The 115,343-nt window shown below is 41.9% G+C and carries 98 protein-coding genes, 1 pseudogene and 1 riboswitch; of the genes and pseudogenes, 85 read left to right on the top strand and 14 right to left on the bottom strand.

Annotated elements, in window-relative coordinates:
- Positions 1-229: 229 nt before the first annotated feature.
- From NQ550_RS18350 to NQ550_RS18265, 19 genes are all read left to right on the top strand, one after another.
- Positions 230-931, top strand: coding sequence for an RluA family pseudouridine synthase (locus NQ550_RS18350; protein ID WP_025579293.1), 702 nt, complete (start codon positions 230-232; stop codon positions 929-931).
- 289 nt (positions 932-1,220) lie between these two features.
- Positions 1,221-2,330 carry a substrate-binding domain-containing protein gene (locus NQ550_RS18345; RefSeq protein ID WP_008704974.1) on the top strand — a complete coding sequence of 370 codons (1,110 nt, stop codon included), beginning with the start codon at positions 1,221-1,223 and terminating at the stop codon, positions 2,328-2,330.
- A 486-nt stretch (positions 2,331-2,816) separates the two neighbouring features.
- The gene (locus tag NQ550_RS18340; protein WP_022380878.1) at positions 2,817-3,086 is read left to right on the top strand and encodes an AtpZ/AtpI family protein; all 270 of its coding nucleotides are present in this window, start codon (positions 2,817-2,819) and stop codon (positions 3,084-3,086) included.
- A 27-nt stretch (positions 3,087-3,113) separates the two neighbouring features.
- The gene (locus tag NQ550_RS18335; RefSeq protein WP_008704972.1) at positions 3,114-3,530 is read left to right on the top strand and encodes a hypothetical protein; all 417 of its coding nucleotides are present in this window, start codon (positions 3,114-3,116) and stop codon (positions 3,528-3,530) included.
- 56 nt (positions 3,531-3,586) lie between these two features.
- Positions 3,587-4,345, top strand: a complete 759-nt coding sequence (locus tag NQ550_RS18330; protein ID WP_025579291.1) for a F0F1 ATP synthase subunit A — start codon at positions 3,587-3,589, stop codon at positions 4,343-4,345.
- Positions 4,346-4,475: 130 nt separating this feature from the next.
- Positions 4,476-4,754, top strand: coding sequence for an ATP synthase F0 subunit C (atpE, locus tag NQ550_RS18325; protein ID WP_008704968.1), 279 nt, complete (start codon positions 4,476-4,478; stop codon positions 4,752-4,754).
- A gap of 118 nt (positions 4,755-4,872) precedes the next feature.
- The gene (atpF, locus tag NQ550_RS18320) at positions 4,873-5,376 is read left to right on the top strand and encodes a F0F1 ATP synthase subunit B (protein ID WP_008704967.1); all 504 of its coding nucleotides are present in this window, start codon (positions 4,873-4,875) and stop codon (positions 5,374-5,376) included.
- Positions 5,373-5,912: an ATP synthase F1 subunit delta gene (atpH, locus tag NQ550_RS18315; protein WP_025579290.1), complete on the top strand. Its 540-nt coding sequence runs from the start codon at positions 5,373-5,375 to the stop codon at positions 5,910-5,912. The genes atpF and atpH overlap by 4 nt, the downstream gene beginning before the upstream one ends.
- Before the next feature lie 124 nt (positions 5,913-6,036).
- On the top strand, positions 6,037-7,566 hold the full coding sequence (gene atpA, locus NQ550_RS18310) for a F0F1 ATP synthase subunit alpha (protein ID WP_008704965.1): 1,530 nt from the start codon (positions 6,037-6,039) through the stop codon (positions 7,564-7,566).
- A 20-nt stretch (positions 7,567-7,586) separates the two neighbouring features.
- Positions 7,587-8,444: an ATP synthase F1 subunit gamma gene (gene atpG / locus NQ550_RS18305; protein ID WP_008704960.1), complete on the top strand. Its 858-nt coding sequence runs from the start codon at positions 7,587-7,589 to the stop codon at positions 8,442-8,444.
- A gap of 18 nt (positions 8,445-8,462) precedes the next feature.
- Positions 8,463-9,857: a F0F1 ATP synthase subunit beta gene (gene atpD / locus NQ550_RS18300; RefSeq protein WP_008704959.1), complete on the top strand. Its 1,395-nt coding sequence runs from the start codon at positions 8,463-8,465 to the stop codon at positions 9,855-9,857.
- A 15-nt stretch (positions 9,858-9,872) separates the two neighbouring features.
- A complete protein-coding gene (gene atpC, locus NQ550_RS18295) occupies positions 9,873-10,274 on the top strand; it encodes an ATP synthase F1 subunit epsilon (protein ID WP_008704958.1) in 402 nt (133 codons plus the stop codon).
- A 233-nt stretch (positions 10,275-10,507) separates the two neighbouring features.
- Complete coding sequence (locus tag NQ550_RS18290) at positions 10,508-10,882, top strand: hypothetical protein (RefSeq protein WP_182437635.1); 375 nt, start codon at positions 10,508-10,510, stop codon at positions 10,880-10,882.
- A gap of 111 nt (positions 10,883-10,993) precedes the next feature.
- On the top strand, positions 10,994-12,181 hold the full coding sequence (locus NQ550_RS18285) for a pyridoxal phosphate-dependent aminotransferase (RefSeq protein ID WP_025579287.1): 1,188 nt from the start codon (positions 10,994-10,996) through the stop codon (positions 12,179-12,181).
- Positions 12,178-13,530 carry a sedoheptulokinase gene (locus tag NQ550_RS18280; RefSeq protein WP_025579285.1) on the top strand — a complete coding sequence of 451 codons (1,353 nt, stop codon included), beginning with the start codon at positions 12,178-12,180 and terminating at the stop codon, positions 13,528-13,530. The genes NQ550_RS18285 and NQ550_RS18280 overlap by 4 nt, the downstream gene beginning before the upstream one ends.
- A gap of 401 nt (positions 13,531-13,931) precedes the next feature.
- Complete coding sequence (locus NQ550_RS18275; protein ID WP_008706243.1) at positions 13,932-15,740, top strand: Na/Pi cotransporter family protein; 1,809 nt, start codon at positions 13,932-13,934, stop codon at positions 15,738-15,740.
- Positions 15,741-16,031: 291 nt separating this feature from the next.
- A complete protein-coding gene (locus NQ550_RS18270; RefSeq protein ID WP_025579283.1) occupies positions 16,032-16,286 on the top strand; it encodes a hypothetical protein in 255 nt (84 codons plus the stop codon).
- Between the two features lie 26 nt (positions 16,287-16,312).
- Complete coding sequence (locus NQ550_RS22665) at positions 16,313-16,465, top strand: Fic family protein (protein ID WP_326929069.1); 153 nt, start codon at positions 16,313-16,315, stop codon at positions 16,463-16,465.
- Between the two features lie 21 nt (positions 16,466-16,486).
- Positions 16,487-18,241, top strand: coding sequence for a glycoside hydrolase family 13 protein (locus NQ550_RS18265; RefSeq protein WP_025579282.1), 1,755 nt, complete (start codon positions 16,487-16,489; stop codon positions 18,239-18,241).
- Between the two features lie 133 nt (positions 18,242-18,374).
- Here NQ550_RS18265 and NQ550_RS18260 read toward each other — a convergent pair whose 3' ends face one another.
- Positions 18,375-19,508, bottom strand: a complete 1,134-nt coding sequence (locus tag NQ550_RS18260; protein WP_025579281.1) for an ROK family transcriptional regulator — start codon at positions 19,506-19,508, stop codon at positions 18,375-18,377.
- A 281-nt stretch (positions 19,509-19,789) separates the two neighbouring features.
- Between NQ550_RS18260 and NQ550_RS18255 the strand changes: the two genes are divergently transcribed.
- The 7 genes from NQ550_RS18255 to NQ550_RS18225 all read left to right on the top strand — a co-directional run bounded on the left by NQ550_RS18255 (position 19,790) and on the right by NQ550_RS18225 (position 27,086).
- Positions 19,790-21,406: a mannitol dehydrogenase family protein gene (locus tag NQ550_RS18255; protein ID WP_025579280.1), complete on the top strand. Its 1,617-nt coding sequence runs from the start codon at positions 19,790-19,792 to the stop codon at positions 21,404-21,406.
- Positions 21,407-21,453: 47 nt separating this feature from the next.
- The gene (locus NQ550_RS18250) at positions 21,454-21,846 is read left to right on the top strand and encodes a VOC family protein (protein WP_025579278.1); all 393 of its coding nucleotides are present in this window, start codon (positions 21,454-21,456) and stop codon (positions 21,844-21,846) included.
- 135 nt (positions 21,847-21,981) lie between these two features.
- Complete coding sequence (locus NQ550_RS18245) at positions 21,982-22,380, top strand: hypothetical protein (protein ID WP_025579277.1); 399 nt, start codon at positions 21,982-21,984, stop codon at positions 22,378-22,380.
- A gap of 178 nt (positions 22,381-22,558) precedes the next feature.
- The gene (gene bilS / locus NQ550_RS18240) at positions 22,559-23,074 is read left to right on the top strand and encodes a flavodoxin family protein BilS (RefSeq protein ID WP_025579275.1); all 516 of its coding nucleotides are present in this window, start codon (positions 22,559-22,561) and stop codon (positions 23,072-23,074) included.
- Positions 23,075-23,175: 101 nt separating this feature from the next.
- On the top strand, positions 23,176-24,240 hold the full coding sequence (locus NQ550_RS18235) for an FUSC family protein (RefSeq protein ID WP_025579273.1): 1,065 nt from the start codon (positions 23,176-23,178) through the stop codon (positions 24,238-24,240).
- Positions 24,241-24,357: 117 nt separating this feature from the next.
- Positions 24,358-25,917, top strand: a complete 1,560-nt coding sequence (gene cls / locus NQ550_RS18230; RefSeq protein ID WP_025579271.1) for a cardiolipin synthase — start codon at positions 24,358-24,360, stop codon at positions 25,915-25,917.
- A gap of 80 nt (positions 25,918-25,997) precedes the next feature.
- Complete coding sequence (locus NQ550_RS18225) at positions 25,998-27,086, top strand: class II aldolase/adducin family protein (protein WP_025579269.1); 1,089 nt, start codon at positions 25,998-26,000, stop codon at positions 27,084-27,086.
- 89 nt (positions 27,087-27,175) lie between these two features.
- Here NQ550_RS18225 and adhE read toward each other — a convergent pair whose 3' ends face one another.
- Positions 27,176-29,833, bottom strand: coding sequence for a bifunctional acetaldehyde-CoA/alcohol dehydrogenase (gene adhE / locus NQ550_RS18220; RefSeq protein ID WP_025579267.1), 2,658 nt, complete (start codon positions 29,831-29,833; stop codon positions 27,176-27,178).
- Between the two features lie 504 nt (positions 29,834-30,337).
- A complete protein-coding gene (gene typA, locus NQ550_RS18215; RefSeq protein WP_008706255.1) occupies positions 30,338-32,170 on the bottom strand; it encodes a translational GTPase TypA in 1,833 nt (610 codons plus the stop codon).
- Between the two features lie 422 nt (positions 32,171-32,592).
- On the opposite strand from typA, the gene NQ550_RS18210 reads away from it, so the two are divergent.
- From NQ550_RS18210 to dapB, 4 genes are all read left to right on the top strand, one after another.
- Entirely contained in the window at positions 32,593-33,219 is a 627-nt protein-coding gene (locus tag NQ550_RS18210; RefSeq protein ID WP_008706256.1) for a single-stranded DNA-binding protein, read from the top strand.
- A 487-nt stretch (positions 33,220-33,706) separates the two neighbouring features.
- A complete protein-coding gene (locus NQ550_RS18205; RefSeq protein WP_022381314.1) occupies positions 33,707-34,198 on the top strand; it encodes a cob(I)yrinic acid a,c-diamide adenosyltransferase in 492 nt (163 codons plus the stop codon).
- 79 nt (positions 34,199-34,277) lie between these two features.
- A complete protein-coding gene (dapA, locus tag NQ550_RS18200) occupies positions 34,278-35,171 on the top strand; it encodes a 4-hydroxy-tetrahydrodipicolinate synthase (protein WP_008706258.1) in 894 nt (297 codons plus the stop codon).
- Between the two features lie 65 nt (positions 35,172-35,236).
- On the top strand, positions 35,237-35,998 hold the full coding sequence (dapB, locus tag NQ550_RS18195; RefSeq protein WP_025581054.1) for a 4-hydroxy-tetrahydrodipicolinate reductase: 762 nt from the start codon (positions 35,237-35,239) through the stop codon (positions 35,996-35,998).
- A 147-nt stretch (positions 35,999-36,145) separates the two neighbouring features.
- Here dapB and NQ550_RS18190 read toward each other — a convergent pair whose 3' ends face one another.
- Positions 36,146-37,405 (bottom strand): D-alanyl-D-alanine carboxypeptidase, encoded by a 1,260-nt coding sequence (locus NQ550_RS18190; protein ID WP_025581055.1) that lies wholly within the window; start codon positions 37,403-37,405, stop codon positions 36,146-36,148.
- Positions 37,406-37,659: 254 nt separating this feature from the next.
- Between NQ550_RS18190 and NQ550_RS18185 the strand changes: the two genes are divergently transcribed.
- The 6 genes from NQ550_RS18185 to NQ550_RS18160 all read left to right on the top strand — a co-directional run bounded on the left by NQ550_RS18185 (position 37,660) and on the right by NQ550_RS18160 (position 46,504).
- A complete protein-coding gene (locus NQ550_RS18185; protein WP_025581056.1) occupies positions 37,660-38,172 on the top strand; it encodes a hypothetical protein in 513 nt (170 codons plus the stop codon).
- 280 nt (positions 38,173-38,452) lie between these two features.
- On the top strand, positions 38,453-39,220 hold the full coding sequence (gene hisA / locus NQ550_RS18180) for a phosphoribosylformimino-5-aminoimidazole carboxamide ribotide isomerase (RefSeq protein ID WP_008706264.1): 768 nt from the start codon (positions 38,453-38,455) through the stop codon (positions 39,218-39,220).
- Positions 39,221-39,422: 202 nt separating this feature from the next.
- Positions 39,423-39,950, top strand: coding sequence for a ribosome hibernation-promoting factor, HPF/YfiA family (gene hpf, locus NQ550_RS18175; protein ID WP_008706266.1), 528 nt, complete (start codon positions 39,423-39,425; stop codon positions 39,948-39,950).
- A gap of 375 nt (positions 39,951-40,325) precedes the next feature.
- The gene (gene malQ, locus NQ550_RS18170) at positions 40,326-41,798 is read left to right on the top strand and encodes a 4-alpha-glucanotransferase (protein WP_008706270.1); all 1,473 of its coding nucleotides are present in this window, start codon (positions 40,326-40,328) and stop codon (positions 41,796-41,798) included.
- 384 nt (positions 41,799-42,182) lie between these two features.
- Positions 42,183-44,759, top strand: coding sequence for a preprotein translocase subunit SecA (gene secA, locus NQ550_RS18165; protein ID WP_025578833.1), 2,577 nt, complete (start codon positions 42,183-42,185; stop codon positions 44,757-44,759).
- 281 nt (positions 44,760-45,040) lie between these two features.
- Entirely contained in the window at positions 45,041-46,504 is a 1,464-nt protein-coding gene (locus tag NQ550_RS18160; RefSeq protein ID WP_025578834.1) for a sodium-dependent transporter, read from the top strand.
- 132 nt (positions 46,505-46,636) lie between these two features.
- On the opposite strand, the gene NQ550_RS18155 is transcribed toward NQ550_RS18160, so the two are convergent.
- A complete protein-coding gene (locus NQ550_RS18155) occupies positions 46,637-47,497 on the bottom strand; it encodes a helix-turn-helix domain-containing protein (RefSeq protein ID WP_025578835.1) in 861 nt (286 codons plus the stop codon).
- Between the two features lie 675 nt (positions 47,498-48,172).
- Here NQ550_RS18155 and dapF point away from each other — a divergent pair.
- The 8 genes from dapF to NQ550_RS18115 all read left to right on the top strand — a co-directional run bounded on the left by dapF (position 48,173) and on the right by NQ550_RS18115 (position 58,635).
- Positions 48,173-49,021 carry a diaminopimelate epimerase gene (gene dapF, locus NQ550_RS18150; RefSeq protein ID WP_025578836.1) on the top strand — a complete coding sequence of 283 codons (849 nt, stop codon included), beginning with the start codon at positions 48,173-48,175 and terminating at the stop codon, positions 49,019-49,021.
- A 384-nt stretch (positions 49,022-49,405) separates the two neighbouring features.
- Positions 49,406-50,516, top strand: a protein-coding gene (gene prfB, locus NQ550_RS18145; protein ID WP_096788358.1) for a peptide chain release factor 2 whose coding sequence is annotated in 2 segments (ribosomal slippage) — positions 49,406-49,480 and positions 49,482-50,516 — 1,110 coding nt in all. Because the reading frame shifts where the segments join, the coding sequence is not laid out codon by codon here.
- Between the two features lie 168 nt (positions 50,517-50,684).
- Complete coding sequence (locus NQ550_RS18140; protein WP_008706279.1) at positions 50,685-51,140, top strand: ACT domain-containing protein; 456 nt, start codon at positions 50,685-50,687, stop codon at positions 51,138-51,140.
- Between the two features lie 6 nt (positions 51,141-51,146).
- A complete protein-coding gene (locus tag NQ550_RS18135; protein WP_025578840.1) occupies positions 51,147-52,361 on the top strand; it encodes a homoserine dehydrogenase in 1,215 nt (404 codons plus the stop codon).
- A gap of 163 nt (positions 52,362-52,524) precedes the next feature.
- Positions 52,525-53,733 (top strand): aspartate kinase, encoded by a 1,209-nt coding sequence (locus tag NQ550_RS18130; RefSeq protein WP_008706282.1) that lies wholly within the window; start codon positions 52,525-52,527, stop codon positions 53,731-53,733.
- A gap of 14 nt (positions 53,734-53,747) precedes the next feature.
- Positions 53,748-54,830: a DUF975 family protein gene (locus NQ550_RS18125; protein ID WP_025578842.1), complete on the top strand. Its 1,083-nt coding sequence runs from the start codon at positions 53,748-53,750 to the stop codon at positions 54,828-54,830.
- Positions 54,831-55,015: 185 nt separating this feature from the next.
- Entirely contained in the window at positions 55,016-56,296 is a 1,281-nt protein-coding gene (locus NQ550_RS18120; RefSeq protein WP_025578844.1) for a M28 family metallopeptidase, read from the top strand.
- A gap of 179 nt (positions 56,297-56,475) precedes the next feature.
- The gene (locus tag NQ550_RS18115) at positions 56,476-58,635 is read left to right on the top strand and encodes a Tex family protein (protein ID WP_025578845.1); all 2,160 of its coding nucleotides are present in this window, start codon (positions 56,476-56,478) and stop codon (positions 58,633-58,635) included.
- Between the two features lie 87 nt (positions 58,636-58,722).
- Here NQ550_RS18115 and NQ550_RS18110 read toward each other — a convergent pair whose 3' ends face one another.
- Positions 58,723-59,616 (bottom strand): LysR family transcriptional regulator, encoded by an 894-nt coding sequence (locus NQ550_RS18110; protein WP_008706289.1) that lies wholly within the window; start codon positions 59,614-59,616, stop codon positions 58,723-58,725.
- A 163-nt stretch (positions 59,617-59,779) separates the two neighbouring features.
- Here NQ550_RS18110 and NQ550_RS18105 point away from each other — a divergent pair, with 163 nt between their 5' ends.
- The 12 genes from NQ550_RS18105 (at position 59,780) to NQ550_RS18050 (ending at position 73,179) form a co-directional block, all read left to right on the top strand.
- Positions 59,780-60,013 (top strand): HPr family phosphocarrier protein, encoded by a 234-nt coding sequence (locus NQ550_RS18105; protein ID WP_025578847.1) that lies wholly within the window; start codon positions 59,780-59,782, stop codon positions 60,011-60,013.
- Positions 60,014-60,041: 28 nt separating this feature from the next.
- Positions 60,042-60,335, top strand: a complete 294-nt coding sequence (locus NQ550_RS18100) for a DUF1294 domain-containing protein (RefSeq protein ID WP_044996436.1) — start codon at positions 60,042-60,044, stop codon at positions 60,333-60,335.
- A gap of 307 nt (positions 60,336-60,642) precedes the next feature.
- On the top strand, positions 60,643-61,503 hold the full coding sequence (locus NQ550_RS18095) for a mechanosensitive ion channel family protein (RefSeq protein WP_008706292.1): 861 nt from the start codon (positions 60,643-60,645) through the stop codon (positions 61,501-61,503).
- A 391-nt stretch (positions 61,504-61,894) separates the two neighbouring features.
- A complete protein-coding gene (locus NQ550_RS18090; RefSeq protein WP_020993649.1) occupies positions 61,895-63,505 on the top strand; it encodes a glutathione ABC transporter substrate-binding protein in 1,611 nt (536 codons plus the stop codon).
- 212 nt (positions 63,506-63,717) lie between these two features.
- Positions 63,718-64,638, top strand: a complete 921-nt coding sequence (locus NQ550_RS18085; protein ID WP_025578853.1) for an ABC transporter permease — start codon at positions 63,718-63,720, stop codon at positions 64,636-64,638.
- Between the two features lie 13 nt (positions 64,639-64,651).
- Positions 64,652-65,551 (top strand): ABC transporter permease, encoded by a 900-nt coding sequence (locus tag NQ550_RS18080; RefSeq protein ID WP_025578854.1) that lies wholly within the window; start codon positions 64,652-64,654, stop codon positions 65,549-65,551.
- Positions 65,552-65,563: 12 nt separating this feature from the next.
- Positions 65,564-66,553, top strand: coding sequence for an ABC transporter ATP-binding protein (locus NQ550_RS18075; RefSeq protein ID WP_025578856.1), 990 nt, complete (start codon positions 65,564-65,566; stop codon positions 66,551-66,553).
- A gap of 3 nt (positions 66,554-66,556) precedes the next feature.
- Complete coding sequence (locus NQ550_RS18070) at positions 66,557-67,531, top strand: ABC transporter ATP-binding protein (protein ID WP_025578858.1); 975 nt, start codon at positions 66,557-66,559, stop codon at positions 67,529-67,531.
- Between the two features lie 102 nt (positions 67,532-67,633).
- Positions 67,634-68,395 (top strand): DeoR/GlpR family DNA-binding transcription regulator, encoded by a 762-nt coding sequence (locus NQ550_RS18065; RefSeq protein WP_025578860.1) that lies wholly within the window; start codon positions 67,634-67,636, stop codon positions 68,393-68,395.
- A 98-nt stretch (positions 68,396-68,493) separates the two neighbouring features.
- Entirely contained in the window at positions 68,494-69,240 is a 747-nt protein-coding gene (locus NQ550_RS18060) for a copper homeostasis protein CutC (RefSeq protein ID WP_008706301.1), read from the top strand.
- Positions 69,240-71,741 (top strand): transglutaminase-like domain-containing protein, encoded by a 2,502-nt coding sequence (locus NQ550_RS18055; protein WP_025578862.1) that lies wholly within the window; start codon positions 69,240-69,242, stop codon positions 71,739-71,741. Before NQ550_RS18060 ends, NQ550_RS18055 begins: the two co-directional genes overlap by 1 nt.
- Positions 71,742-71,868: 127 nt before the next feature.
- Positions 71,869-73,179, top strand: coding sequence for an alpha-L-fucosidase (locus NQ550_RS18050; RefSeq protein ID WP_022380024.1), 1,311 nt, complete (start codon positions 71,869-71,871; stop codon positions 73,177-73,179).
- An 81-nt stretch (positions 73,180-73,260) separates the two neighbouring features.
- Here NQ550_RS18050 and NQ550_RS18045 read toward each other — a convergent pair whose 3' ends face one another.
- Positions 73,261-73,779, bottom strand: a complete 519-nt coding sequence (locus NQ550_RS18045; RefSeq protein WP_025578865.1) for a hypothetical protein — start codon at positions 73,777-73,779, stop codon at positions 73,261-73,263.
- Positions 73,780-74,024: 245 nt separating this feature from the next.
- Here NQ550_RS18045 and cobI point away from each other — a divergent pair, with 245 nt between their 5' ends.
- The 4 genes from cobI (at position 74,025) to NQ550_RS18025 (ending at position 79,398) form a co-directional block, all read left to right on the top strand.
- On the top strand, positions 74,025-74,720 hold the full coding sequence (gene cobI / locus NQ550_RS18040; RefSeq protein WP_025578867.1) for a precorrin-2 C(20)-methyltransferase: 696 nt from the start codon (positions 74,025-74,027) through the stop codon (positions 74,718-74,720).
- Entirely contained in the window at positions 74,717-75,559 is an 843-nt protein-coding gene (locus tag NQ550_RS18035; RefSeq protein WP_025578868.1) for an ABC transporter ATP-binding protein, read from the top strand. Before cobI ends, NQ550_RS18035 begins: the two co-directional genes overlap by 4 nt.
- A gap of 73 nt (positions 75,560-75,632) precedes the next feature.
- Positions 75,633-76,364 (top strand): ABC transporter permease, encoded by a 732-nt coding sequence (locus NQ550_RS18030; protein WP_025578870.1) that lies wholly within the window; start codon positions 75,633-75,635, stop codon positions 76,362-76,364.
- 232 nt (positions 76,365-76,596) lie between these two features.
- Entirely contained in the window at positions 76,597-79,398 is a 2,802-nt protein-coding gene (locus NQ550_RS18025; protein ID WP_197724772.1) for a two-component system response regulator, read from the top strand.
- A 3-nt stretch (positions 79,399-79,401) separates the two neighbouring features.
- Here the strand turns inward: NQ550_RS18025 and NQ550_RS18020 are convergent, their stop codons facing one another.
- Both NQ550_RS18020 and NQ550_RS18015 read right to left on the bottom strand, forming a co-directional pair.
- Positions 79,402-80,298, bottom strand: coding sequence for a selenium metabolism-associated LysR family transcriptional regulator (locus tag NQ550_RS18020; protein WP_025578872.1), 897 nt, complete (start codon positions 80,296-80,298; stop codon positions 79,402-79,404).
- An 84-nt stretch (positions 80,299-80,382) separates the two neighbouring features.
- Complete coding sequence (locus tag NQ550_RS18015; RefSeq protein ID WP_025578874.1) at positions 80,383-81,546, bottom strand: aminotransferase class V-fold PLP-dependent enzyme; 1,164 nt, start codon at positions 81,544-81,546, stop codon at positions 80,383-80,385.
- A 241-nt stretch (positions 81,547-81,787) separates the two neighbouring features.
- Between NQ550_RS18015 and yedE the strand changes: the two genes are divergently transcribed.
- The 3 genes from yedE to NQ550_RS18000 all read left to right on the top strand — a co-directional run bounded on the left by yedE (position 81,788) and on the right by NQ550_RS18000 (position 83,406).
- Positions 81,788-82,870, top strand: a complete 1,083-nt coding sequence (gene yedE, locus NQ550_RS18010) for a YedE family putative selenium transporter (protein ID WP_025578876.1) — start codon at positions 81,788-81,790, stop codon at positions 82,868-82,870.
- 90 nt (positions 82,871-82,960) lie between these two features.
- Positions 82,961-83,167: a sulfurtransferase TusA family protein gene (locus NQ550_RS18005; protein ID WP_025578878.1), complete on the top strand. Its 207-nt coding sequence runs from the start codon at positions 82,961-82,963 to the stop codon at positions 83,165-83,167.
- Entirely contained in the window at positions 83,164-83,406 is a 243-nt protein-coding gene (locus NQ550_RS18000) for a putative Se/S carrier protein (protein WP_008706323.1), read from the top strand. Before NQ550_RS18005 ends, NQ550_RS18000 begins: the two co-directional genes overlap by 4 nt.
- 290 nt (positions 83,407-83,696) lie before the next feature.
- On the opposite strand, the gene NQ550_RS17995 is transcribed toward NQ550_RS18000, so the two are convergent.
- Positions 83,697-84,530, bottom strand: a complete 834-nt coding sequence (locus NQ550_RS17995; protein WP_022380031.1) for a MurR/RpiR family transcriptional regulator — start codon at positions 84,528-84,530, stop codon at positions 83,697-83,699.
- Between the two features lie 265 nt (positions 84,531-84,795).
- Between NQ550_RS17995 and NQ550_RS17990 the strand changes: the two genes are divergently transcribed.
- The 7 genes from NQ550_RS17990 to NQ550_RS17960 all read left to right on the top strand — a co-directional run bounded on the left by NQ550_RS17990 (position 84,796) and on the right by NQ550_RS17960 (position 94,184).
- Positions 84,796-86,220 (top strand): serine hydrolase domain-containing protein, encoded by a 1,425-nt coding sequence (locus tag NQ550_RS17990; RefSeq protein ID WP_022380032.1) that lies wholly within the window; start codon positions 84,796-84,798, stop codon positions 86,218-86,220.
- Positions 86,221-86,232: 12 nt separating this feature from the next.
- Positions 86,233-87,519, top strand: coding sequence for a GntP family permease (locus NQ550_RS17985; RefSeq protein ID WP_008706328.1), 1,287 nt, complete (start codon positions 86,233-86,235; stop codon positions 87,517-87,519).
- Between the two features lie 396 nt (positions 87,520-87,915).
- Positions 87,916-88,905, top strand: coding sequence for a transposase (locus NQ550_RS17980; RefSeq protein ID WP_259838330.1), 990 nt, complete (start codon positions 87,916-87,918; stop codon positions 88,903-88,905).
- A 180-nt stretch (positions 88,906-89,085) separates the two neighbouring features.
- Positions 89,086-90,327 (top strand): site-specific integrase, encoded by a 1,242-nt coding sequence (locus NQ550_RS17975; protein WP_173722027.1) that lies wholly within the window; start codon positions 89,086-89,088, stop codon positions 90,325-90,327.
- Positions 90,324-91,277, top strand: a complete 954-nt coding sequence (locus NQ550_RS17970; RefSeq protein ID WP_025581314.1) for a tyrosine-type recombinase/integrase — start codon at positions 90,324-90,326, stop codon at positions 91,275-91,277. The genes NQ550_RS17975 and NQ550_RS17970 overlap by 4 nt, the downstream gene beginning before the upstream one ends.
- Positions 91,267-92,310 carry a tyrosine-type recombinase/integrase gene (locus NQ550_RS17965; RefSeq protein WP_025581315.1) on the top strand — a complete coding sequence of 348 codons (1,044 nt, stop codon included), beginning with the start codon at positions 91,267-91,269 and terminating at the stop codon, positions 92,308-92,310. The genes NQ550_RS17970 and NQ550_RS17965 overlap by 11 nt, the downstream gene beginning before the upstream one ends.
- 977 nt (positions 92,311-93,287) lie before the next feature.
- Positions 93,288-94,184: an SH3 domain-containing protein gene (locus NQ550_RS17960; protein WP_022380035.1), complete on the top strand. Its 897-nt coding sequence runs from the start codon at positions 93,288-93,290 to the stop codon at positions 94,182-94,184.
- Positions 94,185-94,313: 129 nt separating this feature from the next.
- Here the strand turns inward: NQ550_RS17960 and NQ550_RS17955 are convergent, their stop codons facing one another.
- Positions 94,314-94,763 carry a DUF5684 domain-containing protein gene (locus NQ550_RS17955; RefSeq protein WP_022380036.1) on the bottom strand — a complete coding sequence of 150 codons (450 nt, stop codon included), beginning with the start codon at positions 94,761-94,763 and terminating at the stop codon, positions 94,314-94,316.
- A 185-nt stretch (positions 94,764-94,948) separates the two neighbouring features.
- Here NQ550_RS17955 and NQ550_RS17950 point away from each other — a divergent pair, with 185 nt between their 5' ends.
- A complete protein-coding gene (locus NQ550_RS17950) occupies positions 94,949-95,074 on the top strand; it encodes a hypothetical protein (RefSeq protein ID WP_259838322.1) in 126 nt (41 codons plus the stop codon).
- A 197-nt stretch (positions 95,075-95,271) separates the two neighbouring features.
- Here the strand turns inward: NQ550_RS17950 and NQ550_RS17945 are convergent, their stop codons facing one another.
- On the bottom strand, positions 95,272-95,751 hold the full coding sequence (locus NQ550_RS17945; protein ID WP_022380038.1) for a hypothetical protein: 480 nt from the start codon (positions 95,749-95,751) through the stop codon (positions 95,272-95,274).
- A gap of 286 nt (positions 95,752-96,037) precedes the next feature.
- Between NQ550_RS17945 and NQ550_RS17940 the strand changes: the two are divergent.
- From NQ550_RS17940 to NQ550_RS17910, 7 genes and pseudogenes are all read left to right on the top strand, one after another.
- Positions 96,038-97,254, top strand: a pseudogene (locus NQ550_RS17940) (IS110 family RNA-guided transposase).
- Positions 97,255-97,496: 242 nt separating this feature from the next.
- Positions 97,497-97,630, top strand: a riboswitch (FMN riboswitch).
- A 137-nt stretch (positions 97,631-97,767) separates the two neighbouring features.
- A complete protein-coding gene (locus NQ550_RS17935) occupies positions 97,768-98,403 on the top strand; it encodes an ECF transporter S component (RefSeq protein WP_022380039.1) in 636 nt (211 codons plus the stop codon).
- 201 nt (positions 98,404-98,604) lie between these two features.
- Positions 98,605-98,898: a nucleotidyltransferase family protein gene (locus tag NQ550_RS17930; protein ID WP_008706339.1), complete on the top strand. Its 294-nt coding sequence runs from the start codon at positions 98,605-98,607 to the stop codon at positions 98,896-98,898.
- Entirely contained in the window at positions 98,885-99,274 is a 390-nt protein-coding gene (locus tag NQ550_RS17925) for an HI0074 family nucleotidyltransferase substrate-binding subunit (protein ID WP_008706340.1), read from the top strand. Before NQ550_RS17930 ends, NQ550_RS17925 begins: the two co-directional genes overlap by 14 nt.
- Before the next feature lie 40 nt (positions 99,275-99,314).
- Complete coding sequence (locus tag NQ550_RS17920) at positions 99,315-99,929, top strand: NUDIX hydrolase (protein WP_025579297.1); 615 nt, start codon at positions 99,315-99,317, stop codon at positions 99,927-99,929.
- A gap of 72 nt (positions 99,930-100,001) precedes the next feature.
- Positions 100,002-102,422, top strand: a complete 2,421-nt coding sequence (locus NQ550_RS17915; RefSeq protein ID WP_025579299.1) for a glycoside hydrolase family 3 protein — start codon at positions 100,002-100,004, stop codon at positions 102,420-102,422.
- Positions 102,423-102,458: 36 nt separating this feature from the next.
- Entirely contained in the window at positions 102,459-102,644 is a 186-nt protein-coding gene (locus tag NQ550_RS17910) for a hypothetical protein (RefSeq protein ID WP_025579300.1), read from the top strand.
- Positions 102,645-102,812: 168 nt separating this feature from the next.
- On the opposite strand, the gene NQ550_RS17900 is transcribed toward NQ550_RS17910, so the two are convergent.
- Complete coding sequence (locus tag NQ550_RS17900; RefSeq protein ID WP_020993640.1) at positions 102,813-104,153, bottom strand: MATE family efflux transporter; 1,341 nt, start codon at positions 104,151-104,153, stop codon at positions 102,813-102,815.
- 606 nt (positions 104,154-104,759) lie between these two features.
- Between NQ550_RS17900 and NQ550_RS17895 the strand changes: the two genes are divergently transcribed.
- The 7 genes from NQ550_RS17895 to NQ550_RS17865 all read left to right on the top strand — a co-directional run bounded on the left by NQ550_RS17895 (position 104,760) and on the right by NQ550_RS17865 (position 113,973).
- Complete coding sequence (locus NQ550_RS17895) at positions 104,760-105,872, top strand: ROK family transcriptional regulator (protein ID WP_025579302.1); 1,113 nt, start codon at positions 104,760-104,762, stop codon at positions 105,870-105,872.
- Positions 105,873-106,214: 342 nt separating this feature from the next.
- Positions 106,215-107,243 carry a zinc-dependent alcohol dehydrogenase gene (locus NQ550_RS17890; protein WP_025579304.1) on the top strand — a complete coding sequence of 343 codons (1,029 nt, stop codon included), beginning with the start codon at positions 106,215-106,217 and terminating at the stop codon, positions 107,241-107,243.
- Positions 107,244-107,356: 113 nt separating this feature from the next.
- Positions 107,357-108,721, top strand: a complete 1,365-nt coding sequence (locus tag NQ550_RS17885) for an MFS transporter (protein WP_025579305.1) — start codon at positions 107,357-107,359, stop codon at positions 108,719-108,721.
- Between the two features lie 189 nt (positions 108,722-108,910).
- Entirely contained in the window at positions 108,911-110,206 is a 1,296-nt protein-coding gene (locus NQ550_RS17880) for an MATE family efflux transporter (protein WP_025579306.1), read from the top strand.
- A gap of 78 nt (positions 110,207-110,284) precedes the next feature.
- Positions 110,285-111,106, top strand: a complete 822-nt coding sequence (locus NQ550_RS17875; RefSeq protein ID WP_025579309.1) for a TrmH family RNA methyltransferase — start codon at positions 110,285-110,287, stop codon at positions 111,104-111,106.
- Positions 111,107-111,149: 43 nt separating this feature from the next.
- Positions 111,150-112,358: a Fic family protein gene (locus NQ550_RS17870; RefSeq protein ID WP_025579311.1), complete on the top strand. Its 1,209-nt coding sequence runs from the start codon at positions 111,150-111,152 to the stop codon at positions 112,356-112,358.
- Positions 112,359-112,401: 43 nt separating this feature from the next.
- Positions 112,402-113,973 (top strand): AAA family ATPase, encoded by a 1,572-nt coding sequence (locus NQ550_RS17865; RefSeq protein WP_025579313.1) that lies wholly within the window; start codon positions 112,402-112,404, stop codon positions 113,971-113,973.
- 113 nt (positions 113,974-114,086) lie between these two features.
- Here NQ550_RS17865 and NQ550_RS17860 read toward each other — a convergent pair whose 3' ends face one another.
- Positions 114,087-115,256, bottom strand: coding sequence for a Gfo/Idh/MocA family protein (locus NQ550_RS17860; RefSeq protein ID WP_025579314.1), 1,170 nt, complete (start codon positions 115,254-115,256; stop codon positions 114,087-114,089).
- Positions 115,257-115,343: the final 87 nt, after the last annotated feature.

Raw genomic sequence — 115,343 nt, 5'->3', positions numbered from 1 at the left:
TTAATAGTGAACTTATAAAGTAGTTTGTAAATAACATATTATTTTATTATAGAAAGAATACTAAGAGGAAAATAAATTGAATAACGAAGAACATTGAAGCGGTCATCATTTTTGAAATCAGGAAAAGTAAAAAGTGATGACCGTTTTCAAATTGTATTCATATATATATTCGTTTATTGCGTGAAATGGAATTTTAGGATATACTCTCCATGAAAAGGAGAGTTTTTTTATGTGGATAAAAGATATCAGAGATTATATTTTATATGAAGATAAAGATATTCTGGTCTGTCACAAACCGGCAGGGCTTGCAGTTCAGAATGCGCGGGTTGGCAGTATGGATATGGAGAGCCTCTTGAAGAATTATATTGCTCAGAAGGTGCCGGGTAAGATGCCGTATCTGGGTATTATCCATCGTCTGGATCAGCCGGTGGAGGGGGTTCTTGTATTTGCCCTGAATCCGAAGGCGGCAGCAGATCTCAGCAGACAGATGACAGCGGGAAAAATAAAGAAGACTTATCTTGCAGTTGCAGAAGGAACAGTGAAAGTGAAGAGTGCAAAACTGGTGGACTGGCTGAAGAAGGATGGCAGGACCAACAGCTCTGCAGTGGTTGAGGGAGGGACTTTCGGAGCAAAAAAGGCGATATTGTCTTATGAAGTTCTGGAAACCTGGAAAAATAAAGAAGATGCACAGGATTGTGGCGAAAGAAATCTGATTCGGATTGATCTGGATACAGGCAGGCATCATCAGATTCGTGTGCAGATGGCGCATGCCGGAATGCCTTTGGTTGGTGACAGAAAGTATAATCCCGGTCAGAATAGTCAGGAACCGCTGGCTCTCTGTTCTGCAAAACTGGGATTTCAGCATCCGGTGACAAAGAAACAGTTGGAGTTTCAGGTGCAGCCTGCAGGTATGGCATTCAAAAGACATTGATATAGCGAAATTTTTGATGTGTAAAAGTGAAAAATGTGTAAAATCTCTGGACGAATTTCGTAAAGTGTGTATAATGTAGAAAGTAATATACAGTTATTCGGTTATGAGCAAGTAGCGAAGCGGATTGCGAATATCCGCTTGACGAGGATCGCTACAGGTAATTGTTCGATGTTAATTATTCTGTGAGAGTACTGAGCAGATATCGATTTTTTAGTTGACAGAAATTATACATTATTTTATGAAATTGCTGTAATGTGCAGTATAGCACTGAAAGGAAGAGGAAATTAAAATGAAAAGAGCGGCGGCAGCAGCGATAAGTTTAATGACAGGACTGGCAATGCTGACAGGATGCAGCAGAGCGGAGGTGGAAGAGACAATCCAGCCGTTGGTGGCAGACGCTATCGAAGAATCCGATTCAGAGGCAGAAGCGGTGAAGGAAGAGGATGAGAGTCCGCTGATTCCGGAGATTGATACAGATATAAAAATCCATGCCGGTTCAAGGATCGCAGTGGTAAGCAAATGTGTCAAGGGCGAATACTGGAAGATGGTTAAGAAAGGCATGGAAGATGCGGTAAAGGAAATTAATAAAGCATATGGTTATAAAAAAGATGACCAGATTACCATGACTTTTGAAGGCCCTGATAATGAAGAGGACGTAGAAACTCAGATTAATACAATAGATGCTGTTATCGCAGAGAATCCGGATGTTCTTTGTATTTCGGCAAGTGACATGGATTCCTGTGAGGCACAGCTTGAAGCTGCAAAGGAAAATGGAATTCCGGTTATAGCATTTGATTCTAATGTAGCCGAGAAAAAACTGGTGAAGGCATATCGGGGAACCGATAATGTGCAGGTAGGAAAGATGGCTGCTTATCAGCTTGGCAGTGCACTCGGAAAGATGGGAAAGGTTGCGGTTTTTTCCGCACAGCAGAAGACAAAGAGTGTTCAGGATCGTGTAGAAGGATTTATGAATAATATCGGGAAGTACGGAGACATTGAAGTTGTGGAAACCATTTATTCTGATCAGGTAGATGATATGGAGGCTTCCATGAAGGAAGTTCTGGAAAAATATCCCACACTGGATGGTGTATTCTGTACCAATGCAGATATTACGGAGATGTATCTGAATCTGGAGAAGAGTGATGAGCATGATGCACCGGCTCTGGTAGGGGTTGATGCAACTACTAAGCAGCAGGAAGCAATCCGTAATGGAGAAGAGATTGGCTGTGTTTCCCAGCAGCCTTATGCTATGGGATACCAGACAATCTGGGCAGCAGTTGAAACAACGGCACCGAAGAAATCTGTTGTGATCGAGAAAAATGTACTGAGCAATCCGGCATGGATCGATGCAGACTGTCTGGATGATCCGGACTACAGTGGATATTTATATACAGAATAAGAATTAAAGATAAACGCTCCGGGAGGATGTACAGGGTCTCAAATGCATTAATTAAGAGGATTTTCTATAAGAGGAATGTGTCTGCTGGGACAGACCGGTAATACAGAACTTATATATAAAGCAGAATTATATACGAAAGAAGAAGCATGAAAACAGTGATGAGTTGTTTTCGTGCTTTTTTTGTGTTATAGAATATTACTCCGTAATGTTCTATAACATAAAAAAGCTCTCCGGGCAGGCTCCTTATTTATATCTCTTCTTCTTTGAAATAAAAATATAAATAAATCAGAAGCTTTGACTGTATAAAAAGATTTATATTGATGATATAATCACATACACGATATAAAAATAACAAAAAAATATTGGATGGATGAAAAATATTTGATAAAATTGTTTAATAAGATTGTAATTTTAAAGAATATATGATAAAATTTGACTATAAATTCTTGAAAATATATGCAAAAATTAAGCAAAAAGGAGAAGAAAATGAAACAATGGTCAGAGATCATCAGAAATGTCACCATGTTGTCGCAGCTTGGACTGTCTCTCATAACCCCTGTCCTGATATGTCTGGCAGTATGCTGGCTGATTGTTTCTAAGACTGGAGCTGGAGGATGGGTATATATCCCCGGTTTTTTCTTTGGTCTTGGAGGTTCCGGGACAGTGGCATATAAATTTTATCTTTCTATTAACAGACAGCAGAAGAAAGAGAACAAAAAGAAGAAAAATAAAGTATCGTTTAACAGACACCTGTAATGATACAGAAACGAAAGGGAGATTTATATGAGTATTATGGATAATGTTCAGCCTGCCGTAAAGAAGGAAACCGGGAAGGTAGCCGCCATCACCGGAATCGGGCTGATTTTGATGTGGATCGTGTTTGGAGTGCTGCATGCTTTCATGCCACAGAAGGTACCGTTTGATTATACGGTGTTTCTTGGAGGGGCAGTGGGAGGATGTGTGGCAGTCCTTAATTTCTTTTTTATGGGACTTGCAGTGCAGAAAGCAGCTGCAGCAACAGATGAGGACACAGCGAGAATGAGGATCAAAGCAAGTTACTCCCAGAGAATGCTGATCCAGATGTTGTGGGTGATCTTGGCAATCGTGGCACCCTGTTTTCATTTTGTGGCAGGAATCGTTCCTCTTTTATTTCCCGGAACAGGAATTAAAATTGCAGGAATTTTTCATACTAACAAATAGGTATTTCTATATCAAACCGGAACAGTACCGGGAGAGACAGGAGGTGAATAAAGAGTATGGAATTGGATATCAGTGGGGCAAGGATATTCTTTACATTACCCATTAATGTGCCTGTTCTCGGACCATTAAGGATCAGTGAGACAATGGTGGTAAGCTGGATTGTTATGATACTCATAACAGGTTTGTGTATCTGGCTGACACATGATCTGAAAGAAGAGAACATTTCCAAACGTCAGGCTGTGGCAGAGCTCATTGTAGAGAAGGCCAACAGCTTTGTAATCGGAAATATGGGTGAGAAATTCAGATACCTGATACCATTTGTTGCAGCACTTTTTGCAACCAGTGTGGTTTCCAACCTGATCAGTCTGATCGGACTTCGAAGCCCTACAGCAGACCTTTCTACTGAGGCTGCCTGGGCAGTTGTGGTTTTCATTATGATCACAGCACAGAAGATAAAGACCAGCGGATTTGGCGGTTATCTGAAAGGATTTACAACTCCGATCGCAGTTATGACACCGTTTAATATTCTTTCCGAGCTGGCTACACCTGTCAGTATGGCGTGTCGTCATTTCGGAAATATCCTTTCCGGTGTGGTAATCAATGGCCTGATCTATGGGGCACTGGCAGTCGCAAGTTCCGCGCTTCTGGGCCTGATCCCGGGTGCACTGGGAGATGTACTGTCAAAGATACCGATTCTTGATGTCGGTGTACCTGCGATAACGTCGGTCTATTTTGACTGGTTCTCAGGAGTTATGCAGGCGTTTATCTTCTGTATGCTGACTGTAATGTATATTGCAAATGCAGCAGAAGAGTAGCAGAAACATGATTTGCCGGAGCAAAACGGCAGCGGTGGTAACCGCAAAGAATGCTGAAATACAGCAGAAAAATTAATACCGCAGCAAAGGGGAAAAGCTGCAGATTATTATTTAACAGGAGGGTTTTAATATGGATTTTCAGTTATTGGCAAAAGGTATCGCATTAGCAGGATGTGCAATTGGAGCAGGATGTGCGCTGATCGCAGGTATCGGACCTGGTATTGGTGAAGGTAACGCAGTAGCAAAGGCGCTGGAGGCAATCGGACGCCAGCCTGAGTGCAAGGGTGATGTTACTTCTACCATGCTTCTTGGATGTGCCATCGCAGAGACAACAGGTATCTACGGTTTCGTAACCGGTCTGTTGCTTATCTTCGTTGCACCTGGTATGTTCATGAACTTCCTGAGCTGATAAAAACAGCTGAGATGCCGGATATCACAGATTAAGCGGCATCTGATATGGAACCTGTGGATAATTCCGGCAATAGCCGGAGAATGATCCGCATAAATACAGACAGGAGGTTACAAACATGCAGGTACAGGAATTAGTTGGAATTGTGCCGTGGAATTTTATAGCGACGATTTGCAACCTTTTTATTCAGGTATATCTGATCAAACGTTTCCTCTTCAAGCCCATCAATGAGATGCTGGAAAAGCGCAAAGCGAAAGCGGATGCCCAGATCCAGGATGCAGTGAAGGCAAAGGAAGAAGCTCAGGCAATGAAGGCAGAATATGAAAAGAATATGCAGGAAGCCAAGAATAGGGCAAATGACATTGTGATGACAGCTCAGAAAACAGCCGCTATCCAGAGTGAAGAGATGCTTAAGGAGGCTTCCAGTCAGGTAACTGCCATGAAAGAGAAGGCAGAGAAAGACATTGCCCAGGAGAAACGTAAGGCAGTCAACGAGATCAAGGGAGAAATCGGCGGTATGGCTGTTGAGATTGCCGGAAAAGTGATCGAGCGCGAAATTAGTGAAGAGGATCATGCAAAACTGATTGATGAGTTTATTGAGAATGTAGGTGAGGCATCATGACAAAAACTGCCAGAGTTTACGGCGGAAGTCTGTATGACCTTGCCGCTGATGAAAAGCTCGATGGACAGATCATGGAGCAGATGATCGCAGTCAGACAGATTTTCAGGGAAAATCCGGGATATTTGAAATTGCTGGGAGAACCGGCGATTCCTGAAGACGAGAGACTTAAGATGATTGAAGAGGCTTTCGGAGGGCAGGCAGAGAGATATCTGGTGAATTTCCTGAAATTATTGTGTGAACGCAAGATTCTGAGAGAGTTTGCCGGATGCTGCGAAGAGTTTATCAGACGCTACAACAGTGCACATGGAATTGCAGAAGCCGTGGTTACCAGTGCAGTGAAGCTCAGTGATACTCAGATGGAAGCTCTGAAAGCGAAGCTTGAGAAGCTAAGTGGAAAGAAAGTGTATCTGGTTCAGAAAACAGATGCATCCGTTCTTGGCGGACTTCGCGTGGAACTGGAGGGCGTACAGCTTGACGGTACAGTACAGAGCCGTATTTCCGGTATTTCAAAGAAACTGAATGAATTGGTAGTATAAAGAACTGGATTCCGGATTTGAGAATCGTACTGTATGGGTATTTGACATATGGATATGAAAAATCTTTAAATTTCTGAATTCAGACAGTGCAAAATAATAGAATATAAAAGGATGGAATGGAAACATGCAATTAAAACCTGAGGAAATATCCAAGGTCATCCGAAGCCAGATAAAATATTACGAAAATGCCATTCAACAGAACGAGACAGGTACGATCCTTATGGTTGGTGACGGTATTGCCAGAGCCAGCGGACTGGTAAACTGTATGTCAGGAGAGCTTCTGGAATTTGAGGACGGAAGCTTTGGTATGGCACAGAACCTGGAGGAGAACAGTGTCTCCATCGTAATCTTTGGTTCAGATGAGAACATTGGTGAGGGTCAGACCGTAAAGCGTACAGGCAAGGTCGTGTCTGTACCTGTAGGCGACGCCATGGTTGGACGTGTTGTAAATGCACTGGGACAGCCAATTGACGGAGCAGGCCCGATTGATACAAAAGAATTCCGGCCAATCGAGAGCAAGGCACCAGGAATCTGTGAGAGAAGATCTGTATATCAGCCTCTTCAGACCGGTATCAAAGCCATCGACTCTATGATCCCTATCGGACGTGGACAGCGAGAACTGATCATTGGTGACCGTCAGACCGGTAAAACTACAATTGCTACAGATACCATTATTAACCAGAAGGGAAAAGATGTGATCTGTATCTATGTAGCCATTGGACAGAAGCGTTCCACAGTAGCTACATTAGTAGAGAACCTGACCAGAAACGGCGCAATGGATTATACTATCGTTGTGGCAGCTACAGCATCTGAGTCAAGCCCGCTGCAGTATATCGCACCGTATTCCGGATGTGCAATGGGTGAATACTTTATGAATAAGGGAAAAGATGTGCTGATCATCTATGATGATTTAAGTAAGCATGCAGTTGCATACCGTGCACTTTCCCTGCTGATCCGTCGTCCGCCTGGACGTGAGGCATATCCGGGTGATGTTTTCTATCTGCATTCCAGACTTCTGGAACGTGCAGCGAAGCTGGACGATGAACATGGCGGCGGTTCCATGACAGCACTGCCGATCATCGAGACACAGGCAGGTGACGTATCTGCCTATATTCCTACCAACGTTATTTCTATTACAGATGGACAGATATTCCTGGAGACAGAGTTATTCCATTCAGGAATCATGCCTGCTGTAAACCCGGGTATCTCCGTATCACGAGTTGGTGGTGATGCGCAGATCAAGGCAATGAAGAAGGTAGCAGGAACACTGAAACTGATTTATTCCCAGTACCGTGAGCTGCAGAGCTTCGCACAGTTTGGTTCTGATCTGGATGCTGATACAAAGGCGCGTCTGGAACAGGGAGCACGTATTGTGGAAGTTCTGAAACAGAACCAGAATGCACCGGTTCCTGTAGAGAAACAGGTTGCGATCCTTTATGCGGTTACAAAGGGTGTTCTGGAATCAGTAAAAGTGGAAGACGTAAATGTATATGAATCAGGATTATATACCTATCTGGATACAGATGCAGCAGGCGTAGAGGTTATGCAGGAAATCCGCTCAACAGGCAAGCTGGAGCAGGAAACAGAGCAGAAGCTTCGTAGCGTACTGGATGCGTATACAGAGAACTTCCTGAATACAAGACCTGAGAAATAAAGTGATTAGGAGGGTATCGTATGGCTTCGAATATGAAAGCGGTAAAGCTGCGTATCAAGAGTGTACAGAGTACAATGCAGATTACCAAGGCCATGGAGCTTGTAGCGTCCTCCAAACTGCGTAAGGCAAAGGAACGTGCAGAGGTATGCCGTCCGTACTTTACAGAACTTCATGAGACATTGAAAGAGATTGCAAGGGAGAATACAGATTTCTCATCCGTTTATGCGAAAGAGTCTTCCAACAATAAAACCTGCTATGTAGTGATCGCAGGTGACAGAGGACTGGCAGGCGGATATAACACCAATCTTTTTAAATGTCTGGAGGCTTCTGCTGAAGGTAAGGACTACATGGTCCTGCCGGTTGGAAAGAAAGCAGTAGAATATTTCCGCCAGAGAGAGATTGAAGCTCTGACAGAACAGTTTGCAGAGGCAGGAAGTATTTCTGTAGCGGATTGTTTTGAGATGGCAAATATGCTCTGTACAGAATTTCGCAAAGGAACCTTTGGCCATATTGAATTATGTTATACTGTCTTTAATTCTATGCTTTCCCAGCAGCCGGAGGTATTTTCCATGCTTCCTATGACTGATATCAGAGAGGAAAGCGGAGGTAAGATAGAGACGAAGAATCTGATCCTCTATGAACCGGACGGAGAGACAGTATTTGATGCCATTGTTCCGGAATATCTGGCAGGCCTGGTTTATGGCGGTATCTGCGAAAGTACTGCAAGTGAACTGGCAGCCAGACGTATGGCTATGGATGCAGCCACAAGTAATGCGGAAGAGATGATCGATCAGCTCAATCTGTATTACAACAGGGCACGTCAGGCCAGCATCACGCAGGAGATCACGGAGATTGTTGCAGGTGCGGAAGGTCTTTAGAAATAGGAGATTATAAACATGAGTGAAAAACACATTGGCGAGGTAGTGCAGGTTATCGGTCCGGTACTGGATATCCGCTTTGCGCACGATGAACTGCCGCCTCTTCTCAATGCCATAGAGATTGATAATGATGGCGCAAAGCTGGTTGCCGAGGTTGCACAGCAGGTTGGTGATGATGTGGTAAGATGTATTGCCATGAACTCTACTGACGGTCTGGTGCGCGGTGCCAAAGCTCTGGATACAGGCGGTCCAATTTCCGTTCCTGTAGGTGAGGAATGCCTGGGACGAGTATTTAACCTTCTGGGTGACCCGGTAGACAATCTTCCGGCACCGGAGGCAAAGGAACGCTGGTCTATCCATCGTCAGGCTCCTTCTTATGAAGAACAGATGCCTGCAACAGAGATCCTGGAGACAGGAATTAAGGTTGTTGACCTGATCTGTCCTTATGCAAAGGGTGGTAAGATCGGTCTTTTCGGTGGTGCAGGTGTAGGAAAAACAGTTCTTATCATGGAGCTGATCCACAATGTAGCAACTGCACACGGCGGACTTTCCGTATTTACAGGTGTAGGAGAGCGTACACGTGAGGGAAATGACCTTTACAATGAAATGAAAGAAAGTGGAGTTATCGACAAGACTGCTCTGGTTTACGGTCAGATGAACGAGCCGCCCGGAGCACGTATGAGAGTTGGACTTTCCGGACTTACCATGGCGGAATACTTCCGTGATGAGAAGAACCAGGATGTGCTCCTCTTTATTGACAATATTTTCCGTTTTACACAGGCAGGTTCCGAGGTGTCTGCTCTTCTGGGACGTATGCCTTCAGCTGTAGGTTATCAACCTACACTGGCAACTGAAATGGGTAACCTGCAGGAACGAATTACTTCCACAAGAAAGGGCTCCATCACATCTGTACAGGCTGTATATGTGCCTGCCGATGACCTGACTGACCCGGCTCCTGCAACTACATTCTCACATCTGGATGCAACAACTGTACTTTCCCGTGAGATTTCCAGCCAGGGTATTTATCCGGCTGTTGATCCTCTGGATTCCACAAGCCGTATCCTTTCTCCTGAAATCGTAGGAACAGAGCATTATGAGATTGCCAGATCAGTACAAAGAGTTCTTCAGCGTTACAAAGAGCTTCAGGACATTATTGCCATCATGGGTATGGATGAGTTGTCAGAGGAAGACAAACGTACTGTAAGCCGTGCCCGTAAGGTTCAGAGATTCCTGTCACAGAGCTTCTCTGTAGCAGAACAGTTTACAGGTATGCCTGGCAAATATGTTCCGCTGAAGGAGACGCTGAGAGGATTCAGAATGATCCTTAACGGTGAGTGTGATGACATTCCTGAGAGTTATTTCCTATTTGTGGGAACCATCGATGAAGTGTTTGAAAAAGCGAAGAATCAGTAAAGGGGGAAATGTCCTATGAGTACTTTCCCGTTGAGAATCGGAACACCGGACGGATTACTCTTTGAAGGCAATGTGGAGCGTGTGATCTGCAGAACTGTCAGCGGTGATCTGGCCATTCTTGCCAGACACTGTAATTACTGTACTGCCCTGGGAATGGGCGAAGCAAGTGTGGTAATGGAAGACGGCAGCAGACGGACCGCAGCCTGTATTGGCGGAATGCTTTCTGTTATGAACGGAAAGTGCCGTGTCCTTGCAACTACCTGGGAGTGGAAAGAGGATATTGATGAGCAGCGTGCGCAGGAAGCTAAGAAAAGAGCTGAGGAGATGATCGCCAAAGGTGGTTTGAGTGATCATGATTATAAGATTGTGGAGGCTAAACTGCAGAGGGCGTTGGTGCGTTTGAGTGTGAAGAGCTGAGAAAATAAGAGTTATTAAAAGACTGACAGGAAATCCGGGAGGAGAGACTGTCGGTCTTTTTTGTTTGTGATATGGCTTTTTGGGGATATAGTGGGAAGAATTTGAGGGAGGGATTTGAAGGAGGGACGCATAGAAAAGGGACGCATAGAAAAGGGACGCATAGAAAAATAATTTATTTCATGTGCGGTTTCGGACATTAAGATATTCTAAGCTGCTCAAAATCTGCTAAAGGCATGAGAAAAATGCCACAAACTCGCTTCGCTCAGGCAGTGTGTCATTTTTCTCATAACGCAGATTTTGACCAGCTAAGAATATCTAAATATCCTGCAAATGCACATGAAATAAATTATTTTTCTATGCTGGTAGTTGGAGATTTTAAACACACTGGCAGGGACTTATTTGATTTGGTGTTGCTGTTCATGCGCTACTATCCCGCGGGGTGTTTTTGGGGCATGAATATGCCAAAATCCCGATACATACAAGCCTATATTCCATTGACGTGGGTAATCTGGAATTTTGGCTACATTACTGTAAACGGAGCGAACGGCAACGATTCGGTTAAAAAGATGAAACATAGTATATTGTCACACATTGACACTTTACCATGATGAGGTTAAAATAGAGATAGATTATGCGACTGTAGGGGAAAGTGGGCAGTTGTGATATTATTCTGAATTTCGGTGGTTTGCCGGGATTATTTGGACAGGAGCGAATATGTTATGATAGCAGAAAAAATGAAACCTTATGTAAAAAATAATTCAGCCATCCGTATGATGTTTGAGGAGGGAAATCGTCTCAGAGCCATTTACGGAGCGAACAAAGTTTATGATTTCAGTCTTGGGAATCCGAGCGTTCCGGCACCGGAGTGTGTGAAGGAGGCTATTATTGATCTGGTGAACGAAGTGGAGCCGACAGTGCTTCATGGTTATATGAGTAATGCGGGATTTGAGGATGTGCGCCAGACGATTGCGGAATCTCTGAACCACCGCTTTGGAACTAAATTTGCAGCGAAGAATCTGATTATGACAGTTGGAGCAGCCAGCGGTCTGAATGTGATTTTCAAGACGATCCTGAATCCAGAGGAAGAAGTGATTGTTTTTGCACCATATTTTCTGGAATATGGTGCATATGTGCGTAATTTTGATGGCAAGCTTGTGGAAATCTCTCCGGATACAACCACATTCCAACCGAATCTTGAGGAGTTTGAGCAGAAGATTACAGCAAAGACAAGAGCAGTGATCGTAAATACACCGCACAATCCGACTGGTGTTGTATATTCCGAAGAAACCATTAAGAAGCTGGCAGCAATTCTTGAGAAAAAACAGAAGGAATTTGGCAGTGTAATTTACCTGATTTCTGACGAGCCATACAGAGAGCTGGCTTATGATGGTGTAGAAGTTCCGTATCTGACAAAATATTACGATAATACTATTGTTGGCTATTCTTACAGTAAATCTTTGTCTCTTCCGGGAGAGCGTATCGGTTATCTGGTAATTCCGGATGAGGCAGATGGCAGCGAAGAACTTATTACTGCAGCGGCTATTGCCAACCGTACTATCGGATGTGTCAATGCCCCATCCCTGATGCAGAAGGTGATTGCCAAATGTGTAGATGCAGAAGTGGATGTAGCTGCATATGACAAGAACCGTCTGGCGTTATACAATGGACTGAAAGAATGCGGATTCGAGTGCATCAAACCCCAGGGTGCATTCTACCTCTTTGTGAAATCACCGGTAGCAGATGAAAAAGCGTTCTGCGAAGCTGGAAAGAAATATAATATTCTCATGGTTCCGGGAAGTTCCTTTGCCTGCCCGGGTTATGTGAGACTGGCTTATTGTGTATCTTATGATACTATCATTAATTCCCTGCCGGAGTTTAAGAAACTGGCAGAAGAGTTTGGACTGTGAAAACGGCGGGGATTGACATTGGGACAACAACGATAAGCGGTGTTGTTCTGGAAAAAGAGGAAAACGGACAGGCAAAGATTCTGGAGGCAAAAACTGTAGAGAACGGTTGCTTTATCGAAACCGGAAATGAATGGGAAAGAATACAGTATGCAAAAGAAATTGTAGAAAGAGCAGTGAATCTGCTGGATTATTTCCTGGAGAAGTATCCGCATGTTGAGCGGATTGGGCTCACAGGGCAGATGCATGGAATTGTCTATGTTGACAAAGAAGGAAATTGTGTCAGTCCGTTATATACATGGCAGGATGCCAGAGGAAGTATCTACGCTGGGGATCAGATTCCTTTAACAGAAGAAATCCGGGAAAGATGTCAAATCCATGCTGCTTCAGGATATGGGCTTGTCACACACATTTATAATATCAGACATAATCTGGTTCCGTATTCGGCTTTGAGTTTCTGTACGATCATGGATTATTTTGGAATGTATTTGACAGGGCGTAAAAAACCATTGGTACATGTGAGCAATGCGGCAAGTTTTGGCTTCTTTGACAGCCATAAGATGTGCTTTGAAAAAGAAAAACTGGCTGAAATGGGAGTGGACGTAAATTGGCTGCCTGATGTCTGTACGGGAATAGAAAAATTGGGTACATACAGAGGACGGACAGTTACAACAGCAATCGGAGACAATCAGGCAAGCTTCCTCGGAGCAGCAGGTGATGAGGAGAATACATTACTGGTCAATATGGGAACCGGCGGACAGATTTCTGTTCTTTCCAGTCAGTATTTTTCGGGAGATGGAATTGAGGCGAGACCTTTCCTGAATGGGAAGTATCTGCTTGCGGGAGCATCTCTGTGTGGCGGCAAGGCGTATGCGCTCCTGGAACAGTTTTTCCGAAAAATTGTAAAAGAAGCGACCGGACAGGATCAGCCATTATACAAAGTAATGGAAAAGATGGCAAGAACAGGGAGAGACCTGAATAGTGAAAGAACTGAAAGTCGAAAGATTAAAGTTGAAACAACATTTGACGGTACGCGGGTGAATCCGGAAAAAAGCGGCAGTATTACTCAGGTAAGTTCCGAAAACTTTACACCTGAAGATTTCTGCTATGGTGTTCTGAAGGGAATGAGCACAGAACTGTATCAGATGTATATGACTATTCAGAAAGGAACCGGCATAAAGATCAGGCGTATGATTGGTTCAGGGAATGGACTGAGAAAAAATCCGGTACTGTGCGAAATTATTGAAGATATGTTCAATGCAGAACTTGTTTTGGCAGAATGTGAGGAGGAAGCTGCGACAGGGGCGGCAATGAGCAGTAGTATGTATAACTATAGTAACTCCACCAGATAATAAAATGAAGCAGTGAAGCGGATTGTGAATAACCAATTGATTTTAATACTGGAATTTGAGGAAAGGGGCTGTCCTGAAAATAGACAGCTCCTTCTTTACTGTCCGATTTATTGTATGTTATTTTTCGACATGTTCTGATATATTTTGGAGCATGCCGGAAAATTTTATGAAAACTGCAAAAAAATTCAGGAAAAAAAAGACAGCATTTTAAACGCTATAGAAAAAATGTAATTTTTGAAAAAACAATTATTGTAATAATCTCCCGAACGTGACATAATAAGAATGGAAAAGTAAAGGGCAGGTTAAATTCTGATTAGAGACAGGTAAAATAACCTGCTTACATTATGCGCCGATTTCCTGGGATGAGGATGGAAATCAGGCAGACGACAAAGGAGAAAATAATGGGAATTTTTTCAATGATATTGTCATTGCTGAGCGGAGTGGCATTATTTCTGTTTGGTATGTCATTGATGGGCGATGGCCTGAAAATGGTTGCCGGAAATAAGCTGGAAGCTTTCCTGTATCGAATGACAAACACACCGCTGAAGGGAGTTGCTCTGGGTACTGGTGTTACCAGCGTGATTCAGTCTTCTTCTGCCACAACCGTTATGGTCATTGGTTTTGTTAACTCAGGTATGATGAAACTGAAACAGGCCATCGGTATTATCATGGGAGCCAACATCGGAACCAGTATTACCGGATGGATCCTCTGTCTTTCTTATATTGACGGAAAGAACGGAATTGCGAAGATTTTATCTACAGCAACAATTTCAGCAGTAGTAGCGATTATTGGTATTATCCTTCGCATGGCATGTAAGCGTTCCGTGCATAAAAATATCGGTAATATCATGCTTGGTTTTGCAATCCTGATGACAGGTATGCAGACAATGAGCGGTGCTGTTTCACCACTGAAGGACAGCCCCACATTTACAAACATGCTGACAATGTTTTCCAACCCGCTGATTGGTATTCTGGTAGGTATTGCCTTTACTGCAGTGCTGCAGAGTGCATCTGCCACAGTCGGTGTATTGCAGGCGTTATCTGTAACAGGTATCCTGACATTCTCCAGTGCATTCCCGATCGTTCTTGGTATCGGTGTAGGTGCTGCCTGTCCGGTTCTGATTTCAGCAATCGGTGCGAATAAGAATGGTAAACGTACAGCACTTGTTTATCTGATCAATGACCTGTTTGGTCTTATCCTCTGGTCAGTGATTTTCTACACTGTAAATGCTGTTGTGCATTTCGGATTTATGGATATGATCATGTCACCGGTTGCAATTGCTTTACTGAATACTGTATTCCGTGTAGCAACAGTATGTGTTCTTTTCCCGTTCATACCGAAGATCGAGCAGCTGGTGTGCTGGCTTGTAAAAGACAGTGCAGAGGAACTGGAAGATGAAGCAGACTTTGATCTTCTGGAAGAACGTCTTCTGAATTATCCGGCACTTGCTATTGGACAGTGTCATCGTGCCATGAGCGGTATGGCAAGGAAGCTTCGCAAGAATGTCAACCGTGCCATGAACCTTCTGAATGAATATCAGCAGGATAAATTTGATAAGGTACAGAGAAAAGAGAACCTGATCGATAAATACGAAAGCCGTCTTGGGGAATATCTGATGAAGCTCACAAAGCATGAGATGAACAGTGCCCAGACAAGGCAGGCATCCCTTTATCTTCATACCATCAATGACTTTGAGAGAATCGGTGACCATGCATCCTACATTGCCTATATGTCCAGTGAAATGCATGATAATCACACTAATTTCTCACAGGAAGCCTGGGATGAGCTGAATGTAGTAATGGAAGCAGTTCGTGAGGAGATCAATCTTACCTGTCGTGCATTCCTCAATGATGACAAAGAGATGGCTCAGAGAGTTGCACCTCTTGGAATGATTATCACATCCTTATGCAATGAGCTAAAGATGCATCATGTAGAGCGTCTGAGTAATGGCAACTGCGGACTGGAAGAGGGAACTGTATATACAGACATTCTCAACAGCTTCAACCGTATTGCAGCACATTGTGCAAGTGCAATGGTAGCCCTTCTCAAGAGTGGAGACGAGAATCCGGATATGCATATCCATGATTCCAAGATTTACCCATCTGACAGCGTGGAATATTATACATACTTCAAGGAATATCGCCAGAAGTATGAAATCGTAAAGAACGAGGAACACATGCGAAGCATGGAACCGGAAGAAGTAGAATAATACTTTTATACTACAAAGCAATAAATATATATGATATAATGACAGCAGATGATCTGGAAACGGATGTCTGCTGTTTTCTATTATATTACTGGGCATGCAAGATTGTAGGAATGATTTTTTGAATACGTTCCGGAGTGTGCAGACTGACGAGCCAGCAGGCAGGATCATTTTTGTAAATCAAATATATTCATTCAGGCAGAGATTCTTCCTGTAGACTGGATCAGTTATAGCAGGCGGAAATTGTGCAAACATAACACTCTGTAAACATAACACCCAAAGGAGGAAGTAATTATGTTATTCGACAGCAGAACAGTTTATCTCGGTGCATCCAGGGACAAATATGAGCAGTATTGTAAAGCCTTAGATTCAGAGAAAATCAAATACAAAACAAAGAGAGTTAACCACGAAGAAAAAATGATAGCCCCGGGCAGGGGAACTGCCCGCAGCATGGGTGGGAACTTCGGAACAGATAAAACATTGTATGAAATCATGGTCGGAGAGAAAGATTACGACAATGCAATGGGGATTCTGACAGCACTGAAGTAGACGGAACCTATCCTGAAAAAGAAAGTATGCAAAAAAGTGTGCAAGATAATGTGCAAGATAACGGAAATTCTGGAGGTGTTTTTGTGGGAGAATATAAACCGCACTTGAAGATGAACTTGATCCAAATGACATTACCAGATAAACCGAATAGCAGAAATCAGAGATATATAAAAATATAAAGAGCAGGAAGGAAAAATAAGATGGAATTTACAGGTGTATACCACAAAACATCAGAGCAGATGAGTTATCCCCTGGATGAGGACAGACTGATTGTAAATATTAAGACTGGATATGATGTAAAACAGGTGTTTATCCATTACGGAGATCCTTATGAGGCCGGGATTCTGGGTGGAAATGAAAAATGGACAGGAAAAAGAGAGGAAATTATTTATAAAAAACGTCTGCCCCATCAAATCTGGTGGACAACAACACTTTTTCCTGCATATAAAAGATGTAAATATTATTTTGAACTGAGGACAGAGAAGGAAGTCTGGTATTATTTTGAAGACGGTTTCCTGACAGAAGAGCAGCTTCAGATGGATGGGCGTATGCAGCAGTGCTTTATTGTTCCCTGGATGAATCCGGCAGATATAAACCGCACACCTGCATGGGTAAATGACACCATCTGGTATCAGATTTTTCCGGACAGGTTCTGCAATGGGACGCCGGAAAAGAATGGAAATGATATCACGCCGTGGAGAAATCACGGAACTATAACAAATGAGGAAAAATTCGGAGGGAATCTGGAAGGAATCCGTCAGAGATTACCGTATCTTCAGGAGCTGGGGATTACCGGTATTTATCTGAATCCGATCATGGAAGCAGAGTCCAATCACAAATATGACACTACGGATTATACAAAGATTGATCCGGCTTTCGGTGATGAAGAAACGATGAAAGCACTTTGCAGGGAAGCGCATGAAAAGGGAATCCGTATTATGGTAGATGCAGTATTTAATCATTGCGGAAGAAAATTTGCGCCGTGGATGGATGTGCTGGAGCATGGGAAAGATTCTCGTTATGCAGACTGGTTTATGATAGAAGACTGGGAACAGATTGGAAAAAGAGCAGACACCAGAGACCGGCGTTTTTACTCTTTTGCATTTACAGATGCGATGCCGAAACTGAATACGAATAATGAAGAAGTGATCGAATATTTCTGCGAGATCTGTGAGGACTGGATTCGGAAATTTGATATAGATGGAATCCGTTTTGACGTGGGAAATGAAGTGTCTCATCGGTTCTTAAAGAGGATACGGGAACATCTAAAAGTGGTAAAACCGGATCTTTATCTGCTTGGAGAAATCTGGCATGATGCAAGTCAGTGGCTGCAGGGGGATGAATATGATTCAGTTATGAATTATCCGCTGCTCAGTGGAATCCATGACTTTTTCCTTGATAAAACGATGAAAAAAGAGGAATTCGAATACATGGTAAACCGTTGCTATACCATGTATATGCAGCAGAATAATGATGTGCTTTTTAACCTGCTGGATTCACACGATACGGAACGTCTTATGAACCGTTTTCATGATCTGGATAAGTTCTATCAGCAGCTTGCAATTCTCTTTACTCTCCCGGGAAGTCCCTGTATTTACTATGGAACGGAGATTGCAATGGAAGGTGCCCATGATCCGGACTGCAGAAGATGTATGCCTTGGAGCGAGATTCACGGCGAAGAGAATCAGGAAAAGATAGCAACAATGCGTAAACTGATCATGCTCAGAAGAAATGAAAAAACATGCAGGAGCCCACATTTCCATTTCCCGGATACCTATGAAAACGATCGATGCATAGAGTATATCAAAATAGATGAAGAAGGAAATAAAATGGAAGTTTTGTTAAATACATCGGAGAAAGAGATAAAGGTAAAAGAAGCCGGAGAAGTGCTTTTTGCCCGGGAGTTTGATGGAGAGATACTTGGTGTGAATGGAACATTGATCCGAAGGATTTAGACAACAGAGCACGGAAAAAGAAACGAATATCCCGAAAGAATATTACTGCTATATAATAAAGAAGTCCCCGGGCCGCTGCATATAACAGCAGTGGGAGGGGACTTGCCTGCATTATTTATGAGGATTGCCATAGTTAAACAGATTGAATAAATTTCTCTACATAATGCAGAGCCGCTCCGATTGCCGGTGTATATTGTCCGTTGGTACCGACCAGAATCTGTGTTTTATCCAGTATGAATGGTGCGGCTGTATGGAGATGCTCTGCCAGATATTCAATATCTTCTTCTGTAAAATAAGGTGCCAGATATCCGCTGAGGATGATCGGTGCATCGATAACAAGGTTAAGATTCTTCATGGCAAATGCCAGATGGTTTAAAAAATCTTTCCAGATCTGTATGATCTGGGGAGATTTTTTTTCGCGCAGAAGAGGGAAAAATTCTTTGGCAGGAATACCTGCAGCCTGTTCCAGTGCATTGGCAGAGCAGTAGGTTTCCAGGCAGCCACGGCTGCCGCAGTAGCAAAGTGGGCCGTCGGGATTAATACATATATGTTCAAGAGTTCCGCTGTGCATGGAGATCCCCTGATGAATCTGATGATTGGTAATGATGCCGCCGCCCAGATTTCGGTTCAGCAGGATGATAACAGCACTGTCAAGCTCAGGATGATTCCATAATTCAAGGAACGCAGCTGATTTCGAATCATGTTCCAGATAACAGGGATATGGAAGATATCTGGAAAAATCATCCAGTTTCATGCCTGTGCTATTCATGATATCTCCATATAGTACGGTGGTATGATTCGGGGATGTGATACCCTGTGTAGCAATGGAGATGCCAAGAACTTTGTCATTGTCATACTGGCGCGATGAGATGAATTCTTTTACTGCGTCAGTAACCTGTTTATAGTAATCCGGTGTGTTGGAATATGGAAGCGGAATGGTATCTGTATAGAAAGCATTTCCATATAAATCTACAGCAGTAATATGAAACATCCCTTTTAAAATACCGATGCCAATGGAAATTTTAAAATCTGATACAATCTGAAGGGCGTTTGCCTTTCTTCCACCGGTGGATTCAAAGAAACCATTTTTTTCAATAAGACCTTCCTGTTCCAGAAGATTCAGGTTCTGACTGACAGTGGATAAACCCATCTGCAGTTCCTGAACGATCTGTAGCTTGGAGGTCGTTTTTTTTCTGTAAATGTACTGGTAAACCTTTGATTTATTTATTTTCTTGAGACTAATGTTGGTTAATCCCTTTTCACTCATAATATTCTCCTGATTATGTTACAAGATAATGTTAAGTTTCAGTTTTATTGTAGCATAGAACGAAAAAAAAACAATAAAAATATCCGGCACGATCAGCAACATCAATTTGTCAGCACACTATAGTAAAATAGACAAAAAAGTTGTTTGAAAATTAGAATTTCTGTCAATGGATTTTTTAAAAGAAAAGATATATACTCAACTTACAGTTAAGATATAAACGTAAGTAAAGAACATAACAACAAACAATAAGTATCGAATAAGACAAACAAGGAGGATATAACATGAAATTATCAATCAATGGAATCAAGGAACAGGAAGCATGGAAAAAGGCAGGAATCGCTCTTCCGGGTTATGATGTAGAGGCTGCCTCTGAGAATGCAAAGGAGAATCCGGTATGGGTTCACTTTGGTATCGGAAATATTTTCCGTGTGTTTATCGGTGGAATTGCAGATGGTCTTCTGGAAGAGGGAGTTCTGGATCGTGGGATTACCTGTGTGGAAACCTTTGATTATGATGTAGTAGATAAGATTTATGATCCATATGACAATCTGGGATTAAGTGTAATCCTGCATGGGGATGGAACCCGTGAGTATAAAGTAGTCGGAGCTTTTGCGGAAGCAGTGAAGGCACAGTCTTCTAATGCAGAACAGTGGAAACGCCTGAAAGAAATCTTCACAAGCAAATCCCTGCAGATGGTTTCATTTACGATTACAGAGAAAGGCTATGCATTACAGAAAGCGGACGGAACATGGTTCCCGTTTGTAGAGGCAGATATCAAGAATGGTCCGGATAAAGCGGCTGGTGCCATGGCAGTTCTGGTTGCAATGCTTTATGAAAGATATAAAGCCGGCGAATATCCCATCGCACTGGTTTCCATGGATAACTGCTCACAGAACGGTGCAAAGCTTCGTGAGTCAGTACTGACAATGACAGAAGAGTGGAAGAAAGCAGGATTTGTTGATGAGGGATTTGTGAACTATGTAAGCGATGAGAAAGTAGTTGCTTTTCCATGGACAATGATCGATAAGATCACACCTCGTCCAAGCGAGCAGATTGCAGCAGACCTTGAGAATCTGGGTGTTGAGAACATGCAGCCAGTGATCACAGGTAAGAAGACATACATTGCACCATTTGTCAATGCTGAGAAACCACAGTATCTGGTAATAGAGGACAGCTTCCCTAACGGACGTCCGGCTCTGGAAAAAGGTTTCGGCGTATATATGGCAGACAGAAATACAGTTAACCTTTCTGAACGTATGAAAGTAACCGTATGTCTGAATCCGGTTCATTCTGCTACAGGTCCGCTGGGAGTAGTTCTTGGATATGATCTGTTTGCGCATATGCTTAATACAAATGAAGATATGATGAAAATGGCACGTATGATTGCTTATGATGAAGGTCTTCCGGTAGTTGCTGACCCTGGAATCCTTTCTCCGCAGGCATTTGTTGATGAGCTTTTTAACGATCGTTTTCCAAATGAATATCTGGGAGACACCAACCTTCGTCTGGCAGTAGATGTATCTCAGATGGTTGGTATCCGTTTCGGCGAAACAATCAAAGCATATGTACAGAAATTCGGAAATGCTTCCAGACTGACTGCTATTCCGCTGGGAATTGCAGGATGGCTCAGATATATGCTTGGTGTAGATGATGAAGGAAATAAATTTGAACTTGCACCGGACCCAATGAATGAGGAACTGCAGGAACAATTTAAGGATATTGTAGTAGGTAAACCTGAAACATTTAAGGATCAGTTAAAACCAATTCTTTCCAATGAGCGTCTGTTCTTCACTGATCTTTACAAAGACGGTGTGGGAGAGAAGGTTGAGGATATGTTCCGTGAGATGATCGCAGGACCTGGAGCTGTAAGAGCGACAATACATAAATATGTTGGATGATTTTCATCAGATGGATATTATAACTGACTTTCAGGAGGAAAAAGAAAATGAATTTAAAAGAACAGTTTAATGGAATTCAGCATATTGGAATTCCGACCAATGATATTGAAAAGACCATTGATTTTTATCAGACTCTGGGATTCGAAATTGCTTTTCGTACAGTAAATGAGGAAGCAGATGAAAAGGTTGCTTTTTTGAAATTAAATACACTTGTTGTTGAGACATATGAGAATAAAGCAGCTAAGATGGAAGCTGGTGCCATTGATCATCTGGCGATTGATGTAAAAGATATTGAAAATGTATATGAAATGATTAATCAGGCAGGATTAAATACAACCAACGATACCGTTCATTTTCTTCCCTTCTGGGAAAACGGGGTAAAGTTCTTTACAATTGAGGGACCGAATAAAGAGAAGGTTGAGTTCAGCCAGTACTTATAAAGTCAGGCGGTTAAATTCAGCGAGAAAAAGCATCTGTAAAAGCAGGTGCTTTTTGTTTTCAATATTTTATTGAGAAAAGCCTGAGAAAAGTTTAAAATAGAAAATAATAAAAAATAAACGAAAGGAGTTTTTATCATGAGTAAACGAACAGAGAGAATGAGCCGGAGTGCAGCTGAGAGAATCAACCGCAAAGATACCGTGATCAGACAGAATAATGCAGAACTTGAGGAGCTGAGGAATCAGTATGAGAATCTGGATATCTGTGAGGAGGATAAGCAGGTGATTGATGATTATATTGCCTGCAAAGATGCCAGAGCTGACAGGATGGCAGAGAAACTCTATGAAAAGGGACGAAAAGATGTAAAGAGATGTATCCGCATCCGAAAACTGATCCGCAGATGCATGATCCTGTCTGCCATTGTTACGGTGGTACTGATTCAGTATAATAAGAATGAGAAGCTGAGAGAAAGTCTGGAAGAGCTGCTGAAAATGTTCCGGGATAGAACTGTAAATGAATCAGAGGAAGATTTTTAAAATGTTTTACCGAATTCGGTTACGGTAGAACAAATGTGCTTATGTATCAGTTGGAAGGAATAAGCAATATAAATAATGCAGACAAAAATGTATTTTCGGAATTAAAAAAAATCTTCTTACAAAAGCAGAAACAAGGAAGACTCTAAGAGTGCATAAAACCAAAAAGGAGCAAGACAGCATGGGAACACAAAGATACTCAATTCTGTACAGCAGTAAAACAGGAAATACAAAAAAACTTGCGGAGAAGATCAGGGAGGTATTGCCTGAGGAAAACTGTGATTATTTTGGAACAGAAGGAGCGAAGGCTCTTTCATCCGACATATTATACATTGGATTCTGGACAGATATAGGGAATGCAGATCCTGTAACACTTGAACTGTTAAAGAGCCTGAAAAATAAGAAGATCTTTCTGTTTGGAACAGCAGGCTTCGGAGGCAGTGAAGCCTATTTCCAACAGGTTCTCGGGAAAGTTAAGGAATCTGTTGATGAGAGTAATACAGTGATGGGAGAATTTATGTGTCAGGGGAAAATGCCTCAGTCAGTCAGGGACAGATACGTAAAGATGAAAGAGAAGCCGGATCATGCACCAAACCTGGATGAACTGATCCAGAATTTTGACAGGGCGTTATCTCACCCTGACAATGAGGATCTGGACAGACTGGAAGAAATAATCAGAAGAGACCTGGAAAAATAATTAAGTCTTGACTAACAGAGGGAACTGCGGTATAGTGCTCGTTACTAAAAAAGGTAATTCATAAATTTTTATAGATTTTCACGAAAGAGAGGTAACGAGACATGACATTTTATCAGGAATTACAATTGAGTTCGACCGGCTCCAAACAGCTGATCAGAAGCACCACAGATCCCAAAGAGAAAAGACGGCACATTTTAATCTATAATTTTAAAGTGTATCTGGTTATGGCTTTTTGCGTAGCAGTGGTGAGCATGTACAGTAAGCTTACAGGGAGCAGCAACAGTGTAGTTGGTGTTACTGTTCTGTTGGCAGTGCTTGTGCTGCGGCAGGCAGATTTCGGGATCAGGACAACACATGGACTGCTTTCCATTGCAGGGATCTTCGGTATTCTTATGGCAGGACCCCGTCTGGCAAATATGGTGCCTCCGTTAGCTGCGTTTGCAGTGAATGCTGTGTGTATTTTACTGCTGATGATACTGGGCTGTCACAATGTGATCATGTACAATCATTCCACCTTTGTGCTGGGATATCTGCTGCTTCTGGGCTATGATGTGACAGGAAAGGAATACACCTTCCGTGTGATCGGCTTGTTGGTGGGAATGGTGATCTGTATGATCGTCTTCTATAAGAACCAGAGAAATAGAGCCTATCGAAGAACCTTCCTGGATTTGTTCCGGGAATTTGATCTTAAGTCAGCAAGAAGCAGATGGTATGTGAAACTGACACTGATCGTATCCAGCGCAATGCTGTTTATGAATCTTCTGGGACTTCCCAGAGCAATGTGGGCAGGAATCGCCTGTATGTCCGTATGTCTGCCTTTTACAGAGGACTGTATCCCAAGGTCTGTGAGCAGAGGAATGTTTAATGTTGTGGGCTGTCTGCTGTTTATTGTGCTGTATCTGGTACTTCCTAAATCCATGTATCCGTACATTGGAATGATCGGAGGAATCGGAGTTGGATATTCAGCAGGATATCCGTGGCAGACTGCATTTAATACATTTGGAGCGTTGTCTATTGCAGCAGGGATCTTCGGAATGCCGGCAGCAATAGCACTTCGTATAGGTGCCAATGTTCTGGGAGCAGCTTATACGGTAATCTGCAATAAAGTAACAGATAAAGTAGCAGAGTATATAGGCACAAATAAATGTGCAGAAAATCTTTCCTGACTGAAACTGCGGAGCGGTTATAAGCAAGTAAAAAAGAGGATGATTTTATCCGTCTGATATGTGTTCTGGGAATAGAGTGAATATTAACGTACAATGACAGAGGGAGAGAGAAAGAATATGAAACAGGATACCCTGGAAGGCAGGGCGAAAACGAAAAATGGTGTAAAACGATTATGCTTTTCCGCAGTATGTATTTTACTGGAAGCAGCTTTTATCATTGCGATGATCACAAAGCTGAATCAATATGCGGAGATTATCAATCTGATGACAAGGCTTCTTGCAGGTGTACTGGTTCTTAAGCTGTATGCGTCAGATCAGACTTCATCTATGAAAATGCCCTGGGTTATTTTGATCCTTGTATTCCCTATCTTGGGAGTGGGATTGTACTTACTGATTGGTCTCAATGGCGGTACCCGTAAAATGCGGGAGCGTTATGACCAGATCGACAGGGAACTTCTGCCACTGCTTCCCAATGACAGTGAGTGCAGGGAAACGCTTGGCAGGAAAATCCCGAAGGCAGGCAATATTTCTGATTATATACAGAAAAATGCCTCCTATCCGGTCTATCAGAATACAGATGTTATTTATTATGATGAGGCAGTCAAAGGGCTGGAGGCTCAGCTGGCAGATCTGGCAAAGGCAGAGAAATTCATTTTTATGGAATATCATGCCATTGAGGATGCACAGGCCTGGCATAAAATCCAGAGAGTTCTGGAAGACCGCGTAAAGGCAGGCGTAGAAGTCAGAGTATTTTATGACGACATGGGTTCCATTGGGTTTATCAATACAGACTTCATTAAGAAAATGGAAAATGTGGGAATCCATTGCAGAGTGTTCAACCCTTTTACTCCGGGTCTGAATGTGTTCCTGAATAACCGGGATCACCGCAAGATCACAGTGATCGATGGAAAAGTGGGATTTACCGGCGGTTACAACCTTGCCAACGAATATTTTAATTTCACACATCCTTATGGACAGTGGAAGGATACAGGTATCCGTCTGGAGGGGGAGGCAGTCCGTTCCCTAACAGTAACATTCCTGGAGATGTGGAATGCTGTCAGTGATAAGGATAAAAATGACAGTGATTTTACCGGATTTCTGGTTCAGACAGATTATCAGGCAAAGCAGACAGGCTTTATCCAGCCTTATGCGGACAGTCCTATGGACCATGAACAGGTAGGCGAAGAGGTGTATATCAGTATGGTGAACAAAGCAGAAAAATATTGCTGGTTTATGACTCCGTACCTGATCATCACAGATGAAATGAGCCATGCTCTGTGTCTGGCTGCCAAGCGCGGGGTAGATGTGAGGATCATCACACCTGGTATTCCGGATAAAAAGATGATCTACAATATCACACGATCCTTTTACCATGGACTGGTGAAGCATGGAGTGCGTATCTATGAATGGACACCTGGTTTCTGTCATGCAAAGATAAGTGTGGCAGATGACTGTATGGCAACCTGCGGAACCATAAATCTGGATTACAGAAGTCTGTATCATCATTTTGAAAACGGCTGCTTTATGGCAGACTGCCAGGCAGTTCTGGATATCCGAAATGATCTTGCAGCAACAATGGATGAATGCCGTGAAGTCACAGAACAGTACAGTACCGGACGCAGCGCATATCTGCGATTGGGACAGCTGTTTATGAGGTTATTTGCGGGATTATTATAACACTTGGAAAAAAGCAGAATATCGTGTACAATGGAATGGGGAACAGCAAAACTATTATAAATATGGGAGGAATTTTAACTATGGATCTTTCAACCTTAGTAAAAATGTCAAATACTTATGGAAGCAACCCTGCCTATGTTCTTGCAGGCGGTGGCAATACTTCTGTAAAAGATGACACCACATTGTATGTAAAAGGCTCCGGTACACAGCTTGCCACAATTAAGGCAGAGGAATTTGTGGAAATGAGCAGAGCACGTTTGAATGAAATCATGAAAACTGATTATCCGGAAGATGATGTCAAACGTGAATCACTGTATCTTGCAGATGTTATGGCTGCAGTAACAGATGCTGACAAAACAAAACGTCCAAGTGTAGAAGCACTGCTTCATAACTTATTTGCCTACACATATGTACTGCATGTTCATCCTACACTTGTCAATGGACTGACCTGCGGAAAAGGGGCAAAGGAACTCAGTGAACAGCTTCTTGGAAAAGATGTACTCTGGATTGATATCTGCAAACCCGGATATACACTTGCACGTATCTGTTATGAGAAAATGAATGCTTATAAAGAAGAATCCGGAAAAGATGTTCAGGTTCTTCTGCTTCAGAATCATGGAATTTTCGTTGCAGCAAATACTGTAGAGGAAATTGGAGTATTATTTGACGGCGAGATCAGTAAATTAGAGAAACAGGTAAAGAGAACTGCTGATGTCAGTGATGCGGTTACACCTGAAAAAGAGCAGGCAGCAGAGAAGCTTTCCCAGTTACTGGGACATGCGGTAGAAGTTGTACCTGTAGCGGAAGCTGATAACTTCGTAAAAGATAAGGCAGCGGCTGCACCGCTTCTGAAACCATTTACACCGGATCACATTGTATACTGTGGACCATATCCGTTATTTGTAGAAAATATTGATCAGGCAAAAGATGCGCTGGACGCATTTATGAAAGAGAATGACAAAGAGCCAAGACTGATCCTGGTACAGGGAGTTGGCGCCTTTATTATGGAAGATGATAAGGGAAAAGCTGCAAAAGCACAGCTTCTTGTAAAAGATGCCATCAAGCTTGCAGTATATGCAGAAAGCTTTGGCGGCCCGCTTCACATGACAGATGATATTACATACTTTATCACGCATTGGGAAGCAGAAGCATATCGCAGTAAGAAATAATATAATAAGGGCTGTCGTTTTTTGACAGCCCTTATTATATTGGTTTAAACACTATATTTTTAAAGGAAAAGGTTTATTTTCAGCAAATCTTATTTCTCTTCTTTTTTCTCTTTGGCTTTCCCGGATTCAGGAATATTTCCCTCACCATAGTAAGCTTTCAGATAGATTTCCTTCAGCTCAGACATTAATGGATATCTCGGGTTGGCACCGGTACACTGGTCATTAAATGCCTGTTCGGTCATTTCGTCAAGAGTTTCGAGGAAGTACTTCTCGTCTACGCCGTATTCTTTGATCGTATGTTTGATCTCAATAGTATCCATCAGTTCCTGCAGTTTCTGGAGAAGCTTCTCAAATACTTCGCTGTCGTTCTTGCCTGTCAGACCTACAGAACGGCCAATCTCAGCGTAACGTGCAAGTGTGTGCGGATACTGATACTGTGGGAAGGTACCCATCTTAGCTGGAACTTCGGCTGCATTATAGCGCAGAACATGAAGCAGAACCAGAGCATTTGCAATACCATGTGGAATATGATGGAAAGCTCCCAGCTTATGAGCAAGAGAGTGGTTTACGCCAAGGAATGCATTTGCGAAAGCCATACCAGCCATGCAGGAAGCATTTGCCATATGCTGTCTTGCTTCTACATCAGAACCATCTTTGTATGCACGTGGCAGATAGTTAAATACCAGTTTGATCGCATTTAATGCAAGACCATCTGTATAATCAGATGCCATCATGGAAGCATAGGCCTCAAGTGCATGAGTCATAACGTCGATACCGGAAGCACAGGTCAGTCCCTTAGGTGCGCTCATCATATTATCTGTATCAACAATAGCCATGTCAGGCATTAATTCATAATCTGCCAGAGGCCATTTGATACCTGTAGTTTTATCAGTAATGATAGCAAACGGTGTTACCTCGGAACCTGTACCGGAAGATGTTGGAACAGCTACAAAGTAAGCTTTCTTACCCATATGCGGGAATGTGAAGATTCTCTTACGGATATCCATAAAGTCCATAGCCATATCATCAAAGTTGGCGTCCGGATTTTCATAGAGAACCCACATGATCTTGCCGGCATCCATTGCGGAACCACCGCCCATTGCGATAATACAGTCAGGCTCGAACATTCTCATTGCAGCAGCACCGGCTCTTGCAGAAGCGAGAGATGGATCTGGCTCTACATCATAGAAGCAGGTATGTACGATTCCCATCTGATCTAATTTATCTTCGATCTTTTTAGTATATCCATTCTTATAAAGGAAAGAGTCTGTTACGATAAAGCAGCGTTTCTTGTGCATAACAGTGCCAAGTTCATCCAGAGCAACCGGCAGGCAGCCTTTTTTGAAATAAACTTTTTCCGGTGTTCTAATCCAGAGCATATTTTCTCTCCTTTCAGCAACGGTCTTGATGTTAATGAGATGTTTTACACCTACGTTCTCAGATACGGAGTTGCCACCCCAGGAACCGCAGCCCAGAGTCAGGGACGGAACAAGTTTGAAGTTGTAAAGGTCGCCGATACCGCCCTGAGAAGATGGAGTATTGATGAGGATACGGCAGGTCTTCATAGCTGCTGCGTGTTTTTCCATCTTTTCCTTCTCTCTTGTGTCAATGTAGAGAGCGGAGGTATGTCCATAACCGCCGTCAGCTACAAGCTGTTCAGCTTTGGCAATCGCTTCGTCAAAAGTTTTGGCCTTGTACATGGCAAGTACAGGGGAAAGCTTCTCATGTGCGAATTCTTCGCTGATGTCTACAGATTCAACTTCACCGATCAGAATCTTTGTTTCAGGAGGAACTGCAACACCGGCCATCTCAGCGATAGTGGCAGCCTTCTGGCCTACGATCTTTGCATTCAATGCGCCATTGATAAGGATAGTTTTTCTTACTTTCTCTAATTCATCCGGTTTCAGGAAGTAACATCCTCTGTAAAGGAATTCTTCTTTTACTTTCTTATAAATGCTCTCAAGAACAGTTACAGACTGTTCGGAAGCACAGATCATACCATTGTCAAAGGTCTTGGAATGGATGATGGAGTTAACTGCCAGACGGATATCTGCACTGTCATCAATGATAACAGGAGTATTTCCGGGACCTACACCTAAAGCAGGTTTTCCGGAAGAATAGGCAGCCTTAACCATTCCGGGACCACCTGTGGCAAGGATGATGTCTGCTTCACGCATAACCTGATTTGTCAGATCAAGACTTGGAACATCAATCCATCCGATGATTCCCTCCGGTGCACCGGCTTCTACAGCTGCCTCCAGAACAACCTTTGCTGCCTCAATGGTACATTTCTTTGCACGGGGATGCGGACTGATGATGATTGCATTACGTGTTTTCAGTGCGATCAGAGTTTTGAAGATTGCAGTAGATGTTGGGTTGGTTGTAGGAATAACAGCAGCAATCAGACCGATCGGTTCAGCGATTTTCTTAATACCGTAAGCAGTATCTTCTTCAATCACACCGCAGGTTCTGGTATTCTTATATGCGTTGTATACATATTCGGCTGCGTAATGGTTCTTGATAACCTTATCTTCTACAATACCCATTCCTGTTTCTTCAACAGCATTTTTAGCAAGCGGGATACGTGCTTTGTCAGCAGCAGTAGCGGCAGCTTTAAAAATCTTATCTACCTGCTCCTGGGTAAATGTTGCGAAAATCTTCTGTGCCTCTTTCATGGCTGCAATCTTTGCAGTAAGGGCTTCAGGGGTGTCGATGATGGTTGGGATAGTGTTCTCTTTTTTTGCCATTTGGGAATCCTCCTGTTTGTGTTTTCGTTAAAAGTATTTACCGTGACCTGTTATGTTTTTATTATATAAATAAACTGATTATTCGGTCAACAGTAACATTGATATGAGCATAACGAAATATTATGGTGAAAATTGTGCATAATCACGTAAATAATGTGAATAAAATATCAATTGTCAGAATATATGAGAAAAATTTAACAATATATGTTCTGTTGGCAACTGAGAGAAAGTTAAAAAAATAACGTTAATAAATTAACAACCTCGATGATGCTATTATATGACTTTGTTAATCATTTGTCAATTACATAGCATATGAAAAAGTTAACAAATACTAACTAGGAATTTCGTGAAAATATAACAATATAATTTGTAGAAGGATTTATGTTTTTCCATATGTTTGCAGGAGATTAAGAGTTACTGTGAACGGAGTGAACAGTAATGATTAAGAAAAATTAAGCCCCGCAAAATCTGCGGGGCTTAATTTTTCTTAAATTTCTATTTGTTTCAGGCTTTTCTGAAAGCGGCTCTCTTACGTTCTCTGGAATCCAGCAGTCTCTTACGGATACGGAGAGACTCCGGTGTAACCTCAAGGAGTTCATCCTGGTCGATGAAATCGATGGCCTGTTCCAGGCTGAGAACTCTTGGTGGAGTTAATTTCAGTGCATCATCAGCGGAAGAAGAACGTGTGTTAGTCAGATGTTTTGTCTTGCATACGTTCAGCTCGATATCTTCGGCTTTACCATTCTGTCCGATAACCATACCGCTGTAAACCTTTGCACCAGGTCCGATAAACAGAGTACCACGCTCCTGGGCTGCGAACAGACCATAAGTAACAGCTTCACCAGCCTCGAAAGCGATCAGAGATCCCTGTTTTCTGTACTGGAAATCTCCCTTGTAAGGAGCATATCCGTCAAACATAGTATTGATGATGCCGGTACCCTTGGTGGAAGTAAGGAACTCACCGCGGAATCCGATCAGTCCACGGGAAGGAATGTGGAATTCCAGACGGACAGTACCGTCACTGGCAGTACTCATACCCTGCAGCTCACCTTTACGTTCGCTCAGCTTCTGGATTACAGTACCGGAAAATTCTTCCGGAACATCTACATAAGCGATTTCCATAGGTTCAAGTTTCTTTCCGCGCTCGTCTGTTTTGTACAGAACCTCCGGTTTACTTACTGCGAATTCATAACCTTCACGTCTCATGTTCTCGATCAGGACAGACAGATGAAGTTCTCCACGTCCGGAAACCTTAAAGGCTTCTGTTGTTTCAGTATCTTCTACACGAAGGCTGACATCTGTATTCAGCTCACGGTAGAGACGGTCACGAAGATGACGGGATGTGATGTATTTACCTTCCTGGCCTGCCAGCGGACTGTCATTTACGATGAAGTTCATGGCAATGGTAGGCTCGGAAATCTTCTGGAAAGGAATTGCCTCCGGGTTTTCTCCGCCGCAGAGAGTATCACCGATATGGATGTCTGCGATACCGGAAATAGCAACGATGGAACCAATAGTAGCTTCCTTTACTTCAACCTTATTCAGACCGTCAAACTCATAGAGCTTGCTGATTTTAACTTTCTTACGTTTGTCCAGATCATGATGGTTTAACAGAGTCAGCTCCTGATTAACGGCAATCTTACCATTCTCAACTTTACCTACACCGATACGTCCCACATATTCGTTGTAGTCAATGGTGCTGATCAGAACCTGAGTATCTGCATCAGGATCTCCCTCCGGAGCAGGGATATATTTCAGAATAGCGTCAAACAGAGGAGCCATATCCTTAGGAGTATCGTTTAAGTCAATCACAGCATGTCCTGCTTTTGCAGAAGCATACAGGAACGGGCAGTCAAGCTGCTCGTCAGAAGCACCAAGATCCATAAGAAGTTCCAGAACTTCATCTACAACTTCGTCAGGACGAGCTTCCGGACGGTCAATCTTGTTGATACATACGATTACATGGAGATCAAGTTCAAGGGCTTTCTTAAGAACGAATTTAGTCTGAGGCATAGCACCTTCGAAAGCGTCAACGAGAAGAATAACACCGTCTACCATTTTAAGTACACGTTCTACTTCGCCGCCGAAATCAGCATGTCCTGGTGTGTCGATGATATTGATCTTTGTATCTTTGTAATGAATAGCTGTATTCTTGGATAAAATAGTGATACCACGCTCACGCTCAATATCATTGGAGTCCATGACACGTTCCTGAACTTCCTGATTTTCGCGGAATACACCGCTCTGTTTCAGAAGCTGGTCAACCAGAGTTGTTTTACCATGGTCAACGTGGGCGATAATGGCTACGTTACGGACATCTTCACGTTTTGTTCTCATAAAATGATTTTCCTTTCCTCTTTAAGCTTTGAATGGGTAACTGTTCGGCACACTGGCTGAACAGTTACCGGAATTGTTAATATTCATGTGTTATCAGCAGGATTATTTTGCTGCAAAAGCATTTTTCAAGCACGATATAATCTTGCAGATGAATTTGTTCCTATTATTATGTGTTTTTTTCAATAAGTTACCCGAATTTTCAGTTTACCACATTTTCGCCAGATTACAAGGTGTTAAAATAATTTTTTTTATTTTTGCAGATTCTGGTTCTAAATGAGAATGCCTGTACATAACCTTATAAAGAACAATACAAGGTACAGAGGAGCATATGCGGGATCGCTGAAAAAGCAGAGACGATTTACGGTCTGCATTGCAGGCAGGGATTCTGACATAGGTGCTCTACAGGGAAGGAGAACCACATTATGGCAGATAAAATTATTGAAAACAATCAGGTATCTATGATGGGCAAAATTGCAGCAGGCTTTACATTCAGTCATCAGGTCTTTGGAGAAGGCTTCTATATGACTGAGCTGCTGGTCAAAAGGCTCAGTGATTCGGAAGACAGGATTCCGGTGATGGTTTCTGAACGGTTGGTGGATGTAACGCAGGATTATATCGGAGAATATGTGGAAATCCATGGACAGTTCCGCTCATATAACCGCCATGAGGAGAAGCACAACCGTCTCGTGCTTTCAGTATTCAGCAGAGAACTGAAGTTTGTGGAAGAAGAGGATGAAACAGTTCCGGTAAATCAGATTTTTCTGGACGGATATATCTGTAAGCCTCCGGTGTACCGTAAAACTCCTCTTGGAAGAGAAATTGCGGATGTGCTGTTGGCAGTAAATCGTCCGTATGGAAAATCAGATTACATACCATGCATCTGCTGGGGCAGAAATGCCCGCTATGCATCTGCGTTTGAAGTTGGCGGTCATGTCCTGATCTGGGGACGTATCCAGAGCAGAGAATATATGAAACGGATCGGGGAAAATGAAACAGAGAAGAGAGTTGCGTATGAAGTATCTGTAAGCAAGCTGGAATATATGGAATAATTCCATTGCCGCAGGCAATTTGGAATGAATTTTGGACACGTTACTGTGAACGGAGTGGTTACTGTTCACTGGTGATATCCCGCGAGGTGTTTTTTGTGAGCAAAGGTCACAGAAAACCCGAGACATACCGCGCGAATTTATGCGATTAGCATAAATTGAGTTTGCAAAGCAAACGATACTCCTTGGGCTTTGCGCAAGGAGGTTCATATTTTTTGCATCGCGAAGCGTGTTGCTGAGAACGGAGTGAACAGTAACACGGAGTGAACAGTAACGATTACTGTAAACAGTAACACTTGCAATTCTTCATAAACTGCGGTAATATAAGCGTATTCAGATAACTATGGCAGCCTGCTGTTCCACGAAGCATTCCGGCGTGAATATGCCGGAAGCTCATCGCAGAAGTCGAAAACAGACTGCTGTTTATCATGTCTGTAATGACACAGAGAAGAAGGTACAATTTCAATAACGATAAGAGGAATTGTTTGTTATGGAAAAAGAATTTACAGAGGTTTACTGTGGCGGGGGAAAGGGAAAGACAACTCTGGCGATCGGTCAGTGTCTGAGAGCTTCCGCACAGGGTAAAAGCGTCATTATTATTCAGTTTCTGAAAGGAAGAGAGCGCAGGGAACTGGATTTTCTGGCGGAACTGGATAATCTGGATATTAAGATATTTCGTTTTGAGAAGCATGATGAAGGATATGAGGAGCTGAATGAGCAGGAGAAGGCAGAGGAGAAAACCAATATTCTTAATGCTTTGAATTTTGCGCGCAAAGTGATCGCAACGCAGGAATGCGATTTTCTGCTCCTGGATGAGATTCTTGCACTTCCGGATTACGGGATCACCACTGCAGAGGCAATCGGTGATATCCTGAAGATGAAGGACGAGAGTATGCATATTTTGCTTACGGGACGGACGTTACCGGACAGCCTGCGTAAATATGCAGACAGCATAACTACACTGACAACAGAGATTGTATAAGGTGTATAAAACCTGATTATTGTTTATGAATGGACAGTAATCTGTATGGAAATTACAGAAGAATAAAGGAGGAAGGCAAATGGCAATTTTTAAAGGTGCAGGTGTTGCAATCGTAACCCCTATGTATGAAGATGGCAAGGTTAATTATGATAAACTGGAGGAACTTCTGGAGTATCAGATTGCAAACAGTACAGATGCGATCATTATCTGCGGAACAACAGGAGAATCATCAACGATGACGCATGGAGAGCATCTTAAGACAATTAAGTTTGCAATCGACAAGGTAAACAAACGTGTTCCGGTTATCGCAGGTACAGGTTCCAACTGTACGGAAACTGCAATTATGATGTCAAAGGAGGCTGCTTCTTACGGTGCAGATGCACTTCTTATAGTGACTCCATATTATAACAAGGCGACTCAGAAAGGACTGATCGCTCATTATACAGCTATTGCAGAGGCAGTTCCGGAAACACCGATCATTATGTACAATGTTCCGAGCCGTACAGGTTGTAACATTCAGCCTGCAACAGCAGTAGCTCTGGCTAAAAATGTTAAGAATATTGTTGGTATCAAAGCAGCAAGCGGAGATCTTTCACAGATTGCAACCATGATGTCCATGGCTGATGGCTGCATTGAACTCTACTCCGGAAATGATGATCAGGTACTTCCGATCCTTTCACTTGGCGGACTTGGAGTAATTTCCGTACTTTCTAATGTAGCTCCTAAGGAAACACATGATATGGTTATGAAATTCCTTGAAGGAGATACAAAGGGTGCAGCAGAAATCCAGTTAAAGGCAATCCCGTTAATTCATGCATTGTTCAGTGAAGTAAACCCGATTCCGGTGAAAGCAGCCCTGAATCTGATGGGTAAAGAAGTGGGGCCACTTCGTATGCCATTATCCGAGATGGAAGATGCAAACAAGGCAAAACTTGCTGAAGAACTGAAGAATTTCGGAATAAAACTTGCATAAATATAATCGCAGGATTGTTCGGAAAATCAACTTGCCGATATACTGGAATTGAGAGGAATAGACAAATGGTAAAGATTATTATGCATGGCTGTAACGGTCACATGGGTCAGGTAATCTCCGGACTTGTGGAGAAGGATCCGGATGCTGAGATCGTAGCAGGTATTGATGTGGCAGATCAGGGAAAGAACAGCTACCCTGTATATACAAATATGGAAGAATGTCAGGTAGAGGCAGATGCCCTTATCGACTTCTCTTCTGCAAAAGCAACAGATGCACTTCTGGCTTACTGTGAGAAACGCAAACTCCCGATTGTATTATGTACAACCGGTTTAAGCGAGGAGCAGCTCGCAAAGGTGGAAGAGACATCTAAGAATGTCGCAGTTCTGAAATCTGCAAATATGTCTCTTGGAATCAATACTCTGATGAAACTGCTTCAGGATGCGGCAAAGGTTCTGGCAACAGCAGGATTTGACATGGAGATTGTTGAGAAGCATCACAGACTGAAACTGGATGCACCAAGCGGAACAGCACTTGCACTGGCTGACAGCATTAATGAGGCAATGGATAACCAGTATCATTATATCTATGACCGCAGCCAGAGACGTGAGATGCGGGATGATAAGGAAATCGGTATCTCAGCAGTCCGCGGTGGAACAATCGTAGGAGAACACGAAGTGATCTTCGCAGGTCCGGATGAAGTGATTGAATTTAAGCATACTGCATATTCCAAAGCTGTATTTGGAAAGGGTGCTGTTGAAGCTGCGAAATTCCTTGCAGGCAAACCGGCAGGAAGATATGATATGAGCGATGTTATCAGTGCAAAATAATCAGGAATGCAGTAAAAATTGATAACTGGTAATTTTCAGTATCTTTATAGCAGTGAAATAAAATATATAAAAGGAAAGTGTATCTGATGTTTCAGAACACTTTCCTTTTTTGTAATATTGGCCTGTATGCTGCTATAATAATTCTGATCAATGATTATATGCGTAAGTCAGCAATGTTCTGGAATCCTGCCAGCGGGCAGAAGATGAATCTGCACCCAGGACAACAGAAATATAGGTGTTTCCCCTTGCGGAATAAGAAAGTCCGACAAAACAATAGCCTGCTTTGTTGGTATAGCCTGTTTTCATACCCTGAACTCCCGGAACATTGCCGAGCAGGGCGTTGGTGGTGCCGATAGAATAGCTTCTGCCGGTGTTGAGATTAGAGAAAGAATAATAGCCGGTGCTCACCAGTTTGCGGAACATAGGCTTTTTGATTGCGTACTGGGCAATTTTTGCCAGGTCAGAAGCTGTTGTGTAATGGTTATACCCTGCATCCAGACCATTTGGGGTTGCGAAATGTGTATTCGTACATCCGATCTCTGCTGCTTTTTTATTCATTAATTTAACAAACTTTGCAGTGGAACCGCTGACGTGTTCGGCAATGGCAACTGCGGTGTCGTTGTGGGAGGGAAGCATCAGGGAATAAAGCAGATCTTTCAGATAAAATATTTCTCCTGTATTTGCATAAAGCTTGCTGGGTTCAATAGATGCTGCGTAAGGGGAGAACTTTACTTTTTCGTTTAATTTGCAGTTTTCAAGTGCAAGGATACAGGTCATAATCTTGGTTGTGCTGGCGTTGGCATGAGCAACATTTTCATTTTTGCCATAAATAATCTGACCGGTATCTGCATTCATGAGAAGTGCACAGTCAGAGGAAAGGAAATAATTTAATCCGGTGTGGGTGACAGTACCATTCTGGTTAAAGTAATAGTAAGTTCCCTTGATTTTGTGTTTTCCTGTAACTGCTTTTCCGTCTTTGCCGAAATAGTATTTCTTTCCGGATTTGTCAGTGTACCATCCGGTAACCATGGCACCGTCTTTACCGACATAGTAATAATTTCCTTTATATTTGATAAGAGAATTCTTTATCAGATATCCCTGAGATCTGGTTCCGAAATAATAATTTTTGCCTTTGATCGTATGCCAGCTGCACCAGCGGTGTCCGAGTTTGTTAAAATAATAGGTCTTTTTGTCAATTTTCAGAAATACATTTTTGGCGATGGTTTTATCATCATAGCGGTAAATCCAGTAATCGCCGTCTTTTACAAATTTTCCCGATGCTGCGATATCAGGTTTCTGAAGTGTGGATGCATAGATAGTAGAAACACTGCAGGTAAACAGCAGGAAAAGTGCAGCCAGAAATATGAAAACAGAGCTGCGAAGTGAATGGTTCCTTTTTCTTTTCATGATAACCCCCTGTAAATATGAGTTATAGATATTCCGTAAAATACTGCAGTCAATCCATCTCATTAATGAGTGAAATCCTGCTATAGCAATTTGTCGGTACGCTAGATTGTAGGAGTATATATGTACGGAGTAATCTGTTTTGTGTTATTTAAATCATAGCATGAAAAGTAAATTTTTTCCAGAATAGTATTGAGTTTTTGGTACATATTAAAAACATAATATAAAAACATGAAAAGACGGAGAGGTTCTGCTGCATGGACCGGCAGAATGCTTTCCGGGAACAGGAGATGAATATGGGAATAAAGGTAAAAAAGATTCTGACAGGTACAGCACTTATTATGTCACTGTGCATGTTCACAGCATGTGGGAATGCAAATAAAGCAGCTGATGAGGCAGACACAAACGAAGAAAATATGACGGATAATAAGACAGCAAACGATGATAACATGGAAAATAACGCAGGAGAAAACAATACAAATGGAAATAGCACATCAGGAAACAATGCGGCAGATAAAAATGTAAATAATGGTGGAACCGTCACAGACAATGGAACTGCCGCAGAGGATGAAGCTGCAGAAAATGAGACAAAACAGAATAGCAATGCAACAGATAACACTGCAGATAATACCAGAATTGATGAAAACAACAACGGTGACGGCACAGTATCCGGAGAATTGGGAAACAGCGTCAAAGATCTGGGCGAAGGGGTAGGTAATGCTGTAGAAGATGTGGGGGATGCTGTTGGTAATGCGGCAGAAGGAAGATAGACATCAGGAATAATTTATGGTATTATCGTGTTAAATTGGTAAAATTTAAATAGTGTATTCCCGAAGTTTTTATTGCATTTGTTTTTGCATCTAACTATAGCAATCATTGTAAATAATGCATATTGATTCAGCTCATCAGAGCGTGAAATCCGTTACTGTGAACGTCTTCCTTGTCTTTCGCACTCTGCTGAACTGTCTCAAATGCATTAATTTAAGAGGCTTGCTATAAGTACAAAAAGATTCTGAGAGTACATATAACGGATATGGAGGTACGGATTTCATGAAATTTCGCCCATGTATTGATATACATAATGGAAAAGTAAAGCAGATTGTAGGTGGAAGCCTTACGGACGTACAGGATCAGGCAAGTGAGAATTTTGTATCTGAGCAGGATGCATCTTTCTATGCAGAATTATATAAAAAGGCAGGGATAAAAGGAGGACATGTAATTCTGTTAAATGGTCATGACTCCCCATACTATGAATCAACAAAAGAACAGGCGATTCTTGCATTACATACTTATCCGGGAGGATTACAGATCGGCGGAGGAGTGAACCCGGAAAATGCAGGGGAATATCTTAGTGCAGGTGCCAGTCATGTAATCGTTACATCTTATGTATTTAAAGATGGAAGGATTTCTTGGGAAAATCTGAACAAAATGAAAGAGACTGTGGGAAAAGAGAAACTGGTTCTTGACCTGAGCTGTCGCAGAAAAGATGGAAAATACTATATTGTGACAGACCGCTGGCAGAAATTTACAGATGTCACTATGACACTGGATATTATGAAAGAACTGGGAAGTTACTGCGATGAGTTTCTGGTCCATGCAGTAGATGTGGAGGGAAAGGCACGTGGAGTTGAAACAGAACTTGCATCTCTGCTGGGGGAGTATAAAGGAAATCCGGTTACTTACGCAGGTGGAGTTGGCTCCATGAAGGATATTGAGGATCTGCGAAAATATGGAAAAGACAGACTGGATGTCACAGTAGGCAGTGCATTGGATCTTTTTGGCGGAAATATTTCATTCTCAGAACTGATTAAACTTTAACTAATTTTTATAGTAATCTCAGGAATCACAGTGAAAATGTACAGAACAATTACAGAATTTTTGCTATTTCCCCATAATGACAAAGGAACTTTAAAGTTATTTCTGAAGTAAACAGAAAAAATGTGAAATTTTAATAAAATAGTGTTAAAATTCAAAAATGTGTGTTATAATAGATTCATCAAACAGCAAAGGGGATGGAAGCATGAAGTTTATCATCAGCGGAAAAAATATTACAGTTACAGAAGGTCTTAAGACAGCAGTCCAGGACAAGCTCAGTAAACTGGAAAGGTATTTCACTCCTGACACCGAAGTTGTAGTAACTTTAAGTGTTGAAAAAGAAAGACAGAAAATTGAAGTGACAATCCCTGTAAAAGGAAATATCATTCGTTCCGAACAGGTAAGCAATGACATGTATGTATCAATCGATCTGGTAGAGGAAGTCATTGAACGTCAGCTTCGCAAGTACAAAAATAAAATCGTAGACAAACAGCAGGCAGCAGCCAACTTCCAGAAAGCATATCTGGACAAGGACTACGATGAGGATGAAGAAGTTAAGATCATCCGTACCAAGAAATTCGGAATCAAACCAATGTATCCGGAAGATGCATGCGTACAGATGGAACTGCTCGGACATAATTTCTTTGTATTCTACAATGCAGAGACAGAGCAGGTAAATGTAGTTTACAAACGTAAAGGCAATACTTACGGTCTGATCGAACCGGAATTCTAAATCTGCTTATAAGATCAAAAATATGAAACATAGACAGCCATAAAAAAGTTTTCATAAAGAAAAGCTTCCTTACAGAGAGACAGAATGCCTCCTGTAAGGGAGCTTTTTTGTCAGGAAAAATATATACCTTTAGCGCATAAGGAATGCTTTGACGCAGTGGCCTAAATATGTTAAAATATCAAAAGATATTATGAAATTTGTAACTGATCAGCAGTTAAAAAATTACAAGTTGAAATTCATTCCGGATTGCCTGTGGCAATGGAATATTGACTTGTATATTCTGTTGGAATGTTCTGTTGGAATGGATTGCTGAAGAATAGTTACCGAAATTTTATAAATGAAGAAGTGTAAAAAGAAGGAAGGAGCACAAAAATCATGAGAAAAGCCGGAGTATTAATGCCAGTTTCCGCACTTCCGTCCCGTATTGGTGCCGGAGAACTTGGAGAATCTGCATTCCAATTTATCGAGTTATTAAAGGAGAATCATGTAAAGATATGGCAGATACTGCCACTGAATCCGGTTGGCTATGGTAATTCCCCATACCAGCCATATTCCTCCTGTGCAGGGGATGAGTTGTATATCAGTCTTGATGCGCTTGCAGAGGAAGGTCTGTTAAAGGAACATCCAAAGGAATTTCAGGAGAGAGCTACAAGAGTAGATTATGAGGCTGTCCGCCAGTACAGAGAGCCTTTCTTAAGAACTGCGTTTGATGTTTTTACAGAGAAAAAGGGACAGGAAGAAACAGCATATAAAGAATTTGCTTCACAGGAATGGGTATATGAGTATGGTGTGTTCCGCGCATTAAAGAAAGCAAATAACGGAGAATGCTGGAATGACTGGCCGGAAGAATATAGAACCTGGCCGGAGAACAGACAGAAGTTACCGGCAGAGGTGGAGACAGAGGCACAGTATCAGATGTTTCTTCAGTATATTTTCTACACACAGTGGATGAAGGTGAAGAAGGCTGCAAACGATGCCGGAATCCAGATTATGGGAGATGTTCCTTTCTATGTGGGACAGGATTCTGTAGACGTATGGGGTGGAAAAGATAACTTTCTTCTTGATACAGATGGACGTCCGATCTTCATCGCTGGAGTACCGCCTGATTATTTCAGTGCTACAGGGCAGAGATGGGGAAATCCGATCTATGACTGGGAGCATATGAAGGAACAGGATTACAGATTCTGGGTGGACAGAATCGGCTATAGCAACAAATTGTTTGATATTATAAGGATCGACCATTTCCGGGCATTTGATACATACTGGAAAATTCCGGCAGACTGCCCGACTGCTATTGACGGTGAATGGATCGAGGCACCGGGATATGAGGTCATTGATACACTTCAGAAAGAAATTCCGGGATTAGATCTGGTAGCAGAGGATCTGGGGCTGCTTCGTCCGGAGGTTCTGATGCTGAAAGATCATTATCATCTGAAGGGAATGAAGATCCTGATCTTCTCCATAGAAACAGGTGGAAAATATGCCCGAGATACCTTCCATGATGTGGAAAACATGATTTTTTACACAGGAACGCATGACAATGATACGATCATGCAGTGGTATGGAAATATGAGTGCCGCAGCCAGAAGAAAAATCCGCAGGATGTTAAAGAAGGCGGGAGCATCACAGGGCTCTGTCAAGGACAGATTCCTGCAGTATACCATGCAGAATCAGGCAGAATATGCGATCATTCCGTTGGCAGATATTCTTGGACTTGGAAAAGAGGGCCATATCAACACACCGGGAACCATTGGTTCTCCGAACTGGGAGTGGCATTTACCGGATTTTATACAGGCCAAAAAGGAACTGCAGAAATTTGGCAGACTGATCGTGGATACAAAGCGATAAATTTGTTACTGTTCACACACCACTATCCCGCGAGGTGTTTTGGTATGAATATGCCAAAATCCCGAGACATACAAGCCAAAATTCCATTGCCGCAGGCAATCTGGAATGAATTTTGGCTACGTTACTGTGAACGGAGTGAACAGTAACGTAAATTTTGGTGACTCCGTAATTTTCTTGGTTTGTTCATGAAAAATTCATTGTTTTCCATAACGGAAAGTGTTAGAATATACAAGTATTGTGTATTATAGTAAGCGTTTGTAATGTTCGCATGCTGCTGACATGTCTGCTATGGACGGAGTGAACAGAAATTATTCCGCACAGTAGCAATTGTTATATGGCAGCAATGCTTGTATAAAAAAGAAATAAACAGGAGTAAAACCTAATATGAATATGTTTTCAAAAGTATTCGGGACCCGCAGCCAGCGAGAGGTTAAGCGTATCATGCCTCTGGTTGAGAAAATTGAGAGCCTGCGCCCGGACATGCAGAAGTTAAGCGACGAAGAACTCAGAGGAAAAACAAGAGAATTTAAGAAACGTCTTGAAGAGGGAGAGACACTGGATGATCTGCTTCCTGAGGCATTTGCGGTTGTACGTGAAGCAGGCAAGCGTGTTCTTGGAATGGAACATTTCCGTGTGCAGCTTATCGGTGGTATCATTCTCCATCAGGGACGTATCGCAGAGATGAGAACAGGTGAAGGTAAAACACTTGTCGCTACACTTCCGTCATATTTAAATGCACTGGAAGGCAAAGGTGTGCATGTCGTAACAGTCAACGATTACCTGGCTAAACGAGATGCGGAAGAAATGGGAAAGATCCATGAGTTTCTTGGCCTGACAGTCGGTGTTGTTTTAAATGATATGAAGCAGGATGAGCGTCGTGCTGCATACAACTGTGATGTTACCTATGTTACGAACAACGAACTCGGTTTCGATTATCTGCGTGACAACATGGTTATCTATAAAGAACAGCTGGTACAGAGAGATCTGCACTACTGTATCATCGATGAGGTCGACTCCATTCTCATCGACGAGGCACGTACCCCTCTGATCATTTCAGGACAGAGCGGTAAGTCAACCAAGTTATACGAGGCCTGCGATATCCTTGCTCAGCAGTTAGAGCGCGGTGAAGCCAGCCATGAGATGACCAAGATGGCAGCCATCATGGGTGAAGAAGTTATCGAGACAGGTGACTTCGTTGTAAATGAAAAAGATAAGATCGTAAACCTTACAGAGCAGGGCGTTCATAAGGTTGAGAAATTTTTCCATATTGAAAACCTGGCAGATCCGGAGAATCTGGAGATCCAGCATAATATTACACTTGCACTTCGTGCCCATAACCTGATGCATAAGGATCAGGATTATGTAGTTAAAGATGATGAAATCCTTATTGTTGATGAATTCACCGGACGTATCATGCCGGGACGCCGTTACTCAGATGGTCTTCATCAGGCAATCGAAGCGAAAGAGCATGTTAAGATCAAACGTGAGAGCAAGACTCTGGCAACCATCACTTTCCAGAACTTCTTTAATAAATATGATAAGAAGGGCGGTATGACCGGTACAGCTGTCACAGAGGAGAAAGAATTCCGTGATATCTATGCAATGGACGTTGTAGAGATCCCGACTAACAGACCGGTTATCCGAGTTGACCATGAAGATGCTGTTTATATGACAAAGAAAGAGAAATTCAACGCAGTTGTCAATGCTGTAGTGGAAGCTCATGCGAAACAGCAGCCTGTACTGGTCGGTACCATTACGATTGAAACTTCCGAGCTTCTCAGCCGTATGCTGAAGAGACAGGGAATCAAACATAATGTATTGAATGCCAAGTTCCATGAACTTGAGGCAGAGATTGTCTCACAGGCAGGTCAGGCAGGAGCAGTTACGATCGCCACTAACATGGCTGGTCGTGGTACAGATATCAAGCTGGATGATGTGGCAAGAAATGCAGGTGGGCTGATGATCATCGGTACAGAACGTCATGAGTCCAGACGTATTGATAATCAGCTTCGCGGACGTTCCGGACGTCAGGGAGATCCGGGTGAATCCCGTTTCTATATTTCCCTGGAAGATGACTTGATGCGTCTGTTCGGTTCTGAGAGACTGATGAAGATTTTTACATCTCTTGGTGTTGCAGAGAATGAACAGATTGAGCACAAGATGCTTTCCAATGCAATTGAGAAAGCTCAGGAGAAGATTGAGTTTAACAACTTTGGTATCCGTAAGAATCTTCTTGATTATGACCAGGTAAACAATGAACAGCGTGAGATCATCTACAAAGAACGTCGTCAGGTTCTCGACGGTGAGAATATGCGCGAAGCAATCTATAAGATGATCCAGGATACAGTGGATACTTATGTTGATATGTGTTTCTCTGATGATGTAGATTCTGAAGAGTGGGATCTGAATGAATTTAACGGTGTTCTTACTCCGATCATTCCGATCAGACCGCTTACAGCTGAGAGTGTAAAAGGCAAGAAACGCGATGAGATCAGACATGAACTGAAAGAAGAGGCAGTGAAGCTCTATGAAGAAAAAGAAGCAGAGTTCCCGGAACCGGAGCAGCTTCGTGAATTAGAGCGAGTTGTACTTCTGAAATGCATTGACAGCAAGTGGATGGATCACATTGATGATATGGAAATCCTTCGTCAGGGTATCGGACTTGCTGCTTATGGACAGAGAGATCCGGTTGTTGAATATAAAATGAGTGCATTTGATATGTTCAACGAGATGATCACATCCATTCAGGAAGATACTCTTCGTATGCTGTACCATGTACATGTAGAGCAGAAGATCGAGCGTGAACAGGTAGCTAAAGTTACCGGAACAAACAAGGATGACAGTGCCGGTCCTAAGAAACCGGTTCAGAGAAAAGAAATCAAAGTATATCCGAACGATCCCTGCCCATGTGGAAGCGGTAAGAAATACAAACAGTGCTGTGGACGTAAGAATAAGGCCTGACTCGTTTATCTCAGTTGAGAAGACTCCCATTTCTGTATGTGGTGAGTTCATTACTACAGAGCGGGCAGTAATGATTTTGTAAAAAGAACATTGTGAGCAGATCATGTCTGCTGCAAAATAAAAGGGCTGAATCATGAGGCCCTTTTATCGTGCGCAAAAACACGTTAGCGCGTTGAATTGGCAGATTGTGAATATCTGTCTGAACTGTTCAGTACATCCACAGCTATGTGATTATGATTGATGAACAGTCACATAACAATTCCATAAAGGGGGAAAACAGTATGAAAAGAGAGTCTTTCGGCTCACGCCTTGGTTTTATCCTGGTGTCAGCAGGATGTGCCATCGGTATTGGAAACGTGTGGAAGTTTCCGTATATCTGCGGGGCATATGGAGGCGCGGCCTTTATCCTGATCTACTTATGTTTTCTGGTTATTCTCGGTATTCCGGTTCTGGTAGCAGAATTTGCGGTAGGACGGGGAAGCCACACAAGTGTTGCGAAATGTTTTGACAAACTGGCACCTGCAGGAAGCTGCTGGAAGCCATTGAAATTTATTGGTATTATTGGATGCTATATGCTGATGATGTTTTACACAACAGTAGGAGGATGGATGATCTACTATTGTGTGAAGAGTCTGCGGGGAGATTTCGTTGGAGCGACTCCGGAAGCAGTAACACAGTCTTTTTCCGATATGCTGGGAAATGCACCGACGATGATGTTATGGATGGTGATCATCTGTCTGATTGGATTTGCAGTCTGTTTCATGGGATTGCAGAATGGTATTGAAAAAATCTCCAAAGTAATGATGAGTGCACTGCTTATCATTATGGTGATCCTTGCGGTTCATTCAGTAATGATGGAAGGCGCGGGAGAAGGAATCAGCTTCTATCTGATTCCTGATTTTCAGAAGATTAAGGAAGCAGGAGTTGGTAATGTAGTATTTGCGGCATTGAGTCAGTCATTCTTTACATTATCCATTGGTATTGGTGCCATGCTGATCTTCGGAAGTTATCTGGACAAATCCAGAAGCCTTACCGGAGAGGCGGTAAGCATCACCGTACTCGATACTTTTGTTGCGCTGACAGCAGGATTTATCATTATTCCGGCGTGCTTCTCCTATGGAATCCAGCCGGATGCAGGTCCAAGCCTTATCTTTATCACTCTGCCCAATATTTTTGCAAAGATGAGCGGAGGGGCTTTGTGGGGAAGTCTGTTCTTCCTGTTTCTGACATTTGCTGCGGTTTCAACGATCATTGCTGTATTTGAGAACCTGATCGTGTTTAATATGGAACTGTTTGGCTGGAACCGTAAAAAGAGTGTTGTTGTCTGCGCAGTTCTTGTTGTGATCTTAAGCATTCCATGTGTGCTTGGATTCAATGTACTTTCCGGATTCCAGCCATTCGGAGATGGAAGCAACATTATGGATCTGGAAGACTTTATTGTTTCTAATAACCTTCTTCCTCTTGGAAGTCTTGGTTACCTTCTGTTTTGTACCAGAAAGAACGGATGGGGATGGGACAATTTCATTGCAGAGGTGAATGCCGGTACAGGCATGAAATTCCCGAAATGTCTGAAAAATTATGTTGCCTATGGAATTCCGGCGATTATCATTGTGATCTATCTGAAAGGTTACTATGATAAATTTGCAGGTCTGGGAACAGCAGCACTGGCCGGATGGATGATCGTGGCACTGGTACTGCTGGGATTCGTATTCTACTGTGCGACAGCGAAGAAGAAAGTGAAATAATAAGCAGAGTGTGAATATCTGCACGACCTGAGAACAATAAAAGATGTAATTATGTCTGAGAGGAAACAGTCTTTCAGACATGGTTACATCTTTTTTGTGTTATGGAATTGTTGTGTAAAGGTAGTGGATGCATTATTTTAGAGGATTGCTATAATGAGGCAGTTCTTCGCTGGGGTTGGTTTTGAACTGTTTACGGTATGCCCGGGAAAAAGTGCTGTATTCTGCGAACCCGCTTTCCTGTGCTGCTTTTGTCACAGGCATTCCATTTGAGATCAGAGTACGTGCCATAAGAAGCCGCTTGTTTACAATATAATTATGAAGGGTATAGCCGGTTTCTTGTTTGAACTTCCGCATCAGATGGTACTTGCTTACATAATATCTGGCAGAAAGCGTTTCTACAGACAGATCTTCTTTCAGATTGTGGTTGATATACTGAAGGATACTGGCAATCTGCGAGTCAAAGGTGTAGGATTTTTTATCAAAAATGTACTGCTTTTCCAGAAAGATACGGTTCAGATAAACCATAAACTGAAGAAAAAGTGACTGTGTCAGGATTTCCCTTCCATATTCATCGGATTTTGCGGAATTTTCCAGTTCAAACAGGATGTCTTTCATCTTTTCCTGAAGAGCAAAGTTCAGACGTACCAGATTATAGCTTCGGTCATTTGCTTTCTGGAAGCATTTCAGCAGTTCCTGCCAGGGAATATCGTTTTGGATCCAGAGAATAAAACGTTCATATGGAACAGATGGATCAATCTCCGGGCGGTGGATGGCATGGCGGTTTACCAGAAGAATGTCCCATGGTTTCAGTTGATAAGCTTTTCCTTCTATATGATAAGCAGCCTTGCCGGAGATGAAGATAACTACCTTGTGAAAATCATGATAATGGTAAGAGAATTCCTTTCTGGTCTGGTCTTTAAGATGAAAAAGTCGGAATTGTTCGTTCAGGTATCCTGTTTTTTCTGTCTGATAGAACTGTTCTGATAATAACATATCTGCCTCCGATATCTGCAATGATTATTTAATCGAATCAAGCAAGTCCTCTGTGGAGATTGTGAAAAGAAATAAGCAGTGGAAAGCAATAAGCGGAGGGAAAAGTTTGATTCATGGTATAATCATATCATTTAATGCGCAAATGTACAATTATTACTAAGAATGTAATAAATAGTAACGAATATATTTTATAATTTCTGAGAAAATATGCTACAAAGATATTGACATTATTACACGATAATAGTATCATACAATTACAAAGTAATCGTAAAAACTTTGTAACTATTTCGAAATAGGGTAAAGAAATAGAAAACTGAACAGAGAGGAGTGATGTTGTTGTAAGACTGTTATATCAGAGAACTGATATAATGGTCTTTTTTGTAACACTTACAGAGCATTTTTTGCAATATTTCAAGCATTTTACTCTATATACATGGTAAAAATAATAAAATATAATGAATATAAAGTCAGGATGTGATATGAGAAAATTACCTGACACAAAATTTAACCGAATCAAGTAAGCCCCCTGCTTCAATTGCGAAGAGCAATAAGCAGTGGGTGGGGACTCAGACAAGTGGTGAAGTGAGTTGGAAAGATTGCCCGACAATTGATTATCGATGCAGATACAAAAGCGGGAAGTATCCGGGATTATAAATCAGAAGGAGAGATATGGTTATGGCAAATACAATTATTATGAGTAAATATCAGGGACTTGGAAACGATTATCTGATTCTTGATCCGAAGAAAAATCAGGTACAGCTTCAGGGAAAGAAGATTGCACTTCTCTGCCAGAGAGGATTTGGGCTTGGCGCTGACGGTGTGCTCTATGGACCGGTAGAAATTGATGGGAAATTGGGTGTGCGTATTTTTAACGCAGACGGAAGTGAATCTGCCATCAGTGGAAACGGCGTGCGTATTTTTGCCAAATATCTGATGGACAATGGATATATTACTGAGAAAAAATTTGACATTGAAACTATGTCAGGCACGATTCATGTGGAATGCCTGAACAGCCGGGCAACGGAATTTAAAGTAAACATGGGAAAACCATCTTTTATCTCTAGCGATATCCCTGTTTCCGGTGAAGTTCGTGAAGTAATTAAGGAGAATTTCGTATTCCATGGAAAAGAATACAAGGCTACCTGCCTGACAGTTGGTAATCCACACTGCATTATTTTTACAGACAATGTAAGTGCAGAATCTGTAAAGAATCTGGGACCTTATGTGGAAAATGCAGATGAATTTCCGGAGAGAATGAACCTGCAGATCTGCCGTCAGGTCGACAAGGGAAATCTGGAGATTGAAATCTGGGAAAGAGGCTCCGGATATACAAAGGCTTCCGGAACAGGAAGCTGTGCGGCAGCAGCGGCAGCCTATAAGCTGGGACTGGTGGAATCCCGTATTAATGTAAATCAGCCGGGCGGAATGATACAGATCGATATGGAAGAGGACGGAACTATCTATATGACAGGAACAGTGGGATATATTGCAGATATAAGTGTTGCAGAGAGCTTCTTCTCATAAATTACACAGACTTTATGCGTAATTCAGTGTAAAGTATGATTACCCACAGTGTGAAATGTAACGATAAAGTTACTGTTCACATACCACTATCCCGCGAGGTGTTTTGGCATGAATATGCCAAAATCCCGAGACATACGAGCCAAAATTCCATTGCCGCAGGCAATCTGGAATGAATTTTGGCTACGTTACTGTGAACGGAGTGAACAGTAACACGATAAATGATCATTTCACGCTGTGGGTAATTCTTTGTTTGTAATTTGCTTAAAGATATGTTATTATTTTAAACGAATTATTTATCAGGACTGCTATAATCTATAGCAATTCAGTCGGTTATCCACAGGGAGTCCGACAGAGAATATTTATAATAAGAAAGTGGGTGAAGCTGTGGTTGAATTAGACCAGTTCAAGAGCATTCTTGCGACGTATACAGAACCATTAGTGGAAGTGAGGGATTCACTTTGACCTGGCTAACAAAGAGCAGAAGGTCGAAGAATTAGAGCGCGAAATGGAAGCGCCTGATTTCTGGGATGATGCAGAAGTTTCCCAGAAGAAAATGAAAGAATTAAAAGACATGAAAGATGACATGGAGACCTATCAGAATCTGGTTACACAGATGGAAGATATGGAAACCATGATCGAGATGGGATATGAGGAGAACGATCCTGCACTGATTCCTGAGATTCAGGAAATGCTGGATGAGTTTCAGAAGGATTTTGACAATATCCGTATCAAGACACTTCTTTCCGGAGAATATGACAGTGAGAATGCTATCATTAAGCTGAATGCAGGTGCAGGCGGAACAGAGGCCTGTGACTGGTGCGGTATGCTTTACCGTATGTACAGCCGCTGGGCAGATAAGAAAGGATTTACCCTGGAAGTGCTGGATTATCTGGACGGCGATGAGGCAGGTATCAAATCGGTTACTTTCCAGGTAAACGGAACAAATGCTTACGGTTATCTGAAATCAGAGAAGGGAGTTCACCGTCTGGTGCGTATTTCTCCTTTCAATGCAGCAGGTAAGCGACAGACATCTTTTGTATCCTGTGATGTTATGCCGGATATCAAGAAGGATCTGGATGTAGAGATCAATGACGATGAGATCCGTATTGATACTTATCGAAGCAGTGGTGCCGGCGGTCAGCATATCAACAAGACATCATCTGCCATCCGTATCACACATTATCCTACCGGAATCGTGGTACAGTGTCAGAATGAACGTTCTCAGCACATGAATAAAGATAAAGCCATGCAGATGCTGAAAGCCAAGCTGTATCTTCTCAAGCAGCAGGAGGCAGAGGAAAAACTCTCCGGTATCCGCGGTGAGGTGACAGATATCGGATGGGGAAATCAGATCCGTTCTTATGTTATGCAGCCATATACCATGGTAAAGGATCATCGTACAAACGAGGAGACCGGAAATGTGGATGCAGTACTTGACGGAGGAATTGATATTTTCATCAATGCATATCTGAAATGGATCGCACTGAAGAAATAAAAGAATAAAAAAGGCTGTCTGAAATCAGGACAGCCTTTTTCGTGTTGAGGCATAATGATTTTACACAATGATTCAGCAGAATATATTTCTTGCGTATTTTTGTGTGGTGTGATAATATATCCAGTGTGTAAAAACAAATGTCTTTAAAGAACGGACAGGTAAATTGATATGCAGAAACCAGTAACAGAGAAAAAGAAATATTTTGTAGTGAGGGAACGAGCAGTTCCGGAAGTCCTGCTGAAGGTGGTGGAGGCAAAGAAGCTTCTGGACTCCGGCAAAGTGGACACTGTACAGGATGCAGCAGAGCGCACAGGAATCAGCAGAAGCTCTTTCTACAAATACAAAGATGATATTTTTCCATTTCATGAAGAGACAAGGGGAAAGACGATCACCTTTATTATCCAGATGGACGATGAACCGGGGCTTTTGTCGGTTGTCCTGCAGACGATTGCACGTTTTCATGGAAACATTCTCACCATTCATCAGAGTATTCCTATCAATGGGATTGCCACACTTACTCTGAGTGTGGACATTCTTCCGGGCGAGGGGGATGCAGAAGCAATGGTAGAGACGATTGAACAGAATGAAGGAATTCATTATCTGAAAATATTAGGCAGGGAGTAAAAGAAAATGATCAATGTAGCAATTTTAGGATATGGCACAGTTGGAAGCGGTGTATTTGAAGTATTAAATGAAAATAAAGAGAGCATTTCCAGACGTGCCGGACAGGAACTTCATGTAAAATATGTTCTGGATCTTCGTGATTTTCCGGGACAGCCGGTAGAGAAGGTTCTGGTCCATGATTATGAACAGATCGTCAGTGATCCGGAAGTAGATATTGTAGTAGAGGTTATGGGCGGTGTGGAGCCTGCTTATACTTTTGTAAAGAAGGCACTTCTGGCAGGAAAAAATGTCTGCACTTCCAATAAGGCTCTGGTTGCAAAGCATGGCCGCGAGCTGATGGATATTGCAAAGGAAAAGAGCATTAACTTCTTATTTGAAGCAAGCTGTGGCGGCGGAATCCCGATCATTCGTGTCATCAATTCTTCCCTTACAGGAGATGAGATTGACGAAGTAACAGGTATCCTGAACGGAACTACCAACTACATGCTTTATAAGATGAGCACAGAAGGCTGTGAATTTGACACTGTATTAAAGGAAGCACAGCAGAAGGGTTATGCAGAGGCAGATCCTACCGCCGACGTGGAAGGATACGATGCATGCCGTAAGATTGCAATCCTTTCCTCTCTTGCTTATGAGAGATATTTTGATTTTGAAGATATTTATACAGAGGGAATTACAAAGATCACACCTGAAGATATGGAGTATGCTGCGAAGCTTGGCAGAACCATCAAACTTCTTGGAACCAGCCGCAGACTGGCAGATGGAACCTGTTATGCAATGGTAGCACCGTTTATGCTCGGCCAGAACAGCCCTCTTTACAGTGTAAATGATGTGTTTAATGCAGTATTTGTACATGGAAATATGCTTGGAGATGCCATGTTCTATGGAAGCGGTGCAGGTAAACTGCCTACAGCAAGTGCTGTAGTTGGTGATATTGTGGATGCCGCAAAACATCTCCATGTTAACATTGTGACAAACTGGAACAGCACTCCGGCAGTACTGAAACCACTGGATGAAGTGACAGGAAGATTTTTTGTGAGAATTAAAAAAGAAGCAGCAGAAGAAGCGAAGAAGGTATTTGGTGATGTTGAGATCATCAGCCTGGGACAGCTTCCGCAGGAATGTGCATTTATCACTGATGAAATGACACAGGGAGCATTTGAAGAGAAACTGGCTCAGATCGGAGATCAGGTACTTGCAAAGATTCGAGTTAAAGATTGATAAACTGACAGATTTCGTGTATCATATAGTGTGCCTGATAAGGTGGACACTGATACAATACTTCAGATAAACATTTGTACAGTGATTACTGTAAACAGAACAGGAAAGGGAAGATATGAGAATCTTCTCTTTCCTGTAAACTTATTATGGAGGAAGTAAAACAATGTTGATTGTCAAGAAATTTGGCGGTACATCGGTTGCAAATAAAGAACGTATCTTTAATGTTGCCAGCCGCTGTATAGAAGAGTACAGAAAAGGAAATGACGTGGTTGTCGTTCTGTCCGCAATGGGGAAATATACGGATGAACTGATCACTATGGCAAGGGATGTCAATGAGAAACCGCCGAAAAGAGAGATGGATATGCTCTTTACCATCGGAGAACAGATGTCTGTTGCACTGATGGCAATGGCGATGGATAAACTGGGAGTTCCTGCGGTTTCCCTGAATGCTTTTCAGGTTTCCATGCATACGACAAGCAGTCATGGAAATGCACGTTTAAAAAGAATTGATACAGAGCGTATCAGAAGAGAGCTGGACAGCAAAAAGATTGTAATAGTTACCGGCTTCCAGGGAGTTGACAAGTATGATGATTATACGACTCTTGGAAGAGGCGGTTCTGACACAACAGCGGTTGCTCTTGCGGCTGCTCTTCATGCAGATGCCTGTGAAATCTATACAGATGTAGATGGTGTTTATACAGCAGATCCGCGTAAGGTTCCGAAAGCAAGAAAGCTCAAAGAGATCACTTACGATGAAATGCTTGACCTTGCGACTCTCGGGGCAGGTGTGCTTCACAACCGTTCTGTGGAGATGGCGAAGAAATATGGCGTGCCGCTTGTGGTACGTTCAAGTTTAAACAACAGTGAAGGAACTGTGGTAAAGGAGGAAGTTACAGTGGAGAGAATGTTGATCAGCGGTGTTGCGCTGGATACAGATGCAGTGAGAATTGCGGTAATCGGATTAAAGGATGAGCCGGGTGTGGCTTTTAAATTATTTGATACCCTTGCGAAGAAGAATATTAATGTAGATGTGATCCTGCAGTCTATCGGACGTGCGGGCAGAAAGGACATTTCCTTCACAGTCGATGGAAATGATCTGGATGATGCAGTTGCAGTTCTGGATGCAAATCAGGCAAGACTTGGATTTGCAGAGCTTCATTCTGAGAGAAATATTGCGAAGCTTTCCATCGTAGGTGCAGGAATGATGAGTAATCCTGGAGTAGCAGCAAAGATGTTTGAGAGCCTCTATAATGAGGGCGTAAACATCAATATGATCTCTACATCCGAGATTCGTGTGACAGTTCTGATCAATGAAAAGGACGGCGTGCGCGCAATGAATGCAGTACATGATGCCTTTGGTCTGGCAGACTGATTTAGGAGAATTACATGACATCGAGACGTGAATTAAAAAACTATGCGAAGCAGGCCATGTCAGGAAAATATGGGATACTGATCCTGGCATTTGTTGCAGTTCAGGCACTGGCTCTGATCAGCAGCATGATATCCTCGGCTTTATTTCCGGGAGAGGAAACAATTGATATTGTGCTGTCGTATGCATTTACATTTATTCTGACTCTGCTGATCAATGTGGTCGCGGCAGGTATGAATTATATGTATCTGAATATTGCCAGAGGGAAAGTATATTCATTAAATGACCTGTTTTATTTTTACAGACATCATCCGGACAGAGTGATCGTTGCCGGATTTTTTATGGCAGTACTGAATCTGCTTACCATGCTGCCCTATACGATTTACAGTAATGCGAATCTTCCGGGTGAAGATGCTTCTGTGGAGGTGCTGATCACCTGGCTGTATACAGGTGTTGTTCTGATGATCGTTGGAATGATTGTTTATCAGATTCTGGTTATTCCTCTGGAGATGACTTATTATATTCTGTCAGATAAGCCGGAATTGAAAAGTACAGAGGCTATGAAAGAGAGTCTGGAGATGATGCATGGAAACTTCGGAAGATATCTGATGCTGAAGATAAGCTTTATCCCATTGATGTTTCTTTCTGTTTTTACATTCTATATTGCACTCTTGTGGATATTTCCATATATGGCTATGACAGAAGTAATGTTCTATCGTGATCTGACAGGGGAGCTTAAAGTGCAGAAAGAGGAAGAAGAACGTGTGGCACGAGACTATGTGAATCCCATGTTTGACAGCTATTCACAGAACGAACAGCCACAGGAAGATCAGACGCATCCGCAGCAGTTCTGGAGTGTGACAGGTGATTCATCAGTGGCTTCGGATGAGAACAAAGAAGTGCCGAATAATGCAGCAAGTGAGAATACCCAGGATAGTTTGTATGGTTCTGTGGAAAATAATAGAACGACACAGGATAACCCATATGATTCTTCAGAGAGTAAAGAAGTACAGGACAGCCTGCAGAGTCAGACAATTCCGGAAGAGGAAGAAGATAACGAACCAAAACCATGGGATGAATACTTCAATAGCTTGAAATAAAATCATAATATGAAAGACCTTTAACTGACACAATGTAAAAATGTTGATAAAGGTCTTTTTTATTTTTATTAATTTGGTTTTACTGAATTTTCTCATTTATAATGGTGGAAAAAGCTTATACGTAAATGGTATAATAGGAATAATTGCTGGTAGCATAAATATATTTGAGGAAGGTTTTTACAATTATGAACACAAATGAAATCAGTGGAAAACGTCAGATGGAGTTTCTGGCGGAGTTTGATTATATCAGGGAGGCGGGAACTGCAGGAGAGGAAAAAGCAGCAAAGATTATTCAGGAAACATTGAATAGTTTTGGTGTGGAGAATCATTTGGAAGAGTTTGGCTTTGAAACTTTTCAGGTAAAAAAAGCAAAGCTTACGATAACGGAACCATATGTAAAAGAATATACAGTAACCGGATGTGGAAGATGTTCCAATACAGATGAGAATGGACAGAATGCATCTTTTTTGTATGTGGAGAATGCTGATGAGATCAGCCTCGCAAATGCCAGAGGAAAAATCGTCATGGTAAATGATCCGGTAAGAAAGGAACTGTACCAGAAGTTGGCGAATTCAGGTGTGGCAGGCTTTATCAGCATTGCCGGTTCTCCGCTGGACGAGGGCGTGGATCTGACGCCGCGCGCATACAGTTTGCCGAAGAATCTGCCGGGTGAAGAGAAAAAAGCAGCCGGGAAAGAAGCGGCAAATTATGACAATAGAATTCCGGGTGTAAGCATTCATTATAAAGATGCTGTCGAATTAGTGACAAGAGGGGCGGCTAAGGCCTGCCTGTCTGTAGAACAGGAGACAGTGGCACGTACATCCCGAAATGTAGTGGCACGAATCAAAGGAACAGATAAAGCAGAGGAGATCCTGACTCTTACCGCACACTATGATTCCGTACCAGAGGGTCCTGGTGCTTACGATAACATGTCTGGTGCCGCGATCATCATGGAACTTTGCAGATATTTCAAAGAACACAGACCACGCAGAACAATGGAATTCGTATGGTTTGGTGCAGAAGAGAAAGGTCTGCTTGGAAGTCAGAACTATATTAAAGAACATGAGTCAGAATTGCAGGCTCATCGTTTCAATATGAATGTAGACCTTGCGGGACAGCTTGTGGGCGGAACGGTTGTAGGAGTGACAGGTGATGCGTCAATCTGCAATATGATCATATATATGGCTCATGAGACAGGAATCGGCATGTCTACAAAGAATCAGATCTGGGGAAGCGATTCTAACACCTTTGCGTGGAAAGGTATTCCGGCTATGACATTAAACAGGGATGGATTTGGCATGCATACACGTCATGATACCATTGCACTTCTGTCGGACTGGTCGTTGGAGAGAAGCGCGATCTTACTGGGATATATCGCGGACAGACTGGGAAACATCGAAATTTTTCCGTTTGAACGGAAAGTGCCGGAAGAGTTTATCAGACAGCTGGATGAATATTTTGGCTAATGTTATTCCGGCAGTATGTATCATATTGGCAGAATCAATCCCACACTTGACAAATGAACGCCAGATTGATACCCTATCACAAGAGCGTTTTTTATGCTATAGAAGAAAAACAATGTGGATGCAAGGGTCAGTTACACGCATCTGCATTCTGAAAAGCAACAAGAGGAGATAAAAAATTAATGGATATTATTCAGGTAATCACACAGGAATTGAAGGTGGAGAAATGGCAGGTAGAAGCCGCAGTCAAATTAATTGACGAAGGCAACACCATCCCATTCATTTCCCGATACAGAAAAGAAGCAACAGGTTCCCTTAATGATGAGCAGCTTCGTGCACTCTTTGAGAGACTGACGTATCTGAGAAATCTGGAAGATAAGAAGAATCAGGTATTAAAGAGCATCGAAGACCAGGGCAAGCTGACTGAGGAACTGAAGAAACAGATTCTGGATGCCCAGACACTGGTTGTAGTAGAGGACTTATACAGACCATATCGCCCGAAACGTCGTACCCGTGCGACAATTGCCAAAGAGAAAGGGCTGGAACCACTGGCAGATATCATTCTTCTGCAGATGACAGACAAGCCGGTAGAAGAGGAAGCCAAGGTATACGTCTCCGAAGAAAAGGGTGTTAAGAATGTTGCAGAAGCATTGAACGGAGCTAAAGATATTATTGCAGAGCGTATTTCCGATGAAGCAGACTATCGTATCTACATCCGTAACCTGACAACAAAGAACGGAAGTATTTCTTCCACAGCAAAGAATGCGGAAACTCAGTCTGTATATGAGATGTATTATGAATTCGAGGAGCCGGTCAGGAAACTGGCAGGACACCGTATTCTTGCGTTAAACCGTGGTGAGAAAGAGAAATTTATCACTGTTAAAGTAAATGCACCGGAGGAAGACATCCTTCGTTATTTGAATAAGAGAGTGATCAAAAAAGACAACCCGAATACAACTCCGATTCTGAAAGCAGTTGTAGAAGACAGTTACAAACGTCTGATCGGACCGGCTATCGAGCGAGAAATCCGCAGTGATCTTACTGATAAGGCAGAAGACGGCGCGATCCATGTATTCGGCAAGAATCTGGAACAGCTTCTGATGCAGCCTCCAATCGCAGGCAAAGTCGTACTTGGATGGGACCCTGCGTTCCGTACAGGCTGTAAGCTGGCAGTTGTAGATGCAACAGGTAAAGTTCTGGATACAACAGTTGTTTATCCCACAGCTCCGACTACTGAGAAAAAGATCCGTGCTGCCAAGGATACAGTGGAAGGTATGATCGAAAAATACGGTGTATCCCTTATTTCAGTAGGAAACGGTACAGCATGTCGTGAATCCGAGCAGGTGATCGTAGATATGCTCAAAGAAATCCCGGAAAAAAAGGTGCAGTATGTTATCACAAATGAGGCAGGAGCATCTGTGTATTCTGCAAGCAAACTGGCTACAGAGGAATTCCCGAACTTTGATGTAGGACAGAGAAGTGCGGCTTCCATTGCAAGACGTGTACAGGATCCGCTTGCAGAACTGGTTAAGATCGATCCGAAATCTATCGGTGTGGGTCAGTATCAGCATGATATGAACCAGAAGAAACTGGATGAAGCATTAAGCGGCGTTGTAGAAGACAGCGTAAATAAAGTTGGTGTAGATTTAAATACAGCATCTGCATCTCTGCTTGAGTATATTTCCGGTATCAGCAAAGCAATTGCCAAAAATATCGTAGCTTACAGAGAAGAGAACGGTCAGTTCACAGACAGAAAAGAACTTCTCAAAGTAGCGAAATTAGGACCGAAGGCATTTGAACAGTGTGCAGGTTTCATGCGTATTTCAGGTGGAAAGAATCCTCTGGATGCAACAAGTGTACATCCTGAGAGCTATGAAGCAGCATCTGCACTTCTTTCAAAACTTGGATATAAGCCAAATGATGTTGTGGCAGGAAATCTCCTTGGACTTTCCCTGCAGGTAAAAGACTATAAGAAGATGGCAGCAGAACTGGGAATCGGTGAGATCACACTTCGTGATATTGTAAAGGAACTGGAGAAACCGGCAAGAGATCCTCGTGATGACATGCCGAAACCGATCCTTCGTTCAGACGTTCTTGAAATGAAAGATCTGAAAGAAGGAATGGTGCTGAAGGGAACTGTCCGTAATGTTATTGATTTCGGTGCATTTGTAGATATCGGTGTACATCAGGACGGTCTGGTGCACATTTCCGAGATGACAGAGAGATTTATCAAACATCCTCTGGAAGCGGTGAGTGTAGGGGATATCGTAGATGTAAGAGTAATCGGAGTTGATATGAAGAAAAAACGTATCAGCTTATCCATGAAAGGATTAAATAAATAACATCAATAAAACAGGGATTGCCACTGCAGACCGGATATCTGCAGGAGTGATCCCTGTTTTTGGGGGTACTGCTGTCTGCAGTAACAGTTATTCTGTTTCCCGGTGTGATGTGAGGTGTTCTTCAAGGCTGCGTGCTGCAATGCTCTGTGGCCTTTTTACATTGCGGATCAGACAGATCTTTCGTTCAGGAAGAGGCTCTTCAATGGGAATCTGGACGATTTTCCCCTGAGCAATATGTTCAGCAGCAAGCTCTTCAGGGAAGAATCCGATTCCCAGGTTGTGCTGCACCATAGGGAAGATCTGGTCAGTAGTTGCCACTTCCATATCAGGTGAGAAGGGAAGGTTATGGCGCATAAAATACTGTGTATATAATTCTCTTGTACTGCTTCCGGGAGCAATCCCGATCAGAGGGATATCCTGCAGATCCTGAAGACAGTGTTTGTTGGAAGCTGTTTCCGCATATTCCTCTCCACCTATAAGGATCTCGCGGAAAGAATAGAGGGGAATTCTCTGAAGTGGTTTTTTCAGGGCGACAGGTGTGGTAACTACTGCAAAGTCTACCAGACCGTTTTCCAGTGCCTGAACTGCCTGTGGTGTGGAATGATTAGAGATTCTCAGCTTTACATGTGGATAACGGTGATGAAAGACTTCCAGTTCGTTCAGCAGGAATAAACGCAGTGCGATTTCACTGGCACCAATATTTACAAGTCCGCTTTCCAGACCTTTATCTTTGAGAAGTTCATTTTCTCCTGATACAAGCTGTTCTATTGCAATTGATACATGTTCAAAAAGTCTTTCTCCTTCAATGGTCAGCTGTACTCCGCGATTGGAACGGATAAAAAGTTTACATCCCAGCTCATTCTCCAGAATATTCATACACCGGGTAATGTTAGGCTGATTGTTTCCCATAACGTCGGCTGCTTTGGAAAAACTCTTATACTGGGCAACATAGTAAAAAATACGATAATAATCAAGAATCATGATACAGTCGGCTCCTTATGCTATATAAAAATAGAATATCTGATATAGAAAAATAACGTTTGTATATCAATGTGTGAATCAGTATAATACGACTGGGTCAAAAAATCAATATAAAAGTCCTGACAATAGGACGGAGACCAAAAGGAAAGGGAGATTACCGAATATGACAACAGCGAATAAGACAATTAAGATCAATGACGTGGAGGCAGCAAAGAAACTGGTCAGTGCGGCAGTCAGATGTCCATTTGATATTGATATTGTATTTAAAGGAAAAATTTTTATTGATGCCAAATCTATTCTCGGAGTATTAAGTCTTGGCGTGGAAGAACCTCTGGAACTTAAATATGATGGCTATGATGAAGATTTTGAATCAGTGATCGCAGGTCTGGCATGTTAAGATTAAAGAAAGGAATTCACAGGTGCAGATGACATCTACAAATCTTCTATATATTTATGTGATTATCATTAATATAGTCACATTTTTTATCTATGGCTTGGATAAAAGCAGGGCAAAAGCCGGACAGTGGCGCATACCGGAAGCGCAGCTGATATTTCTGGCGGTGATCGGAGGGTCGGTGGGAGCTCTGGCCGGTATGAAGGTATTTCATCATAAAACAAGAAAGCCGAAATTTAAGACAGGAGTTCCGGCGATACTGATTATTCAACTAATTATTTATTTTCTGTTTTTGGGAAATGAGGGGATTATTCTGCGCTTATAGCAATCCTTATAAATAATGCATATTGATTTTAGCTCATCAGAGCGTGAAATCCTGTGTCAGTAAAGCGGATATATTGTCCGCTTTCTTTTTTTTGCCCGAACAAAATTGATTGTTACAGAGAATGAGGTATGTTATGCTACTCTTATATGAGAATTGCGGGATCTGCAAAGCAGCGGAGTGATTCGTAGATATCAAGTCAGGGGAAAGACATCTTTTAACCCTGATATTATATGAAAAGCTGCCTGTTAAGTGAAAGAAGGGCAGAAAAATAATACATGACAAAATATAAGAGAGCAGGTGAAAAATATTGGAACAGGAAATTCAGGAGGCAAAAAGTTTATATTACAGCTATAAGCAGTATTTTTCAGACTATCTTCCGGCTTTGACGAAACTGGGGCTGAAAGTAGTAATGGCATTGCTGGTATTTGTGGGCGGGCGCAAAGTGATCCAGTGGTTTGTTTCTTTCATAAAGAAGTCCATGGAGCGTGCGTCTGTAGACAAAGGTGTGATCCAGTTTACAGGGTCGTTGTTGAGAATTGTACTTTACATTTTGCTGGTATTTAGCATTGCCACTCATTTTGGTGTAAAGGAATCCTCTATTGCAGCACTGCTTGGTACTGCCGGTGTAACGGTAGGTCTTGCATTGCAGGGCGGTCTTGCAAATATCGCAGGCGGGATCATGCTTCTGATCTTCAAACCATTTCAGGTGGGGGATTATATCATTATCGCACAGCAGAATGGGTGCGAAGGAACTGTATACAAAATAGAAATCTGTTATACAACTCTGATTTCCATAGATAACAAACACATTGTAATCCCAAATGGAACGCTGTCCGGCAGCATTATTACAAATGTAACTGCCAGAGATCTTCGTAAGCTGGAGATCAAAGTAGGAATTTCTTATGATTCAGACATTAAGAAAGCAAAAGCAATCCTGGAAGAAATCCTTCATAATGATGAAGATACAAAAGACGACCAGGGAATGGTGGTGTTTGTAGATGAGCTTGGAGAGAGCGCAGTGGTCATGGGCCTGCGTGTGTGGGTGGCTACGGAGAAATACTGGCCTGCCAGGTGGCGGCTTAATGAACTGATCAAAGAAGCATTTGATGCAAACGGAATTGAAATCCCGTACAATCAGTTACAGGTTCATGTGAAGAAACAGATATGATAACAACATAAGTCCTCTGAACCAACTATAAGGTTTAGAGGATTTATTGTTTGTACAGATTATAGCCAAATAATACCAAACAAGAATAAATAATCCTTGATCGATGGTGATTTATACCAATTTCACTGTCAGATATTGGTATAATACCACCAAAATAATATAAAATACGACAAAATAATTGACAATAGGACAACAGATTGCTATACTGGAGTCAAGTTAAACAACTAAGTGTTTTTATGAAGATGCAAAGGCGCATGTAAGTAAATGGATTGCTGCACGATTTTTATACATTGCAAAGACGCAAAAATATAAAAACACTTTTTTTGTACCCAAAATTAACTTCGTGATTGTAACTAAGTAACAATGTACAGAAAGAAAAGGAGAGAAAACTATGAAAATGTACAAAAAAGTTATGGCAGCAGCTCTTGCAGGAGTAATGACAGTTTCCATGTCCGCTACAGCATTTGCAGCAGATGATGACGGCTATATTCTCAAAGCCACAAATGAAGATTCCAAATCATCCGACAATGATCTGGTGATCGCAATCGAAGGAAGCGTAAGCTCCATGGATCCGGCAAACATTCCGGATACAAACGCAATCTCTGCTACACGTGGTGTATACGAGACACTGGTTTCTTTTGATGAGAACCAGGAATTAACAGGCAAACTTGCTGAATCATGGGAAGTTTCCGATGACTCTCTTACTTATACTTTCAAACTTCGTCAGGGCGTTAAATTCCAGGACGGAACAGACTTCAATGCAGCAGCAGTTAAAGCAAACTACGATCGTGTAGTTAACAAAGACAACAACCTTCGTCAAAGAAGAACATTTATCGTAACTAACGAAGACGGATCTGAAACACCTCGTGTAGACAGCATTGAAACACCGGATGATTACACACTGGTTATCAAACTGACACAGGCATGGGCACCATTTATCAACCGTCTGACACAGTTCTGTATCATCAGCCCTGCAGCTCTTGAAGAGTATGGCAATGATATCATGAACCATCCATGCGGAACCGGCCCATATGTATGTACAGAATGGGAAGAGGGAGACCACACAAGCTTTAAGCGCAATGATGATTATTGGGGAGACAAACCGGGCGTTGACACTGTAACAATCAAAGAGGTTCCGGAAGCAGGTGCACGTACAGCTATGCTTCAGACAGGTGAAGCAGACTTCATCTATCCTACACCGTCTGACCAGATCGAAGCAATCAAAGGAACAGACGATGTAAATATCCTTACAACAGACTCTAACATCATGAGATATGTAACTCTGAACATGGATCTGGAACAGCTTTCTGATGTAAAAGTACGTCAGGCTATGAACTATGCGATTGACAAAGATGCATACATCCAGTTAATGTATTCCGGATACGGAAAACCGGCTACATCTGTAGTTCCATCTATCATCGGCGGATATGAAGAGCAGGAAGCTTACACATATGATGTAGACAAAGCAAAAGAACTTATGAAAGAAGCCGGATACGAAGACGGATTCAAACTTACTCTGTGGGGCGATAACACAACACAGGAAATCAAAGGTATGACATTTATTTCCCAGCAGCTTGCTCAGATCGGTATCGAAGTTGACGTTCAGCCAATGGAGCCTGCAACTGTAAGTGACAAGATTTATGTTGACAAAGAAGATGCCGAGATCAATATGTGGTATGTAAACTGGTCTGCATCTGACTTCACAATGGATGGTTCTTTACGTTCCCTGCTTTACAGCACAATGTGCCCTCCTACAAGTGCAAATACAGCATACTTCAACGATGCTGATTTTGATAAAGATATGGACGAAGGTCTTGCAACAGCTAACGAAGAAGAGCAGGCTAAATACTACAGCGATGCTCAGAAGATCGCATGGGAAGCATGCCCGTGGTTGTTCCTTGGCAATGACCAGATCATCTATTCTACAAAATCTTATCTGTCTGGCGTATATGTATCTCCGGATGGAGCATTTAACTTCGCAAATGCAACTTTAGCACAGTAGTAATTTGTTTGAGAACAGGCTGCGAAGAACATAAATCTGGCTGCCTGATTTGAAATTGCAGCAATTCCATAAAAATACTGCCGATACAGCAGTGTGAATACAGGACAAGGATGTTCAAACCGGAGAACTGCCATAAGATTCACTATGGCAGTTCTCCGACTATAAAGCATCAAATATAAACAACAGGTAAGAAAATGATAAGGAGGAAAAATATGGGACGTTATTTAGGTAAACGTTTGATAAGCACGATCCCGCTGCTTCTGGTTATCTCATTCGTAGTATTTATGTTTATCCATATGATTCCCGGTGATCCGGCAAGACTGGTAGCCGGTCAGGATGCAACAAAGGAAGATGTGGCAGTTGTACGTGAACAGCTGGGACTGGATGAGCCACTATTTGTACAGTATGGCAAATATATGAAAGGTCTTTTTACAGGAGATCTGGGAAACTCTATCAAAAACGGTAAAACCGTAGCAGAGACAATCGCACCAAGACTGAAACCAACTATCATGCTGACATTCTCATCCATGATATGGGCTGCGATCATCGGTATTGCAATCGGTATCATCGCTGCCGTATTTCATGGCAGAATTCTTGATTATGTAGGTATGATCATAGCAATCGCAGGTATATCTGTTCCAAGTTTCTGGTTAGGTCTGGAATTAATCCAGCTTTTCTCAGTAAGCCTGGGATGGCTTCCAACCAGTGGACTGGAAACCTGGAAGAGCTACATTCTTCCATCACTTACAATGGGAGCAGGAATCATGGCCGTACTTGCCAGATTTTCCAGATCTTCCATGCTTGAGACCATGCGTGAGGACTATGTGCGTACCGCACGTGCCAAAGGTCTTTCTGAATCACTGGTTGTTATGCGCCATGCATTTAAGAACTCTCTGATCGAGATCGTAACAGTAGCCGGACTTCAGATCGGTGGTCTCCTTTCCGGATCTGTTATGGCAGAGACAGTATTCTCCATCCCCGGGCTTGGACGTCTTCTGGTAGACTCCATCCAGATGAGAGATTACAAAGTTGTTCAGGCATTACTGCTGTTCTTTGCTACAGAATATATCCTGATCAACCTGATCGTAGATGTTCTTTATGGCGTGATTAACCCAAGAGTACGTTATGAGTAGAGGAGGAGAGAAGATGGCAGATAAGAACACAACATCAAATATTAACCTTGCTGCTGCCGAAGAACTCCCTAAGGCACAGAGCAAGTTCAAAGAATTTGTCAAGAAATTCATGAAGAGAAAAACAGCAGTGATTTCTCTGGCATTTATAGTTTTTATTATCTTAATGGCGATCATTGGACCATATGTAGTTCCGTATGATCCGCAGGCACCGGATTACACAGCTATGATGCAGGGGCCAAGCGCAGCCCACATTTGGGGAACCAATGAATACGGACAGGATGTTTTCTCCCGTCTGATGGTTGGTACCAGACTTTCTCTTACATGCGCGCTGACAGCGACGATTATTGGTACGGCTATCGGTGTTGTTCTCGGACTGATCGCAGGTTTCTACGGCGGAATTATCGATGCCCTGATTATGAGATGCTGTGATGTACTTTTCGCTTTCCCTGATATCCTGCTGGCTATCGCAGTTGTTGCCATCATCGGACAGGGTATGGTAAACGTTATGATCGCAGTTGCGGTATTTACAGTGCCGTCCTTCGCACGAATCATACGAAGCGCGACGATTTCCGTAAAGCAGGCTCCTTATGTAGAGGTTGCCCGTTCCCTGGGATGTTCAAACACAAGAATCCTGTTTGTACATATTTTCCCTGGTACGATCCAGTCCATGATCGTTAACTTTACCATGCGTGTAGGTACTGCGATCCTTGCTGCATCATCCTTAAGCTTCCTGGGATTCGGTGCAAACGTCACAGAGCCTGACTGGGGTTCCATGCTTTCCACAGGACGTAACTATCTGAATACAGCTCCTCATATGGTACTGTTCCCTGGTATTCTGATCTTCCTTACAGTTCTGGCATTCAACCTGCTGGGCGACGGTCTCAGAGATACCCTGGATCCAAAGATGAACTAGGAGGAAGAAACCATGGCAGAAAAATTATTAGAAGTAAAGAATCTCCGTACGGAGTTTAAAAGAGATAAAACATGGGTGACAGCAGTTAATAATGTAAGTTTCTCCATTCAGCCGGGTGAGATTCTTGGTCTGGTAGGAGAGTCCGGATGCGGTAAATCCGTAACTTCCCTTTCCATTATGAAACTTCTGGCACGCAACAGTAAGATTTCCAACGGTGAGATCCTGCTTAATGGCAAGGATCTTCTCAAAGAAGATAAAAAAGGTATGAGAAAGATCAGAGGACGTGAAGTTGCCATGATCTTCCAGGAGCCGATGAACTCTCTGAACCCATGTATGAGAATTGAGAAACAGCTGACAGAAGCAATCCTGCTCCATAACAATTTCTCAAAAGAAGAAGCGCACAACAGAGCATTCGAAGTACTGAAATCAGTAGGTATCCCTGAACCGGATATGACATTAAAGAGTTATCCGCACCAGCTTTCAGGCGGTATGTGCCAGCGTGTTATGATTGCTATGGCAATGTCCTGTGAGCCGGAGCTTCTTATTGCGGACGAGCCGACTACAGCCCTTGACGTTACCATTCAGGCACAGATCCTGGAGCTGATGGAGGACATCAGGGCAAAGAAGAATACAGGTATTCTGATGATCACACATGACCTTGGTGTTGTTGCTGAAATGTGTTCCAGAGTTGTTGTTATGTATGCCGGCCGAATTGTAGAAGAAGCGCCTGTGCAGGAACTTTTTGCAGATCCGAAACATCCATATACACAGGGTCTGATCGGTTCTGTACCGAAACTTGGAAGTGGTGTGGAATCTCTTCCGTCCATTCCGGGAAGCGTACCGGATCTGTCCGTAATGCCGAAAGGATGTAAGTTTGCACCGAGATGTAAATATGCAATGGATATCTGTCATCAGCAGGAGCCGGAGCTTGCAGATATCAACGAAGCAGGCACCAGAAAATGCAGATGTCATCTGCTCAACAAAACTGCAAAGGAGGCGTAACCTGTGAGCGAGCCGTTATTATCAGTAAAGAATATGAAGAAAACATTCCAGGCAAACGGAGGAATGTTCAGCAAGAAGAAATTTGTTCATGCGGTAAATGACGTATCTTTTGATATTTATCCAGGCGAGACTTTTTCGTTGGTAGGCGAGTCCGGCTGTGGTAAATCCACGACAGGTAAACTGATCGATCATCTGATCACACCTGACTCCGGCGAAATCTGGTTTGAGGGAAAAGAAATCTCCAAACTTTCAGAGAAAGAAATGCGCCCGTTACGTTCAGATATCCAGATGGTTTTCCAGGATCCGTACGGTTCCCTGAATCCGAGAATGAAAGTTCAGGATCTTATCGGTGAGCCACTTCTGATTCACACAAATATGAGTGCAGGAGAGCGCCTTAAGAAAGTACATGAACTTCTCGGCACTGTAGGATTAAGCCCGTCTCATGGAGAGCGTTACCCGCATGAATTCTCCGGTGGTCAGCGTCAGCGTATCGGAATTGCCAGAGCACTGACTGTACAGCCAAAGCTTATCATCGCAGATGAGCCGGTATCTGCCCTTGATGTTTCTATCCAAGCGCAGGTATTAAATCTTCTGCAGCAGTTACAGAAAGACTTTAATCTTACCTATCTGTTCATTTCCCATGACCTGAGTGTCGTTGAGATGATTTCAGACAGGATCGGTGTTATGTATCTGGGTACGATCGTAGAGACAGCTCCGAAGAAAGAACTGTATGCAAACCCGAGACATCCATATACAAGAGCACTTCTTTCCGCAGTTCCGATCCCGGATCCGGAAGTGAAGAAAGAGCGTATTACATTAAAAGGTGATCTTCCAAGTCCGAGTAATCCGCCAAGCGGATGTCTGTTCCATACACGCTGCCCACATTGTACAGAAAAATGTAAGACACAGGTGCCGACACCTGTTGAAATTGCACCGGGCCATATTGTAAAATGTCATTATCCAAAACTTACAGAATAGGAATTCCGAAATAACAATATTACACCTGAAGATGAACAGTGAAGAAAACAGGATTCACTGAAAGATACAGGTTATCATGAATGGATGAGGAAAGAGGGGGCTATGTTTACTGAGGAAAGACAAAGCGCAATAGAGAAATGCCTTCGTGAAAACGGAAAAGTCAAGGTTAAGGAATTGAGTGAAATGTTTCAGGTCACAGAAGACTGTATCCGAAAAGATCTTAAGATTCTTGAAAACGCCGGTAAGTTAAAGAGAACCTACGGCGGCGCAATCCTTTCACAGGATTATCCGCTGAAAAGAGACGTAGTAGACAGACGCCAGTTTAACCTTGACAAAAAGAGAACAATTGCAGCCAAAGCATTTAAACTGATTAAGAATAACGAAACGATTTTCCTTGATATTTCTACCACAAATATCGAGCTGGCAAAGCTTCTTGCTGCGTCAAATATGCGTGTGGTAGTGGTGAGCAATATGATAGATATCCTGCAGATCCTTGCCACAAATCCGTCCATTACTGCAATCGGTACAGGGGGAACAATGTATCAGACAGTAAACGGATTTATGGGAGCTGCAACGATAGAAGTGATCAAACAGTATAGCTTTGACCGTGCATTTATAGGAAGCTGCGGTGTGGATATGACTGATTGTGCAATTACTACATTGGGGGTAGAGGACGGATTGACAAAGAAAGCAGCCGTGCACAGCAGCAGACATAAATATGTTGTTATGGAAAGGGATAAATTCTATTTCAATGATTCTTATAAATATGCATACTTTGATGATATCAGCGGAATTGTTACGGATGAATTTCCAGATGATACGATCGTGAGTACACTGGAGAGAGCCGGGGTGAAATTGTTCTGATGCAGGTAAGTCTTCGGGGGACTTATCTGATCTGGTTAAATCAGTCAGCAGAAAGGATGATCTGTCTGGCTTAAATGAAAAAAGATGGAGGCAAGTACGTGAAAGAATATATTTTGGAAGCCTGTGTAGATTCTGTAGAATCTGCTATGGCAGCGGTTGAAGGAGGCGCAGACAGACTGGAACTTTGCGGTAACCTGATCATCGGCGGAACCACTCCGGGACCGTGGCTTTTTGATGAAATAAGAAAGCGTTCGGATATCAGGATCCATGCTTTGATCCGTCCGCGTTTTGGAGATTTCTGCTATACAGATGCAGAATTTTCCATGATAAAGCATGCAGTGGAAGATTTCAGGAAAATGGGTGCCGAAGGTGTTGTATTTGGGGTGCTGAAGCCGGATGGCACATTAAACATGGAACAGATGAAAGAGCTGATGGAGGCGGCAGGGGATATGTCGGTGACTCTTCACAGAGCTTTTGATGTATGTGTGGATCCAATAGAAACAATGGAACAGGCAATCTCACTGGGAATCAATACGATCCTTACTTCAGGTCAGCGTAATGTATGTCTGCAGGGGGCAGATCTGCTGAAGGAACTGGTAGAGAAGAGTCAGGGACGTATCACGATCCAGGCAGGAAGCGGCGTGGGAGCAGAAGTGATCCGCCAGCTTTATCCGCTTACAGGAGTCAGGGCTTATCATATGACCGGAAAGAGAGTCATTGACAGTGAGATGCAGTTTCGCAAGGATGGAGTCAACATGGGACTTCCGATGCTGAGCGAATATGAGATATGGCGTACGGATGTAGATAATATCCGTGCCGCAAAGAAAGTTCTGGAGGAATTATAATGGCAGAACCAAGAGTTTTTTTAAAAGAGAACAGGGGCCGAATTGAAGAGAACTACCTGGAGCAGGCAAAAAACCTGCCCCGGGTTTTTGCGCCTGTAGACGAAAAATTACAGAAATGTACAGAGGAAGTGGCACTTGCATGTAAATATTTATATGCGTTTATGCCGTACAGTGACATTGGCAATTATCCGTTTGAAGTATTTCTGGACTATGCAGAGAATGGTGTGAGGCTCTGGAAAGAGAACCCACAGGTTGCAGACCTTCCGGAAGAAATCTTCCTGAATTATGTGCTGTTTCACAGAGTAAATGAGGAAGAGATCGCACAGTGCAGAACTTATTTCCGCACAGAAATCGGAAGCAGAATACAGGGAATGAACTTCAGAGAAGCAGCGCTGGAAGTGAACTACTGGTGTGCCGAAGAAGCTACTTATCATTGTACAGATGACCGTACTTTATCTGCGATTTCTGTATACCGCAGAGGAAATGGCAGATGTGGTGAAGAGTCTGTGTTCACTGTAAATGCACTGCGAAGCGTAGGCGTACCTGCCCGTCAGGTATATGCGCCGAAGTGGTCTCACTGCGATGACAATCACGCCTGGGTAGAGATCTGGTGTGATGGCAAATGGTACTTCCTCGGAGCCTGTGAGCCCGAAGAAATCCTGAATAAAGGATGGTTTACAAACGCTTCTTCCAGAGCAATGATGATCCATTCACGTGTGTTTGACACCAAGATACCGGAAGGCGAGGTGATCGGCACAGATGGTATGGTGACCATGCTGAATGAATTGAAGAGGTATGCAGTAACCAAAGAAATTACAGTAACAGTAAAGGATATGCAGGGGTTACCCACAGAGAAAGCTGAGGTTTCCTTTGAGGTACTGAACTATTCAGAGTATGCACCGATCGCAGAGAAGAAAACAGACAGTAAGGGAACTGCCAGACTGACAACAGGACTTGGAAGTCTGCATATTTCCGCAAGAATGTGTTCTGACGGCGAGTGGTTCTATGCGGAAACAGTTATGAACACTGAGAAAGAAGATAACTGTGAACTTTGTCTGGTACCGCAGGATAAAAGAAATGACGGCGAATCAGAAAAGTGGACAGCAGCAGATATATTTGCTCCTCATGATGCACCTGTAAATACAGACATGCCGACTCCGGAACAGAAGGCGAAGGGAAATAAGCGTCTGGCAGCAGCCAATGCACACAGAGAGCAGAAAGTAAGAAACTGGTCAAATCCGGAATGTGAACGTTTCCTGGAAAAAGAGGTAAACAGGATAGAAGAAGCTATTGCTGCCTCATACAGAGAAGATCTCCTGAGGGTTCTCACAGAGAAAGACAGAACTGACTGTATCAGTGACGTTCTGGAGGAACACCTGGAGCTGGCAATCCCATATCATGGTATGATGAAAAAGGATACCTTTGTATCTTATGTGTTAAATCCAAGAGTGGATGATGAAGTTCTTCAGAAATACAGAAGAGAGATCAAGAAGCATTTTTCCAGAGCTGAGAAACAGGAGCTGAGAGATGATCCTTCCAGAATCTGGAATCTGATCGAGAAGGCAATTGTTTCCAGACCGGAGAAAGAGCGTTCCAGTGTGATCACAACACCGGCAGGATGCATAAGGACCTGTACAGGAAGCTTCCTGTCAAAGAAAATCCTGTTTGTTGCAATAGCGAGAACCCTTGGAGTAGCGGCAAGACTGAATCCACATGATCGTTCTATGGAATATATGGAAAACGGAAGATTCGTTCCTGTGCTTGCAAGAACAGAGAAGAACTGTACTCTGATCCTGAAAGCAGGAGAGACTGTACAGTGGAAATATTTCCAGAACTGGAGTATTGCAAAACTGGAGAATGGAAGATATACATCACTGAAACTGGGAGCAGAGAATTTCGAAGATCAGATCCTGAATCTGCCGTTGGAATCCGGAAACTACAGGATTCTTACTTCAAACAGACTTCCAAATGGAAATATGTTTGCAAATGAATATCATTTTGAAATTCAGCCCGGAGAGACAAAGGAGATCGAGTTGGTACTCAGGGAAGCAGATCTGGAGGATATGCTGGAGAATATTTCCATGCCGGAATTCATGCTGAAAACTGAGGATGGTACAGAAGTGAAAGCATCTGATCTTACAGCAGACGGAAAACATATCCTTATGTTTCTGGAAGAAGAAAAAGAGCCTACTGAGCATATCTTAAATGAAATGATGGAGCAGGAAGAGGCTTTCGCAGGATATGCAGAGCAGATTATTTTTGTAGTGAGAAGCAAAGAAGCACTGGAGACACCGACACTGTCCAAAGCACTTGCAAAGTTAAAAAATATTCAGATTTATTATGATGATTTCTCAGAGATTATCAATACTCTGGGAAGGCGTATGTACGTAGATCCGGACAAACTTCCGCTGATTATTGTGACGAATGGAACCCTGAATGGGATTTATGCGACCAGCGGTTACAATGTAGGAACCGGGGATATGCTGCTTAGATTAATGTAACAGAGCGATAAATAAGATGCCCGGAGATGACACCTGTGAGCATCTTCTGGTATTGCCGGATTACATTATTGTATAGATGTAAAGGATTGGATATTGAATTTGCATTTACATAAAGGAGATAAAAATCATGTATCAGTTTAACAGAAAAGAATATGAAGAACGTATGAAATGGTATCAGGATGCCCGTTTCGGAATGTTTATCCACTGGGGATTATATTCTATTCCTGCAAGAGGAGAATGGGTACGCAGTACAGAGGAGATGCCTGAGGAAGAATACCTTCCGTTTATGAAAGAATTTGATGCCAGAGACTATAATCCGAAACAGTGGGCAAAAGAGGCAAAGGCAGCAGGTATGAAATATGTGGTTCTGACTGCAAAACACCATGATGGTTTCTGTTTATTTGACAGTAAATACACAGATTATAAAGTTACCAATACACCTGCAGGAAGAGATCTGATCAAAGAATATGTGGAAGCTCTTCGCGAAGAAGGTCTGAAAGTCGGTCTGTATTTCACCTTACTTGACTGGCATCATCCGGACTATCCTCATTACGGAGACCGCATCCATCCTATGAGAAACCATCCGGAATGCAGTAATGAAAACAGAGATTTTTCTCGTTATATAGAGTATATGTACAATCAGGTGGAAGAGGTCTGCACAAATTATGGAAAAATCGATATTATGTGGTTTGACTTTTCCTATGACGATATGCGAGGCGAGAAATGGGGAGCAACCAGACTGATAGATATGGTCCGCAGATTACAGCCGGGAATCATCATTGATAACCGTCTGGAAGTCAGTGGTGAGGGAAGAGGATCTCTGTATGAATGCGATCCGACACCGTATCATGGCGATTTTATAAGCCCGGAACAGATCATCCCGCCGGAAGGAATCTGTGACAAAGAAGGGAATCCGATGGTATGGGAAGCATGCTTCACCATGAACAATAACTGGGGCTACTGCGCAAATGACCACTATTACAAACCTGCTTCCATGCTGATCAAGAAGCTGGTAGAGTGTGTTTCCAAAGGTGGAAATATGATCCTGAATGTAGGACCTGATGCGAAAGGTAAATTTCCGAAAGAATCCTCCGCAATCCTGGCGGAAATCGGACGCTGGATGGATAAGAACCATGACAGTATCTATGGATGCGCTCCGGCAGCAGATATCCCGAAACCGGATTACGGACGTATCACCAGAAATGGAAACAAGTATTATGTCCATATTTATGAGAATACATTAGGACCACTGCCGCTGATTGGATTTGACAAGAATAAGATTGTGAAAGTACGTGCCCTGGATGACGGACATGAAGTGCCAATTTCTACTTTATGGGTGCACAGCGATTATCCGGATATCGCATTTGTTGACCTTGGTCCGGATCCTGTACTGCCGGATCCTGTAGACTATGTGTTGGAAGTGGAGATGGCTGAATAAAGATATAGAATACAAAAAAGCTGCCGTATGGCAGCTTTTTTGTATTTCTTAACCGAACTGAGATGCAGGTGTCTGCCTGGTTCAGCATCGGTTTCTCTTGTTTACGAAATAATTCAGAATCCCGCCGCCTATGATAATAACAAGTGCAACAGCAACAACACGTTTCGCTGCTTCCTGCGGCATCTGGCTTTTGGAACCGATGGAATCGGAATAGAAAGTCAGGGTATAATTGATCTCATGAGGGGTACCCATGGCAGTAGTGTCTGCGATTACCGGCATGCTCTCATCCATAATGGTAACCGGGATCTGGAATTCAGAATTCGTTCCTTCCTCATTGACAGGGAGATATTTTTTACCGTCAACGATCATGTAGTCATAATTAGAACTGCTCCACTGGATATCGGCAGTTACTTCACCGTTTTTCACAGTGATCAAAGTCGGTGAAGTGACACTGGCTTTGCCGCTTCCTCCCTCCAGTTCTACCTGGATGGAATACTCCCCATCTTCTTTATCAAGAGTGAAAGCCTGTGCAGCAGGAACAGAAGTCCATACTGACAGACAGCAGATCAAAGCTGCCAGAACTGCAAAAATCTTTCTCATATTTCTTTCCTCACTTAAATTCGATAATTTTCATCATCCCACAATTGAAATTAATTGTCAATACTTCGTTGAAAAAGTTATCCTGTTTTAGTATAATAAAAGGTGCTGTCCGCACGCAACATCATTGAGAACGTAGTGAACAGTGAGCACAATAAATGAATATCTGTGAATTGCTTTGCTGCGAAGCAGCTCCTGCAATTCTGATATCATAAAAATGTATATGCAAATCACAGGAGGATATAGTAATGAGAGGAATTTTATACGGAGTAGGAGTTGGCCCCGGAGATCCGGAACTTATGACATTAAAGGCAGTGCGCCTGATCAAAGAGAATGATATTATTGCAGTACCGGGCGCAGAGGTGCGTGAAACAGTTGCATATAAGATCGCAGTACAGGCAGTACCTGAGCTTGCAGACAAAGAACTCCTGCCAATCTATATGCCAATGACACACGATAAGGCAGAACTGGAACTGAACCATGAAAAAGGTGCCAAGGCGCTGGAAGCAGCACTTGATACAGGTAAGAATGTAGTATTTCTGACACTTGGAGATCCGACTATCTATTCAACATTTTCATATGTGCAGAAGAGAGTAGAAGAGGATGGATATGAGACAAGACTGGTAAGCGGTATTACTTCCTTCTGTGCAACAGCAGCACGCCTGAATATTCCGCTTACAGAGTGGAACCAGCCTCTTCATGTACAGCCTGCAGTTCACCGCCTTGACAGTGAACTGGATCAGCCGGGTACCTATGTGCTGATGAAATCCGGCAAAAAGATGAATCAGGTAAAGGAAATTCTGGCAAAAAGCGGACGCAATATCCGTATGGTGGAGAACTGTGGAATGCCGGATGAGCATATTTACAACAGTGTAGAAGAAATTCCGGATGATGCAGGCTATTATTCTCTGATCATTGCAAAGGAACAGGATGGAGGATTATGATCGAGACCAGAGATCTGACAAAAACCTTTGACAATTTTACAGCTGTGGATTCCCTGAACCTGAAAATTGAAAAAGGTGAGTTTTTTGGTCTTCTCGGACCAAACGGAGCAGGCAAGACAACGACCATCAGCCTGCTCTCAACCCTTCTTCTTCCAACAAAGGGAGAAATCCTCATAGACGGTCAGCAGCTTACAAGAAAACGTCCTGATTTGAAGAGAAAGATCAGTGTGATTACCCAGGAATATTCCATGCGTCAGGATATGAATATGGATGAGATTATGGAATACCAGGGACGGCTCTATTTTATGCCGCGAAAGCAGATAAAAGAAAGAACAGAAGAACTTCTGGAGTTCTGTGACCTGCTGAAGTTTCGCAAACGTACAGTCCGTAAGCTTTCCGGTGGAATGAAGCGTAAGCTGATGGTCTGTCGGGCATTACTGACAGATCCGGAGATATTGCTTTTGGATGAACCCACAGCAGGTATGGATGCTCTTTCCAGAAGACAGATGTGGAATCTTCTGCGTAAGCTTAATGAGAAAAACCTGACGATCCTGCTGACTACTCATTATATGGAAGAAGCACAGAGTCTCTGTAATCGTGTGGCACTGATGGATCATGGTAAGCTGGAGGAGGTAAGTACTCCGCAAGCATTGATCGAAAGTCTTGGTGCTTATGCAGTGGACGAGATGACAGCAGATGGAACACAGAATCACTATTTCCATACACGCCAGGAAGCAATCCGGTATCTGGAAGAGCTTACAGGGCAGGCGTCTCTTCGTGAGACAACACTGGAAGACGTCTTTGTAGAAAGAGCCGGGAAACATTTGATTTCAAAATAGCAGATATTAACTGAATCAGGGAAGTCCCCTGCGGAGGTTGCGAAAAAAGTTAGAATAATCTGGAGAAAAATGTATGGGAATTATAACAATATTATGGGAGAAGTGGGTAGAATTCCGCCGGGATTTCTATAAGATCACACTGGCGGCAATGATCGCACCGCTAATGTATCTGATCGTATTCGGAATGGGAATCCAGACCACTTCTCATGGACAGCCATACCTGAATTTTCTGATTCCGGGTGTGGTATCACTGACAACTATGAACGGAAGCTTCAACGCCATTGCGCAGAACCTAAACGTACAGAGACTGTATGAGAAGGCTTTTGATCAGGTGATGATCTCCCCCACACCATTATGGCAGTTTATTGCCGGACAGATCATCGGGGGAAGTCTGCGTGGTCTGTATGCAGGAGGAATCATACTGCTTCTTACAGCACCTATTGAGACAGGACTGATCTTCAACGGATGGTCCTTTCTGGTGATGTTCCTGAACGGAGCAGTATTCTCAGCCATCGGCGTGGTGGTCTCCTTTCTGGCAAAAAATCACGCAGACGTGCCGAGGTTTTCCAATTATATCATTATGCCTATGGCATATTTGTGTAACACCTTTTTCTCAACAGAGAAACTTCCGGGATTTATAGGCAAGTTTGTATCAGCCTTGCCATTATCCCAGACCAGCCATCTGATGAGAAGCATTTCATCAGGTGAGGCGGTGAATTACACTGGTATTGGGATTCTGCTTCTTTATCTGCTGGTGTTTACTGTAGCAGCATCATGGTTTATTTATAAGAAGAAAAATCTGTAACTGACTGACAAGGAGGAGCCTGTGCTCCTCCTTGATCTGGTTATGCATTATATATCAATGTGTTCTCAGTAATCCTTTTACCGGTGAACAGCGATAAAACGATATTTCCAATTATTGACTTTTATCCTTTGAATGATATACTTGAATTATGCATAACCGAGCAGCTGTTTTTGGCATCTGTCCGGTTAAATTTTCACACAGCCATAATAACAGAAGAAAGGGCATACATTATATGAGTAAGCCAAAGATATTAATCGTTGATGATTCACAATTAAACAGAGAAATCCTTTCCTGTATGCTGGAAGATAAATATGATATCTGTGAAGCTGAAAATGGAAAGCAGGCAGTTGAAATCCTTGAAAGATGCCATAAGGATTTTAAGCTGGTGCTCCTTGACCTGATCATGCCGGTAATGGATGGTTATCAGGTACTTGCTGTTATGAAGGAAAAGCAATGGCTGGATATGCTGCCTGTTATCTGTATTTCATCAGAGACTTCCGAAGATAGCATCCGTCGGGTTTATGGGCTGGGAGCAAGTGATTACTTCACGCGTCCGTTTGATGCAATGACAGTCTTTCATCGTGTTGAGAGTACGATTGCGCTGCATGATAAGATGACGGGAGATCTGCAGGATGCGATGAAAATGCTATCATCCATTTTTCACCGGATACTCAAGATTAATCTCTCGACAGATACTTATACAGTTATCAGAGGAAAAGACAGTACTGCTTTCATGAATCCAAGTCTTTCTGAAAGCCTTAAAATGATGGTTGATTATAAGTATATTTATGAAGAGGATCAGGAAGAATATTTGAAATTCTGTAGTATAGATAATCTGAGAAGAGAACTTGCGAAAGGCAGAGAACGCATTTACCTGAACTACAGAACTCTGATAAAACAGGAGTACCGCTGGGTATGTATGGAAGTCATCAGAAGTGCAGAATATAAACCGGATGACCAGATTGCCATGATGTATATCCGGGATATCAATGATGAATATCTGAAACAGCTGGATAAGATCATACGTCATGCAAAAGATGCGTTTGCCTCAGTTACAGTAAATATTTCGGATGGAAGCTGTATTATGGCAAACAGCAGGATTGCTTCACTGGAGCTGAAAGATGTAAATGAACCACTGGATTCTTATATTGAGCGGATCAGTCAGTCTATTCCGCAGAGAGAAGTGAGAACTCAGTACAGAAAGGTATTTTGTGTAGATAATCTGAGGGAGTGTCTGACACAGGGAAAAGATATGATCCAATGGGAATGTCCTGTGTATGCCGCAAAAGGAATCAGTCTGAGGATGATCAGAACCACAGTTGAGATGGTCCGGAACGTTTCTTATGACAGGCTGGAAGCACTGATCTATTTTTCTGATATTACAGAGAACTATTTTTCAGAGCAGATTCCGCATATGCTGTACAGAAAGAATTTTGACAGAATAGAGATTATTGACGGGCAGAGAGACTGTGTGAGACTGGATCATCCGGGTATCTGTGCCATGGAGATGGTTCTGGCAGAAGAGATCAGTTATTCCGGTTATGTTACTGAAGTTATGAAGAAATTTGTTCCGGATGATGAGAAATCCGTATATGAAAAATGTGTGCGTCTTGATACCATTCGGAAAGAACTGCAGGAGAAAGATAGATATTCTTTCTCTGTTCATCAGTTTAATAAAAAAGGGGAGAAATGTTTAAAGAACTATACATTTTTTTACCTCAATAAATTTTTTGACATTATTGTAGCTACAGTTGAGGATATTACGGAGAAATTTGAACAGGATATTCTGACGGGCGGATATAACAGACAGGGTTTTATCCGTCATGTGGAACGGATCCTGAAAGAAAGTGAAGACAGAACCGGATATGCGGTTGTATTTTTCGATATTAAGAATTTCAAGGCAGTCAATGAACTTTTTGGAACAGAAATCGGAGATATGATGCTGCGCAAAGTGTACGAAGATGTCCGGAAATCAGAGCTGAAGCCTCTGGTATCGGCACGTGAGGACGCAGATCATTTTATCTGTCTGGTAGAACGTAAGAATCTCAATCTGGATATGCTTACCGGAATGTGTCAGAAGAAACTTACCCGGGGAGGAAAAACACTTCATTTGTCTGTCAAATGTGGGATTTTTATGCTTGAAAAGAAAAAAATGTCTGTGAATGGAATGATTGACAGGGCAAAGATTGCCCAGAGATATATTACAGATGAGTTTGTCCAGTCATATAAGATTTATGATTCTTCCATGAAGAATACATATATAGATAAAGCAACATTAGCAGGTGAACTGGAGGAAGGGATTGAGCAGGGACAGTTCAAAGTATATTTTCAGCCTGTTGTGGATGCAATGACCGGAAAGATTGCATCAGCAGAATCTCTGATCCGGTGGTTCCACCCGAAAAAGGGATTTATTTCGCCGGGTGTATTTATTCCTGCACTGGAGGAAAGCGGACATATTTCCGAACTGGATCTGTATGTGCTGGATTCGGTTAATGAATTTCAGAAGAAACGTTATCAGTCCGATAAGATCACAGTTCCGGTATCAACTAATCTGTCATGGATGGATTTCTATGATGAGACGATCATGAACTGGCTGGAGAAGAAATGTGTAGATGCTTCCATGCCGTCCGGTCTGTGCAGAATGGAGATTACAGAAACCTCCTATGCTGCCATTGAGGCAGACAGAAATGCAACTCTGGAGGCATTAAGAGAAGCAGGGATTCTGCTACTCCTGGATGATTTTGGAAGCGGATATTCTTCCTTTGGAATGCTCCAGAATTACAACTTTGATATTATGAAAATTGATATGAGTTTTGTGCGGCAGATAGAAACCAATACCAAAACACGCAGTATTATCCGCTTCATCATTGAAATGGCACATACTATGAATATAAAGATTATAGCGGAAGGTGCTGAAACTAAAGAGCAGGTCGAGTTCTTAAGAGACAACGGCTGTGATTATATTCAGGGTTATTATTTTTACAAACCGATGCCGGAGGAAGAGTTTGTGAAACTGCTGGATGCCGGCAGATAACAGTTACATATAATAGTCTCGCACAAACTGTACAAACTGCTTTACATGGGGTTTCAGAATCCTGTTTTTGCTGTAGACTATATAGAAACTGCGCTTATGGGCAGCTTCCTCCAGCGGAAAGACAAGAATCTGCTTTGTCCTCTGCAGGTCATTGACAGAGCGTGATGAAAGAATAGAGATTCCCAGACCATTAACAATGGACTTTTTGATGCTTTCCAGGTCATTCATGCGGGCGATTACATTCAGATTGCCTGTTGTGACGCCTGTGCGCTCCAGAAAAAGGTCCATTTCTTTTTTTGTGCCGGAGCCCTTTTCCCTGAGGATAATAGGATCTTTCAGGAAATCATGAAAAACAGCGGGTGTTTCTCTGTTCTTGAGTGCAAGATAGTGATCTGTTACAGGAGTTGCTATGACCAGCTCATCATGGCAGAAAGGAATAAACACGCAGCTCTCATCACGTGTATTCTGGCCTACCAGAGCCAGATCTACAGTTCCGTCCAGTACCCGGCTGATGGATTCAGAACTGTCTGACTGTATGGAGTGAAAATAAACATCAGGGTGCGTTTTTCCGAAAGCAGCAAGCAGTTCCGGCAAAAGATAAGAAGAAGGAATGGTAGATGCAGCCAGATCTATCATATGTTTGTGGGCACCTGTAAAATTTTCAAGCAGGTTATTTCTGATTTCCAGCATACGGACTGCACTGTCATAAAGCTGGTAGCCTTTGGCTGTGATCGTTGTTTTCTTTGTAGTACGGATGATCAGTTTCATATGCAGTTCATCTTCCAGGGAACGTATATGCGCACTGATCGTAGGCTGTGTCAGATAGAGGCGGCGGGCCGCCTCTGAGAAGCTGCCGTAGTCCACGACAGCGACGAATGCTTCTAACTGTTTAAATTCCATTATGAAATTCTCCTTTTATAGCAATCCTCTTAAATAATAATGCATTTAAGAGGATTGCTATAAATGCATCATTTGCGGGGATTGCTATAGTAATGCGGATAATGCATCTAAAGCAATATCCAGTTCCTGCTTTGTATTCTCAGGTCCGAAAGAAAAACGGAGAGTACCATCCGGGTATGTTCCAAGAGTTTTATGTGCGTTTGGTGCACAGTGAAGGCCGACTCTTGTCATAATTCCATAAGTACTGTCCAGCTCAAAGGCGGCCTGAGCCATGTCCATATGTAAGGTCTGGACGGATACAACTGCACAACGGTTTTCAATATTTTTTTTACCGATAATACGCAGAAATTTTTCTTCAGGATCCAGATTCAGGATACCATCTATAAAGTATTGTGTCAGCATTAATTCATGTTGGCGGATTTCTTCCATGGACTGTTTCTCCAGATCACAGAGTGCGGCATGAAGTCCCAGAATCCCAGGTATATTGGGAGTTCCGGGCTCGAAACGATCAGGAAGAAATGCCGGTACTTCTTCAGAATGAGAGGCACTTCCTGTTCCACCGCTGATAAGAGGCTCAATCTGCGCTGCCAGTTTATTGCGGATCAGAAAGCCACCTGTTCCCTGTGGCCCTCTGAGTCCCTTGTGACCTGTAAATGCCAGTGCGTCTATGTGACATTTCTCCATATCAATGTTAATGGTTCCTGCCGTCTGTGCAGTGTCCAGAATAAAAAGAAGCCCATGTTCTTTGCAGAAATCTCCGATTTCCTGTGCTGGCATGACAGTTCCGCATACATTAGAAGCATGAAGACAGACCACAAGCTTAGTCTCAGGACGAAGGAGTGCGGTCGCTTTATCAAGCAGAAGACTGCCGTCAGAAGCGCATGGGATCCTGTCAAAAGAAATTCCATGTTTCTCCAGCTGTACAAGGGGACGCATCACTGCATTATGCTCCATGGCAGTTACAAGTACATGATCGCCGGGTTTCAGAAGTCCTTTCAGAAGAACATTCAGACTGGCAGTGATATTTTCTGTAAAAATAACATTCTTACCCTTTCCGGAAGTAAAGTGAAAGAGCTTCAGAAGCTGTTCTCTTGTCTCAAAAATCTGTTCTTCCACAGAATAAGCTGCCCGGTATCCTCCCCGGTTCACATTCACAGCAGAGCCTGCCAGGTAATCATAAACTGCCTGTGCAACAGATGGTGCCTTGGGAAAAGACGTACTTGCCTGATCCAGATATATTTTATTCATAGTAAAAATCCCCCGATTTTTATATATAGCAATTCGTGGATATCAAGTTAGGAAAAAAATACTTTTTGACCCTAACATCATATCTTATCTGTAGTATAGCACAACTTATAAATGATTTCTATAAATAACTATAAAATACGACTATAATGAATTAGTGATTTCAGCATAAAAATGATAAAATAGATACAAAGAAATTGTGCTGACAACAAAAAAAGTCAGTGCAAAAGGAGGAAAGAAATAAATGAAAAACGAAAAGGGAACCATAGTTCTGGCAGGAGGCGTAATCGGTCTGATTGCTGCAATTCTGGTGTTTTTTGGAAATCCGGCAAATATGGGCTTCTGTATTGCCTGCTTCCTGAGAGATACCACAGGTGCGCTGGGACTTCATTCAGCGGCAGCAGTTCAGTATATCCGTCCGGAGATCATTGGTCTGGTGCTTGGAGCATGTATCATTTCACTTGCTAAGAAAGAGTTTCGTCCAAGAGGCGGCTCTGCACCTGTGACCAGATTTACACTTGGCGCATTTGTTATGATCGGATGTCTGATGTTTCTTGGATGTCCATTCCGTATGATCCTGCGTCTGGCAGGCGGAGACGGAAATGCTCTGTTTGGACTTGTTGGATTTGTAGCCGGTATTCTTACAGGAACTGTTTTCCTGAAGAAAGGTTACACACTGAAACGTTCTTATAAGATGCCGAAGCTGGAAGGTGGTATTTATCCTGCATTCCAGATCGTGATGCTTCTGCTACTGGTAGCAGCACCTGCATTTATCCATTTCACAGAGCCGGAAGGCGGACCCGGAGCAAAACATGCTGCAATCATTATCGCACTGGCAGCAGGAATCATTGTTGGTATCCTGGCTCAGAGAACACGTCTGTGTATGGTCGGCGGTATCCGTGATGCGGTACTTTTCAAAGAATATAAATTACTGTTCGGTTTTGCTGCAATTCTTGTGACAGCATTGGTAATGAATCTGATCCTCGGTGCAGTTACAGGAACATCCTATTTCAATCCGGGATTTGCGGGACAGCCGATCGCACATACAGACGGACTGTGGAACGCACTGGGAATGTATCTGGCAGGCTTTGGATGTATTCTCCTCGGTGGATGCCCGCTTCGTCAGCTGATCCTTGCAGGCGAGGGAAATACAGACTCCGCTGTGACCGTTCTCGGTCTGATGGCAGGTGCTGCCTTTGCCCATAACTTCGGACTGGCATCTTCCGGTGAAGGTCCTACAGCAAACGGAAAGATCGCAGTTATTATTGGGATTGTGGTAGTTGCTGTAATTGCGGCAGTGAACTCCATGAGAAAAGAAGAAGCCTGATTGTTGGAATGCAGACATTATTTCCGCAATCAATACGCTCACTTTGTGGAAAGTATTTTTTAGACACATTCTAAAAGGAGAGAAAGACGAATGAAGAAAGTAGATGCAAGAGGTTTATCCTGTCCGGAACCAGTGATCCGTGCAAAGAATGCAATGGAATCCGGAGATAAAGAATATGAGATCCTGGTTGATAACGTAGTTGCAAAAGAGAATGTATCCAGATTTGCAACACATCAGGGATATCAGGTACAGGCAACAGAGCAGGGAGATGATATCCTGCTGAGACTTACAAAATGATCACATATATAGCAACCTTCTATTCCCATTATGGAGCTATCCAGTTTCGAAGAAACTGCCAGGCAATGAATCTGAGTGCAGAAGTCATGCCTGTCCCAAGAGATTTAAGCTCCTCCTGCGGAACCTGTGTGAGATTTCATACAGAAGCGGACTTCCCGGAGAAAACAGAGGAAGTCGAGCAGATCGTCAGAGTAGAACCGCAGGGCTATGTGGGGATTTATCATGCGGATGAAGAATAAAAGTACCATTCAGTTCATCCTTTGAATAACTGCGCGTCGCATTCTCGTTATTTTCCAATGATGAGAGTCCGACGCGCAATTTTATTTCAATCCTGTACTAGTATTTCCATGGACGGTTTTTATTTACAAGATATTGGTAAAAGTCCTGTCTGCTGTCATGTAGGGTTCTGTAGAAAAAGATGATATCCTATTTTAATTTGCTGTCTTTTGCTTTTTATGCAATAAACTTCATTAAGATTGCCAAGACAATTAGCACGTATCCAGCTATTAATTTTATAGCATCTTTTGTTTTACTCATAATACATATCAAAATCCCGATAGGTATCTTCATATTGTTTTAAACGTTCTACTATCATATCTTTTCGCTCATCATGGATTTTAGATATAATCGCATCAAATAAGCAATACATACAAATAGGTGAACTAAATCCCATACTGTCTTTTACCGGAGCAGCAAGAATCGTATAATGGGAAATATTAAAAAAAGGAGAGGAAACACTGTCTGTAATGGAGACAAGGGTTGCACCCATTTTTTTTGCAGAATCCGCATAACGATACGTCCATTTGGTATATCTGGCAAATGCTATACTGATGACAACAGTTTTATCTGTGATATGATTTAATAAATCAAAACGAGGATCGTAAAATTCTTGGATAATGTGAGTATTACCAAGTAAAAGGTTCAGACGATTCCCAAACCAGTTGGCAGCATGATAAGAAGAGCGTGCTCCGGTTACCAGAATATGATCTGCATTCAGAAGAGCTTCTACGGTCTTGTCCAGAAGCTCTTCATCTATATGTGAGATCCAGTCTTGCAGTGCCTGCGTTTCTCTGGAAAAAACTTTTTGATAAAATGTCTGATTTTGAATTTGTCCCTCTACATTGCGCTGTGGTACAGAAAGAATTTCTTCACGAAGTTTTTGCTGCATGGCAGAAAAACTGTCAAAGCCAAGAGAATAAGCAAAACGAATAACAGTTGTTTCACTGACAGAAATATCCTTACTGAGTTTAGCTAGTGTTGCATAGCTGAATTCATCTTTATTATTTAAAATATATTCTGCAACTTTTCGTTGTCCTGCCGATAGTGAAGGGATTTTTTCATAGATTAGTTGATCCAGGCTCATTGTAACCTCCATAAATAAAATATCATATGACAAGTATAGCAAAAAAATTTTTTTAATTCAATGGAGAATGTTATAATTCGAAAAAGAATCAAATGATTCATAAAACAAAACAAATAAATTGTTTAATTCTACCAAAACAGAACATTAATTTTTGACGATTCTATCAATTGTTTCCAGAAACAACTTGTGATAGTATAGTAGAAAATACTTCACGTGAATGTTTGAAAAGAATTTAATACAATAATATTAAAAGAAGGAGCACAAAATGATAAAAAATAAACCAGAAGCCTATGGAATATCTTCAGATAATCTGTTATGTATGGTACAGGAACTGGAGACATTTGTCGAAGATATTCATTCTATATCTGTAGTATGCGATAACGATGTGATTTTTTCAAAATGCATTCAACCATATACGGAAGAACCTATGCAGATGCTTCATTCATTTTCGAAAAGTATGAACAGTATTGCAGTAGGGATTGCAATCGACGAGGGAAAATTACATCTGGATGATCTGGTGATAGATTATTTTAAAGAGTATTTGCCGGAAGAATATGATAAACGAATCGATCAGCTGACAGTTCGTAATCTGTTAACAATGGCAGCAAATTCCTGCAGATTAAGCACCTGTTTTCGTGGAGTGACAGATTCCTGGATCACACATTATTTTACATATAAATTACCCCATGATCCGGGAACTGTCTTTCAGTATGATACAGGAGCAAGCTATATGTTGTCTTCACTGGTTACAAAAACCATGCATAAAAATGTGCTTGCACTGATGAAAGAACGTGTTTTGAAACCAATGGGTATTACCGATATCGAATGGCTGGAAAGCCCAGAAGGCAATACAGTCGGAGGATGGGGGTTGTATTTGAAAACACCTGACATCGCGAAAATTGCAATATTACTTGCCAATATGGGAAAATGGAACGGAAAAACACTTATTCCGGAAGAATATCTTAAAGAAGCAACCAGAAAACAGATTGATACTCCCGAAGAAAAATATCCAGTCTGTGGATACGGATATCAGTATTGGATCACTGCTGATCATTCCTTCGGCGTTTATGGAGCTTTCGGAAATGTGATCGTGGTTAATCCAGAGAAAAAACTGGCAGTTGCAATCACAGCAGGAGCAAGTGATAAGAATGGAAATCCGAACCGTCTGATTAGCAAAATCGTAAATGAAAAGTTGTTTATACCGACAGAGAGAGGAACATTGGAAACAGATGTAGATGGAGAGAAAAAACTGAAAAAATATCTGGATGACCTGTGTCTTCCATATCCGGAAGGAGCAAAAAATTCCTGCTTGGAAGGAAAATGGTTTGATAAAACACTCTCCTTTGAAGAAAATGACCGGAAAATTCAAAGCATAGAGATTAATAGAAAAACAGAAAATGAACTGCTGATTAATTTTCACCTGAAGGACAGGCTGGTAAGTGTAGAGGCTGGATTTGAAAACTGGATTACACAGGAAGCTGTATTTGATGATCCGCATCATTTTCTTAATAGCTTTTCTTATGCATTCAAAGATGATAAGACATTGGTGATAAAGCAGTACTGGTTAAATATGTCAGGTTACGATATCTATACGCTGCATTTCCAGGATGACAGTGTAAACGGAATGATTATCACAAGTGTAAAACTTGGCGGAGCTGTACCGATTGAACTTTCAGGAAACATACAGTAGGGGGATAAAACTATGGATATGAGTTTATTGGGAATTATTGTTGCACTTGTTGTGTTGATTATTATTTGCTATCGTAAATTTAACCCAGTTGTGGGAACATTAATATGTGTTGCAATTTTAGCAATATTCAGTGGTTTGTCTGTGTTGGATACAATTACAGATACATATTTTACAGGATTTTCTGATTTCCTGAAGAATAACTTTTTGCTTTTTGCAACCGGAACCGTATTTGCATCTATAATGGAAGGATCTGGAGCTGCAGCAGCATTTGCAAAAATGATCTATTCTAAAGTGGGTGGACGTGGAGCAATTTATGGTTGTATGCTTGCAGTGCTGATCTTAGGATATATAGGTGTGAATGGATGGGCATTGATGTTTATCGCTTATCCGATCTTCCTGTGCGTATTTAAACAGGAAAATCTGCCAAGATGGTTGATTCCGGGTGTTATTTATACTTCTCTGGCGTATAACAGTTCCATGTTCCCGGGTTCTCCTTCTATATTGAATGTGCTTCCAACACAGTATCTTGGTACAGATACTATGGCAGCTTCCGGTCTTGGTATTGCAACTGGTGTCTTCAGCAGTATTCTGTGTATTATTTATCTGGAGTATGAATTCAGAAAAGCAAAGAAAAATAATGACGGATTTGTAATTACACCTGATATTGCAGAAAAAATGAAAGCATTTGAAGAATTGGAGACTGTAAAACCATGGAGATCTGTGGTTCCGATGGTTCTGTTATTTGTTCTGTTAAATGTATTTAAGGTAAATGTAAATATTGCAATTATTTTAGCTTCTTTCTGTTGTGTGATTTTATATTGGAATACTACTCCGAAAAAACTGAATTTGATCGATGACGGTGTAAAACGTGCCAGCATGGTAATTATGAATACTGCAGCAGTTGTTGGATTTGGTTATGTTGTTAAATCAACTGTGGGATTCCAGAATCTGATAGATATGCTGTCAAACCTTGGTGGAAACCCACTGATTTCTTTTGCAAGTGCTACCACATTGATTGCTGGAGCAACTGGTTCCGGTTCTGGTGGTATCGGAATCGCTATGGAAGTATTTGCACAAAAATATATGGACTTGGGAGTAAATCCTGAAGTTTTACACCGTATAGCTGCAATTGCATGCAATGGTCTGGATACACTGCCGCATAACAGTATGGTGATTACCTGCCTGGCTGCCTGTGGTATGACACATAAAGAAAGCTACAAACCGATCTTTATCACATCTGTATGTATTACATTGATTGGACTGGCATTTGCAGTATTTCTTGGAATTGCATTTTATTAAGAAGTAACAGATTACTATAGAGTATGCAAAAGAGTCATTAAAATTCCACAGAGAGTGGAAAGGTAAGATATAGGTAGTAGCGACTGTTCCTGCGCAAATGAGGATGATTTGTCTCTTGCATATCACAACCTTATCTTGTAATGGATTCAGCAAACACATTATATATTAGAAAGCCCTGTACGATATTTTTGTTACTGTTCAAAGGCAATGTCATTAACTTAAGAGATTGTTGCTTGTTAAACGGGCAATGCTCTCTCTGATACCTGCTTGATATTTCCTAAAATATTACTTGACAAATACTCCTCAATATGCGGCGTTATTACTGATCAATCAGTAATAACGCCCTTTGATTAGGCACTGTTATTTTTAATTACTTAATCAAAGGAGTATTTATTTATGAACTATTCAGATTCTATCAAAGCTATTTTACTTGCTGCTATCAATGATCTTTCCAAAACACCGGAAAAATATGCTGTCAAACCCGGAGTTGATTTTATCAGAAACAGAAAACTTGGTTTTAAAGATTATATGCTGATGTTTCTGACTATGGAAGCTGACTGTATCAGGGAAGAACTGTACCGTTTTTTCGGACGTACTATCGATGCACCTTCCAAAGCGGCTTTTTACAGACAGCGTAAAAAGATCAGGGAAGATGCTTTTCGGAATCTTCTTCTTGCTTTTAACAGGAAACTTCCTAAAAAACTATATAACGGTAAATATGAATTCTGGGCCTGCGATGGTTCTTCCTGTGATATTTTCCTTAACCCTGAAGATAAGGATACCTATTTTGAACCAAATGGTAAATCTACCAGAGGATTTAACCAGATCCATATCAATGCTATGTTTTCTTTACTTGATAAGCGTTTTACTGATATTTTAGTCCAGCCTGCCCGAAAGCGAAATGAGTATTCTGCTTTTTGTTCCATGGTTGATTCTGCAGATATCCATGAACACTACAAAGTCATTTTCTTTGGGGACAGAGGTTATACTTCTTACAACAACTTTGCCCATGTGATTGAAAAGGGGCAGTACTTCCTTATCCGATGTAACGATAAAAGAGCTTCCGGAATGATGGGATATCCGGTTGATACCCTGCCAGCTTTTGATGAAGATATCTCTCTTATACTGACGAGGTCTAAAGCTGTAAGCAAATATTCCAGACCTGAACTATTCTCTTCATACCGATACATTTATCAGAATGCTCCGATGGATTATCTCAATGATCAAAGAACGGAATATGACCTTGCTTTACATTTGTTACGCATACAGCTTGATGATGACTCTTATGAAAACATTGCTACGAATCTTCCAGAAGAAGAGTTTAAAGCTGAAGATTTCAAAGCTCTTTATCATCTGAGATGGGGAATTATGCAGATATCGGCATAATTGGCCATATGCCGATATTTTAGAAATGCCGATTTTTGCCTTTCTGAAATATTGGATTTACAGGACTTTATAAATATATCGGCATTTCTTACTATAGAGATGTAACCAGTCATCGCTATAGAAAGGAGACCGTGTATGATAAAATCCTACCCGTTACTAAAACCATTAACTGATCAGCTCATGAAGGAGGTGAGAGCCTACGGGATACTGGAAGTGTCTTTAGAACAGTATCAGATTGTTTGTAACTCGATAGTACGCTTTGCGCAGTCATCACAGGTTGATTCCTACAGTCCGGAGTTGATGGATTCCTACAAGGACAATCTTGATACCAGGTGTTCTTCCGGTGAGATATGCAAGGAATATCATCGATTCCAACTGCGTGTTATGCGTATGCTATCTTCACTTGCGGAAAGCGGCATTGTTGATTTTTCGAGCACTAAATCTCATCCGCTCAAGTACATTGTATCCGACGAGACAAGCAGCCTCGTGGAAATAATTCTCAATAGTTACCCTATCAGCAATGCAACAAAAAAGGATCTTCGAGCCCCTACCAGACATTTTTTGTGGTACGCTGAACAGTTCGGGATAAAGCCGCAACGTATTGATGACACTATAGTCATGTCATTCCTAATTAATGAAGTACTGGTTTCGAACAGCGGCAGTACCGGACGTACATTAAGGTGTGTAAAGTACGCCACGGAATACCTTCGGGCTCATGGGAATGATTGCCTGCACCGTGATTATACTCTTCTGAAGCTGAAAAATGATCACCGGCGTATTATCCCGGCCTATTCTGAAGAAGAGATTTCGGGAATAGCCCAGGCAGCTGATACAGATAGCACCATTGGAAAGAGGGATCTTGCGATCATACTTGTTGCATACTGCACAGGGCTTCGCGGAATCGACATCATAGGCATTAAGTTATCAGATATAGACTGGCACAATCACAAAGTGTCAGTAGTGCAGTCAAAAACTCATACGCCAATCGTATCTGAACTAAACGGTGCCACCTTGAACGCCCTTGCTGATTATATCCTCGACTGGCGTCCTAAATGCGATATTCCTGAGGTTTTCGTAACAGTAAAGGCTCCGTATCGAAGACTGTCAAAGGGATTTGGCAGTATGATTGACAAGTATTGCGAAAAAGCAGGCGTATCCAAAATCGCATTTAGAGGATTCCATAGTTTACGGCGTTCCTTTGAAACGGTTATGGTGTCAAGAGGAGTTCCCATTGAAACCGTGTCCCAGATGATGGGACATAAATCCATTATTGAGGATAAACCGTACATCACACACGATACACACCAGATATCATTCGTGGCAATGGATTTTTCGGATGTGCCTATTACCAGCGGGTTCTATTTTGGACATACAGGACATACAGAAAGTACCGGATCCCTGGAGGGAGGTGCTGGAGCATGACCCTTGACAAAAAACTCAATGACGCATTTGAGGAGATGATGAAATATCGCCAGTCCATTGGATACGCCACCGCTACATATAGGAGTTCGGTTCCTCCATTTATAAACTTTTGTGTAAAAAACCATCCCCTGTCTGCCCGCATTACCCAGGAAATGGTAGACGAGTGGCTCATTTATTATCCTTATACTGTCAACAGCAAAGCCGCCTTCCTCTCTCTCCTGCGGGAGTACACGAAATACCTGAACTTCCTTGGATATGATGATTATATACCGGATGACGATTATGTAGTAAAGCGCATAGCTTTCAATCCGTACCTGTTTACGGATGATGAACTCTCCGGGTTATTTAAAACGATTGACTCATATGTTGGCAAAACCTGTGGGAAAAGATATCTGCCAGAGATTGTGCTTCCTGTGTATAGCCGGTTGCTTTACTGCTGTGGTCTTCGCCCACAGGAACCACCTGCGATACGAACAGAGGATGTAAACCTGATTACAGGAGACGTTTATATACGACAGTCCAAGAGGCACAAGGATCGGCACATCATTATGTCAGAGGATATGCGCGCACTCTGTCAGAAATACGATTCCGTAGCAGGAAAGAGGCAATGGTTCTTTCAAAAATGGGACGGCACACCATATGAAGCATCGTGGTACAACCAGGTATGGAGGAACCTGATCTCAAAGAGTGGCATTTCATGGAAGGGGGCTCCAAGACCTTATGATCTGCGGCACGCTTTTGCTTCGCGTAATATAATCCGCTGGATAAACAATGGGAAGGACGTGATGGAATTATTGCCGTACCTTTCGGCATATATGGGGCATTCAGAACTCACATCAACGCTTTATTATATCCACCTTCTTCCAGAGAATCTGCGCAAGTCCAAAGCTGTAGACTGGGCTCTCCTTTCCCAGGTTTATGGAAAGGGGGTTCTGGAAGATGAGGATTAAAGCTAAGGATCCACACCTTGTATCGCTTATGGGTGAATTTATGAGAATCTACCTTCCGGGTGTCAGGAATCGCGATAAAGACACAATTGACTCGTACAGATATAGCATAAATCTGTTTGTGACATACCTTGAATCAGAACAAAAGGTGACTGTCCTAACGATGCAGTCATCTGACTTCAGCCAGAAAAACATAGTAGAATTCATGGCTTGGCTGAAATCTGAACGCAATAACGTGGCACCGACCATAAACCATCGCCTGTCAGACCTGCGGGGATTCTGCAAGTACCTTTATAAAAAGAACGCTATCTCCCTTGATGCGTATGAGGCAATCCGCGAGATAAGCGATGTTGATGATGAAAGGATTCTCGATTTTACATGGCTTTCAGTTAATGATGTGTACCTGGTTCTTAAAAGTACAGATAGCAACCGTGAAGCTGTAAGAGATCGTTTTCTCCTGTCGCTTCTGTATGAAAGCGGTGCACGGATAAATGAGGTATTGTCACTAAAACTCCTTGATATTAAAGCGACATCCAACGGGGAGGCTGATGTCCATTTCTACGGAAAAGGAAAGAAACATAGGATTACACCCTTATCCAAGGAAATATGGAGCCAGTTTGAAGATTACTGCGAAAAATATCATCCAGACAAGACTTCGGAGAACCTAGTGTTTTATTCTTTCCGAAATGGCCAGAAAAACAAAATGTCCAGTGATAATGTCAGCCGTATACTTGTAGGATGTGAAGCAGAGGTTCGCAAAAGCAATCCGGATCTAGTCCATCTGCATTCGCATCTTTTCAGAAGGACGAGGGCAATGCACCTGTATCAGGCGGGGGTGCCTCTCCCTACTATATCTGAATGGCTTGGTCATTCGAATATAGAAACGACTCGTTTCTACGCCAAGGTTACTGAAGAGATGAAGAGGGAAGCACTGCATAAGCTTAGCGATAGCGACAGATCCGTCTTTAAGGATGATGTGGTGTTCAAGTATGCCAATGACGAAGATGCTATCAAGCGGCTTTGTGGATTAAAATAAATGCCGATAGTTTATTAACCATGCCTGATATTGGGTCAGGCATGGAATCTTATAGAAATTTTATCGGCATTTCTAAAATATCGGCATATGGCAGGAGGAAAACTCTTTCCGAGATTTAAAATATTCCCTGTGTCTGAAAACGTTTCACTCAAAAAAATATGATTATATTGTGCAGGAAGTATGGGCAAGAGTTATTCTATATAATTTCAGTTCCAGCATAATCATAAATGTAACTATTGATCGGGAAGATCGTGCTTATGAATATCAGGCGAATTATTCATCCGCGCTTAAAACATGCAGGGATTTTTTTAGGATTCACGATGGGATAACAAAGATAAATGTAAAAGGTCTGATCGCTCGAAATATTGAGCCGATCAGACCTGGAAGAACCTTTGCCCGCCAGCATAGGTTTAAACTTCCGATGAGTTTTTGTTATAGACATTAGCATTAACTCATATATTACTATATTTCATCTTTAGACAAATTTCAATATTAAATATTGATTTTGTCTTTTTGTTATACCCAAATTTCAGTAAAACATTGTATCTTAATCCCTCAATATCCCCTTTTTTATCATAATCAAATCCTTCTGCTGATATTTTCATCAATGCAGTATTAGCAAATTGCTTAAGTTAATGACATTGGGTCTGAACAGTAACGAAAGAAAAAAACAATTAGTTATTCAATGGTGATTAATGATTGAGTATTTGAAAAAGAAAAAGTATAATAAAGAGTATAAGATGTAAACATGGATATATTAATGCTGTTTTGGGTGTAGAAAAGATAACAAATAGAAGGGAAAGTGATGGAACTACAGATCATCTTGAAAATGTAATGAATTTGATGTAAATAACAGAATTGTATACGAGTGAAAGTGGGGTATAGCTATGAAAAAGAATAGAAATTTAGTTAAAATATCAATTGTTGCCAGTTTGTTGATTACAACCAGTTCAATATTAGGACAAAATGTCGAGGTAATGGCATCAAATCCAACGAATTACAAAGATATGACAGAGTACGCAGCATACGAAAATGTAATAGCAGATGCAGGAGCCATTTCCGGAGATTTTAGCATTTCCGTGGCTTTATATGATATTGATCAGGACGGAATAAGAGAGTTGCTTATATCACATGGCACCTGCCTTGCTGATTGGGTAAATGATATTTATACATTGGAAGATGGAAAATATGTGAGCTATATTGGAAATGTAGGCAGACAGGGACTATTTTATACAGCCCCAGATGGAAATGGAATGTATTTTTTGTATGGATATCAAGGATATCAGGAGATAACACGAATTACAAAGAGTGGAAAAGATATTGTGCAAACATTGCTAGAATCAAGGGAGCTTAATGCAAATGAAAACTATACAGAATTTGCTAATAAGATAGCACTACTTGCACCGGGAGATATTCCAACCCATGGAAATTCTTATGATGTAGAAGTAACAGCTCCTGATGGCGGTGTAAACATGCGCTGTGGCGCAGGAGTGGAGTATGACAAAGTTCTTCCAGACATGATTCCAAACGGAACAGTTCTGACTGTAACTCAGGAAGCAGTGGCTTCCAATGGAAATTCATGGGGCTATACAAATTATAATGGTACATACGGATGGATTGCACTGACGCAGGTCACCAGATATCAGGAACCGACGGAAGGAGCACCTATTCCACATACCAGATATGTAATTAACTGTAATGAGAGTATTACTCTTCGTACAAATCCAGATGTAAATGCTGCTGAAATTTGTCAGATTCCGTTGGGAACAGCCGTTGCTACATTCGGAGATGCCGGAAACGGATTTATTTCTGTGTATTATCAAGGTTCATCTGGATATTGTCTGGCAAGTTATCTGTCTGCTCCAGTGGACTGACAATTCTGATTTTTGCTGTGAAACGGTAAAAGAATATTTTGACAACAGAATTCTATAATAAACTGTAATCTGTATATATGTAAAAATCCTCGGAACGTAAGTTCCGGGGATTTTCCATTTAATATATACTTATTTATCTGCCCCATAATATCTGTCATCGCCGAAGCCAAGGATCAGCATGAAGATTGGCTGTAAGAAAATAAGGCCAATGGCGAATCCTGTGCCTCTGCCGAAGGCTCTTGCAAGCTTAACACTGTACATAATGCTGATTATGGCAAGTATGATTTTGATCAGTACGATGATCATGGAGATCATTAAACTGTCGTTTGTTTCAAGAGTTCCCTGTAAGCAGGAAGATACGATTCCAAGAACCAATGTCAGCCAGAAATATGCAGGTTGCCATGCGATTTTATAAGAAATATAATCGCCATATATTGGAATAATACTTTTCCATCCGGCCTCCCCTGCTTTGGTAAAGATTCTCCAGTTGGCAATGATCTGCAGAAGCCACCATGCGAATGCGATCATCAGATACATACCGCCCAAGAATACCATGCTGCTGATAGCTATAAGTCCCATTTGTGTTCCCCCATTTCTTTCTGTGAGATATGATACATGTATCGTTGGTGTAGAAGCATAGTTGAGAACTATGTTTGTTCTCCTGAAGTATTTATGCTAAATCCATTAAAGCATATTCTCAGTAGTTCGTCAATTATCAAAGAAGATTGTACATAAGCGAGGTGAAAACTATGGCAGCAATACTTATGAACTACAAAATACCGGGATATTATATATTTTTCATTTGTCTGGCAGTGATTTCCTGTTTTTCTAATCCTGGAATGGTTGTATTAGCGGGCTGTAGGGTTGATAATATTGATCAGGCAGAGTAAAATTTTATCAATGAAGTGAGTCTCCTGCTTTAATATTACAAATATTCGTCTGACTTATGAAAAGTGCCTGATGAGATGAAAATCTTCTCAGGGATGGGTTGTGAGAACAGAGAAAAAAGAATGGTTTCGGAAAAAATAATGACAAGTTAAACAAAAGCCGTAAAGTGGGAATTTCCAGCTTTGCGGCTTTTGTGGTATCATGAATTGAAAGACATCTCAACAACTTTTCCATTGGTTACCTTAATGCGCAGACCTAATCCATTCATGCTTCTCATGGTAGACATGAAAGCGGATTTTGAGCAATAATCGTTGGGAGCTTCACCTCCGGAAAAATAGTATTTGGTCTTGGAAGTAAGTTTAAATGTATGTTTTCCGTATTTTATATATGCTTTTTTGTTTTGGCTGTTTAATATTCCGTTTTTGGAAGTATTAAATGACGCATACATTGTCAGAGTGTTCCCCTTACATATAGCCTTTCTTGTGCCTGACATATAGTATTTTGTGCCATTGGTTGTTATTGTTCCGCCTTTTTTTCCATTTATGCAGGTATCATAGTAGGTTGTACCTGACTTTCCGGTAGCTGCCTGCACATTTGAGAATCCCATGTAGCCGGTAACGAGGCAGATGGCAAGTATCAGTGTTAACATTTTCTGGAACTTCTTTGTCCATGTTTTCATATTGAAAACCTCCTCCTAATATATAAGTGTAGGGTTTCAGTACCCAACAGCCAGTTGGGACTTAATCCTCTCATTGTTTAAGCTGTATAATGATTAGGCATCGGTCTGACGACACCTCCTAGGACCATTGGCGTCCGTACGAAAGCCTGTCAGCCAGCCTGTCATTGCAGCCGTTCGATTTATGCAGGTTGAACTACTACTTCACGTTCGTTTGATACCCCAGGAGATTGAATAGGCAATGAGAAATGCTGGAATCCATGCAAATTCACTTTTGGAGGTACGTAGAATGTACAACGCAGTAGGTATTGATGTTTCAAAGGGTAAAAGCACCGTTGCAGTCCTGCAGCCTGGCGGCACTGTGATCCGCAAGCCCTTTGATGTCTCCCACACATCCCAAAACCTCAATGAACTGGCAGATTATTTGAGTTCATTAGACGGCACCACAAAGATCGTTATGGAGTGTACGGGTAGATATCATGAGCCTATGATAAAGGCTCTATCCGAGGTGGATTGTTTATTTCCATTGTAAATCCTCACCTGATTAAAAACTTTGGCAACAACTCCCTGCGCAAGGTGAAATCGGATCCGGCGGATGCCCGCAAAATTGCCCGCTATACGCTTGACAACTGGACGGAACTGCGCCAATATTCAGGTATGGACAATACACGTACTCAGTTAAAAACTTTAAACTCTCAATTCAGCTTCTTTATGAAACAAAAGGTTGCCGCAAAAGCAAATCTGATTGCACTGTTGGATAATACTTATCCTGGTGTAAACAAACTCTTTGACAGCCCCACCCGTGAGGACGGGAGTGAAAAATGGGTTGACTATGCTTATTCTTTCTGGCATGCGGATTGTGTCCGCAAGATTGGGTTAAAGGCATTTACAGAACGCTACATGTCTTTCTGTAAGAAGCACCACTATATCTTTCAGCAGGACAAGCCAGAAAAACTGTTTAATGCCTCGAAGGAGTTGGTTGCCGTCTTTCCAAAGGAGAAGACTTATAAGCTGTTGATCCAAAGAAAGCATCCAAAGCAGTTAAATCTTGCCTCCGAACATGTAGAACGACTCCGCAGGGAAATGAACGAACTGGCATCCACACTTCCAGAATACAGCACCGTAATGGGCATCTATGGCGTTGGGAAAACCTATGGTCCCCACTCATCGCTGAGATCGGCGATGTATCCCGGTTTACCCACAGGGAAGCACTGACCGCCTTTGCGGGCGTAGACCCCGGTGTTGATGAATCCGGCCAAAGACAAGTCAAAGAGCAACAGGGCTTCAAAGGTCGGATCCGCAAGGCTGCGCAAAACATTGTTTCAGATCATGACAACCTTGTTGCAAAATGCTCCTGAAGCCGATCCGGTGTACCGTTTTCTTGACAAAAAACGGTCTCAGGGAAAGCCTTACTATGTCTACATGACAGCCGGAGCGAATAAGTTCTTACGCATTTACTATGGTAAAGTCAAAGAATGTCTGCGGAACTTAGAACAGACAGAATAACACCCTTTTCTATATCACCACTTTCAAAGCCGGCATTTCTGGCGGCTTAAAAGTTATGCACAAAATATCAAATCGGATTTTTGAAATTTTCTTCAAAAAAACACTTGACTTTTTATTAGCAGGCTTTCGTTTTCTGGATTTATTATAATAGCCTGGAAAAGCAAAGTCAATAGAGGAGCGTAATGGAATAGTTGTATTGACAATAGATATCTGTATGTAGTATAATCAGACGCAAATAAAAGAAAATTCTTCGGGGTTGTGGTGATCAGCATCAGCTGAGATTCCCTACCGGCGGTTATAGTCCGCGACCCGCTTCGGCGGCTGATCTGGTGGAATTCCAGGACCGACAGTATAGTCTGGATGAGAGAAGAACACGCGATATTTACCATACGTGCTCATTACCCCGGATATATGATCCGGGGTTTTTTTATATGTTGAAGAAAATCTTCATTATATAAAAAGCTTGTGGAATTTTCTTTTAAACAAAGAATAATTTCAAAGGAGAGAAACAGTATGAGTGAACAGGTATTAAGAAATGGAAATGTGGTAGCAAGGAGTAAGACGAGAACCATCACACAGATAGCCATGCTTGGCGCTATCGCAGGAATTTTAATGAATCTGGAGTTTCCGCTTCCTTTCCTGGCACCGACTTTTTATCAGCTGGATTTTTCAGAAATCCCGGTACTGGTTGGCTCATTTGCAATGGGACCGATCGCAGGTGTACTGATCGAGCTGGTGAAGATTCTTGTGCATCTGGTAACAAAGGGCTCTATGACAGCAGGTGTAGGCGATGTGGCAAACTTCATCTTTGGATGTACATTTGCAGTTCCGGCAGGTCTGATCTACCGCTATAAATCTGTTAAGAGCAGAAAACATGCAGTGATCGGAATGGCAGTTGGAACCGTACTTACAGCAGTAGTTGCATGCTTTATCAATGCATTCGTGTTACTTCCGGCATACGGAAAGGCTTTTGGAATGCCGGTAGAAGCATTTATCGAAATGGGAAGTGCAGTACACAGTTCTGTAAATAATCTTCTTACATTTGCAGCAATGATCATTTTCCCATTCAACATATTCAAATATGCTCTGACATCCCTGATCGTATTCCTGATTTATAAGAGAATCCGCGTGGTGCTCAAGGGAGATTGATTTTATATCTGATAAAGAATAAATAAATTGGCAGCACAATAAATAAAAAAGAAGAACAGCCGTATGATGAAAAATCTGCGGCTGTTCTTCTTTTTATGTGTAAAAAATAATTACGGAAATTGTCAGACAGACTTAAAAAAGATACGATAATATGGTAAGATAAAACAGACGATATAAACATCGGAATGTGAGGTTTATAAAATGAATGATACAGGAATCAGACCGGAAGTTATAGAAGAAATCCGAAACCTTGCGCAAAAATATGATATTGAAAAAGTAATTCTTTTTGGTTCGAGAGCAAGAGGAGATTTCAGAAGAACAAGTGATATAGATATTGCAGTCACAGGAGGAGATTTTGCAAGGTTTGCGTTAGATGTGGATGAAGAGACAAGTACTCTTCTGGAGTATGATATTGTAAATCTTGATCGTGACATGCAGGATGAATTAAGAGAATCTATAGAGAAGGAAGGGAGGATTTTGTATGAGAAAATATGAGAATTTCTGCAATGCACTGTCTAACATGAAAGATATTTATAATTATGAAGAACCATATGATAATGTAGTGATTACCGGACTCGTAGGATTGTATGAAATTTGTTTTGAGCAGTCATGGAAAATGATGAAAGAAATACTGGAGATTCATGGATATGCAGAGGGAGCAACAGGTTCACCGAAAATCATTCTGAAGACTGCCTATAAAGCAGGAATGATAAGAGATGAGGAGCAGTGGCTTCGTGCATTGCAGGCAAGAAATAATGTTACACATTCTTACAATCAGAAAATTGCGTTAGGAATTATAGCTGATGCAAAAGAAGAGTTTTATCAGATGTTTTGCGAACTAAAAACAGAGATAGAAGAAAATTGGCTGTAATAATCAGCGAAGGTATAGAAAGCGAAAGGAAGTATCCATTATGGGACAGATACACAATATTGAAAAACTGACAGATTGTAAATTTTTAAATTTGTACCATTTAAATGCAACAAGCATTCACAACACTCCTGTGTCATATTTTGTGGCATCCCGTGCGAAGAGTATTAACGAATTAAAAATAAAAACAGGTAAAAATACTCCGGATGGTGTAATTATTTACAGTCTTTACGGAGAGAAAAAAGACAGGGTTGTATTGGTACGTCAGTACAGATATGCAATCGGCGGATACATCTACGAATTCCCGGCAGGTCTGGTAGAATCGAACGAAGAATTCCATGAGGGTGCAGTAAGAGAAATGTACGAGGAAACAGGACTGAAATTCACACCGCTGAAAGTAGATCCTGCATTTGAGAGACCTTATTTCACAACGGTTGGAATGACAGATGAATCCTGCGCAACTGTTTATGGATATGCGGAAGGTGAAATCAGTAAAGCGGCACAGGAGGATTCCGAAGAAATCGAAGTTGTGCTTGCTGACAGAGAAGAAGTAAAGAGGATTCTGCGTGAAGAAAATGTAGCAATCATGTGTGCATATCAGCTTATGCATTTCCTTCAGGATGAAGAACCTTTTGCATTTTTGAAGGAAGAACTTTAACCAAATCAAGCAAGTAGCGAAGCGGATGATTTTATCTGCTTGACTAAGGAGAATTAAGGGAGGATTAAAATAATGGCAAAATGGCAGAGAAGCTTCTTCCAGCCTGTGCTTCCGCTGGGAGAAGATGGACGGAGAGTTACAGGAAGTAAAGAACACATTGCACTTTCCAGAATGGCAGCAGGAGAGGGAATGGTCCTTCTGAAAAATGAGAAAAATACACTTCCGATCCGGAGAGGGACGAAAGTCGCACTCTTTGGTAAGGGTACTGTAGACTACGTAAAAGGCGGCGGAGGAAGCGGCGATGTAACTGTAGAATACATCCGTAATCTTTATGAGGGCATGAAGATTAAAGAGGATGAGGGGAAAGTAGAAGTTTTCGATAAACTTGCGAAATATTATGCGGAAGATATTCAGAAACAGTACGAAGATGGTGCCGTACCGGGTATGACAGTTGAGCCGGAGCTTCCGGATGAACTTCTGAATGAAGCGCGAGAATATACAGATACTGCAATCATTACCATCTGTCGTTTCTCAGGCGAAGGATGGGACAGAAAATGTGAAGCTGCACAGGACGGATACGTTCTTGATGGAGAGGAAAAAAGAAACTCCGAGCTGTCAGCGAAGATTTTTGAAAACGGTGATTTCTGCCTGACAAATGCAGAGAATATCATGGTAGAGAAAGTAAAGAAAGCATTCACACATGTAATCGTAGTGATGAATGTTGGCGGTATCGTGGACACGAAATGGTTCAGAGACTGCGATGAGATCCAGTCAGTACTGATGGCATGGCAGGGCGGTATGGAAGGTGGTCTTGCAACAGCAGATATACTTTGTGGTGATGTTAATCCATCCGGTAAATTATCCGATACTTATGCAAAAGATCTGGAAGATTATCCATCCACAGCAAACTTCCATGAGTCTGCATTCTATGTAGATTACACAGAAGATATCTATGTGGGATACCGTTACTTTGAAACAATTCCGGGTGCAGCGGAAAGAGTAAATTATCCGTTTGGGTTTGGACTTTCCTATACAGACTTCGACTGGAAGATGACTGGTGTTTCCGAAGAAAACGGTGTGATCACAGTTCTTACTGAAGTAACCAATACAGGAAAAACAGCAGGAAAAGAAGTTATCCAGCTCTATTACGGAGCACCACAGGGGAAACTTGGAAAGCCTGCGAAAGTACTGGGGGCATTCAAAAAGACCAGTCTTCTTCAGCCGGGTGAACGTCAGATTCTTACCCTGAAAATTCCTGTGAATCAGATGGCATCCTACGATGATCTGGGTAAAGTATGCAGATCAGCCTATGTTCTGGAGGCAGGAGAATATGCGATCTATATCGGTACAAATGTAAGAGATGCAGCGAAGATCGACTTTACATATGTAGTAAAAGAAGACACAGTAACTGAGCAGTTAAGCCGGAAAGCAGCGCCATATCATCTTCAGAAACGTATGCTTGCGGACGGTTCCTATGAGGAACTTCCACAGCGTGAATATGTGGAAGAAGAAGGACTTCCGAGACAGGATAAATATGCCATCGGTCTTCCATGCCCTGATACAAGAGGACAAAAAGGAATAGACTTTCTTGATTTTCTTGATTCCAAGGGAGTTCGCTTCTCTGATGTAGCAGATGGTAAAATGACATTGGATGAGTTTATGGATATCCTGACATTGGATGACTGTATCAATCTCCTTGGCGGACAGCCAAACACAGGATGTGCCAATACATTTGGAATGGGAAATCTTCCGGAATACGGAGTCCCGAATGTGATGACTGCAGACGGACCAGCCGGACTTCGTATTCTTCCGAAATGCGGAGTGAACACAACTGCCTGGCCATGTGCCACACTTCTTGCCAGCACCTGGGATGAAGAACTGGTAGAGAAAGTTGGTAAAGCAGGAGCGGAAGAAGTAAAAGAAAATAATATCAGTATCTGGCTTACTCCTGCCTGCAACATTCACAGAAGCCCGCTCTGTGGCCGTAACTTTGAGTATTATTCTGAAGATCCGTACCTTGCAGGAAAGACAGGTGCAGCTGTGGTAAGAGGCATCCAGTCTCAGCATATCGGAGCAAGTGTGAAGCATTTTGCAGCCAATAATAAGGAGACAAACCGTAAGGATTCTGATTCCAGAGTATCAGAGAGAGCACTCCGTGAGATTTATCTGAAACAGTTTGAGATCATTGTAAAAGAGGCTCATCCGTATACGATTATGTCTTCCTATAACCTGCTTAATGGCATTCATACTTCAGAGCATAAAGAACTCCTGACAGGTATTCTCCGTGATGAATGGGGATTCGACGGAATAGTTACAACAGACTGGTGGACATTCGGAGAACACTATCGCGAAACAAAAGCAGGAAACGATATCAAGATGGCAGCAGGATATCCGGAACGCATAAAAGAAGCATACGAAAAAGGATTTATTACTGAAGAAGAAATCCGTCTCAGCGCAAGAAGAATCCTGAATATGATTCTGAAAATTGACTGATGAGTATCACTAATATTTTATACAGGAGCAAAAAAGATGATGGATGAGCGTAAACGAAGTTTAAGAAAAGAAATAGTCAGGCTGGCACTTCCGATCGCACTTCAGCAGTTCATGACAGCCCTGGTCGGAGCATGTGATGCGATCATGCTGGGAAAGTTAAGCCAGGATGCCATGTCAGCTGTATCACTGTTCCTCTGGGAGGAATCTGCGCATTTATCCTGAAACTGCCGGTTATGGTTGTCTACTTTGTACTCAATCTGGACGAGATCATTAAACTGCTGGTGGTCTATAAACATTATAAGAAATATAAATGGATTAAGAATCTTACATAATTTTACACGCTTCACAGGCACATATACCGGATATCCGGGACTATGTGCCTGTTTTGTTTTAATGATATTTATGCATCCGTACATAATAGCTGATGCATAAGATCACAGTGGCTCCGCTCCATGCTGCAATCTCTGCAAAGAAAATACCGTCCTGTCCGATAAAATGGGGAAGAATCAGTGCAGCACTGATACGCATGACGAATTCAGCCATACCACTTACCATAGGCATTAAGGTATCTCCCAGCCCCTGAAGTGCAGATCTGTACACGTACAGAAAGTACAAAACCCAGAGCATGGCAGCCATAATAGAAAGGTATTTAAAAGCAATTGCCAGTACCTGCTGTGTCTGCTGCGGTTCACCTGAGATGAAAAGTGAGAGAATATTTTTTCCAAATAAAAACATGGCAGCAGAAATGATTAGTGAGGTAAGTAGGGAAAGCAGCATACTGCTGCGGACGCCTTTTCTGATCCTGTCAATCTTTCTGGCTCCCAGATTCTGACCCACATAGGTAACGATGGCATATCCATAGGAAATAGCAGCCATTTCCAACAGACCATAAAGCTTGTTTGTAGCTGTAAATCCTGCTACAAAAAGGAAACCGTAGCCATTGATCACATACTGGACTACCAGACCGCCCACACCGATGATGATATTCTGGAATACAACAGGAATACCAAGCTTCATCAGGCGGGCATTCATGCCGGAGGCAGGCATAAAATCTGCTCTGGTCAGATGAACGATATCAATTCTGCGTAAAATCAGGAAACAGTAAACAGCGGAGAAGCTCTGTGCGATCACAGTTGCGATTGCTGCTCCTGCCACACCCCATCCGAAGCCTGCCACAAAAAGGATGTCCAGTGAGACATTCAGCACAGATGCGATAATCATTGCGGTCAGCGGTGTTTTACTGTTTCCCATAGCCCTTAGGGCAGAGGCAAACATATTATAGGCTGCTGTGGCGGGGATTCCACAGAAAATGATGCGCAGATATAACAGAGACATTCCGATAATATTGGAAGGTGTATGTAGCCCTGTTAATACCAGCGAAGCAAATGACTGGCTGAGAATCAATACTCCGGCTGCGATGAATGCGGTCAGCCGGTAACTGTGAGCCAGAGATTTACGCAGATTTTCGAAATCCTTTGCCCCATAATACTGGGAGAGTTGAATAGAAAATCCCTGAGTGAGTCCTGTGGATATTCCTGTGACAACCCACATCAGAAAGTCAACAGCACCCAGTGCGGCAAGAGCCTCCACACCTGCAACCTGGCCAACAACCATGGTATCCACCATTGTATAAAGCTGCTGACAGATATTTCCCAGCATCAGGGGAATTGCAAAAAGAATGATCAACCGTCCCGGTGAACCGGAGGTCATATCCTGAATCTTGGTTTTCATTAGTATAAAAGTTCCTTTCCGGAGCATATTTGAAAAAGTTTAGAAATGATTATTCGAATATGCCCTGATATTTACATTAATAATTTGTAACTATTCAGTAGTCTGCTATCCCGCGAGGTGTTTTGGCACGTAAGTACCAAAATCCCGAGACATACAAGCCAAAATGCCATCACCGCAGGTGATTTTTAATGCATTTTGGCTCGTAACTGTGAAGGTACTGAACAGTTACGATAATTTTATATCATTAACGTGAAAAATGAAATATAATATTTCATCAGAATGATATAAATTTATCTGTTATGTTACTGTTCACACGCCACTATCCCGCGAGGTGTTTTGGCATGAACATGCCAAAATCCCGAGACATACAGCGCGAATTTATGCGATTAGCATAAATTCTGTGCATCGCGAAGCGTGTTACTGAGAACGGAGTGAACAGTAACTCTGTTATTGTAGATATATTAACTGAATCAGCTGAATAAGTTAAGTCCCCTGCCTCAATTGCAAAAAGCAACATACTCTGCAGAGACAATGGCTATTTACAAATATGACAATAACAGGTATCATTCTTTTATAAATACATTAATAAAAGAAGGTAGAAACAGAATGAGCGGACTGGAAAAGAAATTTGCTACGAAATCAAAAATCGTAAATTATATTATAAATAGAGAATCCACATCAAAAGTGGAAATATCCAAAGAACTGAATCTGAGTATGCCAACAGTTCTGTCTAATGTAAAAGATTTATTGGAAAAAGGTATCATAATAGAAATTGGAGAATATGAATCCACAGGAGGAAGAAAGGCTAAAAGTATTGGAATCAATCCATCCTATCGTTATGCAATGGGAATTGTGATCACTGCAAATCATCTGGGAATGGTGCTGGTAAATCTGAAGTATGAGATTGTGAAATCAGAGCGGATCCGTCTGAAATTTGTATCTGATATGTCATATTGCAGTCAGGTGGCAGATTATGCGGCGAAATTTCTGGATCATATGAATGATGCAGAACAGAAAGAAAAGCTTCTGGGTGTTGGAATCTCTATTCCGGGAATCATTAATCAGGAGCAGAAACTGGTGATAAAATCCCACGCACTGAAACTTGAAAACTATAGTCTCAGTTTCCTGGAACAGGCATTTTCTGTCCCGGTTTATTTTTCAAATGATGCCAATGCGGCAATGATGGCAGAAGATATGAACATCTATCAGAATGCAATTTACCTTTCGTTGAATCAGACTCTTGGCGGTGCATTTTGCATAGGGGGAAATTTGTTTTCCGGAGAAAATCAGAAGGCCGGAGAATTTGGACATATGATACTTGTACCTCAGGGCCGCAAGTGTTATTGTGGAAAATCTGGTTGTGCAGATGCTTATTGCGCTGCAGGCGCACTTGTTGGTGAGTCAAAGGATTCTGTGGAACAGTTTATGCAGCTGCTTCAAAACAATGATGAAAAGGCAGAGAAAAAATGGGAAGAGTATCTTGATTATCTTGCAATTCTGATTTCAAATCTGCGCATGGCATATGATATGGATATCATTCTTGGAGGTGAAATGGGTGGATATCTCTCAGATTATATGATACCTCTTGGGGAAAAAGTAATGAAGTATAATGGATTTGATCATGATCTGAGATATCTGAAAAACTGTTCTTATAAGAAAGAAGCCTCAGCTGTAGGTGCAGCAAAGCATTTCTTGCAGGATTTTATCGGAAAGATATAGCCGATGGCATTCTTGAATCACTGATGATCTGCTGATATACCATATTAAACAAATATCTGAATATAAAAAATACCCTGATTACAACAAAGAAAGGTTGTGATCAGGGTATTTTGTTATTGTGCGGGAATTCAGCAGATAATTATGAGGAGTGTTATAGTAACATCTGCATAAAAATAAAATCTTTACTTTGTGCAACTGGTAGAAATGAGAAATATTTTTAAATGTTTATTGACAAATTTAGCGATTTGAATAATAATGTAATTACTTTAATAAAACATTTAATAAAAGTTAATAAACAACTAGAGGTTCAAAGTACATTCAACAAATAAGGAGGAAAATATTATGTTACAGCAGGTTATGACAAATCCAGGAGAAATTATTTTCAGAGAGGTTCCCGTACCAGAGATGAAAGACAACCAGGTTTTGGTTAAGATTATGAATATTGGTATCTGTGGTTCTGATATCCATGTATATCACGGAAAACATCCTTTTACAAAATATCCGGTAACCCAGGGACATGAAGTATCAGGAGAAGTGGTAAAAACAGGTGATGCAGTAACAGAATTTCATGTGGGACAGAAAGTAACAATTGAGCCACAGGTATATTGTGGACATTGTTATCCATGCCGTCACGGAAAATACAATCTCTGTGAAGAGCTGAAAGTAATGGGATTCCAGACAACAGGAACTGCATCCGAATATTTTGCAGTTGATGCATCAAAAGTAACACCGATACCGGAAGATATGTCTTATGAAGAGGGCGCAATGATTGAGCCTCTGGCAGTAGCTGTTCATGGTGTTAAACAGATGGGCGATGTAACAGGAATGAATATTGTGGTGATAGGAGCCGGTCCGATCGGAAATCTGGTAGCGCAGTCTGCAAAAGGGATGGGAGCAGCTAAAGTTATGATCACAGATGTCAGTGATCTTCGTCTGGAAAAAGCAAAAGAGTGTGGAATTGACGTATGTGTCAACACAAGAAATAAAAATTTCGGGGAAGCAATGGTAGAAGCCTTTGGACCGGATAAGGCAGATGTTATCTATGATTGTGCAGGAAATAACATTACAATGGGACAGGCAATCAAATATGCAAGAAAAGGAAGCGTGATTGTGCTGGTTGCAGTTTTTGCAGGAATGGCTGAGATTGATCTGGCAGTTGCAAATGATCATGAGCTTGATATCAAGAGCACAATGATGTACAGACATGATGATTATGTAGACGGAATCAGACTGGTGAATGAAGGAAAAGTGCATTTAAGACCGCTGATTTCTAAAACATTTGCATTTAAAGATTATCTGAAAGCATACCAGTACATTGACGATAACCGTGAGACTACAATGAAAGTGATTATCAATGTGCAGGAAAAATAAAATGCCCTGCTGATCATAAGTATTATGTAAGACAAAGATATAATAAAAAAGACTGCTGTAGAGAAGACATGAGTAAACGGAAAGACGGAGGATGGCAGCAGGCAGGAGGAATTATGGAGAGTAAAAACGAAAATGCAAAAGTTCCGTTGATCAGTAAAATCGCATATGGATTTGGCGATGTAGGATGTAATTTCAGCTGGATGTTCGTCAGTAATTTTCTCATGATTTTTTACACAGACGTATTCGGAATCAGTATGGCAGCAGTCTCTGCCCTGATGCTGTTTTCGAGATTTTGGGATGCGATCAATGATCCGATCGTGGGTGGACTGACAGATAAAACCAAAACAAAATGGGGACGTTATCGTCCATGGCTTCTCATTGCAGCTCCGATCACGGCCGTGCTTCTGATTATGACATTCTGGGCACATCCGGACTGGTCGGACAGATCAAAGGTTATCTATATGGTAATTACATACTGTCTGCTGGTACTTGGATATACTTGTGTAAATATCCCGTATGGCACCCTTTGTGGAGCAATGACACAGGATATCGATGAACGTGCAAAGATTAATACATCACGTTCAGTATCTGCAATGGTTGCAATTGGAATTATCAATATCATTACAGTTCCACTGATTGGAAAACTTGGCAGTCAAAGTGCTAAAATCGGATACTTACTGGTAGCAATCATATACGGATGTATTTTTGCAGCCTGTCATTTCTTCTGTTTTGCAAAAACAAAAGAGCAGGTGATTATGCCGGAAAAAGAAAAAATATCCATAAAAGTGCAGTTAAGAGCGGTGATGCAGAACCGCCCATATATTCTGGCATTAATCGGACAGGTGTTATTCGGATTTACACTTTATGGAAGAAATGCAGATGTTTTATACTATTTCACTTATGTAGAGGGAAATGCATCCTACTATACTACATATTCCATGTGCATCATCATTCCATCCATTATCGGTGCTGCATGTTTCCAGCCTGTATTCCGCAAACTGAACAATAAAGGAAGAACTGCATCCATTTTTGCTCTCCTCACTGGAATTTCCATGCTCTGTATGTTCTTCTTTAATGTAAAAGAAACACCGGCAGCGTTCTATACACTTGCAGGAATTACACAGTTCTTTTTCTCTGGATTTAACACTGCAATCTATGCGATCATTCCCGACTGCGTAGAATACGGAGAGTGGAAAACGGGCTTAAGGAATGATGGTTTTCAATATGCATTTGTGTCACTGGGAAATAAAATTGGCATGGCAATAGGAACTGCGCTACTTGCAGCACTTCTTGGAAAATATGGATATGTGGCAAATCAGGTACAGAATCCGGCTGTCCTCAGTATTATGAGACATTCCTTTACTACAATTCCGGGAGTTTTATGGATAGTGACAGCAATTGTACTGTTTTTCTATCGCCTGAATAAAAAACGTTACAATGAAATTGTAGAAGACCTGAAAAAAAATCGGGTAAAATAAAGAGTGTCGTGAAGTGAATTGCGAATATCAACAGAGTCTCCTTGAACAGCATTAAAAAATCTGCTTAAGGAGATTTTTATGTCTGGAGTTTTTGTGGTTGCATTTTTGTTTTATATGGGTATAATGGTGAGATAAGTCTGCAGATGAAAGAAAGACAATGCTGACAATATAACGAAGGAGCGGAGTATTATGCTGAAAAGATTCACCAGATATGTAACCCAGAGTGTTGCCGGAATGATCGGGATTTCTGTTTATGTTCTGGCAGATACTTTCTTTATATCTGTATATTCCGGTGCTGACGGACTGGCAGTTCTCAATTTGATCCTGCCGGTTTATGGACTGATCTATGCGATTGGGGCTATGATCGGGATTGGTTCCGCTACCAGGTATGCCATAAGCAGGGCAAAAGGAAAAAATACAGAACATTATTTTGTACAGTCAGTAACCTGGAGCATACTGGCTGCAGTTCCATTTATGCTGATCGGAATCTTTATTCCGGACAAAGCATTGGCTTTGTTGGGTGCAGATGCCGGACTGATCGGACTTGGACGAAACTATGTGAGAATTATTCTGATCGCAACACCATTCTTCATGTCAAATTATACATTTACTGCATTTGCCAGAAATGATGGAGCGCCTTCTATTGCAATGATCGGTTCCATCAGTGGAAGTATCTTTAACATTATATTTGATTATATATTCATGTTCCCGGTCGGTCTGGGATTTTCCGGAGCCGGACTGGCTACTGCAATCTGTCCGATCGTAACAATGAGCGTCTGTACCATACACTACAGAAGCAGCAGAAACCATGTAGGCTTCCATTGGAAAAAACCGTCATTCAGACACCTGATTTCCTGCTGTCAGCTAGGAGTTTCCGCATTCGTCGGTGAACTGTCTTCCGGTGTGATCGCCATTGTATTTAACTTTCTGATCCTGGGAATCGCGGGAAATATGGGTGTAGCAGCCTATGGAGTTGTGGCAAACCTTTCTATCGTGGCATTTGCAATTTTCAACGGTCTGGCCCAGGGAGCACAGCCCCTGATCAGTGAAAGCTACGGAAAAGGCCAGCCCACTCAGGTAAGAAAACTTCTGAAATGGAGCCTGTTCGTATGTCTTGCTGTAGAAACACTGATTCAATTGATCATCTGGACAGCAACTGACCCGCTGATCAGCATTTTCAACAGTGAAAACAATGTTCAGTTGTTGAATTATGCACATACAGGACTGCGTCTGTATTTCCTTGGATTTATAGTGGCAGGAATCAATATTGTACTGGTGGCATATTTCTCAGCAGTAGATGAACCGAAAATCGCAATTGTCGGTTCATTACTGAGAGGAATTGTTGCCATTGTTATCTGCGCAGTTATACTTGCGAAATTATTTGGATTAAATGGAATCTGGATCTCTCTTCTTGCAGCGGAGACGGTTACGTTTCTGACGATTCTGTTTCTGGCATATAAAGACAGAAGAAAAAGAACCGAATAACACTGTTGAAAAGGAATTCTTGTATAAACCTCCAAACTGATGTAAGATAAGGTTACTCAGTTTGGAGGTTTTATTTTTATGTTTAACGAAATAAAAGATTTCGCTGCGCCGGAACTGGATGTATATGCCAGAACATCTGAAGTGCAGCTTTTAAGATACTATGAACCGGAACCAGGAATTTTCATTGCGGAGAGTCCGAAAGTAATTGAGCGAGCCCTGAAAGCAGGATACCAGCCAATCTCTTTTCTGGTGGAGCATAAAGATCTGGAAGGAGAGGCACAGGAAATCCTGAAACAATATCCGGATGTGCCGGTCTATACTGCGGAATATGAACTGTTGGTCAAGCTGACCGGATTTGCTCTTACTCGCGGAATGCTCTGTGCAATGCGCAGAAATCCACTGCCATCTGTAGAGGAAATCTGCAGAAATGCCAGCCGCATAGCAGTTCTTGAAAATGTTGTAAATCCTACAAATATCGGAGCTATTTTCCGCTCAGCAGCAGCTCTCCATATGGATGCAGTACTTCTGACTGGCGGCTGCAGTGATCCGCTTTATCGCCGTGCATCCAGAGTAAGTATGGGAACCGTATTCCAGATTCCCTGGACATATTTTGATAAAAAAACTGTATGGCCACAGGATGGAATGCAGACTCTGCAAAATCTGGGATTCAAAACAGCGGCAATGGCTCTGCGTGACGATTCTGTAGGAATTGATGACAAAGCACTCCGGTCAGAAGAAAAAATGGCAGTCATTCTCGGAACTGAAGGTGACGGCCTTGCATCACAGACCATTGCAGATTGCGATTATACAGTAAAGATACCAATGTCCCACGGAGTAGATTCGTTGAATGTAGCTGCGGCAAGTGCAGTGGCATTCTGGGAACTGGGACACAGAGAGTGAAACTATTAAGAATGATAAAATAGAAAAAAAGGCGTGATAATCAATGAAAACAGATCCTTTCAGAGAATATCTTATACAGGCAGAGCCAGGCAGGCGTGAAAAGGGATATGCATGGAATACTGCCATTGGTTTACAGGCTGTTGATGGATTAAAGCCGTCGCAGTATCTGGTTGATACAGCTGTTCAGAATATTGAGGGAAAAATTACGATAGAAGAAGCTCAATATCTGGTAGATTCTTATTATGAGGAAAGACGAGAAAAGCCAAAGTCAGGAGACAGAACTGAAGAAGCGGATAAAGTTTCAGCCAGAATTGCAGCACTATTATCAGAAAATGCATTTAGTTTTACACCTACAGAATATCTGGCAATTCATAAGAAACTATTTACAGGAATTTATTCACATGCCGGAAAAATCAGGGATTATAACATTACAAAAAAAGAATGGGTATTAGATGGAGCTTCCGTTCTTTATGGAAGTGCATCAGAACTTAGAGAGACATTAGAATATGATTTTACGCAGGAAAAAAAGTACAGCTATAAGGGTTTATCTATAGAAGAAATGATACATCATCTGGCAGTTTTTGTGGCAAATCTGTGGCAGATACATGTGTTTGGCGAAGGAAATACCAGAACTACGGCAGTTTTTTTTATTAAATATCTCAGAACACTGGGATTTGATGCCACAAATGATATATTTGCAGAAAATGCCTGGTATTTTCGAAATGCCCTGGTTCGTGCAAACTATAATGACTTAAAGAATGGAATCCATGAGACAACTGAATATCTGGAAGTATTTTTGCGAAATTTATTGCTGAATGAAAAAAATCCTCTTCATAATCGCATGATGCACATCAATAAAGAATTTATAAATCTTCTAAATGAGAGTCTGAAAACAGAAGAAGCGAACATTGAAATGAAAAAAGTGAATATTAAGAGGGAAAAAGCGAACATTGTAACAGAAAAAGTGAATATTGATGTGCATGACAGGTATTCAGATGAAATTCATGGTTTCCTGGAAAAAACAATAAACCATATTCAGAAAATGTATGATGCGTTAAGTGATAAAGTGGCATTTGGAAGAGAAGATGTACAACATGCTACTGGTCTGAAGCCTACACGCGCTTCTATGCTTATAAAAGAATTGGTTAAAAGGAAAATACTGGAGCCGGTTTCGGGATATGGAAAAGGAAAGTACAAATTTACAGGAATATCAGTTGAAAGACAGTACGGTAGTTGGACAGAACTTTTATAGTTACGGTAAATTAAAATATCTGTCAGGAAAGCAGGTGTGTGAAATGGGTGTGTATTTAAATCCCGGCAATGATAAATTTTATAAAGCAATCAATTCTGAGATTTATGTGGACAAAACAGAACTGATACAATATACCAATCGTGTTTTTAACACCATGCAGCAAAATGTCTGTGTAAGCAGACCAAGACGTTTCGGAAAGTCTGTGACTGCAAATATGCTGGCTGCATATTACAGCAGAGGATGTCAGTCTGAAAAATTATTTGACGGACTTAAGATAAAAGAAGATTCATCTTTTTCAAAATATCTGAACAAATACAATGTTTTCTTTATAAATATGCAGGAATTCCTAAGCCGCAGTAAGACAGTAGAGAAAATGGTCCTGCGATTAAACCGGATTCTGATGCGTGACCTGAAACAGGAATATCCTGATGTGGACTATTTTGATGAAGAAGATCTTGCTGAAAGTATGCAGGATGTATATCAGCAGACAGGATGTCCGTTTGTGATTATTATAGATGAGTGGGATTGTATTTTCAGAGAATACAAGTCAGATAAAGAAGCACAGGAGCAGTATCTTGATTTTCTGCGGGATTTTCTTAAGGATAAATCTTATATTCATCTTGCTTATATGACAGGAATCCTGCCGGTAAAGAAATATGGAACACATTCTGCCCTGAATATGTTTGATGAATTTTCTATGATTTATGCAGGACCTCTGGCGAAGTTTGTGGGTTTTACAGAGACAGAAGTCAGAGAATTATGTGAGAAATATCATATGGATATGAGGGAAATCAGAGAATGGTATGACGGGTACAGGTTTGAAAACTGTGAGCCGGTTTATAATCCAAGGTCTGTGGTAAACGGCATGCTCTTTGGTTCTATCAGAAACTACTGGAATATGACAGAATCTTTTGAAGCACTGCAGACTTATATAGATATGAATTTTGAGGGGTTAAAGGATGATATTCTCTGTATGCTGGCAGGAGAGCATATTCCTGTTAATACCGGAAATTTTACAAATGATATGACGACATTCCGGGATGAGAATGATGTTTTGACCTTATTGATCCATCTGGGATATCTGACATATGATTCTACAGAACATTGTGTGTATATTCCTAATAATGAAATCCGGAATGAGTATGCAAATGCTGTTTCTGTATCAGACTGGGGTGAAGTGTCAAAAGCTTTAAAAAATTCGGCAGATGTCCTGAATGCAATCTGGAATCAGAATGAGCAGATGGTTGCACAGGGAATGCAAAGAGCACACTTTGAGACCTCGCATCTTCAGTATAATGATGAAAATGCATTAAGTTATACTATTTCACTGGCTCTGTATGCGGCTAGAAACTATTATAGCGTATATCGTGAACTGCCAACAGGAAAGGGATTTGCGGATATGGTCTTTATTCCGAGAAAAAAATTTCCTGATAAACCTGCTCTGGTAGTGGAATTAAAATGGGATAAAAGTGCCAAAGGAGCTATTTCTCAGATTAAACAGAAGCAATATTGTAAAAGTCTGGAGAAATATGCAGGAAATATTCTTTTGGCAGGGATTAACTATTCCAAAAAGGATAAAGAGCATCAGTGCATCATTGAGAAGATAGTGAAATAATAACATTATATATGATTTGCTGTAAATAGATGAAAAATATCAGAGAGTGTGTAGATTGGAAAATTTCTACACACTCTCTGATGTATTTATGATATAAAGTTAAATGATATAGGTTATTCGAAACGAGGAATTGTAATAACTTCTCCGTCTTTCATAGCAGATTCATGTGCACAGATTCCTGTACCTGTCCAGTAAGCACCCATGATGTCGTCAATAGCAGGTTTACGTTCTTCCAGAATGGAACGAATGAATTCATGTACAAGGTGTGGATGGGAACCACCGTGACCCCCACCCTGGGTAAAGGAGAGATGGGTGTTCTCATTGTTATATACTGTGTTGGTGGTGAAGGATGCGATTTCCTTCGGAAGAAGGTGTGCATAATCCGGGATCTGGATTCTTTTTTCCACAATCTCTGATCCACGACTGGATTTTTCGCTGTCTTCATCCAGAATGTCCACTTTCTCCAGTTCTCCTGTACGGGTAAAGAGAACAGGATCTTCATCAGCAAGCTGCTGCCATTCGAAGCTCTCGTTTTCACCGTATACTCGGAAGCATTCGGAATAGCTTCTGGCTACACCGTAGAGGAAACGTTCCATTTCAATAGTTACATCGCTATCCTGAAGAGAAATAAATGCGGATTCGAATGCAAACGGGCAGCCGTATTTGTCAGCCAGTTCTTTGCGGATTTTTCCGGAACCTCTTGCGTAAACCTTGTCTGGAAGATGGCCTGCGAGCATCAGACAAGGAGCAACGGCGTGTGTTGGGTGCATCAGTGGTGGGAAGCCTTCCCAGTATTCCGGCCATCCTTCCATATCCTGATAATGTGCACAGGTCATGTACTGGAGACGTCCAAGTTCACCCTTCTTATAAAGTTCCTGGATATAGAGGAACTCTCTCTGGAAAATCGTTGTTTCCATAAACATATAATTTTTGCCAGAGGCTTTGCGGGCTGCAATGATGTCATTTAATTCTTGGATGCTCATTCCCATAGGAATTGTACAGCCACAATGTTTACCTGCATTTAAGACGCGTACAGAAAACGGAGCATGTGTTGCTGGCGGTGTTACAAGATGAACTGCATCAATTTCAGGAATATCCAGTACATCCTGTAGATCTGTGAAACAGCGTTCATCCGGAATGCTGTATCGTTCTTTTGCAATATTCAGAAGTTTCTCATTTTTATCTACGACATACACCTTATCAATATCAGGATGTTTACAGTAGATAGCAACGAATTCAAGCCCGAAGCTTAAGCCTACTAAAGCAACATTCAGTTTTTTCATGATGGAAAACCCTCCTTAAAAAATTAATATAGAAAAAATCATCAGGATGTCAGGAATCCTGCATCTGTTTTGTATGTCTGTGATTAT

The organism is Blautia wexlerae DSM 19850, from assembly GCF_025148125.1.
Classification (GTDB): Bacteria; Bacillota; Clostridia; order Lachnospirales; family Lachnospiraceae; genus Blautia_A; species Blautia_A wexlerae.
This window is presented reverse-complemented; position numbering and strand designations above follow the sequence as displayed.

Excerpts from the sequence above, each read along its gene's own strand:
- NQ550_RS18350 (WP_025579293.1), top strand. The coding sequence starts at position 230 with ATGTGGATAAAAGATATCAGAGATTATATTTTATATGAAGATAAAGAT.
- NQ550_RS18345 (WP_008704974.1), top strand. The coding sequence starts at position 1,221 with ATGAAAAGAGCGGCGGCAGCAGCGATAAGTTTAATGACAGGACTGGCA.
- NQ550_RS18340 (WP_022380878.1), top strand. The coding sequence starts at position 2,817 with ATGAAACAATGGTCAGAGATCATCAGAAATGTCACCATGTTGTCGCAG.
- NQ550_RS18335 (WP_008704972.1), top strand. The coding sequence starts at position 3,114 with ATGAGTATTATGGATAATGTTCAGCCTGCCGTAAAGAAGGAAACCGGG.
- NQ550_RS18330 (WP_025579291.1), top strand. The coding sequence starts at position 3,587 with ATGGAATTGGATATCAGTGGGGCAAGGATATTCTTTACATTACCCATT.
- atpE (WP_008704968.1), top strand. The coding sequence starts at position 4,476 with ATGGATTTTCAGTTATTGGCAAAAGGTATCGCATTAGCAGGATGTGCA.
- atpF (WP_008704967.1), top strand. The coding sequence starts at position 4,873 with ATGCAGGTACAGGAATTAGTTGGAATTGTGCCGTGGAATTTTATAGCG.
- atpH (WP_025579290.1), top strand. The coding sequence starts at position 5,373 with ATGACAAAAACTGCCAGAGTTTACGGCGGAAGTCTGTATGACCTTGCC.
- atpA (WP_008704965.1), top strand. The coding sequence starts at position 6,037 with ATGCAATTAAAACCTGAGGAAATATCCAAGGTCATCCGAAGCCAGATA.
- atpG (WP_008704960.1), top strand. The coding sequence starts at position 7,587 with ATGGCTTCGAATATGAAAGCGGTAAAGCTGCGTATCAAGAGTGTACAG.
- atpD (WP_008704959.1), top strand. The coding sequence starts at position 8,463 with ATGAGTGAAAAACACATTGGCGAGGTAGTGCAGGTTATCGGTCCGGTA.
- atpC (WP_008704958.1), top strand. The coding sequence starts at position 9,873 with ATGAGTACTTTCCCGTTGAGAATCGGAACACCGGACGGATTACTCTTT.
- NQ550_RS18290 (WP_182437635.1), top strand. The coding sequence starts at position 10,508 with ATGAGAAAAATGCCACAAACTCGCTTCGCTCAGGCAGTGTGTCATTTT.
- NQ550_RS18285 (WP_025579287.1), top strand. The coding sequence starts at position 10,994 with ATGATAGCAGAAAAAATGAAACCTTATGTAAAAAATAATTCAGCCATC.
- NQ550_RS18275 (WP_008706243.1), top strand. The coding sequence starts at position 13,932 with ATGGGAATTTTTTCAATGATATTGTCATTGCTGAGCGGAGTGGCATTA.
- NQ550_RS18270 (WP_025579283.1), top strand. The coding sequence starts at position 16,032 with ATGTTATTCGACAGCAGAACAGTTTATCTCGGTGCATCCAGGGACAAA.
- NQ550_RS22665 (WP_326929069.1), top strand. The coding sequence starts at position 16,313 with ATGCAAAAAAGTGTGCAAGATAATGTGCAAGATAACGGAAATTCTGGA.
- NQ550_RS18265 (WP_025579282.1), top strand. The coding sequence starts at position 16,487 with ATGGAATTTACAGGTGTATACCACAAAACATCAGAGCAGATGAGTTAT.
- NQ550_RS18260 (WP_025579281.1), bottom strand. The coding sequence starts at position 19,508 with ATGAGTGAAAAGGGATTAACCAACATTAGTCTCAAGAAAATAAATAAA.
- NQ550_RS18255 (WP_025579280.1), top strand. The coding sequence starts at position 19,790 with ATGAAATTATCAATCAATGGAATCAAGGAACAGGAAGCATGGAAAAAG.
- NQ550_RS18250 (WP_025579278.1), top strand. The coding sequence starts at position 21,454 with ATGAATTTAAAAGAACAGTTTAATGGAATTCAGCATATTGGAATTCCG.
- NQ550_RS18245 (WP_025579277.1), top strand. The coding sequence starts at position 21,982 with ATGAGTAAACGAACAGAGAGAATGAGCCGGAGTGCAGCTGAGAGAATC.
- bilS (WP_025579275.1), top strand. The coding sequence starts at position 22,559 with ATGGGAACACAAAGATACTCAATTCTGTACAGCAGTAAAACAGGAAAT.
- NQ550_RS18235 (WP_025579273.1), top strand. The coding sequence starts at position 23,176 with ATGACATTTTATCAGGAATTACAATTGAGTTCGACCGGCTCCAAACAG.
- cls (WP_025579271.1), top strand. The coding sequence starts at position 24,358 with ATGAAACAGGATACCCTGGAAGGCAGGGCGAAAACGAAAAATGGTGTA.
- NQ550_RS18225 (WP_025579269.1), top strand. The coding sequence starts at position 25,998 with ATGGATCTTTCAACCTTAGTAAAAATGTCAAATACTTATGGAAGCAAC.
- adhE (WP_025579267.1), bottom strand. The coding sequence starts at position 29,833 with ATGGCAAAAAAAGAGAACACTATCCCAACCATCATCGACACCCCTGAA.
- typA (WP_008706255.1), bottom strand. The coding sequence starts at position 32,170 with ATGAGAACAAAACGTGAAGATGTCCGTAACGTAGCCATTATCGCCCAC.
- NQ550_RS18210 (WP_008706256.1), top strand. The coding sequence starts at position 32,593 with ATGGCAGATAAAATTATTGAAAACAATCAGGTATCTATGATGGGCAAA.
- NQ550_RS18205 (WP_022381314.1), top strand. The coding sequence starts at position 33,707 with ATGGAAAAAGAATTTACAGAGGTTTACTGTGGCGGGGGAAAGGGAAAG.
- dapA (WP_008706258.1), top strand. The coding sequence starts at position 34,278 with ATGGCAATTTTTAAAGGTGCAGGTGTTGCAATCGTAACCCCTATGTAT.
- dapB (WP_025581054.1), top strand. The coding sequence starts at position 35,237 with ATGGTAAAGATTATTATGCATGGCTGTAACGGTCACATGGGTCAGGTA.
- NQ550_RS18190 (WP_025581055.1), bottom strand. The coding sequence starts at position 37,405 with ATGAAAAGAAAAAGGAACCATTCACTTCGCAGCTCTGTTTTCATATTT.
- NQ550_RS18185 (WP_025581056.1), top strand. The coding sequence starts at position 37,660 with ATGGACCGGCAGAATGCTTTCCGGGAACAGGAGATGAATATGGGAATA.
- hisA (WP_008706264.1), top strand. The coding sequence starts at position 38,453 with ATGAAATTTCGCCCATGTATTGATATACATAATGGAAAAGTAAAGCAG.
- hpf (WP_008706266.1), top strand. The coding sequence starts at position 39,423 with ATGAAGTTTATCATCAGCGGAAAAAATATTACAGTTACAGAAGGTCTT.
- malQ (WP_008706270.1), top strand. The coding sequence starts at position 40,326 with ATGAGAAAAGCCGGAGTATTAATGCCAGTTTCCGCACTTCCGTCCCGT.
- secA (WP_025578833.1), top strand. The coding sequence starts at position 42,183 with ATGAATATGTTTTCAAAAGTATTCGGGACCCGCAGCCAGCGAGAGGTT.
- NQ550_RS18160 (WP_025578834.1), top strand. The coding sequence starts at position 45,041 with ATGAAAAGAGAGTCTTTCGGCTCACGCCTTGGTTTTATCCTGGTGTCA.
- NQ550_RS18155 (WP_025578835.1), bottom strand. The coding sequence starts at position 47,497 with ATGTTATTATCAGAACAGTTCTATCAGACAGAAAAAACAGGATACCTG.
- dapF (WP_025578836.1), top strand. The coding sequence starts at position 48,173 with ATGGCAAATACAATTATTATGAGTAAATATCAGGGACTTGGAAACGAT.
- NQ550_RS18140 (WP_008706279.1), top strand. The coding sequence starts at position 50,685 with ATGCAGAAACCAGTAACAGAGAAAAAGAAATATTTTGTAGTGAGGGAA.
- NQ550_RS18135 (WP_025578840.1), top strand. The coding sequence starts at position 51,147 with ATGATCAATGTAGCAATTTTAGGATATGGCACAGTTGGAAGCGGTGTA.
- NQ550_RS18130 (WP_008706282.1), top strand. The coding sequence starts at position 52,525 with ATGTTGATTGTCAAGAAATTTGGCGGTACATCGGTTGCAAATAAAGAA.
- NQ550_RS18125 (WP_025578842.1), top strand. The coding sequence starts at position 53,748 with ATGACATCGAGACGTGAATTAAAAAACTATGCGAAGCAGGCCATGTCA.
- NQ550_RS18120 (WP_025578844.1), top strand. The coding sequence starts at position 55,016 with ATGAACACAAATGAAATCAGTGGAAAACGTCAGATGGAGTTTCTGGCG.
- NQ550_RS18115 (WP_025578845.1), top strand. The coding sequence starts at position 56,476 with ATGGATATTATTCAGGTAATCACACAGGAATTGAAGGTGGAGAAATGG.
- NQ550_RS18110 (WP_008706289.1), bottom strand. The coding sequence starts at position 59,616 with ATGATTCTTGATTATTATCGTATTTTTTACTATGTTGCCCAGTATAAG.
- NQ550_RS18105 (WP_025578847.1), top strand. The coding sequence starts at position 59,780 with ATGACAACAGCGAATAAGACAATTAAGATCAATGACGTGGAGGCAGCA.
- NQ550_RS18100 (WP_044996436.1), top strand. The coding sequence starts at position 60,042 with ATGACATCTACAAATCTTCTATATATTTATGTGATTATCATTAATATA.
- NQ550_RS18090 (WP_020993649.1), top strand. The coding sequence starts at position 61,895 with ATGAAAATGTACAAAAAAGTTATGGCAGCAGCTCTTGCAGGAGTAATG.
- NQ550_RS18085 (WP_025578853.1), top strand. The coding sequence starts at position 63,718 with ATGGGACGTTATTTAGGTAAACGTTTGATAAGCACGATCCCGCTGCTT.
- NQ550_RS18080 (WP_025578854.1), top strand. The coding sequence starts at position 64,652 with ATGGCAGATAAGAACACAACATCAAATATTAACCTTGCTGCTGCCGAA.
- NQ550_RS18075 (WP_025578856.1), top strand. The coding sequence starts at position 65,564 with ATGGCAGAAAAATTATTAGAAGTAAAGAATCTCCGTACGGAGTTTAAA.
- NQ550_RS18065 (WP_025578860.1), top strand. The coding sequence starts at position 67,634 with ATGTTTACTGAGGAAAGACAAAGCGCAATAGAGAAATGCCTTCGTGAA.
- NQ550_RS18055 (WP_025578862.1), top strand. The coding sequence starts at position 69,240 with ATGGCAGAACCAAGAGTTTTTTTAAAAGAGAACAGGGGCCGAATTGAA.
- NQ550_RS18050 (WP_022380024.1), top strand. The coding sequence starts at position 71,869 with ATGTATCAGTTTAACAGAAAAGAATATGAAGAACGTATGAAATGGTAT.
- NQ550_RS18045 (WP_025578865.1), bottom strand. The coding sequence starts at position 73,779 with ATGAGAAAGATTTTTGCAGTTCTGGCAGCTTTGATCTGCTGTCTGTCA.
- cobI (WP_025578867.1), top strand. The coding sequence starts at position 74,025 with ATGAGAGGAATTTTATACGGAGTAGGAGTTGGCCCCGGAGATCCGGAA.
- NQ550_RS18035 (WP_025578868.1), top strand. The coding sequence starts at position 74,717 with ATGATCGAGACCAGAGATCTGACAAAAACCTTTGACAATTTTACAGCT.
- NQ550_RS18030 (WP_025578870.1), top strand. The coding sequence starts at position 75,633 with ATGGGAATTATAACAATATTATGGGAGAAGTGGGTAGAATTCCGCCGG.
- NQ550_RS18025 (WP_197724772.1), top strand. The coding sequence starts at position 76,597 with ATGAGTAAGCCAAAGATATTAATCGTTGATGATTCACAATTAAACAGA.
- NQ550_RS18020 (WP_025578872.1), bottom strand. The coding sequence starts at position 80,298 with ATGGAATTTAAACAGTTAGAAGCATTCGTCGCTGTCGTGGACTACGGC.
- NQ550_RS18015 (WP_025578874.1), bottom strand. The coding sequence starts at position 81,546 with ATGAATAAAATATATCTGGATCAGGCAAGTACGTCTTTTCCCAAGGCA.
- yedE (WP_025578876.1), top strand. The coding sequence starts at position 81,788 with ATGAAAAACGAAAAGGGAACCATAGTTCTGGCAGGAGGCGTAATCGGT.
- NQ550_RS18005 (WP_025578878.1), top strand. The coding sequence starts at position 82,961 with ATGAAGAAAGTAGATGCAAGAGGTTTATCCTGTCCGGAACCAGTGATC.
- NQ550_RS18000 (WP_008706323.1), top strand. The coding sequence starts at position 83,164 with ATGATCACATATATAGCAACCTTCTATTCCCATTATGGAGCTATCCAG.
- NQ550_RS17995 (WP_022380031.1), bottom strand. The coding sequence starts at position 84,530 with ATGAGCCTGGATCAACTAATCTATGAAAAAATCCCTTCACTATCGGCA.
- NQ550_RS17990 (WP_022380032.1), top strand. The coding sequence starts at position 84,796 with ATGATAAAAAATAAACCAGAAGCCTATGGAATATCTTCAGATAATCTG.
- NQ550_RS17985 (WP_008706328.1), top strand. The coding sequence starts at position 86,233 with ATGGATATGAGTTTATTGGGAATTATTGTTGCACTTGTTGTGTTGATT.
- NQ550_RS17980 (WP_259838330.1), top strand. The coding sequence starts at position 87,916 with ATGAACTATTCAGATTCTATCAAAGCTATTTTACTTGCTGCTATCAAT.
- NQ550_RS17975 (WP_173722027.1), top strand. The coding sequence starts at position 89,086 with ATGAAGGAGGTGAGAGCCTACGGGATACTGGAAGTGTCTTTAGAACAG.
- NQ550_RS17970 (WP_025581314.1), top strand. The coding sequence starts at position 90,324 with ATGACCCTTGACAAAAAACTCAATGACGCATTTGAGGAGATGATGAAA.
- NQ550_RS17965 (WP_025581315.1), top strand. The coding sequence starts at position 91,267 with ATGAGGATTAAAGCTAAGGATCCACACCTTGTATCGCTTATGGGTGAA.
- NQ550_RS17960 (WP_022380035.1), top strand. The coding sequence starts at position 93,288 with ATGGCATCAAATCCAACGAATTACAAAGATATGACAGAGTACGCAGCA.
- NQ550_RS17955 (WP_022380036.1), bottom strand. The coding sequence starts at position 94,763 with ATGGGACTTATAGCTATCAGCAGCATGGTATTCTTGGGCGGTATGTAT.
- NQ550_RS17950 (WP_259838322.1), top strand. The coding sequence starts at position 94,949 with ATGAACTACAAAATACCGGGATATTATATATTTTTCATTTGTCTGGCA.
- NQ550_RS17945 (WP_022380038.1), bottom strand. The coding sequence starts at position 95,751 with ATGAAAACATGGACAAAGAAGTTCCAGAAAATGTTAACACTGATACTT.
- NQ550_RS17935 (WP_022380039.1), top strand. The coding sequence starts at position 97,768 with ATGAGTGAACAGGTATTAAGAAATGGAAATGTGGTAGCAAGGAGTAAG.
- NQ550_RS17930 (WP_008706339.1), top strand. The coding sequence starts at position 98,605 with ATGAATGATACAGGAATCAGACCGGAAGTTATAGAAGAAATCCGAAAC.
- NQ550_RS17925 (WP_008706340.1), top strand. The coding sequence starts at position 98,885 with ATGAGAAAATATGAGAATTTCTGCAATGCACTGTCTAACATGAAAGAT.
- NQ550_RS17920 (WP_025579297.1), top strand. The coding sequence starts at position 99,315 with ATGGGACAGATACACAATATTGAAAAACTGACAGATTGTAAATTTTTA.
- NQ550_RS17915 (WP_025579299.1), top strand. The coding sequence starts at position 100,002 with ATGGCAAAATGGCAGAGAAGCTTCTTCCAGCCTGTGCTTCCGCTGGGA.
- NQ550_RS17910 (WP_025579300.1), top strand. The coding sequence starts at position 102,459 with ATGATGGATGAGCGTAAACGAAGTTTAAGAAAAGAAATAGTCAGGCTG.
- NQ550_RS17900 (WP_020993640.1), bottom strand. The coding sequence starts at position 104,153 with ATGAAAACCAAGATTCAGGATATGACCTCCGGTTCACCGGGACGGTTG.
- NQ550_RS17895 (WP_025579302.1), top strand. The coding sequence starts at position 104,760 with ATGAGCGGACTGGAAAAGAAATTTGCTACGAAATCAAAAATCGTAAAT.
- NQ550_RS17890 (WP_025579304.1), top strand. The coding sequence starts at position 106,215 with ATGTTACAGCAGGTTATGACAAATCCAGGAGAAATTATTTTCAGAGAG.
- NQ550_RS17885 (WP_025579305.1), top strand. The coding sequence starts at position 107,357 with ATGGAGAGTAAAAACGAAAATGCAAAAGTTCCGTTGATCAGTAAAATC.
- NQ550_RS17880 (WP_025579306.1), top strand. The coding sequence starts at position 108,911 with ATGCTGAAAAGATTCACCAGATATGTAACCCAGAGTGTTGCCGGAATG.
- NQ550_RS17875 (WP_025579309.1), top strand. The coding sequence starts at position 110,285 with ATGTTTAACGAAATAAAAGATTTCGCTGCGCCGGAACTGGATGTATAT.
- NQ550_RS17870 (WP_025579311.1), top strand. The coding sequence starts at position 111,150 with ATGAAAACAGATCCTTTCAGAGAATATCTTATACAGGCAGAGCCAGGC.
- NQ550_RS17865 (WP_025579313.1), top strand. The coding sequence starts at position 112,402 with ATGGGTGTGTATTTAAATCCCGGCAATGATAAATTTTATAAAGCAATC.
- NQ550_RS17860 (WP_025579314.1), bottom strand. The coding sequence starts at position 115,256 with ATGAAAAAACTGAATGTTGCTTTAGTAGGCTTAAGCTTCGGGCTTGAA.